Raw genomic sequence first — 115,343 nt, forward strand, 5'->3', positions numbered from 1 at the left:
TTGGGGTTAGGAAGGGGCACACGAAGCAAGGATCTGTTCCTGAGGTTGGCAAAGGGCCTCCTTTCGAAAAACTCGGGGACTGGGCAATACGGTCTCGAGCGCTCAGCCCTACCCCCGCACCTCGCGGCACACGCTCACGTGCGCGACCCCGTCGGGGAACACGAAGTCCTCGGTGAGCAGCAGTGCACCGTCCTCCGCGTGGGACAGCATCGACGTCGCACTCCCCCGCGTGGTCTCGCCGGCCAGGCTGCAGTGCACGAACGACACGTCGATCCGGTTGCCGACGCGCGTCCCGCAGAAGCGCCCGGTGGTGACCGTGTCGCCCGTGTAGTCGCCCCAGATGACGCCGCGTTCTTCGCGGTACAGGAATCGCGTCGGCGCTTCCGGGTTCACGACGCTGGCGGTGGACGACACCATGTCGAACACGCGCTCGTCGAGGTTGAACGCGTCGGTCGCGTCGGTGACGGTCTGGGTGGGCTGCTGCGGGGCGTCGGTCATGACGACATTGTGTTGATCGTCGGGAAAGCGTGTCAATCCGAGCACGATCCGTCCACTTGGGCGGCCAACTTGCGACTTGGATTGAGACGAAATGATTCCATATCGCTGACTTTGCTGGATGAATTGCCGGGTTGGTTTCTGTCGGCTTGACGTCTCTTCGGTCGAGTGGCTAACTGTGTGACTATGCGTCCAGAACCGTTCAGCTTCCGTGATCCCCGTACCCAGCCGATGCCCCAGACGGCTGCGTTCCGCGAGTACATGGGCGCGGGTTGGGGGCCCGTGGATCGCACGCCGGACGTCATCCCCGGAGCCGCGGCTGCTGCCGGTCGGCATCGTGAACTCATCAGCGCGCAGTTCGGCGGGCGCACGCTCGTCGTCACCGCTGGGCGGTCGATGCTGCGCTCCAACGACACGGAGTTCGGCTTCCGTCCGGACAGTGATTTCGTCTGGCTGACCTCCTGCCAGGCCGAGGGTGCGGTGCTCGTGATGCGTCCGTCCGGCGCCGGACACGATGCGACGCTGTTCATCCCTGAGGCTGCCGGCCCCGGGGGAGACGACGACACCTTCTATGCCGATGCGATGCGCGGCGAGCTGTGGATCGGCCCGGCCGCCGGCCTCGCGGAATGGGCTGAGGCTCTGCAGATCGAGGTCCGGTCGCTCGAGGAGCTGGATGCGGTCACCGCGTCACTTCCGTCCGACGCGCTCGGTGCAGGGCATGCGGAGCCGCGCGTCGCCGGTCGCGTCGCCGAATCGGGGGAGTTGCTCGTTGCACTCTCCGCGGCGAAGCTCGTGAAGGACGAGTGGGAGATCGGGCAGCTGCGGTCCGCCGTGGATGCGACGGTCGCGGGCTTCGAATCCGTGATCGGTGAGCTTCCCGCAGCGCTGGCGTTCGGAGGCGAGCGCTGGTTGCAGGCCTCGTTCGATCGTCACGCACGCACCTTCGGGAACGGCGTCGGGTATTCGACGGTGATCGGGAGCGGGCCGCACGCGCCGACCCTCCACTGGACGCGGTGCGACGGCCCCGTGCTGCCGGATCACGTCGTCCTGTTGGACGCGGGCGTGGAGGCACGTTCGCTCTACACGGCGGACGTCACCCGGTCGTTCCCGGCGTCCGGAACGTACAGCGCTGCCCAGCGCGAGGTGCACAATCTCGTGGAGCGCGCCCATCGCGCAGCCCTCGCCGAGGTCGGGCCCTGGCGCTCGTTCGTGAATATGCGCTCAACGGCATATGAGACGATCGCTCGCGGGTTGCACGACTGGGGGATCCTGCAGGTCTCGGTCGACGAGGCGATGTCCGCCGACGGCCAGCAGCATCGGCGGTACCTTCCGAGCGGCACCGGCCACCACCTCGGCCTCGACGTGCACGACTGCGCACGCATCGGCGACGAGCGCTACCTGGACGAGCCGTTGCTGCCCGGCGCGGTCATCACGGTGGAGCCCGGGCTGTACTTCCACGCCAACGACCTGACGGTCCCGACGGAGCTGCGGGGGATCGGCGTGCGGATCGAGGACGACGTGCTCGTCACGCCCACCGGCATCGAGATCCTGTCCTCGGCCCTGCCCATCACGGCAGACGGCATCGAGGCATGGATGCACGGCCTGCGCGCCTGACCCACCTCGTCCGTTCGCAATTCAGGAGCACCCTCGGCGTGTCGTCCGTTTCCGGTGTGAATGCGGGTCGACACGCCGAGACGCTCCTGAATTGCGAACAGACGAGCGATTCGTGCGCGGCTCCATGTGATTGATCCGGGAATCCTCGCGACTCCTTGACCCTCCCGCCGGGGGAGACGCCACACTCGAAGCAACAGAATCAGCGGCGACGCATCGGGCTCGGCGCGGGAGGAGAGGTCATGGTCATGCAGATCGGCGAGTTCGCACAGGTGAGCGGACTGACCGTCAAAGCGCTCAGACACTACGACGAACGTGGGTTACTGCGGCCGGCGCACGTCGATCCGCAGACGCGGTATCGGTCGTACGCTGCGTCACAACTGCGGAACGCCGTGCTCGTGCGGGCCCTGCGTGACGCCGGCGTGCCCATCGATGATCTGACCGATGTGACACTCGACGTCGAGACCGCGACCGCACTCCTCGACACCCGACGGACGCGACGGATTGCCGAGCGGGCCCGGGAGGACGCGGCGGAGACCGAAGCGCACAACGTGCTGGACGCCATCGGCCACCCCGTCCCGATCGAGGTGCAGGAGGCAGCCGAGCAGCACTGGGTCGGGGTGGTGATGACGGCACCGGCCGCCGACGACGATCGGCTGACGGACGATGACGCCAACACGAGTTTCGGCGAACTCTGGACCGCTCTCGATGCGCAGGGCAATCGACCGGACGGGATGTTCTGGACCACGGTCCGAACCGGGGGTGCGGCAGACGTCGTCGAACTCCTGCTGTGCTGGCCGATCCCGGAACGGTTGCCCCATGACTGGACGTTGCCCGGGCATCGCATCGAGGCCGGAACGCATCCAGTACGTCGTGAAATCACCGCATCGTGGTCGTTCGCGGATGGGCCACAGACCGACGACGCGGCCCACCCGGCAGTCGTCGGACTTCTCGAAGCGATCGAGGAGCGTGAACTCGACGTGGACCTATCTCAGCTGAGACAACGCGGCATTGCGGGGCCGGACGGTGTACCGACCGGCGTCGAACTGGTCTACACGTTGCGGGATGAGCGCCGGACCGCATAAGCCGCTCGTGCGCCCACCAGCGCGTACGTCCGTTCGCAATTCAGGAGCGCCCTCGGCGTGTCGGCCGGATTCGCGTGAGCGCGGGGCGACACGCCGAGGCGAACCTGAGTTGTGAACACATGGGCCGGGGCGGGCGAGCCCGCAAACCGGCCGCTACCGCTCAGGCTCCGCGGAAGAAGGCTCGGATCGCCTCGGCGAGCGCAGCCGGATCCGCGATGTGGCACAGCTCACGCGCGGAGTGCATCGAGAGCAGTGCCGGGCCGACGTCGACCGTGCGGATCCCGAGACGCGTCGCCGTGAGCGGGCCGATCGTGGAACCGCAGGGGACCGTGTTGTTGGACACGAACTCCTGGTACTGCACGCCGGCGGCCGCGCAGCATCGCGCCCACAGCGCTGCACCGTGCGCGTCCGTGGCGTACCGCTGGTTCGCGTTGATCTTGAGCAGGGGACCGTGGCCGGCGAGCGGACGGTTTGCGGGATCGTGCCGCTCCGGGTAGTTCGGGTGGATGGCGTGGCCGGCGTCCGATGAGACACACCACGACGCCGCGTAGGCCTGCAGACGGTCGGCGGGAGCTGCTCCCAGGGCGGCTCCGATGCGCGTGAGGACGTCATCGAGGAAGGGGCCGCTCGCGCCCGAGGTCGAGGACGAGCCCAGTTCCTCGTGGTCGAACGCCGCCAGGACGCTGATGTGCGCGGCGGAGGCAAGCGCATCACCCGGCACGTCCTCGGACGCATCGAGCAGCGCGACGAGCCCCGCGTGCACCGAGGTCAGGTTGTCCATCCGGCTGGCCGCGAACAGCTCGCCGCCGAGGCCGAAACGCGCCGGCGCCTGGGTGTCCGCGACGAGGACGTCGTATCCGGCGATGTCAGCAGCATCGATCCCGGCCAGTCCGGCGAGGTGGGCCAACAGGTCCGCTTCGGCCAGCTCACCCGTGCCGAACACGGGCGTGAGGTGCCGCTGACGGTCGAGTTTCAGCCCGTCGTTGACCTCACGGTCGAGGTGCACGGCGAGCTGCGGGATGCGCAGGAACGGCCCTGTGCGCACGAGGTGCTCCGTGCCATCGGTCGTGACCAGGCGGCCGGCGAGCTCGAGTTCACGGTCCAGCCACGAGTTCAGGAGGGGCCCGCCGTAGACCTCGACGCCGGCCTGCAGCCAGCCGGACGCACCGACGGTCGGCTTGGGCTTCAGCTTGAACGAGGGGGAGTCGGTGTGTGCACCGAGGATGCGGAACGGCGTCGTCGGGCCCGCGCCCTCCGGCTGGACCCACGCGATGATCGCGCCATCGCGCACCACGAAGAACCGCCCGGCCTCGCCACTCCACGCCTCCGTCTCGACGCGCTCGGTGAATCCCGCCGCCCTGAGTCGCCGCGCGCTCTCCGCAGCCGCGTGGTACGAGGAGGGGGATGCGCTGATGAAGTCGGCGAAATCGGCGATGTGCGTGGTGACGTCCATCCCTCCATCCAACCACTGCGATCGCCGTTGCGCCGGAACCCGCCAGAAGCACCATCCGTCGCCTACCCTGGTGTCGTGGCACGAATCCGACCGATTCTCCGTGGACCCGCCAGCGGCCTCACGGACGATGAGCGCGGCCGGATCGCCCGGATCGTGGATGCCTCGTTCTTCTGGTTCGGCACGATCGCCGCGATCTTCCTCACCTGGGTCCTCGTCACGGAAGCATTTGCGCGCGGCTGGGCACAGTCCTGGTTCATCCTTGTGATCTACCTCGTCATCGCGTATCTGGTCCTCCCGCGACTGCATACGGTGCTCTCGCGCATCTACCTGCCCGACTACTTCATCGGCCGCACCCGCACGCGCGAGGGGATCCTCGGCGACCCGGTCAACCTCGGTGTGCAGGGCAGTCAGGAGCAGATCCACGCCACGATGCGGGCAGCCGGGTGGACCCTCGCCGACGACCTCGGCCTCCGCGCGAACCTCCGCATCGTCACCTCGACCATCACGCGGCGCAGCTACCCCGAGGCGCCCGTCTCCAACCTCTACCTGTTCGGGCATCCACAGGCGTTCTGCTACCAGCAGGAGGTCGACGGCAGCCCGGGCAAGCGTCACCACGTCCGGTTCTGGCCGACACCCGAGGGATGGCTGCTGCCCGGCGGCTACCAGACCGACTGGCTCGCGGCCGGCACCTTCGACCGCAGCGTCGGGCTGAGCGTCTTCACCCTGCAGATCACCCACCGGATCGCCGACGACATCGACGTGGAACGCGACCACATCGTGGAGACGGTCACTGCGGCCGGCGTCGGCGCGGAGGTCGAGGTCATCGACAACTTCTCCACCGGCTACCACTCGCGCAACGGCGGCGGCGACGCGATCGTGACCGACGGCGATCTGCCGATCCTCGATCTGCGCGCCGTCATCGTTCCGGAGATGCGGCCGGTCGAGCCCTCGCAGACGGCTGCGGATGCGTCTGCGACGCGGGCGGCGTTCAATCGGCTCGTCGCCCTCCAGCCGCACGACGCCGAGACCGAGCTGGTGCCGGGGGCGGCGATCGCGGTCGCGGATCTACCGCAGGAGGAGGGGAGTGGCACCGCCCCGGCGGGTTCGGCTGCCGCCGTGGAGTCGGTCGCCCCGGCTCATCCCGAAGCGCAGACGGATGTCGCTCCCTCGCCCACTGCAGCGCCCGTGGTCCACGGTGAACCCCGCCCCTTCGACACGACCATCGGCGCCCTCCTCATGGTGCTGCGGTCCATCGCCTCGATCGTCAGCATCGTGTCGATGCTCTTCGCCTGGGAAGCTATCAACGTCGAAGCCGGCAACCTCGTCAACACGGCTGCCGAGCTCGCCTTCGTGCCGATCGTGCTCACCTGGGCCGTTGGAGTGCTGGCCGTCGGCACCGTCGTCTACCTGTTGATCGCAACGGCCGTGTACCGTGGCTCGAACTTCGCCCGGCTCGTGACGATGACGCTCAGCTCGATCACCATCATCAGCCTCGCCGTCGCCTACTTCCTCGGAAACGGCGGCATCACGCTCCAAACCAACCTCATCGGCCTCGCGGTCGACATCTCGATCCTCCTCGCGCTGTCCGGGCATGAAGCCCGCGACTGGGCGCGCGGCCACAAACGACGCGGAAGACGCACAACAGCATGACCACACACGGCAGACCGCCGCCCCCGCCGACCGGTTCCATTGGCTTCATCAGTTCCGCCGACCCCATCGGCTCCACCGATTCCACCGGCTCCATCGAGGACGTCGAGCCCCATTCCGGATCCACGATGCGCGCAGGGCGCTCTCGCCGACCCGCGCGCGCCTGCTGCGTCAGCACCAGACAGCGGCGGCTGATCCTCGCCATCGCGGCGGCCTGCACGATCGTCGTCGGACTCGCCGTCCACACCTTCGGGCGGGGACCGCTCGCCGATCCCGCCGGCGACGTCCTCTACGCCGTCATGGCTTCCCTCCTCGTCGCGTTCCTCATGCCGCAGTGGAGCGTGTGGCTCGTCGCATTCGTCGCATTCGTCTTCTGCGCCGGCATCGAGCTGTTCCAGGCGACCGGCGTGCCCAGCTCCCTCGCCGAACAGTGGTCGCCGACGGCGCTCGTCCTCGGCACCACCTTCGTCCCGACCGACCTCCTGGCCTACGCTGCGGGTGCCGGCCTGGTCCTCATCGTGAGTCTGGGGGTGGCCGTCGTCGCCCGGTGGATTCGGGAGGATCGGCGCACGACCCGATCACGCAATCAGCGTGCGGAGCGCATCACGACGATGTATGCCGAGCGGGAGCGTGCCGCGCAACAGGCGCGAGAGCATGCCGCGCACGACGCGCAGGAACGTGCCGCGCACGACGCGCGTGGCCACGCGGATCGCTCGGATCACGAGCGTCCCCTCGGCGACTAGTCGTCCGCTCGCACCGCCCAGCTGCCACCCCTCGCAGAATTCAGGAACGCCGACACAATTCAGGACGATTTCAGCGCACTACGGACGAAATCATCCTGAATCGTGGAAATCTTCCTGAATTGTGGACAACAGCAGCGCGAGAGCTCTAGGCGTATTGGCGCTTCTCGAGGTCGAAGACCGCCTCGGCGAGCGCGGAACGCGCGGCCTCGAACGCGACGTCGTCGGGATGCGCAACCGCATCGGCGTGCTCCAAGAGCCAGGTGGCGCTCCGCAGCAGCTCGACGGTCGACGGCGCAGGTGACGGCGCCCGCGTCGAACCGTTGTCGGGCTGGGGCGATGCTTCGGCGCGGGTGGCGATGATGTCCTCGTTCGGTCGACTGGAGCTGGGTGGAGCGGATGATGCGGACGGTGAGTCCGAGGATGCCGACGTCGCAGATGGCGACCGTCGCAACGCGGATGGCGATGTTGCCGATGATACGAGCACGGCGGCTGAATCGGCCGACGCATCACCGGTGGCCACCGGCACGGAGCCCGACACGGCAGCCTGGACAGCCGCAGGCACGGCGCCGGAAACGCCGCCGGGAACGGCATGCAGCTCGGCATCCCGCAGCGGCCGCCGCTGCTCGGGCCGCGCGATCGCGATGAGGACGGGGACGCGCCCGTCCGCATCCGGGGCGTCCTCCTCGCCGAGGACCTGGCATCGCTCCCGTCCGGAGGTGGCCCACACCGCAGCCGTCCACGCCGACAGGGCGGCATCGATGAGGTCCTCGCGATGCTTGTACGCGCGGTCCGTGAGCGGGGACGGGGTCGTCAGGAGATCGGCCGTCGCCGGATGGGTCGTGAGGTCCAGTGGGGGAGTGGCGGTCGTGAGCGAGGCGATGCGGCGCAGCAGCTCGTCGCAGTGCGCGGCGCGGGCCGCGCGACGTTCCGGCTGGGGGAGCTTGGGATCGAGTCTCTTGTACGGCGGTCGTTCGACGTCGTACCCCAGCTCGACCGCGCCGACGAGTGTCGTGTTTGGGTAGCACTCGAAGAATGTGATCGCCGCGGCATCGTGCACGGCCGTCCCGTCCTCGTAGACGAACCCGTGTGCTTCGAGCCGCGCCCGGAGCGCAGTCCCACCGAGCGCGGGCAGGGCCAGATTCGAGGGGTAGGCGGACACCTTCCAGCGGCTGTAGCGATTCCCGACCTGGCGTTCACAGAGACGCATTCCAGTTTCGTTATATACGACGAGCGGAGCATCCACACCGATCACATCGCCCGGTCGGGCGACACGGACAAGCCAGTCGACGACCTCCTGGATACCGACCGCCCAGCCGGCCTCGAGGACAGTGCCCGCAGCATCGATGCAGACGAGTCCGGTCTCGTTGGCCGGCTTCGTCGGGCTGCCCTCACCCCACGCAAGGTCGACGCCGATGAACCGGCTCACCGCTGCGCACGACCAAGCGCGCGCGAAGCCAGCAGTCCCATGCTCCCAGCGTAGACGCGCGACTCCGACCGCGGCGGCGCGCGCTCCGCGACCTGAGACCCGAGGCCGACCGATCGCCGCCGGATCCTGGACCGACCGCAGCCCCTCGACTAGCCTGGCCGGATGATCCGCAGACCTTTGGTTGTCGCTGCCGTGTCAATGCTCGCTGTGGTCGCCCTGACCGGGTGCACTCCAGGAGCTGAGGTGGCCCCGACGGCTGGGCTGACGTCATCGCCGACCTTCGCCGGAGAAACAGAGGCAGCTGACGAAGGCTCTCACAAGCCGGGACCGATTGAACGCCCCTATGTTGCGCCGGAGTGCAAGACGGTCTCCGCTGCTGCAGTGAAGCTCATCAACGAGAGTCTGGCCACTGATTCGGTCGGAGCGCCGATGGAACTCGAACGCCCTGTTGCATCCTGGTCCGAGTCCGACAACGCCTGGTTGGTGAGCGGCTCGGTCACCATCCACACCGGGCGCGATCAACCGATCGCGTTCTTTGCGACGAGAGCCTATCTGTCGGCCGAGGAGGTACCCGATGTCACCGCTGCCGACTTCAGCGGCGAGCTCTTTGCAGCGAACGGCACGGCGTCGCAATACTCTTCGCTTCCCGCCCGCGTCTACGCCGTGAGCGAGAACGGAGCGCGCGGCGCACTCGGCTGTAGTGACTGACAGCGCCGAATGACACGACGGGACAGGCCGGTCCGCCACACACAACGGAGGTCCGTCTGAGGGGAGGACGCGGGTCTCGATCGCATCCTCCCGTCAGGCGGACCTCCGGTGATCTGACGGCCGACGCGATGCAGCGTGCCGGCCGTCAGAGTCGAGGTCACCCCGAGGGGTGAGGGCTGCCTAGGAGGCGGGCCCTTCGATGAGCGTGATGCTCGCCGTGTGGCTCGTACCGGCGGTGTCGGTCCAGGTGATCGAGACGGTCTGTCCCGGCTCGAGCGACTGCATCGTGGTGGTCAGTGTTGCCGCCGAGTCGATCGCGACCCCGTTGAGCGAGGTGATGACATCGCCGGCGACGAGGCCGAGGCCTGCTGCCGGGGTGTTCGGGATGACGCTGGCGACGCCGGCGCCGACCGTGGTCTGGCCGCCCGTCGAACCGTTCACGCCGCCGCCGACCGCGCCGGACTGGCCATCCGCTGCGAGCCCGATGCCGATGAACGCCGGGTAGCCGATCTTGATGGTGTCCGTCTCGACCCCGGATTCGATCTGCTTGACGATGTCCAGCGCGTGGTCGATCGGGATCGCGAAGCCGTCGATGTCGGTGCTGCCGGACGATGCGGCGGTGTCGATGCCGACGACCTCACCCTGTGCGTCGTACAGCGGGCCGCCGGAGTCGCCTGCCTGGATGTCCGCGTCCGTCTCGATGAGGCCGGAGAGGCTCTTGCCCTGGCCGGTCTGGTCGTCCTGCACGGTGATGTTCTGGTCGAGCGCGGTGATCTTGCCCTCCGCTGCCGTCGGGGTGCCACCCTTGCCGCCGGCATTGCCGACGCCCGTCACCGCGTCACCGACGTTGACGCCGTCCTGGTCGACCGTGATGGGGGTGAGCCCGCTCGCGCCATCCAGCTGGATGACGGCGACATCGTCGGTCGCGTCCGTACCGACGACCTTCGCCGTGTACTGCTTGCCCGTCGAGACGACCGTGACCGTGATGCTGGTCGCTCCGGCGACGACGTGGTTGTTGGTGAGGATACGGCCGTCGGAGGTCAGGATCATGCCCGTGCCGGCCGCGGCGGCGCCCTGGTAGGCGAGGTCCGTGTTGATCTCGACGACGCCGACCGACTCCGCATCGGTCGCCGCACGGGTGTTCGCGGTCCCTGATCCGGACTGGCTCTGTCCCTGACCCTGACCCTGCGAGTTGGGGTCGGTCAGGCTGCCGTTGCCTCCGCCGTTGCCGCGGCCGAAGCTGTTGCCCTGCGACGGGTCGCTCTGCGTCGTCTGCTGCGAGGTGTTGTTCGCGAAGGCGTGGGTCGCGAATGCGGCGACGCCACCGACGCCGGCGATCACCATCAGCGCGGCTGCGGTCGATGCGGCGGCGATGATCCAGCCCGTCCCCTTGTGCTTTGCAGCCGGGGGCGGCGGGAAGCCGTTGTGGTGGAAGTTCGGGTACGCGCCGGGGGTGCCAGGGGTCGGTGGCTGGGTGCCGTAGGCGCCGGGCTGGCCGGGGTACTGGCCGGGGTACTGGCCGGGGTACTGGCCGGGGTACTGGCCGGGGTACTGGCCTGCGGGGTACTGGGCGCCTTGCTGCGCACCGTAGCCCTGCGGGTACTGCGGGCCCTGATACTGGCCGCCCTGGTACTGGCCGTAGGGGTAGTAGGGGTACTGGCCCTGCGCGCCGGGAACCTGCGCGGTTGGGGTCTGCACGGTTGGGGTCTGCGCAGTCGGCGTCTGCGCGGTAGGGGTCTGGTCCTGCGATGCGAGGTAGTGGGACGGCTGCGCACCATACGGGTTCGGCTGCGTGAACTGCTCGGTAGCGGCATCGGAGCCCCGGATCGCACCGTTCGAGGGAGCGGCGTATCCGGCGGACGATGCCGCAGCGCTCGCCTCGGGAGCATCTGCCGCCAGGCTGTCCACCGCGGAGGCGGGGGAGGTGCTCGCGTGCGGCTGAGACGCATCGGCGATCCCGGGCTCGACCGGTGCGGCAGCCGCGGGGGCGGCGGTTGCGGCGACCGGCTGGTCGACTGACGAATCGATGCTCGGCGTCGCGCCATCCGCTGCCTGGGCGGCTGCGGCGTTGTCGACGGGCTCGGTCGGGTCGACGGGCTCGGTGGATTCGGGTGATGCGTTCATTGGTGTGGTCCTCTCTTCGGCGAGTTGCTTCCACCATCAGACCCCCTCCACCCGAGTGCGCGATTCAGTTTCCCCCAGAGGACCCTATGACCTGTCTGGGGATTGTCTGGGTGTGGAATGTGTAAAGATCTCGCGTGAGGGCCTCGGTGGGTTCACGAAAACCCCCAGGTGGCGGGCAACTTTACCTGTGGATAACTGCATCGGCGACGCCTGGTCACGTAGCGTGCTGGACATGCGTGTTCCTCGAATCGCCCTGCTCCCGCTGCTCGCCGTGACACTCTCCGGATGTGACGGCGGGAGTGTGCCGATGCCGCCCAGCCCGAGCGCGACGCCTGCCGTCAGTGCCCCCGCATGGTCGGATGAGGAAGCCCTCGAAGTCGCCACGACTGTTTTCAAGCGATATCTCGAAATCTCAAACCAGATCTACAACGAAGGCGGAGCGAAACCCGAACGCATTGATGTGATTGCGTCCAAGACCGTTGCAGCTCGTGACCACGCTGGATTCGCGGAGGTGAGCGAGTCAACTCGGACTCTCCTTGGAAAGGTTGAACTCGTCAAGACCACGCTCCAGAGCAGACTCCTGGAGCCAGACGAAACGGGGTCTCTCGCAGCCGTGTATGCGTGCGTGGACCTGCGAGGGACGGATGTGCTCGACACCACAGGAGTATCGATCGTCTCACCAGACCGCCCAAACACGCGCACATGGGAGGTTGGTATTGGTCTGGGCGCCGCCGGTCAAGATGAATACATCGTTACCCACAAGGAAGTTTGGAGCGAGTCCGCGGAATGCGAGTAGCCCAAGCCTTGGTAGGAGTCGCAATCGTGCTCATGTTCGTCGGAGCAGCGACGACCGCGCATGCAGTTGGATGCGAAGATTCAGGCTCGTGGGTCGGAGCTTGCATCGGCAACGGCTCCGTCGGACTGAACGCAAGTCGCTCGACATCTGACGGGTCGCGGCCCGCAGCCCCAACCCAGAACAACAGCAGAACGAACGACCCAGGCAGCAGCGGCCGGGGGAGCGACAGCGAAAACCGCCCACGCGACCGCCGCCAGCCATTCCGATACGAGTCGTGTTTCGGCGGCCCCGGCGCATCGTGCAGTCGGTCGCGACCGACCCTATCGACCCCCGCACCCATCGACCCTGACGCGCCCACACCCGAAGCACCCAGCTTGCCGAGTGTCACCATCCATGACGTCGCGACATTCGCGCCGCACGCGCCGACGCTCAGCATGGAGCCCAACGGCTGGGCCGTTGTGAAGCTCCCGGCCAACTTCATCGCCTCGGCAGAGGAGCATGTGATCACCGGCACACTCCTGGGGCTCGAAGCCCGAGTGCGCTTCACCCCCGTCGAGTACGACTTCAGCTACGGAGACGGCGCCGGATTGCTCTCGCCATCAGGAGGTTCCACGTGGAACACTCTGCAACTGGGCGAGTTCTCCGATACGGCGACCAGTCACGTCTACACGACGTCTGGGGTCTACACGGCGTCCGTCGAGGTCGTCTACGAGGCCGAGTATCAATTCGACGATTCGGATTGGTTGCCTGTGTCAGGGTCCCTCTCTGTGGAGACCACCACACCGTTGTCCATCACCGCGAAGACAGCGAAGACCGTCCTCGTCGATCGCAACTGCACCCAACGTACTTCCGGCCCGGGCTGCTGAATCCGCGTCAGGCTCCGTCCACCAACCGGATGAACGCGCTCAGCTCCGCGAGACCGTCCGGGGTCGTCGGCAAGTAGTCGGCAAGTGCCGGCGAGTACACGAGGAACGCGGCCCACTGCGCGCGTGAGATCCCGACGTTGAGCCGGTTCTTCAGCAACAGGAACGACATGCCACGGGGGACGTCCGCCGGTGACGACGCCGAGAGCGAGACGATCGCGATGACCGCCTCCTGCCCCTGGAACTTGTCGACGGTCCCCACCCGAACAGCATCGAGACCGGCGGCATCGAGCGCTTCCCGAACCACCGCGACGTGCGCGTTGTACGGGCACACCACGATGACGTCACCGGCCGTGAGCGGATCGTCGATGCGGGACTCGTCCGGGTTGGTCCAGCGCTTGCCGACCACGGATCGCACGATCCCGACGATGCGTTCTGCTTCCTCGACGGAGCTCGTCGCGTTTCCCGCGTGCGGGACTTCAACGACATGCAGCCCTGGTTCCAGCCCGTCGAGTCGACGGTTGGCGGTCGCAGCGGCCGACCGGAGTTCGCCCGCGTAGGAGAGCTGCGAAACCGGTTCGGCCACCGCGGCATCCATCCGCCAGCTTTCGTGCAGGAAGTAGCCGAGTTCCGGCGGGAGGACGTCGCGGCCGTCTGCCACGAATCCGAGGGCCGAGGTGTCGATCGGTTCCGGGTGGGTTCCCTGGCTGACCTGGGGGAGTTGTTGGGGATCGCCGAGGAGCAGGAGGTTGTCCGCTGCGACACTCGCGGCGATCGTGTACGCGAGGGAGAACTGTCCGGCCTCGTCGACGACGAGGAGATCGAGCTGCCGGCGATCGAACCGGACCGGGTTGCTGAAGTCCCACGCCGTGCCGCCGATGACGTATCCGCCGGGATTCTCCCGGGCGAACGCCGCGTGACCATTCGACGGGAGGATCGTGTACGCGCGCTCGATCGCAACATCGGCCCCGGCCTTTGCCGCCTTCGCGACGAGGGCCGGGGAGAGCCCGGCCTTCACGATGCGTTCGAGCAGGTTCTCGACGACATCGTGCGATTGCGCCACCACCCCGACCGTCCAACCGTGTTCGGCGACGAGGTCGGCGATCACATGCGACGCGACGTAGGTCTTCCCGGTCCCGGGCGGGCCCTGCACCGCGAGGTACGAGTGGTCGAGGTCGAGGAGTCCGGCGGTGACGTCGCGGATGGTGTCCCCGGTGTCGGGAAGTTGCCGACCGGACCGTGTACGCGGCGGCTGGCGCCGGAGGATGTCGACGACCCCGTCGGCCGGCCAATCCGGGTGCGCGTCGACGATCCGTTGTCCCCACTCGGCGATGGCATCCACCTGGGTGCCCGGGCGCGGAGGGGGCGATGGGGTGAGCGCAGTCGGGAGGTCGTCGTAGGGGTCGCGGTCCGCTTTCAGCGTCTCCTGGATGAGGATCGAGCCGTCTTCATCGTCGACGTCGAGGATGGTGATCTGGCCGGCGGGTCGAGAACCTGCCTCTGCGCGGGGGAGCGTGAATGGCCCCGGGTAGTCGTAGACGGCGAAGGGATCGGCGCCGACTTTGACGGAGCTGCCGGGCGCCCACCGGCCGAAGAGCCGCACGTGTCGGCGATCGCTGCGTTGTCTGCCCTCGCGGAACCAGTCCCGCTCGATGTCCCCGCCGGTCACGGTGAACACGTTCCGAACGTCCTCCCATTCGGAAGAATCCGCGACCAGACGCGAGAAATGCTCCTGCCAGAACGTCTTGTGTTCACGACGGTGGTAGTCGATGGCGGCCGCTGCGAGGGCATACGCGATTGCGTCATCGGATCGGTCGGGGTCGAGCGGGTCGCCGGCGAATGCGCTCAGCGCGTTGTGCAGCGCGGTCGGTTCGTCCGGGACCAGCTCCTCCTGGTCGGTGAGGAACGCGCCGGGCGTGATGCCGTGGTCCGCGCCGAGCGAGAGCAGCCAGTTGCGGAGGCGTCGCGTCGATTCGCAGTCGTACTCGTTGTAGTCGGCGATCTCGGCGAGCTTGTGCTCACCGAGAGCTTCCAGGGCGGGATCGCCGCTCCGGACGAGGTCGCGGGCGGTCGCATACTCGGTGATCGATGCCGCGGCGTTCGTGACATCGCCGTCGCGATGATCCTCACCCATATAGAGGGGCTCGAGTTTCTTGATCGAGTAGGAGCGGGAGCCGACGCGGAGCGACTTGCGGACGAGCGGGTAGAGGTCGATGAGAACGCCGTCGCGCAGGAGATCATCGACCACGTGTTCGCCGATGCCGTGCCGGGCGGCGAGGGAGAGCAGGTGCGTCCGCTCATATGCGGCGTAGTGGTAGACGTGCATGCCCGGGTACTGCGCGCGGCGCTCGGTGAGGAACGTGAGGAAGGCGTCGAGTGCGACGCGTTCTTCGTGGAAATCATGCGCCCACCAGGCACGGAATGCACCCTCGGCGTCGACCATGCCGAAGAGGTAGTCGATGCCCCAGCGGGTGGTCTCGCCGACCTTCGGAGTGCCCTCGGTGTAGAGCGGGTCGCCTTCGAAGTCGAAGAAGATGTCGCCGGGGTTCGGCTCAGGAAGGAGGCCGAGGGCTGCGGCGTCGTGCACGATGAACGGGGGAGTGCCGATGGTCGTGGGCGGCTGGATCTGCAGGCGCGCCTGCTCGCGAAGCCCGCGGAGCGTGGCATCCGGGATGCCCGCAACAGTCATCGGCTCTGCATGGTGGTGCCCATGCACGTAGTGCGCCGCCCCCGCCTCCACTCCCGGCCCCGGTCCCTGAGCCCCGTCCGCCGGTCCCTGAGCCTGTCGAAGGGCCCCGCCCTCCCGATCCCCGTCGCCCGGTCCCTGAGCCTGTCGAAGGGCATCCCCCACAACCCGAACCCCAGCAAGCTGATCAATCGTCTCGATTCCCGCTGCGATCAGGCGATCCCGTTGGGTCAATCGAAGCCCGGCGACCAGCAGAACGTCACGGCTGGCGGTGATTTCCGCATCGCAATAGGCGCAGTGTCCGCACACGCTGTAACGGGGATCGCCCCATCGGACGGGTCGATCATCGGTGAGGCGTTCGTCGACGACGCGAAGCAGTCGAGCGCGGCGGCGACGATACACCGGGAGGATGTCGCCGACGGCGTGGGTGCTGACGGTGCCGTCGCCGAGGATGAGGTCGACGTGGTCGTCGACGGGGATGCCGGCGGTGAGGAGCTGGTCGACGTACGCGGCGAGTTGCAGCAGTGCGGTGACGCGTGGCGACCGTGCGAGCTTGGTGTCTTGAACCCGGTATCTGCCGTCGGGGCGGCGGATGATGAAGTCCGCGAACCCGATGAATGACCCGTCGAAGAAGGCACCCTGGAAGACGACGGGTGCGCCGCTGCGGAAGGCGTCGAGCGTCGTGTCGACGGCTGCCGCCAGCGCTTCCGCATCGCGGACGCTCGGTCGTTCGAGTTCGATCACGCCATCGCCAAACTCCTCGCGATACGCCTCAAGCACTCTGAGCTCATGCTGATCGCCGAGTTTGGACGTGCGGACGAGCATCTCGTCTTCAGGCTCATCGAGGCGTTCGATGTGCCCCAGTTTCTCGTCGATGCCCCGCAGGAACGCGAACTCGCAGTACGAGGCGTTGCTGAGGTCGCTGGCCGAGGTGACCGGCTGGCCATCGAGGAGGAACATCGGTGCGGCGGCCTTTCGACGGTGGCGGGCGTGGTGCGGCCAGTCTGGCACGGGCGGGTGACATGGGCGCCACCGCGAACACGGACCTAGGCGACAACGACCCCGCTTGAGCGATACTCCGGCGCATCGGCCTCAGACTTGAACTCAAGGACTTCCACCGGGTCTCGGTACTCTTGGTCACACGCCTGCTCAGACGAACGGACCCAATGTGACACACGCCCTTCGAGTGGTGGCTGCGGTCGTCATCGTGGACGGCACCGTTCTCGCGTGCCGACGGTCGCCGGGGAAGTCTGCCGGTGGACAGTGGGAGTTCCCGGGCGGGAAGGTCGAGAGCGATGAGTCACCCGCTGATGCCCTCGTCCGCGAGATTGAGGAAGAACTCAGCACGACCATCGTGGTCGGGGACCTTTTCGACCGGTCAGTGACGGAGCTCGAACACGTCGTGATCGATCTGAGTTGCTACGCAGCATCGCTGGTCGGCACAGCCCCGACCCACAGCATCGATCACGATGCGCTGCGCTGGGTCTCTCGCGCTGAACTCGACAGCCTTGAATGGGCGAAGCCAGATCTGCCGATGGTTCGACTTCTGCACCGGCTTCTTCCTTGATTTCCCGGCCGCATCCTTCATAGCAACCCCACAGAACCCACCAAGCACCCGGCGAGCGCCGCTTGCTTCACTGCTTCCTACGCAATTCCGCGAAAGGAGCACAACCATGAACGACCGCACGCGCAGCACAGACATCGGCACGACTCCCGGCGCTTCCAACCCGGGCACGGTCCCGGTCGACCCCCGCTGGCTCGACGCCGACGGCAACCTCATCGATGAGGACGACCGCGGCCTCGTCTACGACATCCGCACGCTCGTCAATCGGCGCAGCGTGTTCGGGCTGTTCGGCGGCATCGCTGGTGCGACGCTCCTCGCAGCGTGCTCCAGCCCGGCGACGTCGAGCACCCCGTCCGCCGGCGTCGGCACGGCCGCGGCGACACCAAGCGCCAGTGCAAGCGCCACCGCCGATGCCGCAGGCCCCGTCTCGGAGGTCCCGGACGAGACCGCCGGCCCGTACCCGGCGGACGGATCGAACGGCGTCGACGTCCTGGACGACTCCGGCATCGTCCGCAGTGACATCCGCTCGAGTTTCGGCTCGTCATCGACCACGGCCGCGGGCATCCCGCTCACGATCCAGCTCGCCGTCCGCAACGCTTCCACTGGCAACGCGATGACCGGCGCCGCCGTCTATCTCTGGCACTGCGACCGCGACGGCGAGTACTCCCTCTACGGGCAAGGCGCCGCCAAGAACGAGAACTACCTCCGCGGCGTCCAACAGGTGGATGCGCGCGGTCTCGTCACGTTCACGTCGATCTTCCCGGCGGCGTACTCCGGGCGCTGGCCGCACATCCACTTCGAGGTGTACTCCGATGTCGCAACGGCCGTCGCATCCGGCCCGATCGTGAAGACCTCACAGATCGCCCTCCCGAAGGAAGCCTGCGACGCCGTCTACGCGACCACCGGATATGAACAGAGCGTCCGCAACCTCGCCCAGACGAGCCTCACCCGCGACATGGTCTTCGGCGACGACGGCGGCATCCACCAGATCGCGACGATGTCCGGCGATGTCGTGAGCGGGTACACCTCGGCGCTCACGATCGGGGTGTGACGCGTTTGATCATTACTCGTCCGTTTGACCAACTATTGATGTCGGACGCTGCGAATATGGTCGCAGCATCCGCTCATCCGAAGCGGCGCACCCGATTGGAAGCTACATGCGAGTCAGCCCGTACCACTCCTCAAATCCCTCCGACCCTGACGTTCACCACACCTTCAACAACTGCGTGAGTGGGCAACAGATTCCGGCACGCAATCGACTCCAGGGCACAGGCGGCTATCGCCTGTGCGCGCACTGCCGCGAAATGTAGTACACGGTCTGGCGCAGGACGGAGCAGTCCTGCGCCAGGCCATGGCTAGAGAGCATAGAACTGATCAGTTCACGCTGCGAATGCTTCATTCACCCGAAAGTTCAGCGCTCAAGATCCGAGAAACCGATCCGCCGCCACTCGACATCGTGGAACATCGACCCGACCGAGGGCTCGTATCCACCACGACGCTCATCCGTCATCGCGCACCCCGCCGACCACCGTTGTTCGCCCTCGCGACGTCGTTCCCCCTTTGCCGCCGCCGATCCTGACACGGATAAGGATTCGAACGGTTCGCACTGAAGACAGGATGGAGCCGTGCGCCCGACCACCCGACAACTGGGGGAGATCGCACCCTGGCGGAAATCCGTCGACATTCGCCGCCCACCAGCGCGATACGCTCAGAACATGTACATGGAAGGCCCGCGCGGGCTGCGTAACCCCGAGACTCTGGCCGAACGACAACGGATGCTCGAGGAAACGGCCGCAATCCAGCCGCTCCGTGAGTGGACCGCGAGCATGGTCGCCCGCCGGATCGGCCGCCAAACGGACCTCCTCGTCCCCGAATTCGACCCCGCGGACTCGGCAGCCGACGCGAAGACGCTCATCCTGCTGGACGCCCCTGGCACGATGCTCCCCGACACCGCCGACCGCCCCGGATCCGGCTTCGCCTCCGTCGACAACGACGACCCCACCGCCGAGAACCTCTGGAATCTCCGCAACACCCTCGGACTCGAACACGTCGTCGTGTGGAACATCGTCCCCTGGTACCTGGCCCCCGGCCGCAAGAAGCCCAACGCGGCAGAACTCGCCCAGGGCGCCATGGAACTCCGCGGCCTGCTCCCCATCCTCCGCAAGCTGCGCGTCGTGGTCCTGTGTGGCCCGCACGCACAGGAGGGTTGGTGGAAGCACATCGAACCGTTCCTCGGCAACACCTACAGCGCCTTCAACGCGCCCCACCCGTCGCCGCTCGCGCTCAAGCAGCCCGGTCGCCGCGAGGAGATCGAGCGCACCTTCGCCCGCGCAGCACAGGTCGCCGGCTAACGCACCAGGCATCGCCCACCCTTGACTCGCGGTGCACCCGCGTGATTAGGCTGGGCGCATGGACGAGCCGACGGTGTCCCCGGAAATCATCCTCGACGCGCGCCGCCGCACGAAGCGCGGCGGCGCCCTCACGTTCATCGTCCTCGGCATGATGTGGACATCACTGCTCGTGATCCGACTGGTCGAAGCGAAGACTCCCACAGTCGAATGGCAGTACATCGTGGGGTCTGCCGCAGCCCTCGGCATCCTCGGGTACTACTCGGTCGGCTGGTGGCAGGCGAACCGGGACCTCCGCACCTTCCGCGCCCTGCATGACGCACGCCTGCGAGCGGAGTTCGGCCGATGACACCCCACCGACGCCTCGACGACCTCGACGTCTCACCCATCGCCGCCGGCACCGCCGGACTCATCTTCGACGAGACGATGGACGGCGCCAAGCGCATCGCCGCCCTCACCGCAGCGGTCGAGGGTGGGACGACCGTGTTCGACACCGCCTATGCCTACTCGCCGGCGGGCGGCGGGCACGCCGGGGAACGGATCATCGCGAACGCGCTGCGCGACATCGGCGCCGACGACGTCACCATCGTCACCAAGGGCGGCCATTTCCACGCCGCGGACGGCACCTTCCCGATCGATGGCCGGCCCGCCGCCATCCAGGAGCACTGCCGCGGCAGCCTCGAAGCGCTCCGCGTCGACGCCATCGACCTGTACCTCCTGCACTGGCCGGACCCCAAGCTGCCCTTCGACGACAGCGTGTGGGCCCTGCGGGAACTCGTCGACGACGGCCTGGTGCGGCGCATCGGCCTGTCCAACGTGACGATCGAGCAGCTCGAGACCGCCCGGGAGATCACCCACATCAGCGCCGTGCAGAACCGCTACCTGATCGGCGGGGGAGAGGACGCGATGCTCCGCACCACCGAGGCGCGAGGCATCACCTACCTGGCGTACTCGCCACTCGGACTCGTCGACGACTGGCGAGCGTTCGCCGCGCGTCCCGGCATCGCCACCCTCGCGACGACACACGATGCGACCGCCCAGCAACTCGTCATCGCGTGGCTGCTCGCGCGCAGCCCGTCGATCGTGCCGGTGAGCGGGGCGACCAAGCCGTCGACGGTTCGGTCCACGATCGCGGCGGCTGATCTCCTGCTGTCGCCGGAGGACATCACGGTGCTGTCGGCCGAGCTGGGCGCGGTCACGACGCGGTAGCGAGCCGCCCGGACCCGCGGGGTCTGCGAATCCCGCGGCCCTGCGTGCGGCTCGCGCACCCGGGACTGCGACTCCCGCCGCCGACGGACGCTGCACCGCAGAAGGTGAACCGCACGAGAGAAGGCCTCTGCGCGCGAAAACGTCCTTGCGCGGCGCGGTTCACCTTCTCTCGGGCGGCCGGGCCCGAGCGGTAGCCGCGGCCGAGCGGCGCCTCAGCCGCGCATCGCCGCCAGCAACGCGAGCAGCTCCTGCTCACCGACGATCGGGATGCCGTACTGCCTGGCCTTGCGCGCCTTGCCGGACAGACTGTCGACATCGGCCGCGACGAGCAGTTTGACCTTCTTGGTGATGGCAGCCCACGGGATGACGTCGCGGGCGAGGAGCAGGTCTTCGTAGTGCGACCGCGGCTGCCCCATCTGCCCGGTGAGCACCACGAGGTCACCGCGCGACAGCTCGAACTGTGGCTTCCCCGGACCTGCCGGCACCGTCGCGGGCGAGGCCGTGAGCGGTGCGCTCGGCGGCGAGCTGATCGCGGCGGTGACGCTGGCGTCATCGAGGTCGAGGAGGAGCGCGACCTGGGCGAGGTCGGACAGCTCCGCATCGGTCAGTTCGCCGTCGGCCCACGCGACCGCCGCGAGATCGCCGAAGTACCGCTCGTGCAACCGTCCGAGCACCCGGTCGCCGATGCCCAGCTCCCGCGCGAGCGTGCGCAAGCCGTCCATCTCGTCGACCGTCAGCAGACCGTCGGCGAGCGCGACGTCCAGCTGCGCACGATAGGCGGCGTGCGCACGCGCACGAGGCGAGTCCTCATCGGTCTCCGGGAGGGCGGCGGTCGTGCGCTGGAGGAACGTCGAGGTCGTCGGAACGTCCCGCTCGCGCGTACGCGTCACCCAGTCGACCTGCTGCGGCGACAGCGGGAGGGGCGGCCAGGACTGCTGCTCGGCGATCCGGTCGTACCGGTCCCACGTCTCATGGCCACGGTTGTCGGCCAGGTAGGCGGCAAGCAGTCGGGCGGTGGCCTCGGCATCGACGAGCGCCTCATGCGCGTTCACGAGCTCGATGTCATAGGCGGAACAGCAGTCGGCGAGCGATCGCCCCGCCCCGGGGAGGAACTCGCGCGCGAGCTGCATCGTGCACAGCGCCCCACCCTGCTCGACCGGCGACCCGACGCCCAGGCGGGCGAGCTCTGCCCGCAGGAACCGCTCCTCGAATTGCGCGTTGTGCGCCACCACGATCCGGCCGTCGAGCAACGCACCCAGCTGCGGGGCGATCTGCGAGAAGAGCGGTGCGCGCATCGCGTCCTTGCCCGTGATGCCGTGGATGTGGACGGGTCCGAGATCCCGCTCCGGGTTCACGACCGTCTCCCACCGGTTCTCGATCTCGCCGGTGGGGCCGACGTGCACCACGGCGACTTCGACGACCCTGTGGTGATACTCCGGAGCGAATCCCGTGGTCTCGAAATCGATGACCGCGAACCCGTGATCGGGCATGTCGGCTCCTTCTGTGGGTGGCGCGAGGCACGGCACAAGCCGGCATCGAGCACGATGGGCGCTGGATCGCAGCGCTGGACGGTGCACAGTCGTCACCGCCAAACTACCCGATTCGCATCCCCCGAAGGGGAGGCAGAGCCGCCGGTGACGATGTCCGACAGCTGTCACGAGGCGTGGTCCCACTCACTGGACCGCGCGCACATTGTTCTAGTAGCATTTAGAACATGTTGTTCCGCCTCGATCACGGGTCCGCCGTGTCGCTCGCCACCCAGATCGTTGATCAGGTGCGCACCGCCATCATCGACGGCACGCTGCAACCCGGCGAGCGCCTCCCACCGGCACGGGACCTCGCCACCGCCCTCGACGTCAACATGCACACCGTCCTGCGCGCGTACGGGCTCCTGCGCGACGCGCACCTGATCGACATGCGGCAGGGTCGAGGCGCCTGGGTCCGGCCGGACGTCGATGCCACAGCAGCCAGGCTGCGGGTGGCGGAACTCGCCGAACAATTCCTCGCCGAGGCGAACAAGATCGGACTCTCGAGAGCCGAGATCCTGCACCTGATCGGAGAATCATGAGCACCACGGGCCAGCACGATGACGCGCAACGGCCGACCGGACCCGCGCCAGTGAGCGGGAGCGACGGCCGCGGTTCTGGTGGTCGTGGTCGCGTCGCCCTCGCGGTGGTCGCGCTCTGGCTGCCGGCCATCGCGATCCTCCTCAGCTGGTCCGCGTGGTCGAATCAGCTGCCGAAGACCCTACCCATCCACTGGAGCGGGACGGGGACTCCCGACGGATTCGACGCGACGGACTCCATCTTCATCACCACGCTCTGCTTCGCCGTGGGGGCCGCGCTCTTCGGAACGCTGTGCGCCTACCTGCCGGTGGTCCGCCCGCTGCTTCGACGAGGCATCCTCGGGTTCGCCGGTCTCGTCGGCGGCGTCGCGGCATCGGCCTGGATCCTCTCCGGCTGGCTCACGATCCAGGCCGGAGGGGATCCCGAGCAGGCCGTCCTCGGCGCGTGGGTGATCCTCCCGCTGCTCGGGACGGCGTGGGGCGTTGTGCCCTGGGTGCTGCACCCGAAGACCGCCGTGGCGGCCAGGTCCGGAAACGGCCTGCGTCCGATCCCGCTCGCGTCGACCGAGACCGGGGCCTGGAGCAGAACCTCGACCGGTGTCGCCTTCATCTGGGTGGCGATCGGGTTCGTGGCCCTCACAGGAGGACTCATGATCCCGCTGGTGCTGAACGAAGGGGTCAACGGGATCTTCCCCGGTGCGGTCATGCTGGTCGCGACGCTGCTCATCGTCTCGTTCATCCGCATCCGCGTCACCGTCGACCGCCGTGGGCTCCGCGTCGTCTCGACAACGCTCGGCATCCCCTTCAAGCGGATCCCGTTGCACGAGATCGACGCCGTCCAGACCGAAGAGCTCGTCCCGATGCAGTGGGGCGGCTGGGGCTACCGGGTCATGCCGGGACGCAGCGCGGTCGTCCTGCACGGAGGCGAAGGCATCGTCGTCACCCGGTCGAACGGCACGCTCTTCGCGGTCAGCATCCCCGATGCGGCCACCGGGGCGAGCCTCCTCGAGGCGTTGCGGGAGCGGGAGCGCGCCGAGCGGAACTGACGCCGCTCTCGCGTCGGACACCTCGCTCCTGTTCGCAATTCAGGACGGGTCCGGCGTGTCGCGCCGATCTGCGGCGAGCGCGGGTCGACACACCGGGGCGCTCCTGAATTGCGAACAGGAGCGCCCGGACGATCCCCAGCCAGAACCTCTACTGTTGGGTAATGAAGCGACGTCCCGTTGAACCCATCTACAGCACAGCTGTCGGCGTCGGCCGGTCGCTCTTCGGATTCTGGCGACTCAAACGGCACGTGACGGGCATCGAGCATCTCCCGAACACCGGTGGAGCAGTCATCGCGATGACCCACTTCGGCTACCTGGAATTCGCGCTCGTCGAGTGGGCGACCGTCCTCCACAACAAGCGCCGCATCCGCTTCATGGCCAAGAAGGGCGCATTCGACAAGCCCGTTGTCGGCTGGCTGCTCCGCGGGATGCACCACATCTCGGTCGACATGAAAGCCGGCGCCGCGGCCTACGGCAACGCGGTCAAAGCCCTCCGCAGCGGCGAACTCATCGGCGTCTTCCCCGAGGCAGGCGTGAGCGCATCGTTCACCGTCCGCGACCTCAAATCCGGGGCCGTCCGCCTCGCCTCGGAAGCGAACGTGCCCATCATCCCCGTCGCCGTGTGGGGCGGACATCGACTCCTCACCAAGAACCACAAGGTCCGGTTCCGCGACCGGTTCGGCGTGCCGGTGCACTTCGCATTCGGCGAGCCGATGTCGGTCACCGCGAACGACGACGTCACGGCCAGGACCACGGAGCTGCGCGACCGCCTGCAGCACATGGTCGACGGCCTGCAGGCGGACTACCCCGTCGACGGTACGGGCCAGTGGTGGCAGCCGCGACACCTCGGCGGAACCGCCCCGACCCCCGACGAGGCGGCCGCCGCCGACCTCGAACGCGACCGCCGCCGCGAGGCGAAAACCGTCGCCTGAGCGGGCGAATCCACCGTTTCCGCGACGAACCCCTCCTCGGACGCATATCGCACTCGGCGGCGAGCTTGCCCTGAATACGACAGCTGACTCGTAGTCTGTGTGAGCACATCCGCCCAGCACGAGGAGATCCATGTCAGTCACAAAGCGTCGCTGGTGGCTGCCCGGATGGTTCCGACGCAAGAAACACGCGCCGGAGGCGATCGCTCCGACTGAGATCGATTCCAGTGTCCGCGATGCCGCGGAGACGGTCGTGGCAGAGGTGTATGTCGCAGGGCCGGTCGTTGCAGGGCCGGTCGCTCCCGAAGCCCCCGCTGCCCCCGCCGCCCCCGACGCCGCCGCCGCCGACGCCGCCGCAACCACCGTCACCGACCCGGCTTCCATCCCCGACTTCACCGTCGCCGATGACAGCATCGTCGCCTCCCAAGCGCTGCTCGACGATCTCGACGCCGCAACCCCCGTCATCGAGCGTCTCGCCGCCGACGTGCTCGCGGTCGAGGGTCCCATCCCGACACTGCGCCTCGTCTACACCGTCGCACGCAAGCTGGGATTCGACCAGATCGGCGACACCCGCCGCCAGGACGTCGCCGCGGTGATCACCGCATCGCAGACGGTCGTCGACGGGTTCGTGTGGCCTGCCGGCATCGATCCGACGGTGTGGACGGGCGTGCGCCGCACCCTCAGCCGCGAGGATCGCGCCATCACCGAGATCAGCCCGGTCGAGATCGCCAACGCGATCGTCATCGTCCTCGGCGCTGCGGTGCCGGCGCCGGTGGAACGCGAAACCGCGATCCGCGGAACAGCCGACCTCCTCGGCTACGGACGGCTGGGTGAATCAGCCCGGCGATGGTTCGACCTGGCGATCTCCGCGGCGATCGTGCGCGGCCGATTCATCGAGGACGACGGCGCCCTGCGCCTCCCCTGAGCAGCCTCGCGCTGCAGCCGCGAGCTGCTGAACGCCCGGAGTGCAGCGCCGAACCGTCGGATGCGACCACGTTCGGGAAACCGCCGCCATCCGGATTCTGGCACGACCAGTTCGGTGGTCATGCCGCAGTCCGGCGGGTGATGGGACGGTACGTGATCGCACCCTGGGTTTCGGGTGGGTACCAGGTACAGCTTGGCCTCACCTCGCGCTCCGTGCATCGGGGGAAACCCGCGATCTTGCCCAGTGCGGACCCGATGTCAACCCCCGGAGGCCGATGGGACATCATCCGTGGCGGCGCGTAGGGTCGTCGGCGATGTCCACGGAAATACTTCTGCGGACATCGTGACGAATCGTCCACGAGTTCCGTCTCATCAGTAGACCGGAACAGACCGGACACAAAGGAGGCACACATGAGTGCATCGGACAAGATCAAGAACGCCGCCGAAGATCTGGGCGGCAAGGCCAAGGAAGCCTACGGCAAGGCCACCGGAGACGACAGCAAGGTCGTCGAGGGTAAGGCGGACCAGGCGAAGGCCGGCGCCAAGAAGGCTGTCGAGGACGTCAAGGACTCCCTCAAGTAGCAGCTCGCGTCGTGGATGCCCCGCTGCGAAGCGGGGCATTCCTTCGTCAACCGACACCCATCGGCCATCCCGCATCGGTGATGGCCCGCACCCCACACGGAGTTCATTGTGAGTTTTCTTGGTTTTCTGCTGCTCGGCCTCATCGCCGGCGCCATCGCGAAGGCGATCCTCCCCGGTAAGCAGGGCGGCGGTTGGTTCGTCACGCTGCTGCTCGGCGTCGTCGGCGCGTTGCTCGGTGGATGGATCGGCGGTGCGCTCTTCGGCGTGAACCTGCAGGAGTTCTTCTCCCTCGCCACGTGGGCGCTCGCGATCGGTGGTTCGATCATCGTGCTGCTCATCTACGGCGCGATCGTCGGACGCCGCAAGACCGCCTAGTCCCGCACCGCCAACCGACCGTCCCGCCGCCCCGCCCTCAGCTCGCGAGCTGACACTCGTGGCGGTTCTCGGCACGGCAGAACGGCCACTGCTGACAGCTCGCGAGCTGGCAGCAGTGGCCGTTTTCAGGCCGTCAGAACAGCCACAAGTGACAGTTCGCGGGCTGGGAGCGGGGGACGGCGGCGGGACGGGGACGGTCAGGGGGCGAAGGGGTCCGCGATGCCGACGTAGCGGGTCTCGAGGTACTCCTCGATGCCCTCGAAGCCGCCCTCACGGCCGAGGCCGGACTGCTTGACGCCTCCGAACGGCGCGGCCGGGTTCGAGACGATGCCCGTGTTGACGCCGAACATGCCCACTTCCAGCTCCTCCGAGAGGCGCAGGGCCCGGTTGAGATCACGCGTGAACGCGTACGCGACGAGACCGAACTCGGTGTCGTTCGCCAGCCGGATCGCCTCCTCCTCCGTGTCGAACGCGATGATGGGAGCCACCGGTCCGAAGATCTCCTCGTGCAGGATCCGCGCATCGGCCGGCACGCCGGTGAGCACGGTCGGTTCGTAGAAGTAGCCAGCCCCGGGGACCGCACGTCCGCCGAGGGCGAGCGTGGCGCCCGCGGCGACGGAGGCCTCCACGAGCTCGTGCACCTTCTCACGCGTGCCCTCGTCGACGAGCGGGCCGATCTTCGACGACGGGTCCGTTCCACGTGCAACCGTGTGCTCGCGCATCCGAGCGACGAGCTTCTCGGTAAACTCGTCAAGGACCGATCGGTGGACGATGAGCCGGTTCGCGGCCGTGCACGCCTCACCGCCGTTGCGGAGCTTGGCGAGCATCGCACCGTCCACGGCCTTGTCGACGTCGGCGTCCTCGAACACCAGGAACGGCGCGTTGCCGCCGAGCTCCATCGACACCCGAAGGACCTGCTCCGCGGCATCGGCGATGAGTCGACGACCGACCTCGGTCGACCCCGTGAAGGACAGCTTCCGCAGCCGTGCGTCCTTGATGAGCGGACCCGTGACGGCCCCGGCCTTCGTCGTCTGCACGACGTTGAGCACCCCGGCGGGCAGCCCGGCCTCCTGCAGCACCTGCGCGAAGAGCAGCGAGGTGAGCGGCGTCAGAGCGGCCGGCTTCAACACCATCGTGCAACCGGCGGCGATGGCGGGAGCGATCTTGCGCGTCGCCATCGCCAACGGGAAGTTCCACGGCGTGATGAACAGGCTCGGCCCGACGGGACGCTTCGTCACGAGCAGGCGACTCTTGCCGTCCGGCGCCGTCGCGAACCGCCCGGAGATCCGTGCGGTCTCCTCGGAGAACCAGCGGAGGAACTCCGCGCCGTACGCGACCTCGCCCCGCGACTCGGCGAGCGGCTTGCCCATCTCGAGCGTCATGAGGAGGGCGAAGTCGTCGGCGCGGGCGGTGACTGCATCGAACGCACGACGCAGGATCTCTGCACGGTCGCGAGGCCCCGTGCGAGCCCAGTCGCGCTGCGCGGCATCGGCGGCGGCCAGGGCGGCTTCACCGTCTGCAGGAGACGCATCGGCGATCTCGAGGAGCGTGTCGCCCGTCGACGGATCGGTCACGGCGAAGGTGGCGCCATCGGAAGCCGAGCGCCACTCACCGCCGATCAGCAGACCGGTCGGCAGGGAATCGAGGAGCGCACGCTCATCGGCCGGGGTGATGGAAGTCATGGTCACAGTGCCTTTCGGAGGATGCCGATGACGTCGTCGGCGGTCGGCTGCAGCGGGGTGTTGACGGTGACGGCGTCGGCGAGGGTGTCGGCGGCGAGCGATGCGAGCGCCGCTTCCGTGACACCGAACTGCGACAGCGGAGCGCTCATCCCGACCGCCTCGGCGAGCGACGCGACGGCGACGATCGCGGCCTCGGCGTTCGCCTGGACCGACGCCGCGGTGTCACCGACCCCCAGTGCGAACGCGACGCGTGCCAAGCGCGCCTCACGGACCGGGAGCGAGAAGCGCAGGACGTCCTCGATCACGATGCACAACGCGAGGCCGTGCGGGATGTTGAACTGACCGCCGAGCGGGTGGGCGATGCCGTGCACGAGACCGAGGCCCGTGTGCGAGAACCCGACGCCGGCGACGTGGCTCGCGAGCAGCAGCTCCGAACGCGCCTCGATGTCGGTGCCGTCCGCGACGGCCCGCGGCAGGTACTCGGCCACCGTGGAGATCACTTGGAGCGCGATGCCGTCGGAGTACGGGTTCGCCCGCACGGACAGGTAGGACTCGAGGGCGTGCGTGAGCGCATCCATCCCGGTGGCGGCGGTCGCCGACGGCGGGAGCCCGACGGTCAGGTCCGGGTCGAGGATGGCGGCCCTGGCGAGCGCGCTCGTGTGGCCGACGTAGAACTTCCGGTGCCCGACGACATCGGTGATGACGCCGAACGCGTTGACCTCGGCGCCCGTCCCGGCGGTCGTGGGGATCGCGATGATCGGCAACGCCTCGTTCGCGAAGTCGGAGGTGTAGTCCAGGTCGACGCCGCGCTGCGGGTTGACCGCGCCGAGCGAGATCCCCTTCGCGGCGTCCATCGACGAGCCGCCGCCGACGGCGACGATCGCTCCGGCACCTGCAGCTGCCGCGGCATCGCTGCCCTCGTCGACGCACGTCGTGGTCGGGTTGGGCGTCACGCCGCCGTAGACGGTGACGAGGATGCCGGCCGCTTCGAGCGATTCACGCACACTCGTGACGATGGGCGAGGCCGCGAGGAACGGGTCCGTCACGATGAGCGCCGTCTGCGCGCCGGTCGAGGCGACGAGCGCACCGACCTCGGCGACCCGGCCACGACCGAAGTGCGCGATCGGCTTCGGGTCGAGCGTCAGCTCCGTCTCAGCGAGCGGCTTCGGAAGCGGGGCGAGTGCGGTGCCGGACGTGGCCGATGCGCCGGGCATGCCGGCCGCACGGGATGCGGGGATGGTCATGCTGAGGCTCCTTCGAGTCGCAGTTCGGTGCCGATGAGGTCCTCGTAGAGCTTCACGGGCGTCATCTCGCCCGCCTTGTCGCCGTACTGCGCCTTCGCGCGGCGGTAGATCTGCTCGACCAGGCTGGAGAGCTCCGCCGGAACGCCGACCGACCGGGCGAGGTCGATCGAGAGCCCGAGGTCCTTGCAGGCGAGGGCGATCGCGAAGCCCTCGTCGTAGTCGCCGTGATCGAGGATCGACAGGACGTCGTTCTGGACGAAGTTGCTGTTGGCGGGACTCGCGACGAGCGATGCGCGGAGCACGTCGAGGTCGACACCGGCCTTCACCCCGATGCTGAGCACCTCCGCCGTCGCGACGAGGTGCGAGAACCACAGCTGGTTGATCATGAGCTTGACCGCGTAGCCGGCGCCGTTCGCCCCGACGTGGAGGATGCGCTCGGGGTCGCCCATGGCCTCGAAGACGGGACGGAGGCGGGTGACGTCTGCTGCGTCGCCGCCGACGAAGATCTGCAGCATGCCGTTCGCCGCGCCGACCGACATGCCGCTCACGGGGGCGTCGAGGATGTGCAGCCCGCGGTGGGCGTGATCCGCGCGGACGCGATCCGCGACATCGGGGACGGAGGTCGACATGTCGATCCAGGTGCCGCCATCGGCGATCCCCGCGAGGATGCCGGTCGGCCCGTTGACGACCGCGTCGACGTGGCGTGGGGTCGGGAGCATCGTGATGACGACGTCGCTCGCGGCGGCGACCTCTGCGGCGGTGTCGGCCCAGATCGCACCGCCGGCGATGAGGTCGGCGGCGGATTCATGACGGATGTCGTTGACGACGAGCGGGAACCCGGCCTGCTGCAGGTTGCGCGTCATGCCGGAGCCCATGTTGCCGAGGCCGATGAAGCCGACGGTCACTGGTGGGGCTGCGGCGTCGGAACGGGGTGGGGTGTCGAGGGAAGGGGATGGTGCGTTCATGATGACTCGATTCGGGGAGGCCCTTCGACAAGCTCAGGGACCGGTGGAGACGGAGTGGGCCCTTCGACAAGCTCAGGGACCGGGACCGGACGCTGAGGACCAGGACCGGTCACTGAGCTTGTCGAAGTGGGAGGTGATGAGGGGACTGGGGTGGGCCCTTCGACAAGCCCAGGGACCGGGCGAAAACGTCGCTCGCACGAGGATCAGCCGAGGTCGATCCAGGTGGTCTTGAGGGCGGTGTAGGAGTCGAGGGCGTGCAGTGAACGGTCGCGGCCGGAACCGGACCCCTTGAACCCGCCGAACGGCGTGATGACGTCGGCGACGTCGAAGGTGTTCACCCACACGGTGCCGGCGCGCAAGGAGCGGGCCGCACGATGCGCGGTCGTGAGGTCGGACGTCCACACGCTCGCAGCCAGCCCGTACTCGGACTCGTTCGCGACCCGGATCGCCTCCTCGGCACCCGACACCGTGGTGACGGACAGCGCCGGCCCGAAGATCTCCTCCCGGCCGATGCGTGAGGCGTTGTCCACGCGGTCGAACACGGTCGGTTCGACGTAGTACCCGCCTTCGAGGCCGTCCGGCCGCAGCTGCGAACCGCCGTGGACCACGGCCCCTTCGGACCGTGCGACATCGACGTAGTCCAGCACTCGTGTCAGCTGGCGTTCGCTCGCGATCGTCCCGATCTGGGTCGCCTCGTCGAGCGGATCGCCCTGCACGAGCCCCCGGCCGACGCGCAGTACGGCGTCGACGAGTTCATCGTGCACACGCTCATCGACGATGAGGCGGCTGCCACCGTGGCAGGTCTGGCCGGCGTTGTAGAAGATGCCCCACGCGACAGCCGATGCGCACGCCTCGATGTCCGCGACATCCGCGAGCACCACTTGCGGCGACTTGCCGCCGAGTTCCAGCGACACCTGCTTGCCGTTGGATTCGCCGGCGTAGGTGAGGAATCCGCGGCCGACGGCGGGCGACCCGGTGAAGGTCAGCTTGTCGACGAGGGGATGCCGCCCCAGCGCCTGCCCGGCGACCGGACCCAACCCGGGGACCACGTTGAACACACCGGCGGGAACGCCAGCTTCGACCGCCAACTCCGCCAGCTTCAGCGCGGACAAGCTCGTGAGCTCGGCAGGCTTCAGGACGACCGAGTTGCCCGTCGCAAGCGCCGGCGCCAGCTTCCATGCCGTGATGATGAGCGGATAATTCCACGGCACAACGGCGCCGACAACCCCAAGCGCCTCCCGCGTCACCAACGCAAGCGCGTTCTCCGGCGCCGGTGCGACCTCGTCCGAGACCTTGTCGATCGCCTCCGCGTACCACCGGAACACCCGCGCCGCATTCGGCACGTCGACCCGCAGCGAGTCGCCGATGGGATGCCCGGAGTCGAGCGATTCGAGCAACGCCAGCTCCTCGAGATGCTCGAGCATCAGGTCCGACAGGCGGATGAGCACCCTCTGCCGTTCGCGACGATCGGCACGCGACCAGACGCCGGACTCGAACGCGCGCGCGGCCGCCCGCACCGCTGCGTCGATGTCCGCTTCGCCACCGGCACTCACCGAGGCGATGACCGAGCCGTCGCGGGGCGCGATCGTCTCGAAGGTGGCGCCGTCCGCAGCTGCGCGGAAGTCGCCGTCGATGAACAGGCGCGTCTCCGGCCGGAGTGCCGCAGCCCGTTCGATCCAGTGGTTCATGTGTGGTTGTCCTTCACTCCGTGGGGTGGTGGGGGTTGAGAGGTGTTCGGGCCCTTCGACAAGCTCAGGGACCGGAGGTCGGGCCCTTCGACAAGCTCAGGGACCGGCGCTCAGACCGTGTAGGCCTTCACAGCGTCCCAGTCGATCTGCACACCGAGGCCCGGCGCATCCGGCACGGCGAGCGTCCCGTCCGCATCGATCCGCAACGGCTCCATAAAGAAGTCGCGGCGCTCAGGCGTCCACCCGGGCGGGTCGAACGGGTACTCGAGGTACGGTCCGGCATCGACGCCGGCGGCGACGTGGAGGTTCGCGAGCAGACCGAGCCCGTTGCTCCAGGTGTGCGGCGTGAAGAGACGATGCCGCAGGTTCGCGGACTCGGCGACGAGCCTGGCCCGATACATCCCTACCGCCAACGCGACATCCGGCTGGTACACGTCGAACGCATCGGCCTCGATGAGCGCCATCATCTCGCTGAGACTCCGGACCATCTCACCGCCCGCGATCTGGATGCCCGTCTGCGCTCGGACCCGCTGCGCGCCGGTCACGTCGACCTGCGGCAGCGGCTCCTCGAGCCACAGCACGTCCAGCTCGCGCAGCTGCGCCGCGACCCGCTGGACCTTCGCGAGCGGCAGTGCGGCATCGATGTCTCCCGACATGCGCCACATCTGGTTGAGGTCGACCATCAGATCGAAGTCCGGTCCGACCGCCTCACGAGCGGCCCTGACCGATGCGATGCCCTCGGCCAGCCGATCCCGTGCGATCCGGATCTTCACCGCCTTGAAGCCGAGCTCCTTCGCCGCGAGCACCGACTGCGCCCGCTGCTCCGGCCCCTGCAGCTCACCGCTCGACGCGTACACCGGCAGCCGATCGCGCGCCCCACCGAACAGGACGCTGACCGGGAGGCCGGCGACCTGCCCGATGATGTCCCACAGCGCCGCTTCCAACGGCCAGTAGCGGCCGCCGTGGAAGTTGATCGTCTCGATGCGGCGCACCTGGTTGATGATCTGCATCGGATCCGTGCCGATGAACAGGTGCTCGTACGCCTCGAACCCGTCCATCGTGTCGCCGGAGCCGTAGCCGACGACGCCGGCATCGGTCTCGACGGTCACGAGGGTCGCCGCGAACGAGGTGCGCGGCTCCGGGTCCCAGGACGCGTTGAACGGCGGATCGAGGGGCAGGATCATCCGGGTGAGCCGGATGGCGGTGATCTTCATGGTTCAGGCCTTCGGTGTGTAGAACGGATTCGACGGGGCGTCGCGGGCGGCGATCACGTCGGCGGTCAGCGGCAGCGATGCCGCACCGTTCGCCAACGCGGTCCGCGTGGACGTCCGGTTGTGCTCGTAGACCGCATCGGCGTCATCGGCCCCCGGGTTCACCCAGACGGCGGCGATGATCACGTGCGTGTCCGCCTGCTCCTCGCTGATGATGCCCTCGGCGACGGCGTCGGCGACTCCCGCCGCGACGCCCGCCTGCGCAGGCCCCCAGATGAGGAGCCCGTGCGCATCATCCGCCGGAGCGGCCTTCGTGACGAAGAGCGTGAGCGGCTTCACCGGGAGCGATGGGCGCAGCACGGCCACGAAGGGCACATGCCCCGCGCTCGGGGTGGCGAGCGCGGTCGCCCACGCCACCCCCGCCGGACCGTCCCGATGTCCGAGGACGGTGTTGATGTGTGCGGCGTTCACACCGTCGCCGACGAAGCTCTCGCCGATCTGGGTGAGTTGTGGCATCAGATGAGCCCCTGTTCCTTGAGCCAGTCGGTCGCGATGTCGGCCGGGTCGTCACCGTCGACATCGGCCTGGGCGTTCAGCTTCTGCATCTCCTCGGTGGTGAGGAGCTTGGAGAGCGGTGCGAGGATCTCGGCGATCGCCGGGTACTTGTCGAGCGTCGTCTGCTTGAGCGTGAACGCACCCTGGTAGACGGGGAAGAACTCCTTGTCGTCCTGCATCACGACGAGGTCGAGGGCCGGGATGCGGCCGTCGGTCTGGAAGACCTCGCCGAAGTTGCAGTCCGCGCCCTTCTGGGTCGCCGTGTAGATGACGCCGGTGTCGAGCAGGGCGACGTTCGAGTCCGGGACGTTGATGCCGTACGCCGCCTTGAGTCCCGGCCAGCCGTCATCACGCGTCGAGAACTCGCTCTCGATGCAGAACGTCTGCTCGGAGGCGGGCAGCTTCGCGATGTCGCTGAGTGTCTTCACACCGAGCTCCTTCGCCTTGTCGGCGCGGATCGCGAACGCGTAGGTGTTGTTGAGGGGGGCCGGGTCGAGCCAGGCGATGCCGTTCTTCGCGTCGGCCTCCTTCGTCGCCGTGAACTGGGCTTCCGCGCCCTGGACCGGCGTGGTGTTGCCGTTGTAGGTGATCCAGGACGTGCCGGTGTACTCCCAGTAGCCGAGGAACGCATCGCTCTCGAGGGCCGCGCGGACGTTGGCCGAGCCGACGAGCTTCGTGTTGGCCTTGGTGTCTGCGCCGTGGGCGTTGAGCAGCTGGCTGGTGAGGTGGGCGAGGATGAACTGCTCGGAGAAGTCCTTCGCTCCGATGTCGCCGGACAGGCCGTCGAGGTCGCTGCCCTTGCTGCCGGCATCGGCTGCGCCGCCGCTCGAACAGGCGGACAGGGCGAGGACACCGGCGGCTGCGAGGCCGATGAGGGAGAGGACGGTGCGTTTCTTCATTGAGTGCTCCTTGGTGGATGGGGTGACGGGTGTTCGGGTGAAGCTGTGAGCGTGCGAGTGGCGGGCCGTGCTCGCCGGGCAGGTCCGGAGATCCGCCGCTAGATGCCCTTCGGCTTGAGGAGGTCCTCCGCGATGCCGGCGAGCCAGTCGATCAGGAGGGCGATGCACGCCACGAGGACGGCGCCGACCACAAGAACGGGGAAGCGCTGCAGTTTGAGGCCGTTGACGATCATGTCGCCGAGGCCGCCCGCGTTGATGAAGGTGGCGATCGTCGCGACACCGACACAGAACACGAGCGAGGTCCGCAGCCCGGCCAGGATCACCGGCACGGCGAGCGGGAGTTCGATGCGCAGCAGGACCTGGTTGGGCGTCATCCCCATGCCGCGTGCGGATTCACGGACGTTCGCGTCGACCTGCTGCAGGCCGATCATCGTGTTCCGCAGCACCGGCAGGAAGGCGTAGATGACGAGGGCGACGAGCGCGGTCGTGTATCCCGTCTGCCAGACGATCGCGAGCAGGATGACGACACCGACGGCCGGAGTCGCCTGCCCGACGTTCGCGATGCCGAGGATCGTGCCGCGCAGCGCCCGCGACCGGGTGCGGCTGAGCAGGATGCCCGTGGGGATCGCGAGGACGGCGACGAGCGCGGAGGCGACGACCGTGAGGCTCAGGTGCTCGCCGACGCGGAGGGTGATGTACGTCCAGTTGAGCGTGCGCTGCTCGATCGAGTCGAGGCTGAGCGACGAGACCCACAGGAGCAGGAGCGCGAGGACCACCACGACCACGATCGGCGTCGTGAAGCGCTTGAGGATGCGGAACCGGCCGCGCTCGTCCGGGAGCCGGTTCGCCGTGGCGATCGCCTGGGTTGCGGATTCGACGGTCATGTCAGGCTCCCGTTGCGGCGGTTCCGGCCGCCCCGGCTGCCCCGGCTGCGCTGGCTGATCCGGCCGCCGGCAGTTCCGCTCCGAGGGCTTCGGAGATCCGCTCGATGTCGAGGGAACCGACGATGCGGCCGTTCTCGGCCACGCCGATCGTCGAGCTGCCGATGAGCACGAGTGCGTCGAGCGCATCGCGGAGACTGTCGTCCGGTCCGACCGTGATCGCCGCAGCGGCTCCGGTCGCAGCGGCGGCGGGTCCGAGCCGCGCGGCGCTCACCGGGATGAGGCCAAGACGCTTGAGCGCCGCGCCCTTCCCGATGAAGGAGGACACGTAGTCGTTCGCCGGGTTGGCGAGGATATTCGCCGGCGTGTCGAACTGCTCGATGCTGCTCCGCTCGCTCAGCACCGCGATCCGGTCACCCAGCTTCACGGCCTCGTCGAAGTCGTGCGTGACGAAGATGATCGACTTCCCGATGCTCGCCTGCAACCGCAGGAACTCCGCCTGCAGCTTCTCGCGCGTGATCGGGTCAGTGGCGCCGAACGGCTCGTCCATCAACATAACGGGCGGGTCGGCCGCCAGGGCCCTCGCGACGCCGACGCGCTGCTGCTGGCCACCGGACAACTGCTTCGGGTAACGGCCGGCGAACACGCCGGGGTCGAGCTGCACGGTCTGGAGCAGCTCATCGACCCGGTCGGCCGTCCGCTGCTTCGTCCAGCCGAGGAGCTTCGGGACGACCGAGATGTTCTCTGCGATCGTCATGTGCGGGAACAGGCCGATCTGCTGGATGACGTAGCCGATGTGCCGGCGCAGCTCGTTCGGGTCGAGCGACAGGACGTCGCGACCGTCGATCGAGATCGAACCGGACGTCGGCTCGATGATCCGGTTGACCATCTTCATGGTCGTCGTCTTGCCGCATCCGGACGGGCCGACGAACATCACGAGTTCACCCGGTTCGACCGTCATCGAGAAGTCCTCGACGGCAGGAGCCGCCTGGCCGGGGTACACCTTCGTGACCCGGTCGAGCACGATGCTCGCGCCGCCGGTCTGGCTGGCGATGGCGTTGATGGCGGTGTTCGTTGACTCAGGCACGGAGCCCCCTCGAGGTGGTGTAGCGGGTAATCAGGACGAAGAGCGCGTCGACGATGAGCGCCAGGATGATCACGCCGAGCGTTCCGGTCAGCGCGAAGTTGAGTGCGTTCTTGGAGCCGAGCGACGACAGCCCCTGGAAGATGAACTGTCCGAGCCCCGGCCCAGCGACATATGCGGCGATCGCGGCGATGCCGATCGTCAGCTGCGCTGCGACCCGGACGCCGGTGAGGATGATGGGCCACGCCATCGGGAGTTGGATGCTGAAGAGCACCTTCGCGGGGCTCATCCCCATCCCTCGTGCGGCTTCCATGACCGCCGGCGGCACCTCCCGCAGGCCGACGACCGTGTTCCGGACGATGGGGAGCAGCGAGTAGAAGACGAGGGAGATGACGGTCGGCGTCCAGCCCAGCCCGAAGACGGGGGTGATGAGCGCGAGGAGCGCGAGCGACGGGATGGTCAGCGCGACACCGGCTGCTGCGATCGTGAACGAGCGCGGCACCGGCCGGTTCCAGACGATGAGGCCGATGCCGATGCCGACGACCATGGCGATGGCGAGCGACATCGCGACGACCGCCAGGTGCTGTCCGACGAGCTCCAGGATGTCGTCCCAGCGCCTGCTCCAGAAGCGGAACAGGCCGTCGAGATCGAATGTGGTCACCGATGGGCCTCCGTACTCGTCTTTGAGGGGATCCGCCGCTCGTGCGACGGGAGTGTGACACCGGGAACTCTACGGCGACGGTTATTATTTGCGCAACATGGGTTGTGCATATGGCAACCACGTGTTTAGGATGCTGCCATGTCGAACACAGTCGTCGGCGTCGGCCCCGAGGGACCCAGACGCAATTCAGCGGGACTCAGACGCGACCTCGAGCTGCTCCAGGTGCTCGGATCGCCTGAGGCGGAGCAGCAGGACGGACTTGGTGTCGTCCGGGTCGCCGAGCTCGTCGGGCGGGACAAGGGGATCGTCTCCCGCAGCCTCGCGACGCTCGCGGAGGCCGGGATCGTGGATCGCGACTCCGTGACCCACAACTACCGGCTCGGCTATCAGCTCTACGCCCTCGCGGCACGGACGATGGAGTCCCGCCTCGTCCGTGAAGCGCGCTCCTCACTGCGAAAGGTCGTGACGGCGACCCACGAGACCGCGCACCTGTGCGTGTTGCGCGGCGGCAGCGTGTTGACCCTGGCGAGCGAGATGAGCGATTACGCCTACCGCGGCATCGGCTGGGAGGGTGTCGCGACGGCCGCCTGGCAGACCTCGTCCGGCCGAGCCCTCATCAGCGAGTGGCCTGAGGACGACCTCCGCGAATGGTACGCGGCGCACGGCCACGACAACCCCGTGACGGGTCCGGCGGCCGCCGTTGTGCAGGGCGAGGTGCCCTCGCTCACCCCGACCCCGGCCCGCGACAAGATCCTCGTGACCGACTTCGCATCGCTGCAGGCGGAGCTCGCCAGGGTGCGCGAGCGCGGCTACGCGATGGTGGACGAGGAGTTCGAGTTGGGCGTCGTCGGTGTTTCGGCACCCATCCACGACTTCCGCGGCCGCGTCGTCGGCGCCATCAACGTGAGCGCCCCGAAGGTGCGACTCGGCGGGCAGCTCAACGCGCTCGGCTCGCTCGTCGCGCGGGTCGCAGGCGAGCTGTCGCAGGAGCTCGGCGCCGATCCGCGGTCTCGGGTGGTCGGGTCGTGAGCGGACCTGGTTCTGCGACGCATGAATCGAGCGCCCCGGGGGTGGAGGCGTCGGGGATGGATGCGTCGGCCCTGTTCGACCTCGGCGGTCGACTCGCCGTCGTGACGGGAGCCGACCGGGGGATCGGCGCCGCGATGGCGGTCGCGCTCGCCTCCGCAGGGGCGGATGTCATCGGCGTCTCCCGTTCGATCCCTGATGACGGCGGTGACACGGGTGCCGCCGTGCGCGCGGTCGGTCGGCGGTTCATCGCCGAGCGATGCGATCTGGGTGATCGGGCGGCGGTGGATGCACTCGTCCGCCGCCTGTCCGACGGCCGCCCGGTCGACATCCTGATCAACAACGCTGGCATCGTGCGGCGGTCCGCCGCCCTGGAACATGCCGATGACGACTGGGACGCCGTGCTGGAGATCGACCTGAGTGCCCCGTTCCGCCTGGCTCGTGGGCTGGGGCGAGGGATGGTCGAGCGCGGCTCGGGGCGCATCGTGTTCACCGCATCGCTGATGTCGTTCCTGTCCGGCGCAGGCGCCGTCTCATACGCCGCCGCGAAGTCCGGGATCTCGGGAGTCGTCCGCACGCTCTCCGACGAGTGGGCGCCGCACGGTGTGACCGTCAACGCGATCGCACCCGGCTACATCACCACGGAACTCACCGGGCCGACACACGCCGATCCGGCCTCCCACGAGCTCATCCGTTCCCGCATCCCGATGGCCCGCTGGGGGCGTCCGTCCGACCTCGCCGGCGCCACCGTCTTCCTCGCCTCGGACGCCTCCGCTTACGTCACCGGCATCACCCTCCCGGTCGACGGAGGCTACCTCGCCCACTAGCCACCCGCCTCTGCCCGCGAACTGTCACTCGTGGCTGTTCCCAGCCCCCGAAACCGACCACTGCTGTCAGCTCGCGAGCTGGCAGCAGTGGTCGGTTTCAGCATGTCGGAACCGCCACGAGTGCCAGTTCGCGGGCTGGCAGCAGCTGGTCAGACGAAGCGGATCGTCGACTGCAGCTTGGTGCGGGTGTCGAAGAGCTCGTTGCCGCCCATGCGGTCGATGCCGGGCAGTCCGGAGCGCAGCAGGTCCGCCAGACGGGATCGCGAGACGAGGACGGTGACGGGATGCCGCCGACCGATGATCTCCAACGACTCCTCGAGGGCTTCATCGGGTACCACGATGACGTACGCCGTGAACTTCACCCGCGCGGCCTTGCCGACCGTGCGAGCGCTGCGAACGAGCGACTTCACCGGCTCCTCGCCCGTCGCGAGCGTCTCACCGACGACTTCACCGCGATGCACGCGAACCGTCCCGCCCCAGTCCTCGGACTTGATGGCGAACAAGCCGGTCGGTCCGAGCACGACGTGGTCGACCTTCTGGTGTCCCGGCGCGAGGACGTCGTGCCACACGGTGTAGCCGATGCCGAGGGTCGAGACCGTTCTGGCGGTCGCCTCCTCCGCGAGAGCATTCGCCAGCTCATGGCGGATCTCGCGCGGTGCGGAGCGGACGAGTGCGGGATCGTACGGATCGGCCAGGTCTGTTCCGCGGCCGGCCCACTCTCGGATGAGTCGGAGATAGACCTCGCGGGAGTCTCCGCCCGGGTGCCCGTAGGTGCGGGCCCGCGGTCGTGAATCGGCACGCTGGGTGGACGATCCACCGGCGGAACCGGACGCCGTCCAGGTGCTGGGCTCGTCGGCGGCGGCGCTTGGCACGTTGCGGCCGCGATCGTAGGCAGCGCGATCCTGCTCCGTCCCGACGCGTTCCCAGGCGAGCTGGACCGCGTTGAAAGCTCTGGGATCGCCGCCCAGGTCTGGATGCGTTTCGCGCATCAGGCGCCGGTACGCCCGCCGGAGTTCATCCTGGCTCGCCGTGACACTCACACCCAGCACCTCGTAAGGAGTGGCTGAGAGAGGGCTCTCCGGCATCGTGCAGTTCGCTTCCGTGGGGTGTTTCGGCTGTGGTCCAGCTCATGAGACTACCGTGGCGAGCTGGGCACAGGCGCGGAATCGCAGGCTTTTCAAAGCGGCCGACCACCCCATCGTGAACCGCTCGTCGGCTGCGATCAGCCGGCGAGCTCGTCGAGGGACACCAGCCGAACTCCGTGATCGTGACTGAGCAACACCGCACGGACCTCGGCGCCGTTGGCGAGGCATCCGGCGCGCACCCCGCCGAGCAGCCGCCTGTCCGCGCTGTCGAGCGCCACCGGCCCAGGGCGCTCGGCAACGATCACCACCGTCTCAGCACCACATCCTGCGGCGATGCCGGCCAGCCCTTCTCCGAAGCGGACCATCTCCTCGTCGTCGAAGGATTCCGGGAAGTCGCTGATGGGCAGGAGTACCGGCACCTGGATGCCATCGGGCCCGATCATCCCGAACCAGATGCGGCGGACGATCGCACGACCGACCAGTTCGGCGAATCGTGCTTCCACCTCGTCGTCGGTGCGGATGGGAGCGGCTGCGGCTGTTTCGTCAAGGTTTGTCATACGACCCAGCCTCGGCGTTCGCGCATCGTTGGAACCGGGATCACGATGGCTGTGGACAACTCCCGAGTTCTCCACAGGTGGAGAACAGACCAGCGTCAGCGAACGACGGCAATTCCAGCAGCACCAGAACCGGCAGAACCAGCACCGCCAGCACCCACACCAGCCCCACCACCACCAGCAGCACCGGCCAACACCGCCGCCTCTGTCCGCGTCGACGCACCCAGCTTCCGCAGGATCGCCGAGACGTGCACGCTCGCGGTCTTCGTGCTGATGAACAGCCGCTCACCGATCTGCCGGTTGCTGAGCCCTGCCGCGACCAGTTCGAGCACCTGGCGCTCACGCGTGGTCAGCTCAGCCGCATCGTGGTTCCTCGCGCGGACACGGCCATCCGTCCCCAACCCGCCCCGAGCTGCCACGCCGCGAGCAAGCAGCGCGATGTGGCCCGCCCCGAGCGTCTCCGCCTCACCGATCGCCGCATCGAGCGTCGTCTGCGCGCCCGCGCGGTCTCCGCAAGCGAGCTGAGCCTCGCCGAGACGGAACCGGCTGTACGGCACGAGGAGCGCCGGTGCTTCTGGCAGTCGTGCAGCATCCACGGCCGCCTCCCACAACGCGGGGGAGTCCCCGGTGCGTCGCTCGCCGCCCAGCTCGGCGTTGAACACGGCCGTCCAGACGGGTGCGGACGGCCACGCGGCCTCCGCTTCGAGCAGGGCCCCCCATTGGGCTTCCCGCGCATCGAGCTCGTCCAGGGTGATGTCGGCCAGCGATGGCGGCAGCCCGCCGTCCAACACCCGTCCCCGCACCACGGCAAGCACGTGGGCGGCCGTCCCGAGGAACGTGAGGTCGTATGACGGCATCAACCGGTGATCCGGATCGGTCAGGACGCCGACGTTGGCCCATGCCTCTTCGACGTCGTCGCAGGCCAGCGCGACTTCCGCTGCGGCATGCGCCACCCCGAACCGCGTCTGGACCTCGAAGTGCGTGAGCCGCATCATGGATGGCCGCCAGGCGCGGTACAGCCGTTGCGCCTCCTGAGGATCGCCACGCCACAGCGTCTGGAGGACCTTCGACTTCCGGAGATACACCGAGAAGGCGAGCGGCGGTTCGAGCAGCAGGGTGCGATCGAGCGTCTCATCGGCTTCATCCCACCGCCCGAGGGCGATGAGCGGATCGATCGCGTTGGACGACAGGATGACCCCTGACGTTCGCTCCACCCCGAGGGCCTTCGCGCGGGCGACGCCACCGAGCGCCAGGTCGAGCGCCTCGTCGTAGCTGCCCAGCAGGTTGGCCATGTCAGAGGCGTTGACGCGATAGCGCAGCAGTGCGTTGGCATCGCCTTCCGCGAGGTGCTCCGCCGCCTTGAGCATGGCCCGTCCGAGGTCGACGTCGCCGCGATGGATGCGGCTGATCCCGCCGAGGTTGGCTGCGATCGACGCGTTCCGGGCCGATCCAGAGTTCAACGCCTCCGCAGCGGCCTCGTCGGTGAGCACGATGGCGCGGTCGACGTCGCCCTCGATCATCTCCCGCGCGCCGAGCGCGTTGAGGAGGACCGCTCGGAGGTCGCCGGGGGTCCCGCTCGGCACGAGTTCGAGTGCCTGTTCGAGGAGTCCGCGCCAACCGTCCTTGCCCACGTTGGTGAGGTACGACGCCTTGTCGCGGAGGAGTTTCGCTTGGACGAGGTCTGAGCGGTCGTCGTGTTCGTCGAGCGCGAGGTCGACCATGGCGATGGAACGCTCGCTCTCTCCGGCGTTGCGCAGGGCTGATGCCGTTCGGCGCATATGTTCCGATTTGGGTGCGCCGACCTGCTCCCGCGCATCGGGGATCTGGTCCCACAGCGAGAGCAGACGCTCGCCCAGCTGCGCCTCCGTGCTGTAGGCGAACGCGCAGTGCGCTTCGTCCATCGCGGTGAGCGTGACCGGGAAGGCTCGCGCCGGATTGCCCGCTGCGAGCCAGTGGTGCGAGATCTCAGCGGCCACGGGCGTATCGGATGGCAGCTTTTCCAGCGCCTCGGCGAACGCCGCATGGAATCGGGCTCGCTCTCCCGGAAGCAGATCGGCGTGGATCGCCTCCCTGACGAGTGCATGCCGGAAGCAGTATGCATTGTCGTCGACGATGAGCACGCCGGCCGATACGGCCTCTCGGACTGCCTGTTCCAGCTCGTCGGCGCTCCCGGGGAACACCGCTTCGATGAGCTGGTGTTCGACGCTGACTCCGCCGGCCGAGAAGAGCCGGAGAACCTGTTGGGAGTGCTGTTCGAGGCGTTCGTAGCGGGCGAGCAACAGTTCGCGGAGGGTGTCGGGCAGCTCGGCGCCGCTGCACGTCTCATCGATCCCGAGCAGTTCCTCAACGAAGAACGGCACACCCTCACTGCGTGTGTACACGCTCTCGATGGAGGACTCCGCCGGTGTGGTCCCGAGAATCAGTTCGGCCTGCCGCTTGACCTGTGCGCGTGTGAGTCGACCGACCTCGTGCCTGGCCACGCGTCGCGTGCGGTCGAGTTCCGTCAGGAATGCGCGCAGCGGATGACCGCGCGGGACGTCGTCGCTGCGGTAGGTCAGGAGGATCATGACCCGATCGCACTGCAGGACGCGGACGAGGAAGGACAGGAGACGGAGCGTGGCGCCATCGGCCCAGTGCAGGTCCTCGATGACCATCACGACCGGACGATCCTTCGCGAACGTCTCCAGCAGCACGGCGATGGTCTCGTGCAGGCGCGCGACGCCGCCGTCGCGGATCTCGCCCGCATGCTCGCCGAGCGATGGGAGGAGCGCGGCGAGCGACTCCCGCCCGGGCCCGGCCGCCTCCAGGACCGCGTCGGCGCCGACACGCGCCACCAGGTCGCGGAGGACGTTGGTGATGGGCGCGTACGGCGCCGCGACCTGACCGAGGTCGACGCACTGCCCGGCGATGACGAGCGCGGAGCCACGCACGGAACGGATGAACTCGTCGACCAGACGCGTCTTGCCGATCCCGGCCTCTCCGCTCACGACGACCCCACGAGGTTCGCCGCCGTCCACGATCGCGAAGACTTCGCGCAGGACCACGAGGTCGGCCTCTCGGCCGATCATCGTGGGGCTCGTTGCGGGGAACTGCATGCCGATATGGTCCCACGGACCTCCGGCACTGACGACCACTGTATCCGCGTTCCAGTCGCGTTCGAGGCGAGCGATCCGCTCGTCGATCGACCTCACCGGTGTGCGACGGCGCCGACGGACGCGTGCGCGGCTCGCGATGCGCCAGCTGCCCTGGCACGCTCGTCGCGCTGTCCGACCCGACCGCCGACGATGCCACGGACGGTGTTGCCGATGCCGCGCAGCACACGGGCGAACGGGCTCGGGTGCCAGACGATCTGCGACCGCACCTCTGCCGCTCCGACGCCGGCCGTCTCGACCGCCAGACGCTCCTCTTCGATGAGCTCGCCGATCATGCGGCGGCGTTCGAGCGTGCGCATCAGGTCGTGCTCGCGGAACCTGATCGCTGCCGTCGACACCAGTTCAGACGAGATGTACATGGTCTTCCTCCTCAGCGGGAGCCGAACCGGCCCCTCGATGTCATCCATCGTTCTCGCTGAGGTAGCACCCCTACGTCGGGCAACTGCCCTATATCTGGGTCGGTCCCGCGTCCCCCCTCACGTCTTGTCTGAGGTGGTGCGAAGCGCTCATGTCGGCATGTGTACTCAGAACACGCGGATACGGAATCTATCTGCGGCGAGTGCCAGTCGTTCATCGGTGACGAAAATGGCCTCGGGACTGAGGCCGATCAGTTCCGTTTCTGGAAGCCAGATGGCGCGGCAGGTACCACCGCCGAATTTGCGGCCGAAGTGGATTCCTCGCGCCGAAGTGCCGTCATCGAATGTCCACCCTCGCACAAGAGCTGCAACAGCGCCCGTGATGATGCGGTTCTCACCCCTGAGTACGGCGGTCGTCAGCGTCGTCACGCGCTGCTCGGCGAGGACACTCGTCAACTCCGCCTCAAGGACAGAGAGAGTGTCGGGGTGTTCGACATCCACCCACCACCCGGTGCCCGCCGCTGCGATCTCGAAGACAGCCCGATCGTGACGCCACATCGCCGGGATCGCACCAACACCCATAAAGCCGTGCTCTGCCCACTCCGTAGCGATGATCTCGAGGAACTCATCGCGCTTCAGACCCAATGCGGCCGCGTCCGCCTCCAACGGGTCGATCATGCCGACCTGTCTCTTGAATGGCGAGAGCACCTCTGCGAACGCGGACGTCGCCTCACTCGCAACGTACAGAGTGGAGCCGGCAGTGTCATACCTTCCCCACTGACGAGGGTCGGAACCAGAGACCCGGATCGGGGCCGAAAGAGGCCCGTACTTCGGCTTCGCGATGCGGAAGAAGCGATCGGTGGGGTCGTTGGCGAGGAGCCGAATGCCGGTCATGGCGCACGTGCGTGTGACCGCAGCGATGCTCATGCGTCAGGCAGTCCGCCGAGGAAGCCTTCCATCGCCTGGACCACATCGTGGAGTCGATCCTCACGGATCGCGGTCAATGGCGTGACCTCATCCAACAGCGGATTCCCGCCGATGAACCATTGACGCGCGACATGGCTCCCCTCGGCGTCCTCGAGCTGACGCCAGATCCGATGCGCGAACTGCAGGCGCCGTGAGAAATCCGTGGACGGCTCGGGGCCGTCCGGCTTCGCCCACTTGCTCGGGAGCTTCCGATCACGTGATCCTGTCAGCGCTGCAACGAGCGTCGGACCCAATGCCCGATTCAGCTCCGCCGCGATCTGATGGCTGTCCATACGCGCAGTTCGCCCATGCTGCGCTGTTGTCGTGAGTTCGGCCATACACTCGACCATACCCTCAAAAACCCCAAACTTTACCCCGAACTTCCCCATGCGAGCGACAAACGCGTCTCATGGATGCCACAACGGCATGACCGACGTCGCGCTAGAACCGGACTCAGGGCGCCGGCAGCAGGATCGCGTCGTCGATGAGACGACGGATCTGGGGGAGGAGTTCGCCGAGCAGCGCCGCCTCATCCACCTCGGTGAGCTGCGCGATGGCGCCGACGATCGCGGCGGTGGACAGGTCGCCGTCGCAGGCGCCCACGAATCCGGCCAGCGCGGTGCCGAGCTGCACGGTCCGCCCGAATCCGCCACCCTGCCGGAGCAGCATCGCGGTCGGGTGTTCGTCGCCCGGCCAGTAGTGGCGTTCCTCGGTGATGTCACCGGCGAGGGTCAGCCGTTCCGCGACGAGCGCCGCGTCGTCGAGCGCAGCCTCCCAATCGCGCGCCGTCACACACGCGGCGAGGTGGGCGCCGAGCCCTGAGGCGTTGGAGCCTGCCTGGCTGTGCTGGCGTTCGAAGCGCAGCATGGGTTCGATCGAGACGGATCCGCTGGACCCCTCGACGGTGTTCACGGCGGGCGTCCCGAGCGCTTCGTCGCGGCTCACCGAGCCCCGGCGCAGCAGCACATAGCCGAAGCCGACACCCGTCACGTCCCGCGCTGCGAAGTCGTCGAGCCACGCTGCGCACAGTCGTTCGAACGCCGGCGTGCCCTGGCGGGTGCCGCCATCCCGGATCCAGGTCTCGGCGTATTCCGCCGGGTCCTGGAAGTCGCGTTCGACGACCCAGGCCTCGACCTCGTCGGTCTGCCTCGCGGCGTCGACCCAGCCGGCGACCCGTTCGAGTCCGTCGGCCTCGTCGCGGTACTCCCAGTTGCCGAGGAACTGCGCGATGCCGCCCTCTGTGAGGTGGTCCGCAGCACCCAGGACGACGGATTCGACGAGTGCGTCACCGACGAGTCCGCCGTCTCGGTACTCGTAGTTCGGCACGCCCTCGATGCGCGGCGTGATGACGAACGGCGGGTTCGACACGATGCGGTCGAACCGCTCTCCTGCGAGCGGTTCGAACATGCTCCCCAGCCGGAACTCGATCGAGTCGACGCCGTTGAGCGCAGCGTTCATGGCGGCGAGTTCGAGGGCGCGCGTCGAGATGTCGGTGGCGACGACGCGGTCGGCGATGCGAGCGAGGTGCAGCGCCTGGATGCCACATCCGGTGCCGAGGTCGAGGGCGGTGCCGATCGACTCGGGCAGGATGATGCCGCTCAGCGTCATCGATGCGCCGCCGACGCCGAGCACGTGCTGCTCGCCGAGTTCGTGACCGAGCGCGAGTTCGCCGAGATCGGAGGCGATCCACCACGCACCGCTGCCGAACGCGTCGACCCACGCGTACGGGCGGAGGTCGAGCAGCGGCAGGACAGGAGCGTCGTCCGGCGCCGTGATCAGTCCGAGCGCCACGGCGCCGTCGAGGCCGAGCGTCGGCAGGGCCGTCGCGAGGTCGTCCGCCGGGACCGGGAGTCCGAGGATGAAGAGTGTGGCGATGGTCGCGATGGGCTCGGCGCCGAGCACACCGCGTCGTGCGTCCAGCTCTCGGACGGCGACGACCCGGTTGCCGCGGTGCAGCGCGGCGTCTGCGGTTTCGCCCCACAGTCCACGCACCCGCTCCACCGTGTAGCCGGCGTTCGAGAGGTCGGTCCGGAGTCGTTCGATCTGCTGCGCGTCCACGTTCCAAGTGTCCCATCCGCTCGGGTCGCCAGGTGCCGATGCCGCTCACACCGCACGAAGCGTTCGGCCTCCTCCTGGGCTGACGCGAGCCCGCACGCAGAGAAAACGCTGGCCGTTGATCCCGTCGGTCGCCTCCACTTCCGACGGTCCCAACGGCCAGCGCGCTTGGGGCCGGTATTCCCGGCTGGTCTAGGTCACTCCTTCGCGACCACCGCGTCCAGTGACTCGGTCTCGACCTCGTCGGCGTATCCGCCGTCGCGATCAGCCTTGGCCTGCGCCTTCGCGGCGCGCTTGGCGGCGCGACGCTCACGGCTGCGCTCGAACAGCGTGTAGAGGACTGGCACGAGGATGAGGGTGAGGAGGGTGGACGACACGAGTCCGCCGATGACCACGATCGCGAGCGACTGCGAGATGAACAGGCCTCCACCTGTGAGGCCGAGTGACATCGGCACGAGGGCGAAGATCGTCGCGCACGCCGTCATGATGATCGGGCGCAGTCGCAGCCGGGACCCGTGCACCACCGCGTCGTGGAGGCTGTCGCCTCTGGCGCGGTAGGAGTTGACGAGGTCGATGAGCACGATCGCGTTGGTCACCACGATGCCGATGAGCATCAGCAGGCCGATCATCGCGGGGATGCCGAGCGGCGTGCCCGTGATGAGGAGCGCTGCGATGGCGCCGGTCGCCGCGAACGGCACCGAGACGAGCAGGATGAGCGGCTGCAGCAGGCTGCGGAACGTCGCGACCATCACGATGTACACCAGGGCGATCGCGATGAGCATGGCGAGGCCGAGCTGCGCGAACGACTCCTCCTGATCCTGCGAGACGCCACCGATCTGTGCGCTCACGCCGGTCGGGAGGTCGACCTTGTCGAGGCCGTTGCGGACCGCGAGGGTCACGGCGCTGAGGTCGTCGCCCTGCGGTGTGCCAGAGACGGTGACCGTGCGGACGCCGTCGACGCGGGTGATGGCTGCCGGCGCCTGCACTTCGGCGACCTTCGCGACGTCCTGCACGCGGATGGGCGCTGCAGTCACGTTGGCGAGGTTCTTCTGCGCCTCGGTGAACTTATCGGCCTCGGTCTGCTGTGCGGCCGCATCGGCCTTCGCCTGGTCCATGGCCTTGAGCTGCTCGTCGGCGCCGGTGACGGAACCCTTGAGCTGACCGATCGCATCGGTCAGGCCTGCGATCTGGGCTGCGCGCTCTTCATAGGCGCGCTGCAGCGCCAGCTCTTCCGGCGTGGTCGGCACGACCGGCGGGATCTGGATGGGCGCGTTGGTGAGGGCGTCGAGCGATGCCTGCAACTGCACGAGCTGATCGCGGGCGGTGGCACGCGCATCGCGGATCTGCCCCTCCTGCTTGCGGGCGTCGGCGTTCGCCTTGTCCTTGGCGCGGTCGGTCGCCGCCTCCTGGTCGGCGGTCAGCTGGTCTGCGGCCGCCTTCTGGGCTGCTGCCTGCTGGAGCGGGCTCACCGGGAGCGGCAGGCCGGCGAGGTCGGCCGGCTTCGTGCCGGCCCGCTGCGATCGGACGATGATGTCCCGCGTCGATCCTTCGAGCACGATGGATCCGACCTGGGTGCCGCGGAGCGCGTCCGAGATGGCCGAGCCGATCTGCGCCTGCGTGAAGCCGTACCTGGCCGCTGCGCCGCGGTCGACGTCCACCTTGAGGACGGCCTGTTCTTCTCCGAGGTCGCTCGTGACGTCGGTGACGCCATCGACGCCCTGCAGCATCTTCTGGATGTCTGCTGCACCGGCGGCGATCGCCTTGTCGTCTTCGCCCTGCACTTCGATGGCCACGCCACCGCCGCCGACGCCGCCTGCGTCGACGCTGCCGACGGTCACGGTGCCGACGTCCTTGCGCGGCTTGAGCGCTTTCTTGATCGACGTCGTGACGCCGGCCTTCGAGCTGTCGGCGCCGACGGTGACGGTGATCGATGCGGTGTTGCTCTTGTCGCCGCCGACGGTGGTCAGGTAGTTGCTGACGCCGGCGGTCTTCGCGAGGACGGTTTCGATCTCCGCTGCTGCTGCGCTCGTGACGTCGAGGCTCGTGCCGACGGGCAGCTCCTGCGAGATCTGGATGCTCTTGTCGCCGCCGACGTCACCGAGGTAGTCCATCTTGAGGAACCCGGTGGACACGATCGTGCCGACGAAGATGAGGCCCGCGACGAGGAGCGTCACGACGGGTCGCTTGAGCGAGGCGAGCAGGACCGGCAGGTAGCCGCGCTGCAGCTTGGAGTAGGCCTCCGAGCGGTCGGGGTCCTCCTCGGAGACGGCTGCACGGGTGGGCTCGGCGGGCACAGTCGACTCGGTCGCCTCGTCGAGCGCGAGCTCGGGTGCAGCGGCGGGTGCGGCGACCGGCTGCTTCCCGCGGAACCAGTATGCGAGCACGGGGACGATGGTGAGCGAGACGACGAGCGATGCGAGGAGCGCGATCGAGACCGTCACCGCGAACGGGCGGAACAGTTCCCCGACGGTGCCGCCGACGAACGCGACGGGCAGGAACACGGCGACCGTGGTGATGGTCGACGCGGTGACGGCGCCGGCCACCTCCTTGACCGCGTCAACGATCGACGCGGGGGTCATCGCGACGCCCGTATGCCGTCGTTTGATGTTCTCGATGACGACGATCGAGTCGTCGACGACGCGACCGACGGCGACGGTGAGTGCCGCGAGCGTGAAGATGTTGAGCGAGTAGTCGCCGATCCACAGCCCGATGAGCGCGATGAGCAGCGACAGCGGGATGGACACGGCCGTGATGATCGTGGCCCGCAGCGACAGCAGGAACACGAGGATCACGATGATCGCGAAGAGGAGGCCGAGGCCGCCCTCGACGGAGAGGTCGTGGATGGACTGCTCAACCATGGGGGACTGGTCGAACACGGTCGTGAACGTCGCGCCTGAGCCGAGTTCCTTCTCGAGGCCCGGGATGGCGTCATGCACGGCGTGGGCGACGCGGACCGCGTTGGCGTCCGGGTTCTTGAGGATGGAGATGCTGAGCGACGGCAGGCCGCCTGCACGCGCGATCGACGTCTGCGCGGCCGGAACCACCTCGACGTCCGCGACGTCGGACAGGAGGAACGGGCCGTCCTGGTTCTGGATGGGCAGCGACTTGATGCTGTCGATCGTGTCGAGCGGGTTGCCGACCTCGATCGCCAGGGACTTGCCGCCGTCGACGCTCGTACCGGCAGCCATCACAACGCCGCTGGCCTTGAGGGATCCGCTGACCTCCTCAGCCGTGGTCTTCTTCGCGGTGAGGTCGGCCGGGCGCATCGTGATGACGAGCTGGGATTCGTTCTGCCCGCTGAGCGTCACCTGGCGCACACCATCGATGCCGCGGAGGGCGGGGAGCACGGTGGTCTCGACCCGCTTGGCGAACTCCGAAGCGTCACCCTTCGCGGCGATCGCGAGCAGAAGCACGGGGAAGTCGTCCGTGTTGCCGGCGTAGACGTCGCTCGACGACTCGGCCGGCAGGGCGCCCTTGAGTCCGGCGACCGCGCCGCGCAGGTCGGAGACGATCTTCTCGGAGTCTTGACCGAAGTCCCAGCTGACCTGGAGGTTCGCAGCGCCGTTGACCGAGGTCGACGTCACCTTGGTAACGCCCTTGACGCTCTTGACGGCCTGCTCGATGGGCTTCGTCAACTCACGTTCGACCGATGCGGGCGATGCGCCGGGATAGACGGCCGCGACGACCGCGCCCGGCTGCTGCACCGACGGCAGGAGCTCCTGCTTGAGGGAGCCGACGGCGAAGAGGCCGAAGATCAGGATGGCCACTGTGACCAGCCCAACGATCATCCGATTGGCAAGGCTCAGCCTGGTGAGGAATGACATACGGGTTGCGCGCCTCTCGTGGTGCGAAGTATTGGGGACGAGCGGCGTCCCGAATTCAACGCTAGGCACCCGTTCCGGCGCGCACATCAGCAGGGCTGCTGATCCTCGATCGAATCGTCATCCTCATATTGGACGAGACGGTGTAGCACCCTGGTACTACATGGCCGGCGACGGGCTCAGTGGCGCGTCTCCGCCGACCGAGCGCATTCGATGCACAGTTCCGCGTCAGGACGGGCCTGCAGGCGTGCCGACGCGATGCGGCCGCCGCATCGTGCGCAGACGCCGTAGACGCCGGCGTCGACACGCTTCAAGGCACGGTCGATGGCGGTGATCCGGTCGGCGGCTTCGCGTTCGAGTCCGGACAGCCGCGACCATTCGGTCGACATCGTCGGGCCTTCTGGATCGTGTTCGTCGTCGGAGACGCCGTCGCCCCGACTGGCGCGCACCTCGGTGAGGGAGAGCTCGAACTGGCCGATCTGCGCCGTGAGCTGCTCGCGTTCGTTTCGCAACTGCGTCTGGAATCGCGCGAGTGCGGCATCCGTCATCATCGAACCGGCCATGCCCCATCGTACGACCAGGTTCGGCAGGCGTACCCTTGATGTCGGATCCGGCGCGCAGCGTGTCGTCGGATGTTCGCGAAGCACGGCGGAGAGGAATGGCGCACGACATGGACATCACCTCGATCGACCTGCCCGGTCTCCGACGCGAAGCCAGACTCGAACTCGACACCGTCATCGAGCATCGTGCGCGCGACGGCGAAGACCCGTGGGACTTCCTGCCTGACCTGCCCTCCGTGGATGAAATCGTTGTCGCCACGCTGCGCGACGATGCCCTGCACGGCCGTGGTCTCGCGGCGCAGCACGCCCTGGCGAGGCTCGCAGGCCGTTCCTCCCTCGACGATGCCGCCGAGCACCGCCAGAACGCGGATGCGCTCGAGTACGAGGTGCTGCGGGAGATCGCACTGCACCACCCGCAGCTGACGAGGGCCGTGTGGTCGATGTCCGGTGTGGTCGCCCCGGCGGAGGAGCAGCCGGAGTCGTAACCGGAACGGGACCGTCTGGTCGGCGAGATCCCAGGCTCCGAGCGGGCAGCGCCGTAGAATCGTCTTCCATACGGGCGCGCCTCCGACGGCGCTCACTCGTCCTTTTTCTTATGACACGACGACGCGCAGCGATCCTGAGCGCCCTCCTTGCGACGGCGCTCGGTTTCGCGTCCCCCGCAGCGGCGTTCGCGTCCACGCCCATCGTGCCGCTCACGGCCGCCGGCGGCGCACGTCCGGCGGCGCTCACGGCCGCGGATCCGACACCTGCGGCCGACGGCACCGTGTCCATCACGCTCTCCCCGTCGAATGGCGGATTCGTCGACCCGGCGGTTCCGACCGCCATCGACCTGACGATCGTGAACGGGACCGACGACGATGTCGCCGGCGGCGTCGTCACACTCGCCGTGTCCGGTGGGGTGCTGCCCTCGGCCAAGGCGCTCACCGACTGGTTGCATCCGGATGCCGCGTCGCTCGCGCAGATCCCGGTGGGCGCCGCCGCCGTCCGCAACGTCGACATCCCTCCGCTCGTCGCCGGCCAGCGCTACATCGCGAGCGGCATCGACCTCTCGACCGTCGATCTCGGCCTCGATGCGGCGGATCCGGCGGGCGCGTACGGACTCGCCGCAACATTCATCGCCGCAGGAGTGACCTCCGGGGGCCGCAGCGCGGTGACGTGGGGGACACAGGGGCAACCGGCCACCACGAACCTCGCCGTCGTCGCTCCGCTCACGGTTCCCCTGAGCTACGGCGGACTCCTCGATGAGAAAGAGCTCACGGATCTCACCGCCGAGAACGGTGCGCTGACCACCCAGCTGAACGCCCTCGTCGGCGAACCGATCGCCATCGGCGTCGATCCGCGCATCATCGCGTCGATCAAGGCGCTCGGCACGCGCGCCCCGGAGAGCGCCGTCACCTGGCTGCAGCGCCTGTCGACGGTCTCGAACGAGACGTTCGCCCTCCAGTACGGCGATGCGCAGCCCTCCGTGCAGTCGCAGGCCGGCCTCGCGACGCTCCTGAAGCCGACGTCGTTCGCGTTCGCGTTGAACCCGGCCGACTTCCCCGAGAAGCCGACCACCCCGACGGAGACCCCGACGCCGAGCGAGTCGCCGACCACACCGCCGGGGGAGCCGTCGTCGCAATCGCTGCCGTCGACGTCCGCCGCCCAGAACACGTTGCCGACGAGCACGGCGCCTGCGACGGGAACCGCGTCGGAGGATGAAGCAGCATCCACGACCGAGCCGACGCCAACGCCGACTCCGACCCCGACCGGACCACCCGGGCCGGCTGTTCCGACGCTCGACGAGCTCCTCTCCTGGGCGTACACGATCCCCGGCATCGTCTGGTCGGGAGGCGTGACGACGCAATCGGACCTCGCTGTGTATGCGGCGTCGGGCGGCTCAGAGACGATCATTGATTCCTCGAACGTCCAGGACACCGGGTCGACGCCATCGGCATCCGCGACCGTCGGATCCTCGAAGGTCCTGCTCGCAGACAGCGGACTCGCGGGCGACCTGGCGGCCGCAGCAGGCGCAGCCACGACCGCGGACCTCAACGGAGCCCTCGCCGAGCTGAACGCCCGCGTCGCATCGATCGGTACGGAGGGCATCACAGGTCGCACCGTGCTCGCCGTCCTGCCGCGCGGTGTCGATGGTCCACTGCCGCACCTGGCGGACACCGTCAACGCACTGCGGACGCTTCCCGCGGTGATCCCGGAGCGGTTGTCCTCCGTCATCGCCGAACCGGCAGCGGCGGTCGCGCTCACGGGGCAGACGGGTTCTGCGGATCGTGCGCGGGACACCGAGAACCTCCTCGACGACGAGGCCCGCATCGGCACGTTCTCGACGGTGCTCGAACAGCCGGAGCTCCTCACGGGGGAGGAGCGCACCACCCTGCTCTCCACCCTGGCGGCCGGCTGGCTGACCGATGAGGCCGGCTGGTCGCAGGCGGTCTTCGACCAGCGCAAGCGCACCGTGGCCACGTTGAATGCCGTCCACGTCGCCGACAGCAGTCGCATCAACATGGTCGGCGGTGAGGTGTCGTTGCCGTTCGCGGTGAAGAACGATCTCGCGTATCCGGTCACCGTGGTGATGGAGGCGTCCCCCAGCAACGGACGATTGAGCGTCGCCGGCTCGGTCAAGCAGAACATCGCGGCCAACTCCCGCGCGACCGTCCTGCTCCCCGTCCAGGCGCAGATCGGCAACGGCGATGTCACGCTGCGGCTGCAGCTCTTCAGCCCGACCGGGCAGTCCATCGGCGCGCAGGCGTTCGTTGGTGTGAACGTGCGCGCCGACTGGGAGGGCATCGGAGCCGTGGTCCTCGCGTCGTTCGTCGGGCTGCTCTTCATCGGCGGCATCGTCCGCATGGTCCTCACCCGCCGCGCCCGAGCCCGCCAGCCCGCCCCCGCGCCGGTCCCTGAGCCTGTCGAAGGGCCCGCAGCCCCAGAACCAACCCCCGCGGTCCCTGAGCCTGTCGAAGGGCCCGCAGCCCCCACGGAGTCCAGCCAGGTAGAGTCATCCACCGAACCGAAGGAGACGGATGGCTGACGGCATCGGCAGGGCGAGCGCACTCTTGGCATCGGGGACCCTGGTCTCCAGGATCCTCGGATTCGTCAAGGCGTTCCTCCTCGCCCAGACGATCGGCGTGCTCGTCGTCGGCAACACGTTCTCGATCGCGAATCAGCTTCCGAACAACATCTACGTCATCATCGGCGGTGGTGTCCTGACTGCCGTGCTCGTGCCTCAGATCGTGCGAGCGGGTCTGCATGCCGATGGCGGGAATGCCTACGTCAACAAGCTGTTGACGATCACCATCGTCTTCATCGGCGGATTGACCATCATCGCGACGGCGATCGCGCCGGTGTTCGTGTGGATTTACGCGGCGACGTTGCCGGACGACCAGTTCGCCTTGGCGACCGCGTTCGCGTATTGGTGTCTGCCGCAGATCCTCTTCTATGCGCTGTACACCGTGCTCGGCGAGGTGCTCAACGCACGGAAGATGTTCGGTCCGTTCACCTGGGCGCCTGTCATCAACAACGTCGTATCGATCGCAGGTCTCGCCGCATTCGTGCTGTTGTACGGCTCGGATGCGTCGGGCCACCGCGCGCTGTCCGAGTGGACGCCGGACATGATCGCACTCATCGCCGGTAGTGCAACGCTCGGTGTGGTTCTGCAAGCGGCGGTGCTGTTCCTCTTCTGGCGGCGTGCCGGTCTCAAGTTCCGGTTCGATTTCCAGTGGCGCGGCGTTGGCCTGCGAGCCACCGGCAAGGTCGCGAGCTGGACGTTCGGCATGCTCTTGCTGACGACGTTGGCGGGCATCGTCGAGACGCAGGTCGCAGCTGTCGCGTCCGGTGGTGGAGCTTCGACGGCGATCCTGCAGAACGCATGGCTCATCTTCATGCTGCCGCACTCGATCATCACGGTCTCGATCGCGACCGCCTACTTCACCCGCATGAGCGAGCACGGCCGGGGGCATGACGGGTCTGGGCCGGACGTCACGAGTCTCCGCTCGGACGTCTCCGCCGCAATTCGCACCGTGAGCGTGTTCATCGTCCTCGCGACGGCCGTGTTGATCGTCGTCGCTCAGCCGTTCGCGAGCTTCTTCACGCAGAGCTACAGCACGACGGTCGCGATGGGATGGATCATCGTCGCGTTCGTCGTCGGTTTGGTGCCGTTCTGCATCCTCTTCATCGTGCAGCGCGCCTTCTACGCGCTCAGCGACACCAAGACTCCCTTCTTCTTCACCCTGTTCCAGACGGTGCTGTTCACGGCCATGGCGCTTGTGATCGGATTCACGTTCCCGAAGCCGGTCATCGGTGTGGGAGTCGCGGGAGCCATCTCGATCGCCTGCATCGCCCAGCTTGCTCTCGCTGCTTGGCTGCTGCGTCGTCGGCTCGGCGGCCTGGACCTGCGTCGAATCGTGCCGAGCCTCATCCGTTTCGCGATCGCCGCCGTCCCCGCCGTCCTCGTCGGCTGGTTCGTGCTGGGCTTGCTCGGCGGCACCGAGCAGGGTGGGTTCGGGCTCAGTTCACTCGTCGGCGCCGCCGTCACCATGCTCGTCGTCGGCGCGGTGATGGCCGCCGTGTACATCGCCCTGCTCGCCGCTTTCCGCGCCCCTGAACTGAAGGCGGCGATCGAGCCGATCCGGGCGCGTCTCGGACGCTGACCAACCCACATTCCGGCTCGCTCCGAACACTCTGTACGGCCAGCTGGGAAGCCGCCTGGGTAGCCGCCGTGAGGGCGGAATAGCCTGCAGTTAGGATGTGTTACACCGTCCGAAAGCTTCAGTCGCACAGCCGTGCGGCCGCCGCGCACGAGCCAGTTCAGGCTCGGATGCGGGCTCGGGCTTCACCGAATACCAAGGAGCAGCAGCGTGCGTCAGGTCATCATCATCGGATCAGGACCAGCCGGATACACCGCGGCCATCTACGCGGCACGCGCCGACCTCAAGCCGTTGGTCATCGCATCGTCCGTCGAGGCCGGCGGCGAGCTCATGAACACGACCGAGGTCGAGAACTTCCCGGGCTTCCCCGAGGGCATCCAGGGTCCTGAGCTCATGATGAAGTTCCAGGAGCAGGCGGAGCGGTTCGGCACGGAGGTCGTCTACGACGACGTCACGTCGCTCGAGCTCGGCGGCGACGTCAAGAAGGTCACCCTCGGCAACGGCGACGTCCACGAGGCCCACGCGGTCATCTTCGCGACGGGTTCCGCGTACCGCAAGCTCGGCATCCATGACGAAGAGCGTCTCTCCGGCCACGGCGTCTCCTGGTGCGCGACGTGCGACGGCTTCTTCTTCAAGGACAAGACCATCGCCGTCGTCGGCGGCGGCGACAGCGCCATGGAGGAGGCCACCTTCCTCACGCGTTTCGCGTCGAAGGTGTACGTCATCCACCGCAAGGACACGCTGCGCGCGTCGAAGATCATGCAGGAGCGCGCCTTCTCCAACGAGAAGATCGAGTTCATCTGGAACAGCGAAGTCACGGGCATCACCGGTGACGACGCGGTCGATGGCGTGCAGCTGCGGAACACGGTCGACGGCACGGAATCGCACCTCCCGCTCGGCGGCCTCTTCATCGCGATCGGCAACGACCCCCGCACGCACCTCGTGCACGGTCAGCTGGACCTCGCGCCTGAGGGGACCATCGCGGTCAAGGGCCGCTCGTCCAAGACCAACCTCCCGGGTGTCTTCGCCGCCGGCGATGTCATCGACCCCACCTACCGTCAGGCCATCACGGCTGCCGGCAGCGGGACCGTCGCGGCGCTCGACGCCGAACACTTCCTCGCAGACCTGGAGCAGGCCGCGGGGGAAGCCGGGGCGGCTGACGCCGCCCTCGCCACCACCACCGCTTGACCGACCGCCCTGGCGCATCGACCAGGGCACCACGAAGGAGAAACCCAATGTCAGCAGCTGTCACCGAGGCCACGTTCGACGAACTGGTCCTCAAGAGCGACAAGCCCGTCCTCGTCGACTTCTGGGCTGAATGGTGCGGCCCGTGTCGCGCCGTCGGACCCATCCTCGACAAGATCGGTGAGGAGAACAGCGACAAGATCACCGTTCTCAAGCTGAACGTCGACGAGAACCCGAACCTCGCGATGAAGTACCAGATCACCTCCATCCCCGCGATGAAGGTCTTCCAGGGCGGCGACGTCGTCAAGACCGTCATCGGCGCGAAGCCGAAGCCTGCCCTCGAGGCCGACCTGGCCGCCTACCTGGCGTAGCCGACCTCGAGCGTTTTCGAACCCGTCCGGCTCCTGGAGCCGGGCGGGTTCTCTCGTACCCGCCTCGCCCGCGTCGGTCCCTGAGCTTGTCGAACGGCGTCGGTCCCTGAGCTTGTCGAACGGCGTCGGTCCCTGAGCCTGTCGAAGGGTCCGTCCCCCACGCACCCCAGGTCCAATCCCCCTCTCCTGGACCACCATCACCCGCCTCGCACCAGAACACCCCAGCTTTCGCATTACCATTGAGCAGTCACACAGATCGGATGGAACGTGTCACACCAGGGCATCCCCACGACCAGCGGTAACAGTCTCGACCCGTGGTACGGCCACTATGCCGCCCGCACGGCCGGCCTCGCGGCCAGTGAGGTCCGAGCCCTGTTCGCCGTGGCCAGCCGTCCTGAGGTCGTTTCACTCGCCGGCGGGATGCCGTACGTGTCCGCGCTCCCGCGTGAGCTGGTTCTCGATGCCGCCGATCGTGTCATCCGCGAGCAGGGCCCGACGGCGCTGCAGTACGGCTCCGGTCAGGGCGTTCCCAAACTCCGCGAGCAGATCCTCGACGTCATGGCGCTCGAGGGCATCAAGGGGAGCGCCGGCGATGTCGTGGTCACGACGGGCAGCCAGCATGCGTTGGAGCTCTTCAGCAAACTCTTCCTGGACCCGGGTGACGTCGTCATCTCGGAGGGCCCCAGCTATGTGACTGCCATGGTCATCTTCAACAGCTATCAGGCCGAGGTCGACCACGTCCCCATGGATGAGCACGGTCTCATCCCGGAAGCGCTCCGTGAGCACATCGCGAGCCTCCGCGCTGCGGGCAAGTCGATCAAGTTCCTGTACACGATCCCGTCCTTCCACAACCCGGCCGGTGTCACGCTCAGCTGGGAGCGGCGCCTGGAGATCATCGAGATCTGCCAGCAGAACAACATCCTCGTCCTTGAGGACAACCCGTACGGGTTGCTCTACTTCGACGGCCCGCCGCCTCAGGCCATGCGCTCGGTCGATCAGGACGGTGTTGTGTACCTCGGCACCTTCTCCAAGACGCTCGCCCCTGGTTTCCGGGTTGGGTGGGCACTCGCTCCGCACGCGATCCGTGAGAAGCTCATCCTCGCGAACGAGGCGGCTGTGCTCAGTCCGTCCTCGTTCAGTCAGATGGTGGTCTCGCAGTATCTGGAGCAGGCCGACTGGAAGCAGCAGATCGACACCTTCCGCGGTGTGTACCGCGAACGCAAGGTCGCGATGCTCGAAGCACTGGAGGAGTACCTGCCCTCGTGCTCGTGGACGAACCCCAACGGCGGGTTCTACGTCTGGCTCACCCTGCCGGAGCAGCTCGATTCGAAGGCGATGCTGCCGCGGGCAGTGAAGGAACTCGTCGCCTACACGCCGGGCACGGCGTTCTTCGCCAATGGCGACGGTCGTCGGAACATCCGTCTGTCGTTCTGTTATCCGACCCCTGAGGCGATCAAGCTCGGAATCCGCCGACTCGCGACGGTCGTGAACGGGGAGCTCGATCTCCTCAACACCTTCGCCGGCACGGGCAGCCTCGACATCGTCACGGGCCCAACCAAGTTCAACGCACCGCCACCCAACCTGTCCTGACGAAATTTCGGCAGAGAGAAAAGGCCTGATCATGACCAAGAAGATTCAGCGCAACGTCCTCGTGTTGGCTGGTGGCATCTCACACGAACGTGATGTCTCGCTGCGGTCGGGACGTCGCGTCGCGGAGGAGCTCCAGGCGGCCGGACACCGGATCACCGAACGCGACCCCGACGCGAATCTGCTCGCATCGCTGTCTGAGGGCACCGTCGATGTCGTCTGGCCTGCACTGCACGGCGCCAGCGGGGAAGACGGCGCCCTGCAGGCGCTGCTGCGCACGAAGGGCGTCCGCTACGTCGGGTCCCACTCTGAAGGCGCGAGCCTCGCGTGGACGAAGCCAACGGCCAAGGTGCTCGCCTCTCGTGCCGGCATCGACACACCCGAGTGGATCACGCTGCCGACAGAGACCTTCCGTGAGCTGGGTGCGTCGAGCGTGTTGACGGAGGTGCTGCAGACCATCGGCACGCCCGCGGTCGTCAAGCCGGCTCGTGGGGGATCGGCTCAGGGCGTGACGATCATCTCCGACGCGGCCGAGCTCCCGCGCGCGATGGTCCAGGCGTACACGTACAGCGATGTCGCCTTCATCGAGCGCAAGATCACCGGCACGGAGCTGGCGATCTCGATCATCGACACCGGCGACGGTCCGCGCGCCCTGCCGGCCGTGGAGATCGTTCCGCGTTCAGGTGTGTACAGCTTCGAGGCCCGGTACAACGCGGGGGAGACCACGTTCTACGCTCCGGCCCGGATCAGCACGGAAATCGCGGAGCGCGCGGCTGAGATCGCCATTGAGGTGCACACACTGTTGGGGCTTCGGCACCTGTCGCGCATCGACCTCATCGTCGACGAGGCCGGCAAGCCGTGGTTCCTGGAGGCGAACGTGCTGCCTGGTCTCACGGAGACCTCGCTTGTTCCCCTCGCGATCACGGCCGCAGGCCTGAAGCTGTCCGAGGTGTACAGCGACCTCGTCGAAGCAGCGATAGCCGACGAGTCCTGACGCCGCGCAAGGATGCCCGGTCACTTCGACAAGCTCAGTGACCGGGCATCCTTGCGCCCTTCACCTGAGCCACCCGCGGTCCCTGAGCCCGTCGAAGGGCCCGCATCTCCGCGTCGTGCGCCGCACCGGTCCCTGAGCCCGTCGAAGGGTCCTGACTTCCACGCTGTGAGTCGCGCGGTCCCTGAGCTTGTCGAAGGGCGATGTTTCACGTGAAACACGCCGCCGCGATGCATGTCTCGCTACGACTGACCGAACCCAGGCTCGCCGATCTCAGCCAGAATGCGATTCAAGTCGGCGATGGTCGCGAACTCGACCACGACCTGGCCTTTCGTTGCACCCAACGTGACCTTCACGCGCGTGTTGAGACGATCACCCAGGCGTTCGGCGATCTCATCGAGTGCACCACGACGAGCACCGGCTGAGGGCTTCGCCTTCTTCGGCGGATTGATCTTGCCGGCCGCAGCTTCGGCCGAGCGCACGGAGAGATCCTCGTTGACGATCTTGTCCGCCAGGCGCTGCTGCGACTCGGCGTCGGTGAGGGACAGGATGGCCCGCGCGTGACCTGCACTCAGCACACCGGCGGCCACGCGCTTCTGCACGGGCGCCGGGAGCTTGAGCAGACGGATCGTGTTGCTGATCTGCGGGCGGGACCGTCCGATGCGCGTCGCGAGTTCGTCTTGCGTGATCCCGAAGTCGGCGAGCAACTGCTGGTAGGCGGACGCCTCTTCGAGCGGGTTGAGCTGAGAGCGGTGAAGGTTCTCCAGGAGGGCGTCACGGAGCATCGCTTCGTCAGCGGTGTCCTTGATGATCGCCGGAATGGTTTCGAGACCGACTTCCTTCGATGCACGCAGCCGGCGCTCACCCATGATGAGTTCGTACCGGCCGGGTTCACCAGCGAGGGGACGCACCACGATCGGCTGCAGCACACCCACTTCGCGGATGCTGACGACGAGCTCCGCGAGGTGCTCCTCCACGAAGACAGTTCGCGGCTGGTTGGCGTTCGGAACGATCGAAGCAGGGTCGAGGTGCGCGAGGCGTGCCCCTGGGACGTCGATGAGGTCGGGAGTCGGTTCGGCTTCGACGGTCTTGGTCGCAGCTTCTGCGTCCTTGCGTGCACTCGCCTGGTTGTCCGGGAAGAACACGTCGACGGGGCGGGAGGCCTGGCTGTCCTGGTTGGGGATGAGCGCCCCGATGCCGCGGCCGAGTCCAGTTCGCTTCGTTGCCATCAGTGAGTTGCTCCCTGGTTGTTCGTGTCCGACGAGTCGGACGATGCTGCAGGCTGCCATCGCTTGGCGATTTCAGCGGCCGCTTCGAGATACGAGACGGCACCCAATGAGGTCGGGTCGTAGGTGATGACGCTCTGACCGAAACTCGGCGCTTCGGAGATGCGGACGGCGCGGGGGATGATCGAGTCGAGGACCTGCCCGGTGAAGTGATCGCGGACGTCCTGGGCGACCTGCTGCGCCAGGTTTGTGCGCCCGTCGTACATCGTCAGCAGAATAGTGCTCACGTTGAGGCCCGGGTTGAGGTGGCGCTGGATGAGCTGAATGCTGCTCAGGAGCTGGCTGAGGCCCTCCAGGGCGTAGTATTCGCACTGGATGGGGATCATGACCTCTTTGGCCGCCACGAAGGCGTTGATGGTCAGGAGGCCCAGCGACGGCGGGCAGTCGATGAGGACGTAGTGGAACATCTCGTCCGCGTCGGAGAGGAACTGTTCCAGGGCTGTCCGCAGACGGTGCTCACGGGCGACCTGCGACACCAGCTCGATCTCGGCACCGGCGAGGTGGATGGTCGAAGGCGCGCAGAACAGGGTCGGGAACTCCGGGCTCTGCTGGACGACGTCCGCGAGCGGGAAGTCGTCGATCAGCACGTCGTAGACGCTCGGCACCTCTGCGTGATGCGCGACCCCGAGTGCCGTCGAAGCGTTTCCCTGTGGGTCGAGGTCGATCACCAGGACGCGCGCACCGGACTGCGCCAGTGCGGCACCGATGTTGACGGTCGTCGTCGTCTTTCCGACGCCGCCCTTCTGGTTCGAGACCGTGAAGACACGGGTGCGCTCGGGGAGGGGAAGGGATGTGTGCGCCAGAACCTTTCGCCTCTCAGTCAGATCATGAAGCTCTCGCGCCAGCGGCGTGGACGAGTCGAATCCGCCACCAACTGAATCGCGCGTCAGAGCAGCGGAGTGCGTTGGTTCAGGTTGTTTCACGTGAAACCTTCTCGATCGAAACGTATCCTTCAACCGTACCAGCGGACCCCCTCTCTGCGATGCGGGAGATCCCTCGGGTATGCGGCAATTCGGGCGCCCGTTCATCTGCGGGACAGGAGCCGATTGGCGGACTGTCAGCCGTGACCAGTGGCCTACCGACGCCCTTCTGCAGGACGCAGCGCCATGTCGTCGCGCGCCCGTCAGTCACGACACCGGGAGGGCGCTGAGCGGGCACTGGGTGGCCGTTCGATAGCCCGCCGATACGCGACTGAGCGGAGCCTCTCCACGCCTCACCCGCGCGCGACGAGAGTCCGCGTGGGTGTGGCATCCTCGCCGGCCACCGGTGGCTGACATCGTCGTCGGTTGGACGCGCCAGGTGTGCGTAGGCGGTCGGAGCTCGACAACATGTCGCGTCATCCATCCCGTGAGGCGTCGCCAGAAGCAGCCCGGCACCCAGCTGGATTGCCGGGTTCTGCACATGGTTATCCACAAGCTATCCCCATGTGGATGTAGCTGTGGATAACTGCCGTGGAAACTGGAATGCGTCAACACGCCCGGGATGCAGTGCTGCACCACCGGAACGAAATTCGGTTCGCTCGCTCACGCAGACTCACGAGCCGTAACGAAATTCGATCCTCGAGAACCCCGGAAACACGGGAAAAGTGGGGGTCAAATCGGCAGGGGCATCAGTAGCCGCATCATGTGGCGGGAACTCGCGACGCTGAGGATATGCACATATCTCGCGGATGTACAGCTCGCATAACCGTTCCGTTGCGCCACACGAGCCTGTGGATGAGGGTGTGGATTGATTCTCGATTCCACAGAGTTATCCACAAGTCGACGAGCCCGCTGTGGACACTGTGGATAGCTCTGTGAGCATCCACCGCCATGTGCGTCGGACGGCGCCGTGTCCGGACGTGACACATGCCTTCACACCACGGGGGAGTGTGTGGCACGGTGCTCGAACCCACCCTCCAGTCCAGAAACCGCATGAGTTGCCCACGGTGCCACCCGGCACCAGGTGAGCTACCGCCCCAGATTCCGAGGTCCGCCTCTCCATCACGAACCCATCGATGCTCGCAGACTGGGAGCCGGGAAGAGATATGTCCGCCCTTGTTTGACTCAGTGTCGCTAATGCCGGACCGACCCCACTCTCCGCCAGCGTTGCCCACCACATGAGGGGGTGCAGCCCCTTGCTACTCGCGCTTCACCTCAAGCAGCCCCACACCCACGCATATCCAGAACAGCCAATGTGCCGACCACTGTTGCGTCTCGTATCCCCGTACGGCGTCACGCCGACAGCACGGGGCGGAGTCGACTACTCAAGCGTGCGATGCCGCAGTCACGGTGGCTCTGACAGCACCATTCTGAAAGCACGAACGCCACCACGGACTCTCGCGATCACCGCAGGCTATCGGCAAGAGACATGAGGTCGGATATGGCGCGGAGCGCACGGGTCCAACGCGTGCGGCTGTATCTCTGACGCGCAACGGGATTGGTCGTCGAGGCGCCGAGCCGCTGCGAACTATGTACGAGTGTGAGCAGCAGGCGCACTCTGTGCGCCCATCTAGGTCGTCCCGCTGGTACCGCGCCACGCACCAGCGTGCTACAGAAACGCGCGACGCGCGCGAACGGCCTGGCGACACGTTTCACGTGAAACGCTCGGACCGAGTGGTTGAAGAGGAAGAGGAATGGCGGGGGAGGAGGGGTGGAGAAATGGAAGAGGGAAAGAGAGATGTGGCGCGGAGGTGAGGGGATATCCACAAGTCCAACGGTTGCCGGACGAGCGTCAGGCCCGACGTGCCCCATGAGTTCACGCCACACGCCGCCAGGTCACCGCGCGGGCCGAATTGACCCGTGGTGGCGCGTGGCGCCGAGGGCCCCAGGGGCGGGCTTCCCTCCAATGAACACCGGATAGGTCTCCAGCTCCTCAGCGCGCCGGGTGACACCGAGTGCATGTTTCACGTGAAACATGAAGAGGCTTGTCTCCGCTCACGACGGGTCACGGCGGCGGCGCGGCGACCCGGCGCCTGGTCACCGGTTCATGCTCAGAGTGGCTCATGGTTCAGGAGGGTTGGATCCTCACGCAAGAAGCCGCAGATGCCTAGCCGATCGGAACTGAGGAGATATGGCAATAGGTGGGGGAGGGGAGGCTGTGACAGCGCAGCGGCAGCGGCAGCGGCAGCGGCAGCGGCAGCGGCAGCGGCAGCGGCATGTTTCACGTGAAACGGTCGCTCGAGCGACCACTCATTGAGGCCACGGTCGCGACTTCGCCGCGATACTGATCTTGACGTCAGGGAGCCGCCCATGCGGCTTCGTTTGGACCGTTCTGCGCATCCCGTCGACTTGAATGCTTACGTCGTGCGACTGAAGTCGGTCATGTCCGCGCGACACCCACAGGAGCGTTGCCGCTGTATTGGGACATCCGGGCATCGCGCCGCATGTGAATGAATCGGTGCCTGGCCCACCGACATCCGCCGCGGGAACACTGCGGTTCTGTCCCGTGCTCCAGCCCGGGACGGCACCCGCACAACCAAGAGACAGTCCAGCACAAGGCTGGGCCTGGATAGTTTCACGTGAAACGCTGCATGAGATCAAGGTCTCGGGGAGTGTATCCGGCAGCGCGGCCGATGTGTGACGGAATCGACGCAATAGAGAGCCCGGGAGCCCGGCAACCACCTCGCCGAACTCACTGAATCAACCGCGTGGGACAACGCGTAGCCCCGCAATCAACGCATGGTGCATCTGCACCACACGCAGAACTGTGTCGAACGGGCCCTCGTCCCAAGGCTCGGTAACGCGGCTCCCCGAACCTTCTGTGTCACTCGAACAGCCCGAACCACACGCGTGTGCGGGTGCGCATCTGGCTCATTCAACACTCCAGCACCATGCGCATCACACTCACCACCTCACACCGATCGGCGTGCCACACCGATCAACACACCACCGCGTCCGCAGCGGGCGCAGTACCAGGAACACCCCAGCAGAAACCGAGAGAAGCGGCAACAGCAATACCGACACCGGTAATCACCGTCAGCACCACCAATAGGGCGGGCAGCACACCAGCCACGCCGGCGGTCTCGCCCGGTCCATAGGCCCCTCGCCCACCGCTCAGTCGTGGACCACCCGCCCTCAGCGCACGCCGAACACTGGCTGCCCCTCGACTCCACCGCAACATGCCGACCCCATGGCAACTCACGCCCAGCCTGTCTGAATCGTCTTCGATAAACAGTGGACCACATCCACTCCGCCCAGAAGCTGTGGTGCTCAACGAGTCGAACTTCGTTCGAATGGGACACGCGTTATCTCTCTGACAGCGACCTTGCATCAGGAGGAGTTCACTGCCCAATCTGTCAGAGACCGACATACGCGCCGAATGAATGCCGAGTCCCCGAAGTGCGCCACCAACGACAAGCGCACGTCCACACGACGAAACAGTCTTCCTCCCGGCTTCCAACTGCGTCACCCGGGGCGCCCGAGCTCACGCGAGTCGACACCCGCCCTACCTACGGAATCTCACACCACACATCGTCCAAGCGCGCCACAACACATGGTGCGGATCCCTGGAATCGAGGTGCCCGACCACCAGCATCGGGCGGAATCCGTTCAACCGGACCAAAAATCGCCCAAAACCGGTCCGAAAATCCGGCGGAAACCTGACATCGGGGAGCAGAGAATGGCTCCTGACGAACCAAATCACCCAAAAACAGCCGATGTTCGAACGCCGATTCGTCAGGAGCCAACGTGTCAGACGTCCAGAATCGACGAGTTTGACCCTCCAACACCGATGGCTAGCTCGAATGGTCGGCGCCCTCGGACGCAACAGCACTGCAACCTGAACAAGAAGCCGGTGAAAATATGCAAACGTTACGTATATCAGGCGCGTAGAAGCGGTCCAATGAGCACACCGCTGACCAGGAGGCTACGCAGCCAACTCAACACCAACCACGTAACCACATCCTCGATTGAGGGCAGCCGCCGACCGATTGAAATGCGCGTCGTCAGCTCGACGGCGTCGTTTCTCGCGGAGCACGTACAGTACCCAGGATCACGCGCGTTGGTTCAGACAAGACGCCTTCACCGAGGGTCTCGACCGAGACATCGCTGACCTTGTACTTGCGGAGCTCCTTCGTCGACGCATCGACCTCGGCTTGAGCGCCAGCGCCCTTCATCAGAACGAGCTGTCCACCATCACGCAACAGGGGAGCGGTGAGGGGGAGGAGCTTGCGAAGCGCGCTGACCGCACGCGCGGTGACCTGATCGAGCGGATCGCTCAACCGCGCCTCTTCTGCGCGAGCGCGTGTCACCGTCACGTTCTGTAGACCAAGCTCAGCCACCTGATCATTCAGCCAAGCAATGCGCCGCTCCATCGGCTCGATGAGCACGAAGTCGACGTCAGGACGGGCGATCGCCAACACCAGGCCCGGGAGCCCGGCGCCGGAACCGACGTCACCCACGCGACCCGGCCGCAGCAACGGGGCGACGATGGCGCAGTTCAGGATGTGGCGCGTCCACAGGCGGGGGAGTTCGAGTGGACCGATCAGGCCCAACGTCTCGCCGTGGGTGGCAAGGTTCATCGCAAAAGCGCGACCCCGTTCGATCTCCGACCCGAACAACAGCGCCGCTTCAGCGGGCTCGACTTCGAGGGAATCCAACGGGGTCCCGGTTTCACGTGGAACGTCGCTCAAGAGCGGGTGATCACGGTGTGGCGATCGCGGCCCTCACCGTGCGACTCGGAAACGAAGCCGCGGCCGGACACGACATCGTGGACCAGCTTGCGCTCGTAGCTCGACATCGGGGGGAGTGCGGCTTCGGTCGACCCGGCTTCGAGACGCTCGATGGCCCGGTCGACGAGTGCGCCGAGCTCCTGCTGGCGAGCCTCACGGGACCCGCCGATGTCGAGGATCAACCGCGAAAATCCGCCAGTGCGGTTCTGAACTGCGAGACGAGCAAGCTCCTGCAACGCGTTCACCGTCTCGGGACGGGACAGCAGACGGAGGTTGCTGTCGGTGGGGGAGTCCACCGACACATAGGCGCGACCGTTGCGGGCATCGATGTCGATGTCGCCGTCGATGTCGCAGATGTCGAGGAATTCCTCGATGTAGTCAGCGGCGACGTCGCCTTCTTCTTCGAGCTGCGTGATCGTGGGTACGTCGACCTGCACGTCGGCCAGTTCCTGGTCAGTCACAACTACTCCTACTTGTCTCGTCCGTCGGTCTGCTGCTTCTTCGCACGGGCCTTGCCCATGGGCTGCTGACGCTGGGTGGTCTTCTTCTGGTTCTCGGTCGTCTCGTTGACAACGATGATCTCACCGTTGGGGTTCACCAGCTTGCCCTTGCGAGCAAGGCGTTCTTCACGAGCCTTCGCGGCCTCTGAGCCGGGCGTCGGCATGTTCCGGATGACGAGGAACTGCTGGATCATCGTCCAGATGTTGGAGGTCAGCCAGTAGAACATGACACCCAGCGGGAACGCGAAACCGGAGAAGAGGAAGACGAACGGGAGGATGTAGAGGAGGATCCGCTGCTGCTTGAACTGCGGGCTCGCCTTGGTCTCGGCGGACATGTTCTTCGAGACGATCTGCAGCTGGGTGATGAACTGCGACGACGTCATGAGGATGACCATGATGCCGGCGATCACAACAACGGCCCAGTTGACCGGAGTCATGGCGAACGCGGCCTGCATGCTGGTGTGCAGCGGCGCGATGCCGAAGAGGTTCGCGTCACCGAACTGGACGGCGAGCGTCGCATTCAGTGGACCGACGCCGGCCTTGCTCTTCTGTGCGTCGTTGAGCACGGAGAACAGGGCGAAGAAGATCGGCATCTGCACGAGCAGCGGCAAACAGCCGCTGACCGGGCTTGTTCCATGCTTCTTGTAGAGCTCCATGGTCTCGCGAGACATCGCCTCACGGCTGGCCTGGTCCCGCTTGCCCTTGTACTTCTCCTGCACCTTCTTCATCTGAGGTGCGATCTCGAGCATCTTGCGCTGGCTCTTGATCTGCTTGATGAACAGCGGGATGAGCGCGGCGCGAACGACGAGCACAAGACCGACGATCGACAGCACCCAGGTGAGGCCGGCCGCGGGGTCGAGGCCGATTGCCGTCCACAGGAGGTGCCAGCCCACCAGGAGCAATTCGACCGCCCACTTGAGCGGCCAGAGAAGTGTGCCGATAATGTCCATCGTGCGGGTCAGCCCTTTCCGTGGCTCGGGTTCACAACAAATCCGTGTGGCGTCACGCTGTAACGGAAATTCTTCTTGGGCGGCACTTCATCGAAGCGTGGGGCGGCCCAGGGGTGGCAGCGCGCGATGCGCGCAGCTGCAAGTGCTGATCCGATGACGACGCCGTGCTGCTGAACAGCACCCAAAGCGTACGCGGAACAGCTGGGATAGTACCGGCAGACATCGCCGTACAACGGGGAGATCGCAGCACGATACCCGCGAAGGGCCAGAACGGCCGCATTTCGCGGAGTCAGAACAACGGCTGAGACCAGGGTGTTCATAGTGTCGATCCACTCACTCGGATCGCTCCGCTCTTCAGCAGAGAACGGTGGACCTCTGCATCGAGATCCGCCCACGGTGCGGTCGCCGAAGGCGGCAACGCGCGGATGACAACATCGACGCCAGGGGACGCCGAAGCCAGCCTGCTGTGACAGATCGCCTTCAAGCGGCGTCTGACCAGGTTGCGTGTCACGGCGTTCCCTACGGTTTTCGCGACAATGAACCCGAAGCGCGGCGTACCGCCCTCCGGGTTCTTGCGTACGTACAGCACGGTGTTCGCCCCGACGAACCGGGCCCCGCGACGAACTACCCCTCGGTAGTCGTCAGCGGCGGTGATCCGGTTCGCCTTGGTGAGCACCGGGTTCTACGCGGAGAGTTCCGTGCGACCCTTGGCCCGGCGGGCCGACAGGATGGAGCGGCCGGCACGCGTACGCATGCGCAGACGGAAGCCGTGCTTCTTGGCGCGACGGCGGTTGTTCGGCTGGAACGTTCTCTTGCTCATAATTTGATCTCCGGATCATGACTCACCACTGCACAGGTGGCAGCAGGGTACGGAAGGGTGCCCGCAGGCAGAAGTCAACTGATTAAAGCTACGGCCTACGTCCTGATAGGTCAAACCGGCCACACGCAAAAGATCGATTATCCACAGGATTCTCACAATCGCTAGCAGTGACACGCGGCCCGGTCGTACAGTGATTTGGGACTCGGGCTTCCTGTTGTTACCGTGAGTGCTCGGGTTATGCACAGAGAGCGGTCCAAACCGCCAAAAGCCCCGGAATCTCAGGGGACTCCCTGTGGATGAACCTGTGAGTAAACGTGGGGAGAACATGTCGGACGCCGATGATGCGATCGCTGGGACCTGGCAATCGGTGCTCGAGATCCTGGCGGTCGACGACCGCGTCACACCGCCGCTTCGAGGTTTTTTGAATCTTGTCGTCCCCAAGGGGATTATGGGCGGCACGTTCTATCTGGAAGTGCCGAACGACTTCACGATGGGCATGCTGAATCAGCGCATGCGTGCACCGATCGTCGCAGCGCTGTCGACCATCACACCCGAAAACGGCGGCCCGGTCGGCAACTACGCGATCGTGGTCAACCCGGAGATCGTGGAAGAGCAGTACGACCAGAGCTATCAGCCGCAGGATCCTGCGCCGCTCGAGTACGCGCCGCAGCCTGAGCTCACGCCGACCCCCACACTCCCCGCAAGGGAGAACGACACGAGGTTGAACCCGAAGTACAGCTTCGACAACTTCGTCATCGGGCAGTCGAACCGGTTCGCCCACGCTGCAGCGGTCGCCGTGGCCGAAGCACCGGCGAAGGCGTACAACCCGCTCTTCATCTACGGCGACTCCGGACTGGGCAAGACCCACCTGTTGCACGCCATCGGCCACTACGCCATGAACCTGTACGCCGGCATCCGCGTCCGGTACGTCTCGAGCGAAGAGTTCACGAACGACTTCATCAACTCGATCGCCAACAACCGCGGCTCGTTCTTCCAGTCCCGGTATCGCGACATCGACATCCTGCTGATCGACGACATCCAGTTCCTGCAGGGCAAGGCGGAGACGCAGGAAGCGTTCTTCCACACCTTCAACACGCTGCACGACCACAACAAGCAGGTGGTCATCACGAGCGACCTGCCGCCGAAGGCGCTCACGGGCTTCGAAGAGCGCATGCGTTCGCGCTTCGAGTGGGGTCTCATCACGGACGTGCAGGCGCCCGACCTCGAAACCCGTATCGCGATCCTCCGCAAGAAGGCGCAGAACGAGAAGCTGCACATCCCGGACGAGGTGCTCGAGTTCATCGCCACGAAGGTGTCGAGCAACATCCGTGAGCTCGAGGGAACGCTCATCCGCGTCGTCGCGTTCGCAAGTCTGAACCGCACGGCCGTGGACATGAATCTGGCGCAGACGGTGCTGAAGGACGTCATCAGCCTCGACGACGACAACGTCATCTCGCCGATCGACATCATCAACACGACTGCCGACTACTTCAAGCTGACGGTCGACGACCTCTACGGGTCGAGTCGCTCGCAAGCAGTGGCGACCGCCCGACAGATCGCCATGTACCTGTGCCGTGAGTTGACGAACCTGTCACTGCCGAAGATCGGCCAGCTGTTCGGGAACCGCGACCACACGACGGTGATGTACGCGAATCGCAAGATCACGGACCTCATGCAGGAGAAGCGATCCATCTACAACCAGGTCACCGAGCTGACCAGTCGCATCAAACAGAAACTCAGATACGGCTCCTGAGCGCACAAACGCTCCTGACGAACGTTTTCGGGCCTTCGCGCGACCATCGGTCGCCGAAGGCCCGATTTCGTGTTCTGAGAGGCGCTGAGCCGTTTTGGAGCTTTTTCTGCGCCTGAACGAGTTTCCACACGTCGGTGTTCACACACTGTGGATAACTTGTGGATAGATGTGGATGAATCACGACCGCTTGTGAGTGAATCCTCGGGTCGGGGCCTCCGGGACCACATGCCGACTCCCCAGTTCCCACATGGGTTCTACAAGTACCATGCCTGTAGTTCCCAATGATTCAGCGGGTTCGACAGAGTTATCCACAGTTTCCACACCGGTTAAGACTGTTAACCGTTAATTAATCGATCTCACCGTCAAGCAACCTTTCCCCAGTCGGGGTCCTCCACAGGTGTGGAGGCGTTCTGGGAGGGGACTCCCTGACCGCACTCCTATCTGCACCCACTAGCATTGGTGACGTCATCGTGTACCTGAGGACAGGGGTCTTGTCGTGCGATTCAGCGTCAACCGGGATGTATTCAGCGAGGCGGTCTCGTTTGCGGTGAAACTTCTCCCGCAGCGTCCGACCCTGCCCATTCTGAACGGCATCCTCATCGAGGCGACCGCAGAAGGTCTTGTGCTCTCCTCCTTCGACTACGAGGTCTCCAGCCAGACCGAGATCATCGCCGAGGTCGAGGAAGCCGGTACAGCACTCGTCAACGGACGACTCCTGTCCGACATCGCAAGCCGCCTGCCGAACGCGCCAGTGCGGTTCAGCAAGGAGGACAACCGCATCCAGGTGTCCTGCGGCTCCGCCAACTTCACGCTCGGTTCCATGCCGGTCGAGGAATATCCGACGATCCCGCAGGTCGACGCGGACTTCGGTCTCGTTCCGGCGGAGGAATTCGCAACGGCTGTGAGCCAGGTCGCGGTCGCCGCGAGCCGTGACGACGTCACCCCCGTCATCACCGGTGTGCAGCTCGAAGTCTCCGACACCAGCCTCAGCCTCGTCGCAACCGACCGCTACCGTGTCGCCGTCCGCGAGATCGACTGGGACGCCGGTACCGGGACGGGCTCCAGCGAGACCGTCACCGCGCTCGTCCCGGCGCGGACGCTGCAGGAGGTCGGAAAGACCTTCGGCCACAGCGGCAACATCAACGTGGCCATCACCAACCGCGACGACCGCGAGCTCATCGCGTTCCGCGCCGACCGCAAGACGGTCACATCGCTGCTGATCAAGGGCAACTTCCCTCCCGTCAAGCGGCTCTTCCCCGAGGTCGTGGACAACTACGCGATCATCAACACCGCGGAACTCATCGAGGCGACCAGGCGTGTGTCGCTCGTCCTCGAACGAGAAGCCGCCCTCCGATTCACCTTCACCATCGACGGCCTCACACTCGAGGCCATCGGATCCGAGCAGGCGCAGGCCTCGGAGAGCATTGACGCACTCCTCACCGGCGACGACATCGTGCTCTCACTGAAGCCGCAATTCCTGATCGACGGCCTCACGGCCGTCAGAAGCGAATTCGTGCGGTTCTCGTTCACCAAGACGGAGAACACGAACAAGCCCGGTCCGATGCTCATCACGAGTCAATCGTCAAAGGATCAGCCGGGCGCAGACAGCTACAAATACCTGCTGCAGCCCAACCTGCTGCTGCGCTGACATACGAAGGATCATCATGCACATCGGACTCATCGGTCTCGGCAAGATGGGCAACAACATGCGTGCCCGCTTGCGTGAAAAGGGCATCGAAGTCACCGGCTTCGACCGCAACCCCGAGGTGACCGATGTGGCCACCGTCGCGGACCTCGTCGCAGCACTGCCCTCGCCCCGCACCGTCTGGGTCATGGTGCCGGCCGGCGCCATCACCGACTCCGTCGTCGAAGAGCTCAATGAGCTGCTCGACGAGGGCGACCTCGTCATCGACGGCGGCAACAGCCGCTTCACCGAAGACTTCAAGCACGCGGCACTGCTCTCGAAGAAGGGCATCGACTACATCGACGCCGGCGTCTCCGGTGGTGTGTGGGGCCTCGAGAACGGCTACGGTCTGATGGTCGGCGGATCGGCCGCCCAGGTCGAGCGCGTGATGCCCGTCTTCGACGCCCTGCGCCCGGAAGGCCCCCGCGAGGAAGGCTTCGTCCACGTCGGCGAGGTCGGCGCAGGCCACTACGCCAAGATGGTGCACAACGGCATCGAGTACGCCCTCATGCAGGCGTACGCCGAGGGCTACGAGCTCCTCGACGCACGTTCGGACATTATCAAGGACGTCCCAGGGACGTTCAAGGCATGGCAGCGTGGAACGGTCGTCCGCTCCTGGCTGCTGGAGCTCCTCGTCCGCGCCCTCGAGGAGGACCCGGAGTTCGAGGACATCGAGGGCTACGTCGAGGACTCCGGCGAAGGCCGTTGGACCATCGAGGAAGCCATCGACAACGCGGTTCCGGTCCCCACGATCTCCGCGTCGATCTTCGCCCGCTTCGTCTCCCGTCAGGAAGACTCGCCCGCCATGAAGGCTGTTGCAGCACTGCGCAACCAGTTCGGCGGTCACGCGGTCAAGAAGGCCGAAGACTAAGCCCAAGCGCACTACCGGGATCCCGGTTCCTGAGCTGTTCGACCCTTCGACAAGCTCAGGGACCGGGATTCTTCGTTTTGCCATTGGCCACAGCGGTCCCTGAGCTTGTCGAAGGGTGAAGGGCGAAGGCCGTCGGCGGCTCACGGTAGGGTGACGTGGTGATCGTGCGGCATGTGAATCTCACCGACTACCGCAACTATGCGGCGGTCGACGTGGCTCTCGAACCCGGTCCCAACCTGTTCGTCGGCCGCAACGGCCAGGGCAAGACGAACCTGGTTGAGGCCATCGGCTACCTGAGCACCCTCGGTTCGCACCGCGTCTCCTCGGATCAGGCGCTCATCAAGCACGGGGCCGATGCCGCCATCATCCGCATCAGGATCGCGCACGATGAGCGAGAACTCCTCGCAGAGGTGCAGCTCAATCGAGGCGCAGCCAACCGGGCACAGGTCAACCGCTCCCAGATCAAGCCGCGTGAACTCCCGCGGTATGTGTCGACCGTCCTGTTCGCGCCGGAGGACCTCCTGATCGTCCGTGGGGATCCGTCCGCCAGGCGTCGATTCATCGATCAACTGCTCGTGCAGCGTGCTCCGCGGCTCTCCGGGGTCATCGCGGACTATGAGCGGTCGCTCAAACAGCGCAATTCGCTGCTCAAGTCGGCCAGAGCCCGTGGGCTCAAGCAGGGGCCGCTCGCCACGCTCGATCTGTGGGACGAACGGCTCGTCCAGTACGGTTCCGAGATCATCGCCGAGCGGGTGAGGCTCGTGCGCAAACTCGCTGAGCCGCTGCGCTCGGCGTACACCGCCGTCGCCGGCGACGATCACGGTCCGATCCTGCAGCCCGTGCTGAGCATCGCGGGATCAGACGCGGAGGACGATGCAGCGCCCGCTGATTCCAGGCAGGGCGCCGGTGACGGGCCCGCATCGACAGCCGACTTCGGTGATGTCTCCGTCGTCGCCGAGCGGTTCCGCGGCGCACTCCTGGAGAAGCGGGCCGCGGAACTCGATCGTGGTCTGACGCTCGTCGGACCGCATCGCGACGACGTGTTCTTCGGTCTCAACGGTCTTCCGGTGAAGGGGTATGCGAGCCACGGCGAGTCCTGGTCGTTCGCCCTCGCCGCGAAACTGGCCTCTGCAGAACTCCTCCGGGCGGACTCCTCGCTCGGTGACCCCGTGCTCATCCTCGACGACGTGTTCGCCGAGCTCGACAGCCGTCGCCGCACGCGACTCGCGGCCGCCGTGTCCGACTACGACCAGGTCATCATCACCGCGGCGGTCTTCGAGGACGTCCCCGTCGAGTTCCGCGCGCATGTCGTGCGGATCGAAGCCGGACGTATCATCGAAGCAGGCGCAGCGGCGGATCCTCAGGTCGCCGAGCAGTCGACGGAACGCGAGGAGTCGAGCGATGAGTGACCTCGGACGCCCCGCACGCGCGGACGACGGTTCAGCGGAGCTCGCCGTCTCCGTCTACGGGCGCTTCAAGGACCTCTTCGGCGGTGAACGCGTCGGTCGCGACCGTGCCCGCCGAGAGAAGGCGGCCGCGCGCACGGTGGATTCGGTCCCGTACGGTCCGGGTCGCGACCCGAAGGGCCTCGGCGACGTCTTCGAGAACCTGACCACCCGGCTCGGATGGGACTCGCCGCTGGCGCAACACGATCTCCTCGCCAACTGGGCCGTGGTCTCGGGCGATGAGAACGCTCAGCATTCCGAACCGCTGTCGATCGCTGACGGCGTGCTCGTCGTGCAGTGCGATTCGACGGCGTGGGCAACGCAGTTGCGCCACATGCGTCACGACATCCTCGTCCAGATCAGTGAGCGGTACCCCCAGGCAGGCGTCGAGTCGATTCGATTCCAGGGCCCCGGTGCACCGTCCTGGAAAAAGGGCCCCAGGTCGATTCCAGGGCGCGGTCCACGCGATACTTACGGCTAGGAAGGCAAATTCGGTCCCGGGTGCTGAAAAAGTGTCTCAAACGGGCGTTTTCCGGCCAGTTGACCACCCATTTTTGGTAGGATGGGGAGGTCGAATATCGACGGTTTGGAGCACTCTTCCCTATGACATCAGAACCGAACACGCACGCCCAGGACAACGACTACGGCGCAAGTGCCATCCAGGTTCTCGAAGGTCTCGAAGCCGTCCGGAAGCGGCCCGGCATGTACATCGGGTCCACCGGCCCTCGTGGTTTGCACCACTTGGTCTACGAGATCGTCGACAACTCGGTCGATGAAGCCCTTGCCGGCTACTGCGACAAGATCCTCGTGACGATCCTCGAGGACGGCGGCGTCCGCGTCATCGACAACGGTCGTGGCATCCCGGTCGACATCCACCCCACCGAGGGCATCTCCACCGTGCAGCTTGTGCTGACGGTCCTCCACGCCGGCGGCAAGTTCGGCGGCGGCGGATACGCGGTCTCCGGTGGTCTGCACGGCGTCGGCTCCTCGGTGGTGAACGCGCTCTCGACCAAGCTCGAGGTCGCAGTGCGTCGTCAGGGATCCGTGTGGCGTCAGAGCTACCAGCACGGTGTGCCAGACGCTCCCCTCGTACAGGGTGAGGAGTCTGAGGAGACCGGCACCACGATCACGTTCTGGCCGAGCGCCGAGACGTTCGAGACCACCGACTTCGACTACGAGACGCTGCGCACGCGCTTCCAGCAGATGGCGTTCCTCAACAAGGGCCTCCGCATCGAGCTCTCCGACGAGCGTCCCCTGCGCGACGCCATCGAGATGGAGGACGAGGACGACAACTCGGCCGCCCATAGCCAGCGGAAGGACGTGTTCTTCTACGAGCGCGGCCTCACCGACTACGTCGAGTACCTCAACAAAGCGAAGCGCGCAGAGCTCGTCAACGACGAGATCATCTCCTTCGAGTCGGAGAACTCCGAGCGCAAGATGGCGCTCGAGGTCGCGATGCAGTGGACCACGGCGTACAACGAGAGCGTCCACACCTACGCGAACACGATCAACACCCACGAGGGCGGCACGCACGAGGAAGGCTTCCGTGCAGCGTTGACGGGTCTCGTCAACCGCTACGCGCGTGACAAGGGCATCCTCAAGGAGAAGGACGACAACCTCTCGGGCGACGACGTCCGCGAGGGCCTCACCGCCGTCATCTCGATCAAGCTCTCCGAACCGCAGTTCGAGGGCCAGACGAAGACCAAGCTCGGCAACACCGAAGCGAAGGCGTTCGTCCAGAAGGTCGTGAGCGAGCAGCTCACCGACTGGTTCGACCGCAACCCGAACCAGGCCAAGGAGATCATCCGCAAGGCGCTCCAGGCCGCCACGGCACGACTCGCGGCCCGCAAGGCGCGCGAGACCGCTCGTCGCAAGGGCCTCCTCGAGGGCGGCGGCATGCCTGGCAAGCTCAAGGACTGCCAGTCGAAGGACCCGTCGATCTCCGAGATCTTCATCGTCGAGGGCGACTCCGCAGGTGGTTCGGCCGTCCAGGGGCGCAACCCGGAGACGCAGGCGATCCTCCCGCTGCGCGGCAAGATCCTCAACGTCGAGAAGGCGCGTCTCGACCGCGCCCTCGCCAACAACGAGGTCCAGGCCATGATCACGGCCTTCGGCGCCGGCATCGGTGAGGACTTCAACCCGGACAAGGTGCGGTACCACAAGATCGTCCTCATGGCCGATGCCGACGTCGACGGCCAGCACATCACCACGCTGCTGCTGACGCTCCTCTTCCGCTACATGCGTCCGTTGGTCGACCTCGGCTACGTGTACCTGGCCCAGCCGCCGCTGTACCGCCTCAAGTGGTCCAACGCCGAGCACCAGTACGTGTACAGCGACCGCGAACGCGACGCCATGCTCACCGACGGCATCGCCGCAGGCAAGCGCATCCCCAAGGAGAACGGCATCCAGCGGTACAAGGGTCTCGGCGAGATGAACTACAAGGAGCTGTGGGAGACCACGATGGACCCGCAGACGCGGACGCTCCTGCAGGTCACGCTCGACGACGCGGCCGCCGCGGACGAGATCTTCTCGACGCTGATGGGCGAGGACGTCGAATCCCGACGCACGTTCATCCAGAAGAACGCGAAAGACGTGCGCTTCCTCGACATCTAGGGCGATCTCGCCCATCCACCGGTCACTGAGCTTGTCGAAGTGATCTAGACGAACACGACACAGCCCTTCGACAAGCTCAGGGAACGATAGCGAGAAGACATGGCAGACGAAACGAACGACGAGACCACCGAAGCAGAGGGGCACGGCATCCACGGGCGCATCGACCAGGTCGATCTCCAGCTCGAGATGCAGCGCAGCTACCTCGACTACGCGATGAGCGTCATCGTCGGGCGTGCACTGCCCGATGTCCGCGACGGCCTGAAGCCAGTCCACCGTCGTGTGATCTACGCGATGTTCGACGGCGGCTACCGCCCCGACCGCTCGTTTTCCAAGTGCGCCCGCGTCGTCGGCGACGTCATGGGACAGTTCCACCCGCACGGTGACACGGCCATCTACGACGCCCTCGTCCGCCTCGTGCAGCCGTGGAGCCTCCGTTACCCGCTCGCGCTCGGCCAGGGCAACTTCGGCTCGCCGGGCAACGACGGCGCAGCAGCCCCTCGGTACACCGAGACCAAGATGGCTCCGCTCGCCATGGAGATGGTGCGCGACATCGACGAGGAGACCGTCGACTTCCAGCCCAACTACGACGGCGAATCGGAAGAACCCGTTGTGCTGCCGGCCCGCTTCCCGAACCTGCTCGTCAACGGTTCCGTCGGCATCGCGGTCGGCATGGCCACCAACATCCCGCCGCACAACCTGCGCGAGGTCGCCGCCGGCGCCCTGTGGCACCTCGCCAACCCTGAGGCGAGCCGAGAAGACCTCCTCGAAGCACTCATCCAGCGTGTGAAGGGACCCGACTTCCCCACGGGGGCTCAGATCCTCGGCGTCAAGGGCATCCAGGACGCGTACCGCACCGGTCGCGGCTCCATCACGATGCGCGCCGTCGTCAGCGTCGAAGAGATCCAGGGCCGCACCTGCCTCGTCGTCACAGAGCTGCCGTACCAGGTCAACCCGGACAACCTCGCGCTCAAGATCGCCGATCTCGTCAAAGAGGGCAAGATCTCGGGCATCGCGGACATCCGCGACGAGACGTCCGGCCGTACCGGTCAGCGCCTCGTCATCGTGCTCAAGCGCGACGCCGTCGCCAAGGTCGTCCTCAACAACCTGTACAAGCACACGCAGTTGCAGGACAACTTCGGCGCCAACATGCTGGCGATCGTGGACGGCATCCCGCGTACGCTCCCGCTCGACGGCTTCATCACGAACTGGGTCACCCACCAGATCGAGGTCATCGTCCGCCGCACGGTCTACCGCCTGAAGAAGGCCGAAGCCCGCGCGCACATCCTCCGCGGCTACCTCAAGGCGCTCGACGCGCTCGACGAGGTCATCGCGCTCATCCGTCGCTCGCCCTCCGCAGAGGAGGCGCGCGCCGGCCTGATGGACCTGCTCGAGGTCGACGAGCTGCAGGCCAACGCCATCCTCGAACTCCAGTTGCGCCGCCTCGCGGCGATGGAACGTCAGAAGATCATCGACGAGGCCGCCGAGATCGAGAGCCAGATCGCGGAGTTCAAGGACATCATCGCGAAGCCCGAGCGCCAGCGGACGATCGTGTCCGAGGAGCTCACCGCCATCACCGACAAGTTCGGCGACGACCGTCGCACGGAGATCATGTTCGGTTTCGACGGTGACATGAACGTCGAAGACCTCATCCCCGAGGAAGAGATGGTCATCACCGTCACGCGCGGCGGCTACATCAAGCGCACACGCAGCGACAACTACCGTCAGCAGCACCGCGGCGGCAAGGGCGTCAAGGGCGCCCAGTTGCGTGCCGACGACGTCGTCGACCACTTCTTCGTCACAACGACGCACCACTGGCTGCTCTTCTTCACCACGAAGGGCCGTGTCTACCGCGCCAAGGCGTACGAGCTGCAGGAAGCAGGACGGGACGCGAAGGGGCAGCACGTCGCCAACCTGCTCGCCATGCAGCCGGATGAGGAGATCGCCGAGATCCTCGACATCCGCGACTACGAAGCGGCAACGTACCTCGTCCTCGCGACGCGCGACGGCCTCGTCAAGAAGACCGCGCTGTCGGAGTACGACACCAACCGTTCCGGCGGAATCATCGCCATCAACCTGAGAGAAGGCGACGAATTGACGTCGGCTCTCCTGGTCGAGGACGACAGCGATGTGCTCCTCGTCTCCCGCAAGGGCATGTCCATCCGCTTCACTGCGACCGACGATGCGCTGCGCCCCATGGGACGTGCCACGAGCGGTGTCATCGGCATGCACTTCCGTGACGAGGACAAGCTCCTCTCCGCCTCCGTTGTGCCGTCGAGTGAAGAGGAAGACCACGAATCCTTCGTGTTCGTCGTCACAGAGGGCGGGTACGCGAAGCGCACGAATGTGGACCAGTACCGCGGGCAGAACCGTGGTGGTCTCGGCATCAAGGTGGCCAAGCTGAGCGACGATCGGGGCGACCTCGCGGGTGCGCTCATCGTCGAAGAGGCCGATGAGGTCCTTGTGGTTCTTGCCAGCGGCAAGGTGGTAAGGTCTGCCGTGGCCGAAGTCCCGGCGAAGGGGCGAGACACCATGGGAGTCGTGTTCGCACGATTCGCAGAGGATGATCGCATCATCGCCTTGGCCAAGAACAGTGACAGGAACCTTGACACCCAAGACACTCCGGACGCTGAAGCGGAAGCTCCAGCACCGGAAGGGGCGGCCTCGGAGAACACCGATGCACCAGCATCGGTCGGATCGGACGCCTCTGGACCGGAGCACACTCCGGTGGAGAAGGAAGAAGTAGATGAGCAGTAGCGTCGCCGAGAAGCTGGCCAAGAAGTCGACCAAACGCACCAGCAGCAAGCAGGTGCGCCTGAAGTTGGTCTACATCGACTTCTGGTCTGCGGTGAAACTGTCGTTCCTCGCGGCCATCGCGGTCGCCGTGGTCATCGTGGTCTTCTTCTTCCTCGTGTACACGGTGCTGAACAGCACCGGGGTCTTCACGAAGGTCGGCAGCCTGTTCACCGACATCGCAGGCCCGGGCAACAACCTGCTGCAGTACATCAACCTGACCCAGGTGATGGCCTTCGCAGGCATCGTGGCTCTCCTCAACCTCATTGTCATCACGCTGATGGGGGCCCTCATCGCGGGGCTCTACAACCTCAGCGTGAAGGTGACCGGCGGCCTCCTCGTCGGTTTCACCAACAACTAGAACCTCGCTGAGACGCTCGATTGGGACTTTCGTCACAAATCCGGTAGTCTCTACAAGGTTCAAACGGGGCTATAGCTCAGGCGGTTAGAGCGCTTCGCTGATAACGAAGAGGTCCCAGGTTCAAGTCCTGGTAGCCCCACGCAACACAAATTGAATACAGTGAAAACGGTTGAGATCTCGCAAGAGATGTCGATCCACCGGATTCATCCGGGGCCTTAGCTCAGTTGGTAGAGCGCCTGCTTTGCAAGCAGGATGTCGGGAGTTCGATTCTCCCAGGCTCCACAGTCGGGCCGCTTCCTTCGGGAAGCGGCCCTTTTGCATTCCCGCGGGCAGCTGCTCTGCCGTTCACGTCCCGCGGGCAGCCCGCGAGTGGGCAGTTGTGGCTGGTCTGCCGGGCTGAGAACCGCCACGAGTGACAGTTCGCGGGAAGAAGATTGGTCGGTGGCGTCATAGATGGGCGATTGCGACGTCTCTTGGGTAGGCCGATGACGGCCAACCCGAATTCTTGCCGCAGAGGAGCGACAGAATGCCCAACGTCACCACCCGAATGTCAGAACGACGCGGCGCCCGAATCGCCGCTTCGAACCCGTCTCGACTGCGAGGTGCGCTGCGCGTCGCCCTCGGTGCCGCTGCCGCTGTGGCGCTCGTCGCCGGCGCGCAGCTCGCGACGGCCGTTCCCGCCTCCGCTGCGACCCGAATCGCCGCCGACGCACCCGCGCAGGTCCTGCCGGTCGCCGATCCGTTCACGGCGCCGAGCTGCGCCGGTACGACCGCAGACGACCCGACTGCCGCTCCCACCCCCGTCACCGACCTGACACAGGTCTTCGGCGCCCGTCTGGCCGCGTACAACGCCGGCTCCGTGGTCCCGCTCTATGACGCGTTCGGCGGAGCGACGGCAACCTATCCGCCGCTCTGTGGCGTCCGCTTCGACGCTGAGACCGGCGGTCCGGTCTCCGAGTGGATGTTCTGTACCGACATCACGAGCAAGGTGTGCGGCGACGTCGACATCGACGGCAACCTCCTCGAGCAGCACGGCGGGACGACGACCATCGTCAACCCGCTTGACACGCTTCCGGTGAACCCGCGTCTGAACGCGGACCAGGAGAAGCTCGTCGCCTACCTCGTGCACGAGGGGCACTCGTACGCCGGCATCGGCGACCAGAGCTGGGGCGGTGTCACCACGGCAGCGTCCGGGGTCGACTCCGACCAGCGTGCGGCACTGCAGACGCTGATCTGGTGTGTGAGCGACCCGGTGTCCGATACGTCCGTGTCCGACTTCGCGCAGACCTGCCGTTCCAACATGGACGCGGCCGAGCAGGCTCGTCTGCTCGCGTTGATCCCCGACGACCCCACCATCACCCTGAGCTTCGATGACAGCGGCGAGGTCCTGAAGGCAGGCGACACCGCTCGCTTCTCACTCGCCACCAACCTGTACAACCAGCCCATCAGCATCGTGGCGAACGTCACCGACGGTGTGACCGTCGACGTCTGCTCGGACAATGCGACGTACGCCGACGGCGTACTGACGGTTCCGGGAACCGACCCGACCGTGCAGACGACGGTCGAGCTGTGCGCGACGGCCGAGGCCGAGGGCACGGTGTCACTCACGGCTTCCGCGCTCCCTGCCTCCACGACCCACATCGGCTGGAACCAGAGCCGTGACAACGCGGACGGCGTCGTGTGCCAGGTGTTCGCGACGTTCCAGGAGCGCGATCAGCTGCGACTGACGAGCGAGGCTTCCGCCGAGTTCGTGGTCAAGCCGACGACGCCCACGACCCCGACCACGCCCACCACTCCGACGACCCCGACGACGCCCGTTCAGCCGCAGACGCCCGACCAGCCGACGCAGCCGAACACCGCAGTCGCCGCGAGCGGCAAGCTGCCCTCGCTCGGGGCGGACGTCTCCCCGTTCGTCATCGGCGGAGCCATCCTGTTCATCATCGCCGGCGGCATCGTCCTGACGGTTCGCAGGGGCCGCGTCGGGACGACCGACTGAGACGCCTGGTGTTGCACTGGGAGGAGCCGACCACTCATGGGTGGTCGGCTCCTCCCGGGTTAGGCTGACGCCATGGATATTCGCGTGGCTGCCTATGCGGTGATCATCGACGAGCGCGGCATGCTCCTGTCGCACTGGAACGAGGGCGGCTACAGCGGCTGGACGCTCCCGGGCGGCGGCATCGACCCCGGCGAGGACCCGGCGGATGCAGCGGTCCGTGAGGTCTTCGAGGAGACCGGCTTCCGCGCGGAGCTCGGTGAGTTGCTCGGTGTGGACTCGCACGTCGTGCCGACGGAGCGACGCATCGGCAAGCAGGAGCACCCATTGCACGCCCTGCGCATCGTCTACCGGGCCAGAGTGACCGGCGGTGCGCTCACCTATGAGCTCGACGGCAGCACCGACTACGCGGCGTGGTTCCCGCTCGAGGAGATCGACGCACTCGAACGTGTGAGCCTCGTGGATGTCGGACGCCGGTTCGCCGGTCTCATCTGACGGCTGCGCGCACCACAACAGCGGCGCGCTCGACTCCGAGCTGCACCGGGCAAAAAATCAGGCGCCTCTGCGATGCAGGGCGCCTGACGTCTCAGTTGGTGGACGGCTCGTCGTCCGCGACCCAGAGCTCGTCGTCCGCACGGAACGTCTGCCAGACCGCATAGGCGACACCGGCTGCCGCGAGGACACCGAGGCCGATGGCGATGACGGCGCCCGCGCCGGGACCGGACTTCTTCTGGGGCACGATCGCCTCGGGGCCGTGCAGTCGACGCAGCGCAGCCTGCACGCGCGTGTCCTTGGCGATGTCGCCGATGCTGAGGACCGTGCCGACGACGCCGCCGACTGCCGGGACCACACCATCGGTGATGCCGCGCTTCACACCGTCAACGGCGCCACGCGTGTAGTGGATGCCGCGGTCGACCGTGGGGACGACGCGGTGCTCGTACGTGTCGCGCACGGCGGGAGCGACCTGCTCCCTCGAGAAGTTGCCCAACTGGCGGCTGGCCTCACGCGCCACGAAGTTGGCGTGATTGAGGACATCCTGCTGTGCTTCCCAGAGGTCGGCGGCCGAACCCTTGAGCTGCTTGAGTTCCTTCGTGCGCTTGCGTGACAGGCTCATGTGGTCATCTCCAATGATCGCGGCAACAACGTAGCCTCCATCTTGCCACTTGAAGCGCTGGATACCACCCGAGAGCGCCCAACCCGTACATATGTCTTGAGGACCCTCGGACCACCCGCGAGTGTCCGACCCGTATGTAAGAATTGTCGGTATGTCTCAGCACACCGCAGTAGCCACGTTGCACACCAACCACGGTGACGTCGTCATCAACCTCTTCGGAGACCACGCACCCAAGACGGTCGCGAACTTCATCGGCCTCGCTACGGGCACCACTGAGTGGGTCGACCCGAAGACCGGCCAGCCCGGCGCAGGCAACCTCTACGACGGTGTGACCTTCCACCGCATCATCCCCGGCTTTATGATCCAGGGCGGCGACCCGCTCGGCACCGGCACCGGTGGACCCGGCTACACGTTCAACGACGAGATCCACCCGGAGCTCAACTTCAACGCGCCGTACATCCTCGCCATGGCGAACGCCGGCCAGCGTCGCAACGCGCTCACGGGCGCTGTCGAGGGCACCAACGGCTCGCAGTTCTTCATCACCACGGACCCGACCCCGTGGCTGCAGGGCAAGCACACCATCTTCGGCGAGGTCGCAGACGACGCTTCGCGCGAGGTCGTCGCCAAGATCGCCGCTGTCCCCACCGGCTCTGGCGACAAGCCGATCGACGCCGTTGTCGTGGAGAGCATCACCGTCACCGAGGCGTAAGCATGTCGGTTCCCCGGGAGACGTCGGCGAACGGCGTCTGCTATCGGCACCCCGACCGTCAGAGCTTCGTGCTCTGTCAGCGGTGTGGGCGCACGATCTGCGGCGAGTGCCAAACTCCCGGGGCCGTCGGCTTCATCTGCCCGGAATGCATGAAGGAGCAGCGTCAGTCCGCTCCCCGCAACCGGGTCGGTGCTCGGATCTCCTCCGAATCACCGTTCATCACCTACGGGATCATCGCCGTCACGGTGTTCGTGTTCCTGCTGCAGCTGATTCCGGGCCTCGGCGTCACGAATGCGCTGCTCTACGCCGGCGTGTACTCTGACCCCGCGTTCGGCCCCATCGAGCCGTGGCGCATGATCACTGCAGTGTTCGTGCACTCGCAGTCGTTCTTCTTCCACATCCTGCTGAACATGTACACGCTGTGGATCTTCGGCCGGATGCTCGAATCCATGCTCGGACACTGGCGATTCCTCGCGCTGTATCTCATCAGCGGCTTCGCCGGTTCACTCGCGGTGCAGTTCCTCGCCGACCCGCGCATGGCCGTCGTCGGCGCATCCGGTGCCATCTTCGGTCTGCTCGGCGCTTTCCTCGTGATCCAGCGTCGCCTGGGCGGGAACACGACCGGACTGCTGGTGCTCCTCGGCATCAACCTCGTCATCGGGTTCATCCCCAGCATCAACATCGCATGGCAGGCGCACGTCGTCGGACTCGTCGCCGGCGCCATCATCGGGCTCATCCTCGTGAACACCCGCAAGGTGTCCCAGAAGAGCGCGCAGGTCGGCGGGCTCGTCGGCTTGAGCGTCCTGCTCGTGGCCGCGAGCATCGTTCCGGCTCTGGTCTAGCCGCGAGTCCCCCTCCCCCGTCTCAGCGGCGTACGTGGACGCTGAGCGCGATCTGTCGTCCCGTCCGGCGATTCCAGAGTTATCCACAGGGTTGTGCACACTGGGGATAATTACACGCCTGTCATTCAGGGAGATCCGCGTCATTCCGCGCCAGAGGCCCGGATACAGAAAACAGCGGGCCGCCCGAAGGCGACCCGCTGTGGAGAACGTGGGAAGTGGTCAGCGCCACCGCGTGGTCATGAGGAATCCGATGAAGGCGATGCCGAACCCGACGAGGATGTTCCAGGGGCCGAGGGCCGCAACGGGAAGCACAGTGCCGCTCAGGTAGTAGACGATGATCCAGGCGAGGCCGAGGAGCATAAACCCGAACATAACGGGCTTGAACCACACCGCGTTGGGTGCCGGCTCTCCGCTACCCTGCTCGGGTTCGCGGCTGGACGTATTCTTCGTGCGTGCCATGGCGAACATTCTAGCGGTTCAGCTGTGGAGACGCCCAAGAGATCGGGTCCAGGCGGTCATTCTCGGTAGAATTTGGACGTGACCGACGATTTCCCGACGCGGAGCGCCTCCCGCGCTGCTGATCGTCGCGCCCAGAAGACGCGCCGACGCGGCAGAGTGACCGTATTCGGTGTGGCAGGCGAGCTCCTCATCACCGCGGGTCTGGCGGTGCTCCTCTTCCTCGCCTGGCAGCTCTGGTGGAACGACATGGTGATGGCGGGCAGTCAGGCCAACGCCGCCAACCAGCAGGCGCAGGACTGGATCGCGAAGGCGTCGCAGGAACCGGTCCCGACACCGACCACCAATCCGGACGGCACCGAGAACTACGGCCCGCCGCCCGTCACGGCCCGCCCAGCCGCAGGGCAGGCGTTCGCGGTCCTCTACATCCCCCGATACGGCGCCGACTACCGTCGTGTGGTCGCTGAAGGCGTCGACACCCAGACCGTGCTCAACAGCTTCCAGCTGGGCGTCGGCCACTACTCCAGCACGCAGATGCCAGGAGAACTCGGCAACTTCGTCGTCGCCGGTCACCGCAGCGCCTACGGCGGCGCCATGCACCTCATCGGCGACTTCCAGCTCGGCGACAAGATCTACGTGCAGACGGCGGACGGCTGGTACACCTACTCGTACCGGAACATCGTCTATGTGCAGCCCACCGGGGTCGATGTCCTCAACCCTGTGCCGCAGACCGATGCGACGCCGCCGACGCAGAGCATCCTCACTTTGACCACCTGCAACCCGCTGCTGTCCACGGCGGAACGCAGCATCGCATACGCGGTCTTCGACTCGTGGCGGCCCACCGCCGCGGGTCCGCCCGCCGAGATCGCCGCGTCCGTCGCGGCAGCTGGAGGCTGAGCGTGTACGGCGCACTGTGGCGGATTCTTCCCGGCCCCGTCTGGCTGCGGATCATCCTGGTCCTGATCCTGTTGTTCGCGGTCATCGCCGCGCTCTTCACTTGGGTGTTCCCTTGGATCGACGGCTTCATCGTGGATCAGAACGTGACGGTCCAGGAATGACCAGGATCCTGGTCATCGACAACTACGACAGCTTCGTCTACACGCTGAACGGCTACCTGCTGCAGCTCGGCGCCCGGACGACGGTGTTGCGCAACGACGCCTTCGCGCCCGAGGAGCTGACAGAACGCCTCGCCGACTACGACGGTGTGCTGCTCTCTCCCGGCCCTGGGAGGCCCTCGGACGCCGGAGTGTCCATCGCGGCCGTCCACGCCGCCCACGCGGCGGGTGTGCCCCTCTTCGGTGTGTGCCTCGGGCACCAGGCCATCGCGGAGGCGTTCGGCGCGACGGTCACCAACGCCGAAGAGCTCATGCACGGCAAGACCTCGCTCATCGAGCACGACGGCAGCAACTTCTACGACGGCGTCCCACAACCGTTCACGGCCACGCGGTACCACTCGCTCGCCGTGGTCGACGACACGGTGCCGGCGGACCTCGTCGTCACGAGCCGCACACAGGGCGGCGTCATCATGGGGCTCCGGCATCGCGAAGCTCCCATCTACGGGGTGCAGTTCCACCCGGAGTCAGTGCTCACCGAGGGTGGGTACCGGATGCTGGGGAACTGGCTCGCCGTCGCAGGGCTCCCCGAGGCGCGGGAGACTGCTGTCGGGCTGAGTCCGCTTGTGAGCTTGTAGGGAGCTGGTTGTCGGGCCCTTCGACAAGCTCAGGGACCGGCGCGGGTGGGCCCTTCGACAAGCTCAGGGACCGGCGCGGGTGGGCCCTTCGACAGGCTCAGGGACCGGGGTACAGGGTCGGGGACCGGCGTGGGTGGGCCCTTCGACAAGCTCAGGGACCGGGGCGGACCGGCGGGGGCTACTGGCCCGTGCAGTAGGTCAGCGTGATCGTCGACTTCTGCGGGATGTCACCGGGAAGCGGTGACTGCTTCGTGACAGGATCGCCCGGCTGACTCTTGCAGGTCGAATCCGCGTCCGGTTGCACCACGAACTGCCGTGTGGAGTCCTGCAGGAAGTTCGTCGCATCGACGAGCGGCTGACCCGTGACATCGGTCAATGTGACGTTGCCGCTCGACACCACGATGTTCACCGTCGTTCCGAGCGCCACATTCGTTCCGGCGACGGGATCCATCCGCATCACCACACCGGCCGCCACCGTCGGAGAGTTCTCCTTCGTGACGGAGCCCTGCGCCAAACCAGCGGCCTCGACAGCCGCCCAGGCGGCCTCGGCCGTCTGGTTGACGAGGTCGGGGACAGCGACCTGTTCCTTACCGCTGGAGACGTAGACCTTGATCTGCGTCTTCTGCGACACGGTCGTGCCTCCCGGCGGAACCGTGCGGATGACGCGACCGGCCTCGTAGTCGGCGCTCGCCTCATCGAAGCGGGTCGGAACGAGCTTGAGCTTGTCGAGCGTGCTGTTGGCGCTGTCCCACGTGGTGTCGACGAGGTCTGGGACCTCAGCCGTGTCCGTCTGCACGTTGGTGGCGGGCGGAAGCTGGATGACCCAGAAGACGAGCGAGAAGAGGATGACGGCGACGCCGGCGATCGCGGCCCAGATCCAGACGACCGGTGGGCGGCGCTGCGTGCGCGTGACCGTGTCATCCGAGGTGAGCTGACGGATGGCCTGCTCGGTGCTGGACGACGCGCTCGGCGACGGTCCGAAGAGCGAGTCGTGGTCGTCGCGACGGATGGGCACGTGGCCCGCGCCGGCCTCCTGGAGGTCTTCACGGAACTCGACGGCGCTCTGGTACCGCTCGAAACGGTCCTTTGCGAGCGCACGCATCACGACCTGGTCGAGGGCCGGCGAGACCTTGGGGTTCACCGTGCTCGGCTTGACCGGGCGTTCGCTCACGTGCTGGTAGGCGACGGCGACGGCGGTGTCCCCGCGGAACGGCGCCTTGCCCGTGAGCATCTCGAAGAGGACAACGCCCGTGGAGTACAGGTCGGTGCGGGCATCGACCGTCTCACCCTTCGCCTGCTCAGGCGAGAAGTACGCGGCCGTGCCGAGGATGGCAGTGGTCTGTGCGACCGTCGTGGACGAATCCGAGACGGCTCGGGCGATGCCGAAGTCCGTCACCTTCACGTCGCCGGCCGAGGTGATCATGATGTTGCCCGGCTTGATGTCGCGGTGGACGACACCAGCACGGTGCGAGTATTCGAGAGCAGTGAGCACGCTGCTCGCGATGCGGACGGCTTCCTTGGACTCGATCGGACCCTCGGCGATGAGGTCCTTGAGCATCCGTCCTTCGACGTACTCCATGATGATGAACGGCTCGATGACCTCGTGGCCGGAGTCGTCCTTCACCCGCTCCTCGCCGGCGTCGTAGACGCGGACGATCGTGGTGTGCGCCATGCGGGAAGCCGCCTGGGCCTCCTGACGGAAACGCGAACGGAACGCGGGATCCGTGGCAAGCGTGGACTTCAGGATCTTGACGGCAACGGTGCGGCCGAGCTTCGTGTCGATGCCCCGGAACACGTTGGACATGCCACCGCGCCCGATGAGGTCGCCGACGACGTATCGCCCTGCGAGCAGGCGTTGTTCGTCAGCCACGTACCACCCCTGATTCCCCTCGGAGCACAAACACTAACACTTTACTCGGATCTGCTTGGTCCCACCTGTCAGGGATTCGCGGCCACGATCTGCCACGAACCGACCGGCGACGCCTCGGACGTGCCGGTGGTGCACTGGACCGAGTAGTAGACGTTGAGCGTGCCGACCGCGGTGACCGTGATCGTTCCGCTCGACGCGTTGGGGCCGAAGTTGCCGGAGTCGTTGTTGATGAACTTGCCGCCCTGGACGCTGACCGTGTAGCCCTGGACGTCACCCGTGGGGCAAGCGTTCGGCGTCGGCATCCAGTTGACGATGACGTCCTTCGTGTTGGACGCGGGGAGCTCGATGTTCCCGCCGTCGTTCAGCTGATCCTTGCTGATCTTCGGCGCCTCGGTCGGTGCCGTCGGCGGTGCGACCTGCGCGACCGGGCCGTAGACGGTCAGCGTGATCTGTGAGCCGGCCTTGACGTTGCCCGTCGGGTTGACGTCATAGACGAGATCGACCTCGGCCTCGGTGGCAGCAGCCTTGCCGACGGCCTTGGTCACAGCGAAGTTGTACGGTGCCGCACCGAACATCGCTGCGACCTGATCGAACGGCTTGCCCTGGACGTCGGTGAGGTTCACCGGCGGGACGGCCGGGGTCGTCGGGGTTTGCGACGGCTTCGAAGTCTGCTTCAGCGTCGACGTGGTCGCAGGAGGCGTGTTGACGGCATCGCCGCCGTCCTTGTTGGCGAACACGGCCGCGAGCGAACCGATGAGCACGACCAACAGGATCACCACAAGAGCGATGAGCGGCCACGTCCACTTGCTGCGCTTCTTCTTCTCGACGGGCACCTCGGCGGTGTCCGTCGGAGGCTCCTCGATGCCGGAGGCCGAGAGCAGCTGCGTGGTCGCGTCATCGCCGGGGGCCGGCATACGACGCGTCTGGTCGAGGAGTGTCGTGGCTGCGGCTGCGCCGCCGAGGATGGCGGGAACCGCGGCCGTTGCGGCCTGCAGGTCGTTGCGGCGAAGCGCCTGCGCCGCACGTGCGACATGGGCGGAGGACGCCGGACGGTCCGAGGGGTTCTTCGCGATCATCGACATCACGAACCGGCGGACCGGCTCGGCGATCGTGACGGGGAGCTCGGGCGGAGCCTCGTTGATCTGCGCCATCGCGATGGCCACCTGCGACTCGCCCGTGAACGGACGACGGCCGGCGAGGCACTCGTACGCGACGATGCCGAGCGAGTAGATGTCGGTGGACGGCGACGCGGGGTGACCGCTCGCCTGCTCCGGCGACAGGTACTGGACCGTTCCCATGACCTGACCGGTCGCGGTCAGCGGAACCTGGTCGGCGATGCGGGCGATGCCGAAGTCGGTGATCTTCACGCGGCCGTCCGGCGTGATCAGCAGGTTGCCCGGCTTGATGTCACGGTGCACGAGGCCGGCCGCGTGGGCTGCCTGCAGTGCGGATGCCGTCTGCGCGACGATGTCGAGGACCTTGTCGGTGGGGAGCACGCGCTCGCGCTCGAGCACCGTGGACAGGGCTTCACCCGGGACGAGCTCCATCACGAGGAAGGCGCTGCCCTGCTCCTCGCCGTAGTCGAAGACGTTGGCGATGCCCTCGTGGTTGACGAGGGCTGCGTGACGGGCCTCGGCGCGGAAGCGCTCAAGGAACCCGGGGTCGCCCATGTACTCGTCCTTGAGGATCTTGATGGCGATGGTTCGGCCGATGACGAGGTCAGTGGCCTGCCACACCTCGCCCATTCCACCGATCGCAATACGAGATTGCAGTTCGTAGCGACCCCCGAAGGTCAGCCCGGCTGTCGGTCTCATTTGTTCAGCACCGCCTCTAGTACTTTCTTCGCGATCGGAGCTGCCACCAGGTTGCCGTAGCCTTCCTGGCCGAGCCCGCCACCATTCTCAACAACAACAGTCACGGCTACCTTCGGGTCGTTCGCCGGAGCGAACCCGGTGAACCAGAGCGTGTACGGGTCGTTGACGCCGTTCTGCGCCGTACCCGTCTTCCCGGCCACATCGACCCCGTCTATTCTTGCATTACTGGCCGCGCCGTTCTGGACGTTCTGGATCATCATGTCGGTCATCGTCTTGGCCACCTCCGGGGTGATCGCCTGCTTGAATTCGGCCGGTTCGAACTGCTTGAGGACACTCAGGTCGGGGTTCACGATCCGCTCCACCATCTGCGGGTTCATGACCTTGCCGCCGTTCGCGATGCCGGCTGACACCATCGCCATCTGCAGTGCGGACGCGCGGTCCGTGTACTGGCCGAAGGCGCTCATCGCGGTCTGGGATTCGTCGAGTTCGCCCTCGTAGCGGCTCTGCGTCATCTGGAGCGGGTTGAGGCCCGTTCCGGTGAAGTTGATGTCGGTGTTGAAGCCGAACTGCTCGGCGGTCTGCTTGATGAGCTTGTTGCCGAGTTCCAGCCCGAGCTCCGCGAACGGGATGTTGCAGCTCAGGGCGAGGGCCGTCGCGATGCTGACGGTCGCGCCGCCGCCGCAGGAGCCGCCCTCGGTGTTGTAGATGACCTCGCTCGTGCCGGGGAGCGTGAACGACGACGGGTTCGGGAGCTGGCTGTCCGGCGTGTACTTGCCGGTGCCGAGCGCCGCGGACGCGGTGATGAGCTTGAAGGTCGATGCCGGCGGGTTGAGGTTGCCGTCGATCGTCTTGTTGAGCAGCGGCTCGCCGTCGTCGGCATCGAGCGCCTTGTAGGCCTCCTTGACGGCATCGCTGTCGTGGCTCGCGAGCGTGTTCGGGTCGTAGCCAGGCGTGGAGTACGCGGCGAGGATCTTGCCGGTCTTCGGGTCCATGGCGACGACGGAACCCTGCTCGCTGCCGAGCGCGTCCGCCGCAGCCTGCTGGATGACCGGGTCGATCGTCACCTCGACCGCTGCGCCCTTCGGCGGCTGACCGGAGATGAGCCGGTTGATGGAGTCGAGGAACTGCGAGTTCGAGGTGCCGCTCAGGTAGTCGTTGGTGGCCTGTTCGATGCCGGAGGACCCCTGCGTGGGATTGAAGAAGCCCGTGACATCGGCGTACAACGGCCCGTTGGAGTAGACCCGCTGGAAGTTGAACTGGTCGTTGCTCGGCACGGAAGAAGCGATCGTCGAACCGTCGGACAGCAGGATGGGACCGCGTTCCGTCTGGTAGCTCTCATACAGGCTGCGGGTGTTGCGGCCGTCTGCGCGCAGCGAATCCGCCTGGAACATCTGGATGACCGTGGTCGATCCGAAGAGGGCGAGGAACATCGCGAGCACAACGAGGCTCACACGGCTGACCTGACGGTTCACGGGGCCACCACCTTCGGTTGGTTCCTGACCGTGTCGGAGACGCGGAGCAGGATGGCGACGATGATCCAGTTGGCGACGAGCGACGAACCGCCGGCCGCGAGGAACGGCGTCGTCAGACCCGTCAGCGGGATGACCCGGGTGACGCCGCCGACGACCACGAACACCTGGAGGGCGACGAGGAACGACAGTCCGACCGAGAGCAGCTTGCCGAAGTCGTCCTGCCCGGCGAAACCGATGCGGAAACCGCGCGAGACGAACAGGAGGTAGAGCCCGAAGATCGCGAACAGGCCCGCGAGGCCGAGCTCTTCACCGAGGCTCGCGATGATGTAGTCGGACTGCGAGACGGGCGTCACGTACGGCATGCCCTGACCGAGACCCGTGCCGATGAGACCGCCGTGCGCGAGCCCGAAGATGCCCTGCACGAGCTGGTAACTGCCGCCGGAACGGTCGAAGATCTCCGGGTTGAAGGCATCCCACCAGTTGTGGAACCGGCCGTTGACGTATTCGAGGGTCTGGCTCGCGACATACGCGCCGGCGAGGAACAGGGTGACCCCGAGGATGACCCAGCTGGCGCGCCCCGTCGCGACGTACAGCATCGCGAGGAACATGCCGAAGTAGAGGAGCCCGGTGCCGAGGTCGCGCTGGAAGACGATGACCGCCATCGAGAGCGCCCACACCACGAGGATCGGGCCGAGGTCGCGCAGGCGGGGGAACTGCATCCACAGGAACTTGCGGCCGACCATCGACAGGCTGTCCCTCGTACGGACGAGATAACCGGCGAAGAAGACGGCGAGGGCGATCTTCGCGAGCTCGCCGGGCTGGAACGACAGGAAGTCGCCGATCCCGATCCACACGCGTGCACCGCTGATCTCCTTGCCGATGCCAGGAATGAGCGGCAGGAGCAGGAGGACGAAGGCCAACAGGCCCGCAAGATACGTGTACTTGAACAGCACACGGTGGTTGCGGATGACGAGCACGACCACGATGGCGCAGATGATCGCGATGGCGCTCCACACGATCTGGCGCACCGAGGCGCTCGACCAGCCCGACTCGTTCATCGCGATGTCGATCCGGTAGATCTCCGCGATGCCGAGGCCGCCGAGCACGGTCGAGATCGGCAGGAGGAACGGGTCGGCATCCGCAGCGGTGAATCGCAGGCAGATGTGGAGGCCGAGGACGAGTGCCGAGAGCCCTGCGCCGAACGTCAACAGCTGGAAGTCGAGGTGGCCGAGCGCGCCGAGTTGCACGAGCACAACGGCCGAGGTGTTGATGACGAGGGCGAACACAAGCAGCGCGAGCTCGATGTTGCGCATCTTCTTGGGCATGCGGAGACGACGCATCGTCTTGATGACCCCGGTGTCCGCCTGGATCGTGTCCGGCGACTGCACGTTACTTGTCACCGGTCACCCGCAATCGTTTGACGATGTCTTGGGCTTCGGCGAACGAAGAGGCGCTGATCGTCTGGTCGACGGCCTGCCGGTCGAAGTCGGAGAGCGACTTCAACGGGATCCCCGTGTCCTGACGGACGCTGCTCATCTTGATGGGCCCGATGTCCTGTTGGATGCCCTGGTAGATGACCACCGTGTCGATGTCGCTGCCGACGAAGTAGCGGGTCTGCGTCCACGCGTATCCGCCGATGACGGCGCCGACGATGAGGACGATGACGGTGATGAGGCCGACGAGCCACGTGATCCTTCGTCGGCGTGCGCGGCGCTCGTCCTCCTCGATCAGTTCATCGAGGTAGTCGTCCGAGGCCGACTCGAAGTGCGTCGGGCCGCTCGGGGTGGACCGGCCGCTGTGCAACCAGAGATTGGGGAGGATGGACGACTTGCGCGGCTGCGGCGACAGGCCGAACGCGACTGGGCGGGACGCGGAACCGACGATCGTGGGGATGACGCCACGGACCTCGTGATCCACGATGTCGACGACGACGACCGTGACGTTGTCCGGCGCGCCGCGGTCGAGGCTCTGACGGACGAGCTTCTCAGCGGTCCGTTGGCCGGACAGGCCCTCGCCGAGCGTCGCAGCGATGTGCTCCTCGTCGACGACGCCGCTGAGACCGTCGGAGCACAGCATCCAGCGGTCACCTGGGACGGTTCCGAGCGTCATCGTGTCGACCTCTGGCGAGGCGTCGACATCGCCCAGCACCCGCATGAGCACCGAACGGCGCGGGTGCACCATCGCCTCCTCGTGCGTGATGCGGCCCGAGTCGACGAGCCGCTGCACGAAGGTGTGGTCGACCGTGATCTGGCTGATCTCGCCCTCGCGGTACAGATAGATGCGGGAGTCGCCGATGTGCGCGATCGCCACCTCGTCGCCGATGATCGCCAGCGCGGACACGGTCGTGCCCATACCCGTCAGCTCACGATGCTCGAAGACCGTGTCCGCGAGGATCGAGTTGGCCGCGAGGATGGCCGACTGCAGCGTGACCTCCGCAGCCTCGGAGGTGGGATACGGCTCGTCCGCTTCGATGATGCGGTTGAGCGCCATCGCGGACGCGACATCGCCGCCCGCATGCCCGCCCATGCCATCGGCAACGACGAACAACTGGGTACCGGAATACCCGGAATCCTGGTTGTTTGAGCGCACTTTACCCACATGGGAGAGCGCAGCGCCGGCGCCGGATGTCGTCACCCGGGTTACCGCCGCAGCTCGAAACTGGTCTGGCCGACCTTGACGGGAGTGTTCAGAGGGATCTGGGTCGGAACGCTCACGCGCTTGCCGTCGAGGAAGGTACCGTTGGTGGAGTCGAGGTCCTGGACCATCCACTCGTCGTTCCACAGCATCAGACGGGCGTGGTGGGTGGAGGTGTAGTCGTCGCGGATGATGAGGCCGGAATCCGCGGAGCGGCCGATCGTGATGGGATCACGGCCGAGAGTGAGCTCCGTGCCGTTCTTCGGGCCGGAGGTGATCACGAGACGGCTCGCGTTGTGGATGCTCGCCGGGTCATTGGAGGAGCCGGAGTGACCGCTGCTGCGTCCGGCAGACGGCATCGTGGAGATGGGAGCGGCCTGCATGTGCGGGGCCGGTGCGGTCTGCACGGGGGCGCCCGACGGCGGCGTCTGCGCGGATGCGCCGGCCGGAGCGACCTGCGGCTTGCGGTTGCGCGGGCCGAAGAGATCCGTGCGGAGGGCGTACACGATGCTGAAGACGAAGATCCAGAGCAACAGCAGGAAGCCGATGCGGAGGACCAGCAAGGTCAGTTCGCTCACACGTCCCCCCAGCTGTTCGCGTTATGGCGCATGGTGCGGTCGTCGACGCGGGTGCCGGAGCGGGCCTCTGCGCCGGCCGCCGTCGGCAGGACGCGGAAGATGATCTTGGTGCGGCCGATCTCGACGACCGAATCCGGTGCGAGCGCCGCCTGACGGAACGGCTGACCGTTGAGTTTGGAACCGTTCGTGGAACCCAGATCGCGGGCCTGACCGTTGCGGCCGTCCCACAGGATCTCGACGTGCTTGCGCGAGGTTCCGGTGTCGTCGACCGTCACGTCAGCCTCGGAACCCCGCCCGATGACCGTCCTGGCCTGGGTGATGGGGTACCGCTTCCCTCCGATGTCGAGCACGGGCGACCACGATACCGTGCCCTTCGCGTTCACGCTGTCGATCTGGATGAGACCATCAGGAAGCGAACGGTCGGATCTCAGGGAGATGGAAAGCGGGCCGGGGAACGAATAGCCCTGACTGGCCGCGTATTTCTGCACGAGCGATGTCAGTTCATCGATGAGTGCCGGGCCGATGTTCGACATGCGGTCGTGATCGTTGGGCGACATGCGCACGGTGAACGTGTTGGGCACGAGAATGCGGTCGCGAGACACCACTGCGGCCTTCGTGTCGAGCTCGCGGCGCAGTGCGCTCGTGATCTCGACCGGCTGCAGCCCAGACTTGAAGGTCTTCGCGAAAGCGCCGTTGACGGCGCGCTCGAGGCCCTTCTCGAAGTTGTCCAGTATGCCCACGGTCTCTCGATTCGTGTCGGTGTGTGAGTAATGTTAGCTGGCTTGTCTGAGCAACAGACGCACCGATTGTGGCTGGTTTCACGTGGATGCTTGATGGGAAAAGGCCGAACGCGCGGGGATTCGTCGCTCCTGGCGGGCATCGCGACCGGTTCCGTTGCGACATCGGATGGGGACGGCGGTGCTCGTGCGAGTGTTCTGGGGCGGCCTCTGGTCATGGTATCCTCGATAGGTTGCCGCGTAAGCGGTGGCCGGTGTTCGCGCGAGTGGCGGAATTGGCAGACGCGCTGGCTTCAGGTGCCAGTGCTCGAAAGGGCGTGGGGGTTCAAGTCCCCCCTCGCGCACCGGATACATGTGAAAGGCCCCGAGAGATCGGGGCCTTTTGCGTTGGTGGGTGCGCTGCGCGCGGGTCGCGCTGTCGCTCCCTGCGTGGGAGAAGGAGAACCGCGCCGCAGAAGGACGCTTTTGCGAGACGCGTCCTTCTCCGGCGCGGTGTTCCTTCTGTGGGGCGGGGCTGGGGCGCGTCCGGAGCGCTGGGCAGTATCGAGCGAGTGGCCGTCGACGCTATTCCGCGGTTGCGGGGTTCCCGGTGAGCGAGTCACGTGCTGCGGCGTCTCCAGCGAGCGTCGACAGCAGGTGCAGAGCTTGCGCAGTGCTGCTGCCCGCGTCCGCGTGATAGATCACGAGCGTCTGCGCCTGGGCGCCGGCAACCTGGAACTTGTCATAGGTGAGCTGCAGCTCTCCGACGCTCTGATGCTGCATGACGTGCGTGCCACTGCCGGATTGGGGCCGCGCGTCATGTTGCGACCACAGCCGAGCGAACACCGGGCTCTTGACGGAGAGCTCTCCGACCAGTTCAGTCAGCCGCGGATCTTCGACATCGGGACCGACCATCGCCCGAAGCGCGGAGACGAGGGTCACCACCTTCGTCTCCCAATCAGGCAAGAGCTCGTGCACGTCAGGCTCGAGGAATGTCTCGCGCAGCACGTTCCTGCCAGGCGTGAACATCGGCGAGAGGGCGCGCGCGAGTGGGTTGGAGGCGAGGACATCGAGGTGGGGCCCGTGCACGTATGCAGGAGTGTCCGTCCAGGAATCGAGGAGCTGTTGCACACTGGGTCGCACCCGCTCCGTGCGCTTCGCAGCGTTTCTGCGTGCCGGCTTCGGAGTCGCCAGGTGATACAGGTGAGTGCGCCCGTCGTCGTCGAGATTCAGCGCGCGGGCCACCGATTCGAGCACCTGCAGGGACGGATGCTTGTCTCGGCCCTGTTCCAACCGGGTGTAGTACTCGGTGCTGATTCCGGCGAGCATCGCGAGTTCGTCCCGGCGCAGACCCGCCACGCGGCGGCGGCCGCTGTCCACCAAGCCGACCGCTTCGGGGCGCACCTGCTCGCGTCTGGCGCGCAGATACTCGCCGATCAAGTTCGTGCTCATCCTTCAACAGTAGGCACCCCGTCGCCGTCCTGGGTATCCCTGCGGGGGCTGGTCTCACCAGGGCAATTGTTCACTCGTCGACGTGGATGAACACTATGAGTCACCGGGCGGAGCGACCGCCCACATCCAGACAAGGGACCATCATCATGACTCAGCACACCTGGTTCATCACCGGCGTGAACAGCGGCTTCGGCCGGGCACTGACCGAGCAGCTTCTGACGCGCGGTGACCGCGTCGCCGGCACCGTCCGCAACCTCGACACGGTGAAAGATCTCGGCAACAAGTACGGCGACAGATTCTGGGTCGAGACGCTCGATCTCACCCACACTGCCGACATCCGCCCGGTCGTCGACAAGGCATTCGCGGACCTCGGCACCGTCGATGTTGTGGTCAACAACGCCGGATACGGCTTGTTCGGAGCAGCCGAAGAGCTCACCGACGAGCAGGTCGAGCACGCCATCGACACCAACCTCCTCGGCTCCATCCAAGTGATCCGCGCCGCCTTGCCGCACTTGCGTGCGCAGAACGGCGGCCGCATCATCCAGATATCGACGTTCGGCGGTCAGGCCGCCCTGCCCGGCGGGTCCATGTACCACGCGACCAAATGGGGCGTCGAAGGCTTCGCGGACGCTGTCGGTCTCGAGGTCGCACCCTTCGGGATCGGCGTCACCATCGTCGAGCCCGGTGGGGCTCGCACCGAGTTCCGAAGCGGCAGCGCACAGCTCGGTCCCGCGATCGAGGCGTACGCCGCATCCCCAGCCTTCCATGCTCGCACGATGATCGAAACTGGCGGAACACCGGCGATCGGTGACCCGGTCAAGATTGCCGCGGCCATCATCGCCAGTGCCGATCAGCGCCCGGCACCCAAGCGGATCGTGCTCGGTTCTGACTCGTTCACCATGATCTCTTCTGCGCTCACAGCACGCCTCGCGGATGTGCAGGCGCAGAAGGACTCCGCGTCGGCCACCGACTACCCGGTCGGCGAATGACACTCGCCCTCAGCACGTCCCGGCACTGACCGGCAGGTGCCGGTGAGGTGCCGTTCAGGAGAAACGAGTACGGACCCGGCACTCCGTGCGGCGACGGGATCAGCCGAGCAGCAGGTCGACGTGCACGAGGGCGCAGTAGGAGTCCAACCAGTCGAATCCGCTCGAGCCGGGTGCGAATGAGTCGAAACCGTCGGCGGTGACGCGAAGGTCCTCTTCGGCGACGCGGTCGCCGAAGAGGACGTATGCCTCTGACGTGTTGTCCCGTGCGCTCATCCAGGCCAAACCTTCGAAACCGGCAGTGTGTGCAGCCTGGGCCCACAGCACCGTCCGGTCGTAGACGTCGCCGTTCGTCGCGACGACGTCCTGCGGAGCGACGCCGAGACGGCGGAGTCCTGGACCCATCATCATGGCCAAGTGCACATCGCGGTGCAGTTCGAGGGTCGTCATGACCCGGGTGGCGTAGCTTGCCAATGGGAGAATCCCGCCAGCGAGCGGCACGTCGTGCAGCAGTGATTCACACACGGCAGCTTCCGGTGTCGCCGCGGCGTAGAGCGACGGCACGATCCCCGCTCCACCATCGAAGTGGGCAAATCTCGTCGGCGCGCCCAGGCCTGGGTTGAAGTGGTTGCCCACGCGGTGAGGACTGTGCACCCGCCGCAGCAACGCCCCTTCGGGCAGCACGTGCTCGAGTGCGTCGAAGGGGAACGGTGGTGCTGGCACGTCGGTCGCTGCGAGATGCGCGCGCCGACTCACCACTCGACGTCCCAGGTCCGCGAGGCCACCGAGATGATGCGCTCGGTGTCGTCGCGGTGATCGACCGGACGGTCGCCGTCGAAGAGCGTTGAGGGCGCGACCATCCACAGGGTCGCATCGCCAGCTGAGCGGCCGTGCCGAGCTGTGAGTGCCAGCAACTGCGCCACCCAGGTGTGCGGTCTTGCGGCGTCGCCGTCGAATTGGAAACCGGGGTAGACGAACGCGTTCTTGCGCTCCACACCGAGCAATTGACCCCGCTTGCGCAGCGTCGCAGCGTAGGTGCGGTTCGAATTCGAGGCCCCGAGGAGCAATGCGACCTCGGTCGAGGACAGAAGGCCGAACTCATCGGCGATGCCTCGCCAGACGTTCTCCGTCGCCTGCGCAGCACGCGCGACGGTCGGCGGCACCACGGTGTTCAGGGATGCCAGCGCGTCCCCGAGCGAATCGACGGCGTGGCGGAAGCTCAGCGTGCTGCGCAGTCCGGTGATGATGCCGCTCGCGGAAGCCGATGTCGATTGGAGTGCGCGCTCGATGGCGGTGTCGTCGGACGCCTCCAGGATCTCCAAGGCCCGACGGACTTCCTCGTCGGGGTGAGGTGCGAGGGACATGCGGTCCTCATTTCGAATCTGACGCAACTGATCTTCGTAAGTAACGTTAGCACTCTGCAGGTAGTCGTGACAGGCCGGGATCGGTCAGTGCATCTATCCTTTCCGAAACACTTCTTCCGTCCGATCAAGTCGTAGGAGCGAAACGTGACCATCAACACCAGCAAGGCTCGGCAGTCGAACAACCTCGACTCGACGCTCAGCATCAATCCCGTCTTCGTCCGACCGGGTGAGGCGACGGAGTTCGACAAGTTCACCCTCCCGCCCGGACCGTGCCTGCCGGAGACGGCGTACCAGATCGTTCACGACGAATCGATCCTCGACGGCAACTCACGCCTCAACCTCGCGACCTTCGTCGGCACCTGGATGGACGACGAGGCGAAGAAGCTGTACCTCGAAGCCGCGGACAAGAACATGATCGACAAGGACGAGTACCCGGCGACCGCGGCGATCGAAGACCGCTGCTGGCGGATCCTCGCGGACCTGTGGAACATCCCGGACAAGACCGACACCATCGGCACCTCCACGATCGGCTCCTCAGAAGCGTGCATGCTCGGCGGACTCGCCCTCAAGCGCCTCTGGCAGGAGAAGCGCCGGGCGGAGGGCAAGTCCACCGAGAAGCCGAACCTCATCATGTCGGCGGCAGTGCAGGTCGTGTGGGAGAAATTCTGCAACTACTGGGACGTCGAGCCGCGGTACGTGCCCGTCTCACCGGACCACATCATCCTGGACGGGTACAAGCTCGAGGACTACGTCGACGAGAACACGATCGGCGTCGTCGCGATCCTCGGTCAGACGTTCACCGGACTGTACGACGACGCTGTCGCGATCTCGGCCAAACTCGACGAGATCCAGGAGAAGACCGGCCTCGACGTCAAGATCCACATCGACGGCGCCTCCGGTGCAATGGTCGCGCCGTTCTGCCAGCCGGAACTGGTGTGGGACTTCAAGCTGGACCGCGTCAACTCGATCTCGACCTCCGGACACAAGTACGGTCTCGTCTACCCCGGCGTGGGCTGGGTCGTGTGGCGCAACACCGCCGTGCTCCCCGAGAGCATGGTCTTCCACGTCAGCTACCTCGGCGGGGACATGCCGACCCTCGCACTGAACTTCTCCCGCCCCGGCGCCCAGGTGCTGCTGCAGTACTACCAGTTCCTCCGCCTCGGCTTCGAGGGGTACCGCGAGGTCCAGCAGAACTCGATCGACGTCGCCACGTACCTGTCCAGCAGCATCGCGGCGATGGGGCCGTTCGACCTCGTGAGCAAGGGCGACACGATTCCCGTGTTCGCCTGGGTGCTCAAGGACGGGTACAGCCAGACTTGGACGCTCTACGACCTCGCCGATCGTCTGCGGATGAAGGGTTGGCTCGTGCCGGCGTACCCGATGGCCGATGACATGGCCGACGTCGTCCTGCAGCGGATCGTCGTCAAGGTCGGGCTCAGTCGGGACCTCGCATCGGCGCTGTTGGCGGACATCCAGGGCGAGGTCGCCTACCTCGATGCGCTGACCTCGCCGCTCCCCGACACCGGGGGAAGCCACTTCCACCACTGAGGTGGCCACGGGGGCGGATGCTGACGCACGCGTATCCCTGCGCGGCTGCCTCGATTGGTCCGCTTGCGTCGCGCTGGCGGCGTCGGGTGCTGCACGAGAGAAGGGGAACCGCGCGAGGGAAGGACGCATCTTGCGAATGCGGCCTTCCCTCGCGCGGTTCCCCTTCTGTGGAGTGGGCGCGGGCGCGACTAGCTGGCGCGGTGCGCGCGGTGGGTGCGGTGCGCGCGGCGGCGGCGCGCGACGAATGCGGCCGCGACGCCGAGGGCGACGGCCAGGAGGCCGCCTGTCACCGCTGCGGAGAGCATCGGCTCGTTCACGCCGGTGCTTGACAGGCCGCCAGGGCCCGACGAACCGGACGAGCCCGGTGCGCCGGCGGACGGATCGGACGGCCCGGTCGGGCCGGTGGGGGCCGTCGGTGCGTCGGTCGACGGCGGCGTGGTCGCCGGGATGGTCGGGGGAGTGGTCGGTGGCACCGTGGTGGGCGGCGTCGTCGTCGGCGGGATATTCGGCTCCGCCTGGAGGGAGACGAGGCGCACGGACGGCAGCTCATCGCTGAAGATCGCCGGAGCACCGGCTGCGAATCGCACCGTGGTGCCCTTCGGGTCGACCGTGAGGTCCGCGAACGCGCGGCCGAGGTGCTGCTCGGCGGCCGTACCGGCGATGAGGTTGGCGCCCGCGACCGGCTGTGCCAGGAGGTCGGCGGTGTTCAGCACGCCGGAGGGCGACGTGGGCAGTTCGCCCGCGACGAGCGCGCGCGAGTCGAGCGCGACGACATAGCCGGAACCCGGGTTCTCAGGGTTCGGGGACCCGTCCATCGCGCCGATCAGCGGCATCGACCAACCGTCCATCCGCACGGCGCCGACCGCGTGGCCGAAGTGGTCGTCCGAGGCGACGCCGTTGATCCACCAGCCGCGCGGCACCGCGGCGCCATCGGTTCCGGTGGACCTCACGGCCAGGTCGTCCGTCGCGGCCGGGTCGGTCGTCACCGTGGCGCGCGAGGCGGAGCCGAGGATGATCGCAGCGCTGCCGCTCTTCGGGGCGTCCGAATCGCCGCCCATCATGATGTCGTCGAAGCCGTCGCCGTTGATGTCGCCGATGCCGACCGCCGAGCCGCCGAGGAGGTCGTAGCCGCGCTTCGGGCCCTCGATCCGGAACCCTGGGACATCGACCGCGCCGACCGTGACATCGCCCGTCACCTCGGTGAGGACCCAGCCTGCGCCGGTCGCGAAACCCTTCGAGCCGGGCACCGTCCAGGACGCGGCACCGACGTACAGGTCGTCGCGGCCATCGCCGTTCACGTCTCCGGCCGCCACGACCGACACGAGGTCGATGCCCGCGCCGGAGATGCGCGGACCGGGAGCGGCTGCGAGGGTGCCGCGCTCAGGGAGTTCGTCGGCGCTCAGGATCGTGACCTTGCCGTTGGTGTCGGTGACGCCGACCTCGTCGCGGCCGTCGCCGTCGATGTCGCCGACACCCATCGCGCGGGTGACGGAACCGGTGAGTGCGCGCCCACGCGAGCCGAGGCCGTCGAGGACGACGGTGCTGAAATCGGCTGAACCGAAGACGATGAACACACCGGTGTTCTGGGACACGATGACGAGGTCGTCGAAGCCGTCGTTGTTGGTGTCGCCGGCGCATCGGACATCGACACCGCCCATCTTCGTGCCGGCGGTGTCGATGATGCGCACGGAATCGAGCGACTCGATGTCGCCGGACGCCACGGTGTCGCCGGCATCCAGGAGCACGTACCCGGCGGTCGCGCCGGGGGTGAAGTCGAAGGTGGCGTAGGTACCGATGCCGACGTCGGGGATGCCGTTGCCGTTCACATCGCATCGCATCTGGGAGACGGAGCTCCCGAACGCGGACCATTCTGGTCCGGTGACGGTCGCGTCGTGCGAGACAGGTGCGGCCGAAGCTGCCAGGGAGGATCCGGCGAGGCCGGTGAACCCGACGACCACGGCCCCCAGGACGGCGGCGGCGAGTATCGGGCGGGAGAACTTCGACACGGGTGGAGCTTCCATTCACTTCGGGGCTTGTGCGGGAACCAGACCGGCGCCGAGAAGTAAGGGTAGCGTAACCTAACTACTTCCTGTGAATCGTCTATGCGATCGTCCGCGGGGGAGAAGGAGAACCGCGCGAGAGAAGGACGTTTTGGCGCGCAGAGGCCTTCTCTGGCGCGGAATGCCTTCTGCGGGGCGGGCGGAGGCGGGCCGGGCGGAGGTGCGAGCGGCGCGAGGCAGGCAGGGCGGCGGGAGGCGGGCCGGGCGGCGGCGCGGCCGGAACATGACGCCACACAAGGCGACGTTCCGAGCGAAGGCTGGTACATCTGGTCTGTACCGAACAAAGGACGGACCCGTGCCAGACGCAACCTCTCCGCTGCAGCACCTCGGCGTGCTCACTCTCGGGCGCTTCGACCCCGCTGATCCCGTGCGCGGCCACGAGTCGGCGATCTGGCTGTTCGAGCAGGCGGAGGAGCTCGGCTTCGACAGCGCCTGGCTCCGCCAGCGTCACCTCGAAACGGCGATCTCGTCTCCGCTGTCCGTCATCGCCGCCGCGAGTCGCAGCACGAAGCGCATCGCGCTCGGGACGGCGGTCATCCCGCTCGGCGGCGAGAACCCGTTCCGGCTGGCCGAGGACTTCCACACCGTCGACCTGCTGACGCACGGCCGCCTCAATCCGGGCTTCAGCGTCGGCACCCCGATGAACTGGGAGTACTACAAGGAAGCGATGTACCCGGCGTCCTGGGAGTCGGAGGACCTCACGCACGCACGTGCGGAGCGGTTGCTGCAACTGTTGCGAGACCCGCTCGTCTATCAGGACGAGATCGGCGGAGAGCTGTCGACGAGGACGATCCAACCGCACTCGGCCGGCCTCGTCGACCGGGTCTGGTACGGCGCCGGCAGCACCCGATCCGCAACGTGGGGCGCACGTCAGGGCCTCAACCTGCTCACGAGCAACGTCGTGCGCAGCCATGACGGAGACCTCGACTTCGCCCGCAACATGGCCGCCGTCATCCGCGCCTACCTCGACGCCCATCCGGATCCGGCGTCCGCCAGGATCTCCGGCGGCCTCGTGATCATCCCGACGGACGGCGCCACACCATCGCAGTTGGCCAAGTACCGCGCCTATGTCGAGGAGCGCGATGCCCGCGCCGCGAAGGCGTGGGGCCCCGGTCAGAACCTGTTCCAGCGGGACTTCATCGGGACGTCGGCGGAGATCGTCGAGCGCCTGCAGAACGACCCTGGTTTCGCGCTCGTGACCGATACGGCGTTCGCGCTGCCGTTCCCCTTCGACGACGAGGACTACGCGCAGATCCTCGGCGACATCCGGCACCATGTCGGCCCGGCGCTCGGCTGGACGCCCGCGGAGTAGGCGGGACGAGTCAGCGTCCGCGTCGCTGCGCCTGGAGCGAGAACAACGACGGCGCCGGCGTGCCCTCGGTGAGGTCGGCGAGATAGCGGCCGACGACGGGCGTGAACTTGAAGCCGTGTCCGGAGAACCCCGCGCCGACCGCGACGGGACCGATGCGATCGATCACGAAATTCGAGTCCTCGGTGGTCGTGTACGTGCAGCTGATCTCGGTGAAGGCATCGGCATCGACCCCGGGCAACCAGTCGCGCGCATACCGTTGGAGCGCCGTGAGCTGGTGCGGTTCGCTCCGGAAGCTGCGCGCATCGGGATCGGTCACCGGGCCGACACCGTGCCATCCGGCCTTGATGCCCTCCCCGGGCGTCTGCATGCCGTAGACGGGCGACGGCCAAGAGCCGTAGCGCGGATCGCCGGCGGTCGGCAGATGGTTGAACCCCGGCCAGACGAGGCTGTCGTCACGCTCCGCGAAGTGCGCCGGCTGCTCCTGCGTCACCGTGAAGCGTGGCAGCGCGAGCGCACCGCCGAGCAGCTTCGCCGTCCACGCGCCGAGGGTCACCACGAGCCGGCGCGACTCGAACACCTCCGTGTCGCCCAGCGGGTTCCCGTCCGGATCCGTGCGGACCACCTCGACCCGCGTCCGATCATCGCCGAGCACCTCGATGCGCGTCACCCGCGCGTGGTGACTCACCCGGGCGCCGTGCGCCGTCGCCGCGCGCTGCAACGCCTCGACCGCGCCATCGGCGTTGAGTCGCCCGGCCTGCGGCGTGTGCAACACCCGGTCGTCGAACCGGATGCCGGGCCAACGCCGGCCGGCCTCCTCCGTGCTCAGCAGCTCCGCGTCGAAACCGAAACCGGGCAGCAGGGCTGCGATGTCGTCGAAGGACGGATTCCGGCCGTGGTTGACGACGCCCACCTGATCGAGCAGGCGCGTACCCGTCTCCACCTCCAGATCCCGCCACGCCGGCAGCGCCTCCGCGAGCATCCGGAGGTAGGTCGGATCGCCGTACGACAGGTTGAAGTTGCGCGATGCCCCGTGCGAGGCGCCCTGGTGGTGCCCGGGGGCGAACCGTTCGAAGAGCGCGACGTCGACGCCCCGACGCGCGAGTTCGAGCGTCGCGGCCGAACCCATCGCCCCACCGCCCACCACGATGGTGTCGATGAACTCGCTCACCGGGACTGCGTCGCGAACTCGGCCGGCCGCGGCAGGGCGGATGATGCCGGCGGGTGCTCTGCGTCCAACGCCGCGTGCCGCTCGGCGTCCAGCGCCGCGAGGTGTGTGAGCAGCGCACGGGCGACCCGGTCGTTCTCTCGGAACGAGACCGCGTTGGTGCGCGGCCGGGAGAACGCGCCGACGAAGGGCGAGTTCGTGTACGGCCCGATCGCGTAGCTGCGATCGGACGGCGTCCCGGCACCGCGCACGACCCGACGGTCATCGGGCCGTACCGAGAGCCGGCCGGTGGATGCGGCGTACGCCTCCCGCCCCGCCACCTCCGGATCCCGCGCGATCTCCTCCAACGCGTCGCCCGACGCGAGCAGCACCCGCAAGAGCTCGTTGTCGCTCCGCGCGATGCTGGTGTCCGGCAGCCGCGCGTCGACGAGGGCCGATGCCGTCACCACCCGGTCGTGATTCGCACTGCCGGCGCGGAACGAGCCGCCGTCCTCATCGGTCTCGACCCACATCTCGCCGCCGATGAACTCCACGATCCCCGCCTCCGAGAGGGCGAGCAGTTCATCGAGCCGATGCGCCGGCGGGCCGCTCGCGATGAAGCTGAAGTACCCGAGCCACCACCCGTTGAGGTCGGCGACCCTGGACCTGGCCGACCACTTGGGCGAAGCCAGGAGGTCGGCGAACACGAACATCGCGGTCAGGATCGACAGGAACAGCCCGAGCGTCGCACTGTGCTCCTGGAGGGTGCGCAGCGTCAGATCGCGTTCGATGTAGGCGCGCGTCGCAGCTTGCAGCTCCTCGACGGTGTCGAAGTGCGCGCCGGCGAGCGGTCGATCCAGCTCCGGGAGGAACAATCGATCGATCTCCTCCGGCACCGACGACTCGATCAACGCGGTCAGTGCTGCGGCGTCCGCGCGCACCAGGGCCTGCTCCGCGGCGGTGCCACCGCCAAGCAACGGGTGGCCGCTCGTGCGGGTGGCCGAGCGCTCGGACCCGCCGCCGTCCTCTGCGCGAGCCGGCGTCGGAGCCGATGCCGATGCCGTCGCCACGATCGCGGCGCGCGCATCGATCGCCGCGAAGCGCTCCGCGAACTCGGCCCACGGCAGGCTCACCCGCTCCGGATGCCCCGTGAAGAGCTCACGGTAGTAGCCCCACAGCATCTCCTTGGCGATGAGCGGCCAGACGTCCGTGGCGAAGTCGAGCGAGTCGCGCTCCGCTTCGAGCCGGGCCGCCGTCTCCGCGGTGAAGAACCGCGGAACCGGCGCATCGCCGACGAGGGTCGAGCCGATCTTGGAGTGGTACGGGACGCCGCGCCTGGAGCCGATCACGATGCGCGGCTCGCGCCCGGACGGCACGTACCGCAGGCGCGTGCCAGGGGCATCGCCTTCCGCTGGCTCGAATCGGCCACCCCGCCCCTCGGTGAGCAGCACGGTCAGGTCGACCGCCGCCAGCCCGAACCCGCGCACGATGACGCGCTGGCCGGGAGCGATCGGTCGGGTGTCGGCATCCGCGGTGAACGCCGGCGGCAGGTAGTAGAGGTCGTGCCGCGCCGCGAAGTCGATCAACCCGGCGTGCTCCGGCTCGGGATCGGCCCCCGTGTGCCCGAGCGAGTACAGCACGAGGTCGACCGTGATCGTCTCGCCGTTGTCGAGCTCGACCACCTGGCGGCCGTCGGGGGCATCGGCGACCCGGCGTGCCGAGGCGCGGTGCTCATGCACCCGGACGTCGCCGCCGAGGAGCGCGACGGCCTCGTCGAAGAACCAGCGCAGGTACAGGCTCTGCAACCGCCTGGTCGGGAAACTGGCCGGGCCGAGGTGTTGCAGCTCCGCCCGGAGCACCTCGTCGAGTCCGCCCCGGCCGTCCGCCCAGGGGAGCACGATGTCGCCCTGCCGCACCTGCTCGGCCCATTCCACGAGGGACGGCCCTGGCCGCACCGGGCCATCGATGGTCGAGCGCTCGTCGGTGAACATCGTGACATCGGCGGCCATCGAGTTCAGTTTCAACAGGGGCGACTGGTCGTGCCGCCAGATGCGGCCAGGGCCCGCCGGATGCGGGTCGACGAGGTGCACGGCGAGCGGCGTCCCCTCGCTCCACAGCTCCCCGAGGTTCGCGGCGAGCCGCTCGATCACACCGACGCCGCGGGGTCCTGCACCGATGACGGCGACGGAGGCCACGGCGGGCGATGACGGCTGGATGGACTCAGGCATCCCACAAGACTCCCCACCCGGAGGGCGTTTCGGACGGTTGTGACCGCACATGACACGGATGACGATTTGTGAAAGCCGATCATTGCCGCCCGCCGAGTCGTGAACCTAGTGTCGGGCAACCGGCTTGAGCCAACCTGGCCGTCCGGTCCCACAGAATCGGAACGGAGCAATCGTGCCCATCGAGTTCCTCGGCATTGCAGCACTCAACGACGGCAGCGAGACTCGCGCACGCAGCGGCCCGAGCTTCGACAAGGACTACACGCTGCGACTGGCGCGTGCCCACGAGGACAACGGCTGGGACCGCATCCTCTTCGCCTACCACTCCGGAGCCCCCGACCCGGCGACGGTCGCGGCCTTCGTCGCCTCGAAGCTCGATCACCTGAAGCTGCTCCTGGCCCACCGGCCGAACGTCTCCGTGCCGACGTATGCGGCGAAGGTCGTCGCGACGCTCGATCAGATCAGCGACGGCCGGGTGAACGTCCACATCATCACGGGCGGCTCATCGGCGGATCAAGCAGCCGAGGGCGACTTCCTCACGAAGGACGAACGCTATGCGAGGACCGGCGAGTACATCCGCATCCTCAAGCAGGCGTGGACGAACAGGGAGCCGTTCAGTTTCGACGGCGAGCACTACCGATTCGAGCACTTCGTGAGCGACATCTGGCCGGCCCAGCCCTCCCGACCGCAGGTGTCGTTCGGTGGTTCCTCCGCCGCGGCCTACGCCATCGGCGCCGCCGAGAGCGACATCTACGCGCTCTGGGGCGAACCGCTGGCCAACACGGCGGAGCAGATCCAGACGGTGACCGATGCGGCGCTCGCCGCAGGACGCACCTCACGACCGCGCATCCAGGTGGCGTTCCGGCCGATCCTCGGCGCCACGGAGGCGCTCGCCTGGGAGAAGGCGGAACGCATCCTCGGATCGATCGAACAGCGGACGGCCACCCTGCCGGCCGCGGTCGCGAGCGATCTGCGCAATCCGGAGAACGCGGGGTCCCAGCGGCTGCTGTCGATCGCCGAGCAGGGCGACCGCTTCGACCGGGCGCTGTGGACGAAGGTCTCGGCTGCGACCGGCGGACGCGGCAACTCCAACGCCCTCGTCGGCACCCCGGAGACGGTCGCTGCTGCCCTGCTCGACTACATCGATCTGGGCGTCGACATCATCTCGGCCCGCGGCTACGACTACGTCGACGACACGATCGACTTCGGACGCTACGTCATCCCGCTCGTGCGCGAGGAGGTCGCCAGGCGCGATGCGGCGGCACGCGATGGCGAGACCGGCGACGCGGACGGCGCAGCCGGCGAGAAGGAGCAGTCCCGTGACGCTGCTTGAGGGCCGTCGCCCGACGGACGAGGGTCCGGAACAGGATCATGCACCAGGTGAAGGAGCCGAGGACGTGCCGTTCGAGGAGTTCGTCTACGTCGCCCCGAGCGACCCCAGGGCGCTGCCGCTCCTGACCGAACTGGAGCGCGAGTACAACGACCGCTACGGCGACATCTTCGGCGAGCCGGCTTCCGAGGAGCTCAACCGCTACCCGGAGGAGGAGTTCCTCGAACCGAAGGGCGCCTTCCTGCTGCTCCTGCGCGACGGGGTCGCCATCGCGGGCGGAGCGTTCAAGACCTACGACGAGCGGACCACGGAGCTCAAGCGCATCTGGGCGTCGTCGGAGCATCGGCGGCAGGGCCTTGCGAAACGTGTTGTGATCGAACTGGAGGACGAGTCCCGTCGGCGCGGATTCACCCGCTCCTACCTGACCACGGGGCCACGCCAGCCGGAAGCAGTCCGGCTGTACCTCGCCACCGGATGGACGCCGCTGTTCGACGTGACCCGGCCGCCGGAGCAGGTCGGCATCCACGGGTTCGCGAAGTCGCTGACCACCGAGGCGCTCGATCTGCCCGACATCCAAAGCCGTCACGATGCGGACCAGGCGGAGTTCCTCGCCGAGAACCCGTCGTTCGGGGCGGCTCTGGAGGCAGGGCTGGAAGCCGGGCCGGGAGCTGCTCTGGAAGCCCGGCCGGCCGTCGATCCTGAGCCGGTCATTGAAGCCGTCCGGACCACCGACGGGAGCACCTCATGACCGAGCTGCGGCAACGACCCACGGAGCTGGCGCCGGCCATCGCATCCCTGCCGAAGGACATCGACCTGCACCGCCTGGCCGAACGCAAGGTCGTCCCCCTGCGCCACCCGGTGCGCTGGGTCATCACGGCACTCGTGCTCGTCGTGCTGCTCAACTTCATCCAGACGCTGTTCACCAACCCGTCGTGGGAGTGGGCGAAGGTCGGCCACTGGTTCTTCAGCCCGCCCATCCTCAAGGGCCTCCAGCTGACGCTGCTCGCCACGGCCATCAGCGCCGTCATCAGCTTCTTCGGCGGGATCATCGTTGCCCTCGGACGGCTCTCCGGCAACCCGGTGCTCAGCGGGGTCAGCTGGCTCTACATCTGGCTGTTCCGCTCGGTGCCGCTCATCCTCGTGCTCATCTTCCTGTTCAACCTGGGCAACCTGTATCCGGCGATCGGCGTCGGCATCCCGTTCGGACCGCAGCTCACCGTGCCGACGTTCACGCTCCTGTCGCCGCTCCTGCTCGGCGTCATCGGCCTGAGCCTGTCCGAGATCGCCTACAGCGCCGAAGTCGTGCGATCGGGGCTACTCGCCGTCGACCAGGGACAGCACGAAGCCGCGAACGCCCTCGGCATCCCCAAGCGGCGCCAGTTCCTGAGGATCGTGCTGCCGCAGGCGCTCCGCTCGATCGTCCCCGCCTACGTCAACCAGATCATCGGCTTGCTGAAGGCGAGTTCACTCCTCTATTACGTCTCACTCCTCGACCTGTTCGGTGTGGTGCTCAACCTCGGGAGCACGTACCCGACCGACATCATCCCGCTCCTCGTCGTCGCCACGATCTGGTACCTCATCCTCACGAGCTCCATCTCGATCGTCCAGTACTACATCGAACGGTTCTACGCCCGCGGGTCCGTGCGGGTCCTCCCGCCGACACCGCTGCAGCGGGTGCGGCAGGCCATCGGCGGCCTCCGAGTGAAGGCGAGCTCATGACCATCGCGATCGACGTCCACAACGCCACGAAGTCCTACGGCGACAAACGTGTGCTCCGCGGCATCGACTTCAGCGTCGAGGCCGGAACCGTCACCGTGATCCTCGGCCCCTCCGGGTCCGGGAAGTCGACACTGCTGCGAGCGATCAACCACCTCGAGAAGCTCGACGAGGGGTATGTCTCGCTGAACGGCGAACTCATCGGCGTGCGGGTGAAGGGCAACCGGCTGAAGGAGCTGCGCGAGAAGGAGATCCTCCGCCAGCGGGCCAAGATCGGCTTCGTCTTCCAGAACTTCAACCTCTTCCCGCACCTCACGATCCTGGAGAACGTGAGCGAGGCGCCCATCTCCCAGGGGGTCAGACCCAAGGAGGCCCGCGACCACGCCAGCAGCCTGCTCGCCAGAGTCGGCCTCTCCGACAAGGAGGACGCCTACCCCCGCCAGCTCTCCGGCGGACAGCAGCAGCGGGTCGCGATCGCGCGAGCCCTCGCGCTGGAACCGGAGGTCATCCTGTTCGACGAGCCGACATCGGCGCTCGACCCCGAACTCGTCGGGGAAGTGCTCACGGTCATCCGGACGCTCGCCGGCAGCGGCAAGACCCTCATCGTCGTGACCCACGAGATCGGGTTCGCCCGTGAGGTCGCCGACCGCGTCGTGTTCATGGACGACGGCGTGATCGTCGAGGAGGGTCCGCCGGCCGAGGTGCTGTCCAATCCCCGACACACGAGGACCCAAGACTTCCTGAGCAAAGTGCTCGCCTGAGCGCCCGATCAGGTTGCCTGCGAGACGTCGCAAGCGGCCGCATCCAGCGGCACCCACCATCCATCCGCACTCCACAGACGCAACACAGCGAGGAACCATCATGACCACCGTCACCACAACCAGGCTCCGAACCATCGGAGCGCTCGCCACGGCAGCGCTCCTCGTGGCAGGACTCGCCGCCTGCTCCGGCAGCGCCACCGCAGCCGACGCAACGGCGGCCCCCACCGGGACCGTCACCGTGGGCGCCTTCTCCAATGGCGCCGGCACCGAGACCAAACTGAAGGTCGACACCGTCGAGGAGATCCGCAAGACCCTCCCGAAGTCGGTCCTCGACAGCGGCACCCTCACCATCGGCATCGGAGCACTGCCCTCCGGCTTCCCGCCGCTCGCCTTCACGGGTGACGACAACGAGACCCTCACCGGTGCCGAGCCCGACCTCGGACGCCTCGTCGCCGCGGTGCTCGGACTCAAGCCCGACGTGAAGAACTCCACCTGGGACAACCTGTTCGTCGGGATCGACACGGGCGCCACCGACGTCGGATTCTCCAACATCACCGACACCGAGAAGCGCAAGGAGAAGTACGACTTCGCCTCCTACCGCGGCGACAACCTCGCCTTCCAGGTGAAAGCATCGAACACGTGGGAGTTCGACGACAACTACGAGAACCTCAACGGGCTGACCGTCGCCACGAGCTCCGGCACCAACCAGGAGAAGATCCTCCTGGCGTGGAAGGACAAGCTCGAAGCGGAGGGCAAGACCCTCAACGTCGTCTACTTCCCCGACTCCAACTCGATCACCCTCGCACTCAACTCTGGCAAGATCGACGCCCAGTTCAACCCGAACCCGGGCATCGCGTACCAGAACAAGCAGTCGAAGGACGGCGCGAACCCCACCAGGACGGCCGGTGTCTTCTCCGGTGCAGGCGAGACGCTCAAGGGACTCATCGCCGCGACGGTGAAGAAGGACTCCGGGCTGGCGCAGCCCATCGCCGATGCCATCAACTACCTCATCGAGAACGGCCAGTACAAGGAGTGGCTCGACGCGTGGGGTCTGCAGGACGAGGCCGTCGAGAAGTCGCTCGTGAACCCGCCCGGACTGCCGCTCGACAACAGCTGACGCTCGGTCGGACCCCGGGCGGACCTGGGTCGGACCTGAGTCGGACGCTGAGTCCGACCCGCGATCGGACACGCTGTCCGACCCGCCGCGCCGTGACTTCGGCGCCCATCGACGAACCCGTCGGAGGCAACAGCCTCCGGCGGGTTCGTCACATTCCGAATTCTTACCCGCCGCGCTTTCCTCAGGCGCGCGAGTGTGGTCGGCTCGGTGCATGACACGGACACTGCACCTCGCGGTCGCGCTCGATGGAGCCGGCTGGCACCCGGCGGCCTGGCGGCACCCGGCCGCACGACCCGCCGACGTCTTCACCCCGGGGTACTGGGTCGATCTCGTCGCAACCGCCGAACGGGCGGGCATCGACTTCGTGACGATCGAGGACTCGTTCTCGCCGCATCCGCGGTTCGGGGGTGCTGGTGCCGGTGCTGGTGCGGGCGACGGCGGCGACCGGGTGACCGGCCGGCTCGACGCCCTGCTCGTCGCGTCGTACCTCGCGCCGTTGACCACACGCATCGGACTCGTGCCGGCGGTGTCGGTGACGCACACCGAACCGTTCCACGTGGCCACGGCCCTGCAGACGCTCGACTTCGCGAGCGAGGGCCGCGCCGGCTGGCGGGTGCAGGTGTCGGCGACGCCGGCCGATGCCGCGCTGTTCGGCCGCCGGGTCATCGAGCCGATCGACCTCGACGCCTACCGTCGCGGCGAGGTGCAGACGGTCATCCGTGACCTGTTCGATGAGGCCGGCGACGTGATCGAGGTCGTGCGGCGCATCTGGGACAGCTGGGAGGACGACGCGATCATCCGCGATGTCGGGAGCGGCCGGTTCCTGGACGGATCGAAGGTGCACTACCCGGATTTCGAGGGGCGCTTCTTCAGCGTGAAGGGCGCGTCCATCACCCCGCGCTCGCCGCAGGGGCAACCCCCGGTCACGGCCCTCGCGCACGCCACGATCCCGTATGAGCTCGCAGCTGAGCACGCCGACATCGTCTACA

Annotated in this window: 99 protein-coding genes and 3 tRNA genes (1 of these 102 running past the window's edge); 54 read left to right on the forward strand and 48 right to left on the reverse strand. The window is 66.9% G+C overall.

Annotated elements, in window-relative coordinates:
- Positions 1 to 108 precede the first annotated feature (108 nt).
- Positions 109 to 498, reverse strand: a complete 390-nt coding sequence (locus ACL9RL_RS07370; protein WP_422779584.1) for a hypothetical protein — start codon at positions 496 to 498, stop codon at positions 109 to 111.
- Positions 499 to 681: 183 nt separating this feature from the next.
- Between ACL9RL_RS07370 and ACL9RL_RS07375 the strand changes: the two genes are divergently transcribed.
- Positions 682 to 2,109: an aminopeptidase P family protein gene (locus ACL9RL_RS07375; RefSeq protein ID WP_422779844.1), complete on the forward strand. Its 1,428-nt coding sequence runs from the start codon at positions 682 to 684 to the stop codon at positions 2,107 to 2,109.
- 239 nt (positions 2,110 to 2,348) lie between these two features.
- The gene (locus ACL9RL_RS07380; RefSeq protein WP_422779585.1) at positions 2,349 to 3,191 is read left to right on the forward strand and encodes a MerR family transcriptional regulator; all 843 of its coding nucleotides are present in this window, start codon (positions 2,349 to 2,351) and stop codon (positions 3,189 to 3,191) included.
- 160 nt (positions 3,192 to 3,351) lie between these two features.
- On the opposite strand, the gene ACL9RL_RS07385 is transcribed toward ACL9RL_RS07380, so the two are convergent.
- Complete coding sequence (locus tag ACL9RL_RS07385; protein WP_422779586.1) at positions 3,352 to 4,644, reverse strand: M18 family aminopeptidase; 1,293 nt, start codon at positions 4,642 to 4,644, stop codon at positions 3,352 to 3,354.
- Between the two features lie 75 nt (positions 4,645 to 4,719).
- On the opposite strand from ACL9RL_RS07385, the gene ACL9RL_RS07390 reads away from it, so the two are divergent.
- Entirely contained in the window at positions 4,720 to 6,294 is a 1,575-nt protein-coding gene (locus tag ACL9RL_RS07390) for an LssY C-terminal domain-containing protein (RefSeq protein WP_422779587.1), read from the forward strand.
- A complete protein-coding gene (locus tag ACL9RL_RS07395; protein WP_422779588.1) occupies positions 6,291 to 7,034 on the forward strand; it encodes a DUF2809 domain-containing protein in 744 nt (247 codons plus the stop codon). The genes ACL9RL_RS07390 and ACL9RL_RS07395 overlap by 4 nt, the downstream gene beginning before the upstream one ends.
- A 145-nt stretch (positions 7,035 to 7,179) precedes the next feature.
- On the opposite strand, the gene ACL9RL_RS07400 is transcribed toward ACL9RL_RS07395, so the two are convergent.
- Positions 7,180 to 8,460: a DUF429 domain-containing protein gene (locus ACL9RL_RS07400; protein WP_422779589.1), complete on the reverse strand. Its 1,281-nt coding sequence runs from the start codon at positions 8,458 to 8,460 to the stop codon at positions 7,180 to 7,182.
- Positions 8,461 to 8,841: 381 nt separating this feature from the next.
- Here ACL9RL_RS07400 and ACL9RL_RS07405 point away from each other — a divergent pair, with 381 nt between their 5' ends.
- Entirely contained in the window at positions 8,842 to 9,168 is a 327-nt protein-coding gene (locus ACL9RL_RS07405; protein ID WP_422779590.1) for a hypothetical protein, read from the forward strand.
- A 180-nt stretch (positions 9,169 to 9,348) separates the two neighbouring features.
- Here the strand turns inward: ACL9RL_RS07405 and ACL9RL_RS07410 are convergent, their stop codons facing one another.
- Positions 9,349 to 11,292: a S1C family serine protease gene (locus ACL9RL_RS07410; RefSeq protein WP_422779591.1), complete on the reverse strand. Its 1,944-nt coding sequence runs from the start codon at positions 11,290 to 11,292 to the stop codon at positions 9,349 to 9,351.
- Positions 11,293 to 11,479: 187 nt separating this feature from the next.
- On the opposite strand from ACL9RL_RS07410, the gene ACL9RL_RS07415 reads away from it, so the two are divergent.
- Positions 11,480 to 12,088 (forward strand): hypothetical protein, encoded by a 609-nt coding sequence (locus ACL9RL_RS07415; RefSeq protein WP_422779592.1) that lies wholly within the window; start codon positions 11,480 to 11,482, stop codon positions 12,086 to 12,088.
- Positions 12,089 to 12,462: 374 nt separating this feature from the next.
- The gene (locus ACL9RL_RS07420; RefSeq protein WP_422779593.1) at positions 12,463 to 12,954 is read left to right on the forward strand and encodes a hypothetical protein; all 492 of its coding nucleotides are present in this window, start codon (positions 12,463 to 12,465) and stop codon (positions 12,952 to 12,954) included.
- Between the two features lie 7 nt (positions 12,955 to 12,961).
- On the opposite strand, the gene ACL9RL_RS07425 is transcribed toward ACL9RL_RS07420, so the two are convergent.
- A complete protein-coding gene (locus ACL9RL_RS07425; protein ID WP_422779594.1) occupies positions 12,962 to 16,597 on the reverse strand; it encodes an AAA domain-containing protein in 3,636 nt (1,211 codons plus the stop codon).
- A gap of 229 nt (positions 16,598 to 16,826) precedes the next feature.
- On the opposite strand from ACL9RL_RS07425, the gene ACL9RL_RS07430 reads away from it, so the two are divergent.
- The 5 genes from ACL9RL_RS07430 to ACL9RL_RS07450 all read left to right on the forward strand — a co-directional run bounded on the left by ACL9RL_RS07430 (position 16,827) and on the right by ACL9RL_RS07450 (position 20,758).
- On the forward strand, positions 16,827 to 17,204 hold the full coding sequence (locus ACL9RL_RS07430; RefSeq protein ID WP_422779845.1) for a (deoxy)nucleoside triphosphate pyrophosphohydrolase: 378 nt from the start codon (positions 16,827 to 16,829) through the stop codon (positions 17,202 to 17,204).
- Positions 17,205 to 17,310: 106 nt separating this feature from the next.
- Positions 17,311 to 18,252: a 3,4-dioxygenase subunit beta gene (locus ACL9RL_RS07435; protein WP_422779595.1), complete on the forward strand. Its 942-nt coding sequence runs from the start codon at positions 17,311 to 17,313 to the stop codon at positions 18,250 to 18,252.
- Between the two features lie 724 nt (positions 18,253 to 18,976).
- The gene (locus ACL9RL_RS07440) at positions 18,977 to 19,552 is read left to right on the forward strand and encodes a uracil-DNA glycosylase (RefSeq protein ID WP_422779596.1); all 576 of its coding nucleotides are present in this window, start codon (positions 18,977 to 18,979) and stop codon (positions 19,550 to 19,552) included.
- A gap of 58 nt (positions 19,553 to 19,610) precedes the next feature.
- Positions 19,611 to 19,898, forward strand: coding sequence for a hypothetical protein (locus ACL9RL_RS07445; protein ID WP_422779597.1), 288 nt, complete (start codon positions 19,611 to 19,613; stop codon positions 19,896 to 19,898).
- Positions 19,895 to 20,758: an aldo/keto reductase gene (locus ACL9RL_RS07450; protein WP_422779598.1), complete on the forward strand. Its 864-nt coding sequence runs from the start codon at positions 19,895 to 19,897 to the stop codon at positions 20,756 to 20,758. Before ACL9RL_RS07445 ends, ACL9RL_RS07450 begins: the two co-directional genes overlap by 4 nt.
- A 212-nt stretch (positions 20,759 to 20,970) precedes the next feature.
- On the opposite strand, the gene ACL9RL_RS07455 is transcribed toward ACL9RL_RS07450, so the two are convergent.
- Entirely contained in the window at positions 20,971 to 22,248 is a 1,278-nt protein-coding gene (locus tag ACL9RL_RS07455) for an exonuclease domain-containing protein (protein WP_422779599.1), read from the reverse strand.
- Between the two features lie 224 nt (positions 22,249 to 22,472).
- Between ACL9RL_RS07455 and ACL9RL_RS07460 the strand changes: the two genes are divergently transcribed.
- The 6 genes from ACL9RL_RS07460 (at position 22,473) to ACL9RL_RS07485 (ending at position 26,679) form a co-directional block, all read left to right on the forward strand.
- The gene (locus ACL9RL_RS07460) at positions 22,473 to 22,826 is read left to right on the forward strand and encodes a GntR family transcriptional regulator (RefSeq protein WP_422779600.1); all 354 of its coding nucleotides are present in this window, start codon (positions 22,473 to 22,475) and stop codon (positions 22,824 to 22,826) included.
- Complete coding sequence (locus tag ACL9RL_RS07465; RefSeq protein ID WP_422779601.1) at positions 22,823 to 23,869, forward strand: hypothetical protein; 1,047 nt, start codon at positions 22,823 to 22,825, stop codon at positions 23,867 to 23,869. The genes ACL9RL_RS07460 and ACL9RL_RS07465 overlap by 4 nt, the downstream gene beginning before the upstream one ends.
- A gap of 161 nt (positions 23,870 to 24,030) precedes the next feature.
- A complete protein-coding gene (locus tag ACL9RL_RS07470; RefSeq protein WP_422779602.1) occupies positions 24,031 to 24,801 on the forward strand; it encodes a lysophospholipid acyltransferase family protein in 771 nt (256 codons plus the stop codon).
- Between the two features lie 130 nt (positions 24,802 to 24,931).
- Positions 24,932 to 25,723 carry a DUF3320 domain-containing protein gene (locus ACL9RL_RS07475; RefSeq protein WP_422779603.1) on the forward strand — a complete coding sequence of 264 codons (792 nt, stop codon included), beginning with the start codon at positions 24,932 to 24,934 and terminating at the stop codon, positions 25,721 to 25,723.
- Between the two features lie 410 nt (positions 25,724 to 26,133).
- On the forward strand, positions 26,134 to 26,304 hold the full coding sequence (locus tag ACL9RL_RS07480; RefSeq protein WP_422779604.1) for a CsbD family protein: 171 nt from the start codon (positions 26,134 to 26,136) through the stop codon (positions 26,302 to 26,304).
- A 108-nt stretch (positions 26,305 to 26,412) separates the two neighbouring features.
- Positions 26,413 to 26,679 (forward strand): GlsB/YeaQ/YmgE family stress response membrane protein, encoded by a 267-nt coding sequence (locus tag ACL9RL_RS07485; RefSeq protein WP_422779605.1) that lies wholly within the window; start codon positions 26,413 to 26,415, stop codon positions 26,677 to 26,679.
- A gap of 197 nt (positions 26,680 to 26,876) precedes the next feature.
- Here the strand turns inward: ACL9RL_RS07485 and ACL9RL_RS07490 are convergent, their stop codons facing one another.
- The 10 genes from ACL9RL_RS07490 to ACL9RL_RS07535 all read right to left on the reverse strand — a co-directional run bounded on the left by ACL9RL_RS07490 (position 26,877) and on the right by ACL9RL_RS07535 (position 37,525).
- Entirely contained in the window at positions 26,877 to 28,361 is a 1,485-nt protein-coding gene (locus ACL9RL_RS07490) for an NAD-dependent succinate-semialdehyde dehydrogenase (protein ID WP_422779606.1), read from the reverse strand.
- A gap of 2 nt (positions 28,362 to 28,363) precedes the next feature.
- A complete protein-coding gene (locus ACL9RL_RS07495) occupies positions 28,364 to 29,605 on the reverse strand; it encodes an iron-containing alcohol dehydrogenase family protein (protein ID WP_422779607.1) in 1,242 nt (413 codons plus the stop codon).
- Positions 29,602 to 30,570 (reverse strand): NAD(P)-dependent oxidoreductase, encoded by a 969-nt coding sequence (locus tag ACL9RL_RS07500; protein WP_422779608.1) that lies wholly within the window; start codon positions 30,568 to 30,570, stop codon positions 29,602 to 29,604. The genes ACL9RL_RS07495 and ACL9RL_RS07500 overlap by 4 nt, the downstream gene beginning before the upstream one ends.
- A gap of 203 nt (positions 30,571 to 30,773) precedes the next feature.
- Positions 30,774 to 32,258, reverse strand: coding sequence for an aldehyde dehydrogenase family protein (locus ACL9RL_RS07505; RefSeq protein ID WP_422779609.1), 1,485 nt, complete (start codon positions 32,256 to 32,258; stop codon positions 30,774 to 30,776).
- Positions 32,259 to 32,368: 110 nt separating this feature from the next.
- On the reverse strand, positions 32,369 to 33,472 hold the full coding sequence (locus ACL9RL_RS07510; RefSeq protein WP_422779610.1) for a mandelate racemase/muconate lactonizing enzyme family protein: 1,104 nt from the start codon (positions 33,470 to 33,472) through the stop codon (positions 32,369 to 32,371).
- A 3-nt stretch (positions 33,473 to 33,475) separates the two neighbouring features.
- Positions 33,476 to 33,985: a formaldehyde-activating enzyme gene (fae, locus tag ACL9RL_RS07515; protein ID WP_422779611.1), complete on the reverse strand. Its 510-nt coding sequence runs from the start codon at positions 33,983 to 33,985 to the stop codon at positions 33,476 to 33,478.
- Complete coding sequence (locus ACL9RL_RS07520) at positions 33,985 to 34,923, reverse strand: glycine betaine ABC transporter substrate-binding protein (protein ID WP_422779612.1); 939 nt, start codon at positions 34,921 to 34,923, stop codon at positions 33,985 to 33,987. Before ACL9RL_RS07520 ends, fae begins: the two co-directional genes overlap by 1 nt.
- Positions 34,924 to 35,021: 98 nt before the next feature.
- Complete coding sequence (locus ACL9RL_RS07525) at positions 35,022 to 35,807, reverse strand: ABC transporter permease (protein ID WP_422779613.1); 786 nt, start codon at positions 35,805 to 35,807, stop codon at positions 35,022 to 35,024.
- A gap of 1 nt (position 35,808) precedes the next feature.
- Positions 35,809 to 36,891 (reverse strand): ABC transporter ATP-binding protein, encoded by a 1,083-nt coding sequence (locus ACL9RL_RS07530; RefSeq protein ID WP_422779614.1) that lies wholly within the window; start codon positions 36,889 to 36,891, stop codon positions 35,809 to 35,811.
- On the reverse strand, positions 36,884 to 37,525 hold the full coding sequence (locus ACL9RL_RS07535; protein ID WP_422779846.1) for an ABC transporter permease: 642 nt from the start codon (positions 37,523 to 37,525) through the stop codon (positions 36,884 to 36,886). Before ACL9RL_RS07535 ends, ACL9RL_RS07530 begins: the two co-directional genes overlap by 8 nt.
- 162 nt (positions 37,526 to 37,687) lie before the next feature.
- Here ACL9RL_RS07535 and ACL9RL_RS07540 point away from each other — a divergent pair, with 162 nt between their 5' ends.
- A complete protein-coding gene (locus ACL9RL_RS07540; protein WP_422779615.1) occupies positions 37,688 to 38,578 on the forward strand; it encodes an IclR family transcriptional regulator in 891 nt (296 codons plus the stop codon).
- 56 nt (positions 38,579 to 38,634) lie between these two features.
- On the forward strand, positions 38,635 to 39,402 hold the full coding sequence (locus tag ACL9RL_RS07545) for an SDR family oxidoreductase (RefSeq protein WP_422779616.1): 768 nt from the start codon (positions 38,635 to 38,637) through the stop codon (positions 39,400 to 39,402).
- A 149-nt stretch (positions 39,403 to 39,551) separates the two neighbouring features.
- Here the strand turns inward: ACL9RL_RS07545 and ACL9RL_RS07550 are convergent, their stop codons facing one another.
- The 9 genes from ACL9RL_RS07550 to ACL9RL_RS07590 all read right to left on the reverse strand — a co-directional run bounded on the left by ACL9RL_RS07550 (position 39,552) and on the right by ACL9RL_RS07590 (position 51,954).
- Positions 39,552 to 40,487, reverse strand: a complete 936-nt coding sequence (locus ACL9RL_RS07550) for a J domain-containing protein (RefSeq protein ID WP_422779617.1) — start codon at positions 40,485 to 40,487, stop codon at positions 39,552 to 39,554.
- A gap of 137 nt (positions 40,488 to 40,624) precedes the next feature.
- Entirely contained in the window at positions 40,625 to 41,044 is a 420-nt protein-coding gene (locus ACL9RL_RS07555; RefSeq protein ID WP_422779618.1) for a hypothetical protein, read from the reverse strand.
- A 95-nt stretch (positions 41,045 to 41,139) separates the two neighbouring features.
- Complete coding sequence (locus ACL9RL_RS07560; protein ID WP_422779619.1) at positions 41,140 to 44,136, reverse strand: helix-turn-helix transcriptional regulator; 2,997 nt, start codon at positions 44,134 to 44,136, stop codon at positions 41,140 to 41,142.
- Between the two features lie 92 nt (positions 44,137 to 44,228).
- Positions 44,229 to 44,552 carry a hypothetical protein gene (locus tag ACL9RL_RS07565; RefSeq protein WP_422779620.1) on the reverse strand — a complete coding sequence of 108 codons (324 nt, stop codon included), beginning with the start codon at positions 44,550 to 44,552 and terminating at the stop codon, positions 44,229 to 44,231.
- Positions 44,553 to 44,717: 165 nt separating this feature from the next.
- Positions 44,718 to 45,215 (reverse strand): hypothetical protein, encoded by a 498-nt coding sequence (locus ACL9RL_RS07570; RefSeq protein WP_422779621.1) that lies wholly within the window; start codon positions 45,213 to 45,215, stop codon positions 44,718 to 44,720.
- Positions 45,216 to 45,472: 257 nt separating this feature from the next.
- The gene (locus tag ACL9RL_RS07575) at positions 45,473 to 45,853 is read right to left on the reverse strand and encodes a hypothetical protein (protein WP_422779622.1); all 381 of its coding nucleotides are present in this window, start codon (positions 45,851 to 45,853) and stop codon (positions 45,473 to 45,475) included.
- A 115-nt stretch (positions 45,854 to 45,968) separates the two neighbouring features.
- Entirely contained in the window at positions 45,969 to 47,573 is a 1,605-nt protein-coding gene (locus tag ACL9RL_RS07580) for a DUF7059 domain-containing protein (RefSeq protein WP_422779623.1), read from the reverse strand.
- Positions 47,574 to 47,767: 194 nt separating this feature from the next.
- Entirely contained in the window at positions 47,768 to 51,394 is a 3,627-nt protein-coding gene (locus tag ACL9RL_RS07585) for an efflux RND transporter permease subunit (protein WP_422779624.1), read from the reverse strand.
- Between the two features lie 176 nt (positions 51,395 to 51,570).
- Positions 51,571 to 51,954, reverse strand: coding sequence for a TraR/DksA family transcriptional regulator (locus ACL9RL_RS07590; protein WP_422779625.1), 384 nt, complete (start codon positions 51,952 to 51,954; stop codon positions 51,571 to 51,573).
- A gap of 107 nt (positions 51,955 to 52,061) precedes the next feature.
- Between ACL9RL_RS07590 and ACL9RL_RS07595 the strand changes: the two genes are divergently transcribed.
- From ACL9RL_RS07595 to ACL9RL_RS07625, 7 genes are all read left to right on the forward strand, one after another.
- Positions 52,062 to 52,436 carry a hypothetical protein gene (locus ACL9RL_RS07595; protein ID WP_422779626.1) on the forward strand — a complete coding sequence of 125 codons (375 nt, stop codon included), beginning with the start codon at positions 52,062 to 52,064 and terminating at the stop codon, positions 52,434 to 52,436.
- A 110-nt stretch (positions 52,437 to 52,546) separates the two neighbouring features.
- A complete protein-coding gene (locus tag ACL9RL_RS07600) occupies positions 52,547 to 54,979 on the forward strand; it encodes a DUF6049 family protein (RefSeq protein WP_422779627.1) in 2,433 nt (810 codons plus the stop codon).
- Positions 54,972 to 56,597: a murein biosynthesis integral membrane protein MurJ gene (gene murJ / locus ACL9RL_RS07605; protein WP_422779628.1), complete on the forward strand. Its 1,626-nt coding sequence runs from the start codon at positions 54,972 to 54,974 to the stop codon at positions 56,595 to 56,597. The genes ACL9RL_RS07600 and murJ overlap by 8 nt, the downstream gene beginning before the upstream one ends.
- A gap of 207 nt (positions 56,598 to 56,804) precedes the next feature.
- On the forward strand, positions 56,805 to 57,782 hold the full coding sequence (gene trxB / locus ACL9RL_RS07610) for a thioredoxin-disulfide reductase (protein ID WP_422779629.1): 978 nt from the start codon (positions 56,805 to 56,807) through the stop codon (positions 57,780 to 57,782).
- Positions 57,783 to 57,829: 47 nt separating this feature from the next.
- Positions 57,830 to 58,150 carry a thioredoxin gene (gene trxA / locus ACL9RL_RS07615; RefSeq protein ID WP_422779630.1) on the forward strand — a complete coding sequence of 107 codons (321 nt, stop codon included), beginning with the start codon at positions 57,830 to 57,832 and terminating at the stop codon, positions 58,148 to 58,150.
- Between the two features lie 267 nt (positions 58,151 to 58,417).
- Entirely contained in the window at positions 58,418 to 59,740 is a 1,323-nt protein-coding gene (locus ACL9RL_RS07620) for a PLP-dependent aminotransferase family protein (protein WP_422779631.1), read from the forward strand.
- Positions 59,741 to 59,771: 31 nt separating this feature from the next.
- Positions 59,772 to 60,731: a D-alanine--D-alanine ligase family protein gene (locus ACL9RL_RS07625; RefSeq protein ID WP_422779632.1), complete on the forward strand. Its 960-nt coding sequence runs from the start codon at positions 59,772 to 59,774 to the stop codon at positions 60,729 to 60,731.
- Between the two features lie 239 nt (positions 60,732 to 60,970).
- Here ACL9RL_RS07625 and ACL9RL_RS07630 read toward each other — a convergent pair whose 3' ends face one another.
- The 8 genes from ACL9RL_RS07630 to rpmH all read right to left on the reverse strand — a co-directional run bounded on the left by ACL9RL_RS07630 (position 60,971) and on the right by rpmH (position 69,934).
- Positions 60,971 to 61,957 (reverse strand): ParB/RepB/Spo0J family partition protein, encoded by a 987-nt coding sequence (locus ACL9RL_RS07630; RefSeq protein WP_422779633.1) that lies wholly within the window; start codon positions 61,955 to 61,957, stop codon positions 60,971 to 60,973.
- On the reverse strand, positions 61,957 to 62,904 hold the full coding sequence (locus tag ACL9RL_RS07635) for a ParA family protein (protein WP_422779847.1): 948 nt from the start codon (positions 62,902 to 62,904) through the stop codon (positions 61,957 to 61,959). Before ACL9RL_RS07635 ends, ACL9RL_RS07630 begins: the two co-directional genes overlap by 1 nt.
- 4,034 nt (positions 62,905 to 66,938) lie before the next feature.
- A complete protein-coding gene (rsmG, locus tag ACL9RL_RS07640) occupies positions 66,939 to 67,592 on the reverse strand; it encodes a 16S rRNA (guanine(527)-N(7))-methyltransferase RsmG (protein WP_422779848.1) in 654 nt (217 codons plus the stop codon).
- A 29-nt stretch (positions 67,593 to 67,621) separates the two neighbouring features.
- The gene (locus tag ACL9RL_RS07645; protein ID WP_422779634.1) at positions 67,622 to 68,125 is read right to left on the reverse strand and encodes a protein jag; all 504 of its coding nucleotides are present in this window, start codon (positions 68,123 to 68,125) and stop codon (positions 67,622 to 67,624) included.
- A gap of 8 nt (positions 68,126 to 68,133) precedes the next feature.
- The gene (gene yidC / locus ACL9RL_RS07650; protein ID WP_422779635.1) at positions 68,134 to 69,114 is read right to left on the reverse strand and encodes a membrane protein insertase YidC; all 981 of its coding nucleotides are present in this window, start codon (positions 69,112 to 69,114) and stop codon (positions 68,134 to 68,136) included.
- An 8-nt stretch (positions 69,115 to 69,122) separates the two neighbouring features.
- The gene (yidD, locus tag ACL9RL_RS07655; RefSeq protein ID WP_422779636.1) at positions 69,123 to 69,434 is read right to left on the reverse strand and encodes a membrane protein insertion efficiency factor YidD; all 312 of its coding nucleotides are present in this window, start codon (positions 69,432 to 69,434) and stop codon (positions 69,123 to 69,125) included.
- Positions 69,431 to 69,790, reverse strand: coding sequence for a ribonuclease P protein component (gene rnpA, locus ACL9RL_RS07660; protein WP_422779637.1), 360 nt, complete (start codon positions 69,788 to 69,790; stop codon positions 69,431 to 69,433). The genes yidD and rnpA overlap by 4 nt, the downstream gene beginning before the upstream one ends.
- A gap of 6 nt (positions 69,791 to 69,796) precedes the next feature.
- Positions 69,797 to 69,934, reverse strand: coding sequence for a 50S ribosomal protein L34 (rpmH, locus tag ACL9RL_RS07665; RefSeq protein ID WP_042541555.1), 138 nt, complete (start codon positions 69,932 to 69,934; stop codon positions 69,797 to 69,799).
- Between the two features lie 448 nt (positions 69,935 to 70,382).
- Here rpmH and dnaA point away from each other — a divergent pair, with 448 nt between their 5' ends.
- From dnaA to ACL9RL_RS07725, 12 genes are all read left to right on the forward strand, one after another.
- Entirely contained in the window at positions 70,383 to 71,687 is a 1,305-nt protein-coding gene (gene dnaA / locus ACL9RL_RS07670) for a chromosomal replication initiator protein DnaA (RefSeq protein WP_422779849.1), read from the forward strand.
- Positions 71,688 to 72,183: 496 nt separating this feature from the next.
- A complete protein-coding gene (gene dnaN / locus ACL9RL_RS07675; protein WP_422779638.1) occupies positions 72,184 to 73,335 on the forward strand; it encodes a DNA polymerase III subunit beta in 1,152 nt (383 codons plus the stop codon).
- A 16-nt stretch (positions 73,336 to 73,351) separates the two neighbouring features.
- Entirely contained in the window at positions 73,352 to 74,242 is an 891-nt protein-coding gene (gene gnd / locus ACL9RL_RS07680; RefSeq protein ID WP_422779639.1) for a phosphogluconate dehydrogenase (NAD(+)-dependent, decarboxylating), read from the forward strand.
- 158 nt (positions 74,243 to 74,400) lie between these two features.
- On the forward strand, positions 74,401 to 75,651 hold the full coding sequence (gene recF / locus ACL9RL_RS07685) for a DNA replication/repair protein RecF (protein WP_422779640.1): 1,251 nt from the start codon (positions 74,401 to 74,403) through the stop codon (positions 75,649 to 75,651).
- Positions 75,644 to 76,168, forward strand: coding sequence for a DUF721 domain-containing protein (locus ACL9RL_RS07690; protein ID WP_422779641.1), 525 nt, complete (start codon positions 75,644 to 75,646; stop codon positions 76,166 to 76,168). Before recF ends, ACL9RL_RS07690 begins: the two co-directional genes overlap by 8 nt.
- 122 nt (positions 76,169 to 76,290) lie before the next feature.
- Complete coding sequence (gene gyrB / locus ACL9RL_RS07695; RefSeq protein ID WP_422779642.1) at positions 76,291 to 78,300, forward strand: DNA topoisomerase (ATP-hydrolyzing) subunit B; 2,010 nt, start codon at positions 76,291 to 76,293, stop codon at positions 78,298 to 78,300.
- A 99-nt stretch (positions 78,301 to 78,399) separates the two neighbouring features.
- A complete protein-coding gene (gene gyrA, locus ACL9RL_RS07700) occupies positions 78,400 to 81,054 on the forward strand; it encodes a DNA gyrase subunit A (RefSeq protein ID WP_422779643.1) in 2,655 nt (884 codons plus the stop codon).
- Entirely contained in the window at positions 81,044 to 81,451 is a 408-nt protein-coding gene (locus ACL9RL_RS07705) for a DUF3566 domain-containing protein (protein WP_422779644.1), read from the forward strand. The genes gyrA and ACL9RL_RS07705 overlap by 11 nt, the downstream gene beginning before the upstream one ends.
- Before the next feature lie 65 nt (positions 81,452 to 81,516).
- Positions 81,517 to 81,590, forward strand: a tRNA-Ile gene (locus ACL9RL_RS07710).
- A gap of 70 nt (positions 81,591 to 81,660) precedes the next feature.
- Positions 81,661 to 81,733, forward strand: a tRNA-Ala gene (locus ACL9RL_RS07715).
- A gap of 244 nt (positions 81,734 to 81,977) precedes the next feature.
- The gene (locus ACL9RL_RS07720; RefSeq protein WP_422779645.1) at positions 81,978 to 83,447 is read left to right on the forward strand and encodes a hypothetical protein; all 1,470 of its coding nucleotides are present in this window, start codon (positions 81,978 to 81,980) and stop codon (positions 83,445 to 83,447) included.
- A 72-nt stretch (positions 83,448 to 83,519) separates the two neighbouring features.
- Complete coding sequence (locus ACL9RL_RS07725; RefSeq protein WP_422779646.1) at positions 83,520 to 83,939, forward strand: NUDIX hydrolase; 420 nt, start codon at positions 83,520 to 83,522, stop codon at positions 83,937 to 83,939.
- Positions 83,940 to 84,030: 91 nt separating this feature from the next.
- On the opposite strand, the gene ACL9RL_RS07730 is transcribed toward ACL9RL_RS07725, so the two are convergent.
- Entirely contained in the window at positions 84,031 to 84,558 is a 528-nt protein-coding gene (locus tag ACL9RL_RS07730; protein WP_422779647.1) for a DNA helicase, read from the reverse strand.
- A gap of 151 nt (positions 84,559 to 84,709) precedes the next feature.
- Here ACL9RL_RS07730 and ACL9RL_RS07735 point away from each other — a divergent pair, with 151 nt between their 5' ends.
- Positions 84,710 to 85,267: a peptidylprolyl isomerase gene (locus ACL9RL_RS07735; protein WP_422779648.1), complete on the forward strand. Its 558-nt coding sequence runs from the start codon at positions 84,710 to 84,712 to the stop codon at positions 85,265 to 85,267.
- Between the two features lie 149 nt (positions 85,268 to 85,416).
- Positions 85,417 to 86,109 (forward strand): rhomboid family intramembrane serine protease, encoded by a 693-nt coding sequence (locus ACL9RL_RS07740; RefSeq protein ID WP_422779649.1) that lies wholly within the window; start codon positions 85,417 to 85,419, stop codon positions 86,107 to 86,109.
- Between the two features lie 219 nt (positions 86,110 to 86,328).
- On the opposite strand, the gene ACL9RL_RS07745 is transcribed toward ACL9RL_RS07740, so the two are convergent.
- Positions 86,329 to 86,568, reverse strand: a complete 240-nt coding sequence (locus ACL9RL_RS07745; RefSeq protein ID WP_422779650.1) for a cell division protein CrgA — start codon at positions 86,566 to 86,568, stop codon at positions 86,329 to 86,331.
- 78 nt (positions 86,569 to 86,646) lie between these two features.
- On the opposite strand from ACL9RL_RS07745, the gene ACL9RL_RS07750 reads away from it, so the two are divergent.
- Genes ACL9RL_RS07750 through ACL9RL_RS07760 form a run of 3 tightly spaced genes read left to right on the forward strand, consistent with a single transcriptional unit; the run spans position 86,647 to position 88,255 of the window.
- A complete protein-coding gene (locus ACL9RL_RS07750) occupies positions 86,647 to 87,462 on the forward strand; it encodes a class E sortase (RefSeq protein ID WP_422779651.1) in 816 nt (271 codons plus the stop codon).
- 2 nt (positions 87,463 to 87,464) lie between these two features.
- Positions 87,465 to 87,623: a hypothetical protein gene (locus ACL9RL_RS07755; RefSeq protein ID WP_422779652.1), complete on the forward strand. Its 159-nt coding sequence runs from the start codon at positions 87,465 to 87,467 to the stop codon at positions 87,621 to 87,623.
- A complete protein-coding gene (locus tag ACL9RL_RS07760) occupies positions 87,620 to 88,255 on the forward strand; it encodes an anthranilate synthase component II (protein WP_422779653.1) in 636 nt (211 codons plus the stop codon). The genes ACL9RL_RS07755 and ACL9RL_RS07760 overlap by 4 nt, the downstream gene beginning before the upstream one ends.
- A 178-nt stretch (positions 88,256 to 88,433) precedes the next feature.
- On the opposite strand, the gene pknB is transcribed toward ACL9RL_RS07760, so the two are convergent.
- The 7 genes from pknB to ACL9RL_RS07795 all read right to left on the reverse strand — a co-directional run bounded on the left by pknB (position 88,434) and on the right by ACL9RL_RS07795 (position 97,363).
- On the reverse strand, positions 88,434 to 90,125 hold the full coding sequence (gene pknB, locus ACL9RL_RS07765; protein WP_422779654.1) for a Stk1 family PASTA domain-containing Ser/Thr kinase: 1,692 nt from the start codon (positions 90,123 to 90,125) through the stop codon (positions 88,434 to 88,436).
- A 68-nt stretch (positions 90,126 to 90,193) separates the two neighbouring features.
- A complete protein-coding gene (locus ACL9RL_RS07770) occupies positions 90,194 to 91,939 on the reverse strand; it encodes a serine/threonine-protein kinase (RefSeq protein ID WP_422779655.1) in 1,746 nt (581 codons plus the stop codon).
- Entirely contained in the window at positions 91,936 to 93,411 is a 1,476-nt protein-coding gene (locus ACL9RL_RS07775) for a peptidoglycan D,D-transpeptidase FtsI family protein (protein ID WP_422779656.1), read from the reverse strand. Before ACL9RL_RS07775 ends, ACL9RL_RS07770 begins: the two co-directional genes overlap by 4 nt.
- The gene (locus tag ACL9RL_RS07780) at positions 93,408 to 94,751 is read right to left on the reverse strand and encodes an FtsW/RodA/SpoVE family cell cycle protein (RefSeq protein ID WP_422779850.1); all 1,344 of its coding nucleotides are present in this window, start codon (positions 94,749 to 94,751) and stop codon (positions 93,408 to 93,410) included. Before ACL9RL_RS07780 ends, ACL9RL_RS07775 begins: the two co-directional genes overlap by 4 nt.
- Before the next feature lie 49 nt (positions 94,752 to 94,800).
- Positions 94,801 to 96,045 carry a Stp1/IreP family PP2C-type Ser/Thr phosphatase gene (locus ACL9RL_RS07785; protein WP_422779657.1) on the reverse strand — a complete coding sequence of 415 codons (1,245 nt, stop codon included), beginning with the start codon at positions 96,043 to 96,045 and terminating at the stop codon, positions 94,801 to 94,803.
- Between the two features lie 5 nt (positions 96,046 to 96,050).
- Positions 96,051 to 96,623, reverse strand: a complete 573-nt coding sequence (locus ACL9RL_RS07790; RefSeq protein ID WP_422779658.1) for an FHA domain-containing protein FhaB/FipA — start codon at positions 96,621 to 96,623, stop codon at positions 96,051 to 96,053.
- Positions 96,620 to 97,363, reverse strand: coding sequence for an FhaA domain-containing protein (locus tag ACL9RL_RS07795; protein ID WP_422779659.1), 744 nt, complete (start codon positions 97,361 to 97,363; stop codon positions 96,620 to 96,622). The genes ACL9RL_RS07790 and ACL9RL_RS07795 overlap by 4 nt, the downstream gene beginning before the upstream one ends.
- Before the next feature lie 257 nt (positions 97,364 to 97,620).
- On the opposite strand from ACL9RL_RS07795, the gene ACL9RL_RS07800 reads away from it, so the two are divergent.
- Positions 97,621 to 97,704 (forward strand) — tRNA-Leu (locus ACL9RL_RS07800).
- Positions 97,705 to 97,924: 220 nt separating this feature from the next.
- Here the strand turns inward: ACL9RL_RS07800 and ACL9RL_RS07805 are convergent.
- Positions 97,925 to 98,791, reverse strand: coding sequence for a helix-turn-helix domain-containing protein (locus ACL9RL_RS07805; RefSeq protein WP_422779660.1), 867 nt, complete (start codon positions 98,789 to 98,791; stop codon positions 97,925 to 97,927).
- 146 nt (positions 98,792 to 98,937) lie between these two features.
- Between ACL9RL_RS07805 and ACL9RL_RS07810 the strand changes: the two genes are divergently transcribed.
- Positions 98,938 to 99,780, forward strand: a complete 843-nt coding sequence (locus ACL9RL_RS07810; protein ID WP_422779661.1) for an SDR family oxidoreductase — start codon at positions 98,938 to 98,940, stop codon at positions 99,778 to 99,780.
- 99 nt (positions 99,781 to 99,879) lie between these two features.
- Here ACL9RL_RS07810 and ACL9RL_RS07815 read toward each other — a convergent pair whose 3' ends face one another.
- A complete protein-coding gene (locus ACL9RL_RS07815) occupies positions 99,880 to 100,500 on the reverse strand; it encodes an RES family NAD+ phosphorylase (protein ID WP_422779662.1) in 621 nt (206 codons plus the stop codon).
- Positions 100,501 to 100,529: 29 nt separating this feature from the next.
- The gene (locus ACL9RL_RS07820) at positions 100,530 to 101,141 is read right to left on the reverse strand and encodes a hypothetical protein (RefSeq protein WP_422779663.1); all 612 of its coding nucleotides are present in this window, start codon (positions 101,139 to 101,141) and stop codon (positions 100,530 to 100,532) included.
- A gap of 150 nt (positions 101,142 to 101,291) precedes the next feature.
- Here ACL9RL_RS07820 and ACL9RL_RS07825 point away from each other — a divergent pair, with 150 nt between their 5' ends.
- Positions 101,292 to 102,689 (forward strand): glutamate decarboxylase, encoded by a 1,398-nt coding sequence (locus tag ACL9RL_RS07825; protein ID WP_422779851.1) that lies wholly within the window; start codon positions 101,292 to 101,294, stop codon positions 102,687 to 102,689.
- 188 nt (positions 102,690 to 102,877) lie between these two features.
- Here ACL9RL_RS07825 and ACL9RL_RS07830 read toward each other — a convergent pair whose 3' ends face one another.
- The gene (locus tag ACL9RL_RS07830) at positions 102,878 to 104,695 is read right to left on the reverse strand and encodes an FG-GAP and VCBS repeat-containing protein (protein ID WP_422779664.1); all 1,818 of its coding nucleotides are present in this window, start codon (positions 104,693 to 104,695) and stop codon (positions 102,878 to 102,880) included.
- A 349-nt stretch (positions 104,696 to 105,044) separates the two neighbouring features.
- Between ACL9RL_RS07830 and ACL9RL_RS07835 the strand changes: the two genes are divergently transcribed.
- A complete protein-coding gene (locus tag ACL9RL_RS07835; RefSeq protein ID WP_422779665.1) occupies positions 105,045 to 106,061 on the forward strand; it encodes an LLM class flavin-dependent oxidoreductase in 1,017 nt (338 codons plus the stop codon).
- Positions 106,062 to 106,071: 10 nt separating this feature from the next.
- On the opposite strand, the gene ACL9RL_RS07840 is transcribed toward ACL9RL_RS07835, so the two are convergent.
- Entirely contained in the window at positions 106,072 to 107,229 is a 1,158-nt protein-coding gene (locus ACL9RL_RS07840) for an FAD-dependent oxidoreductase (protein ID WP_422779666.1), read from the reverse strand.
- Positions 107,226 to 109,433 (reverse strand): FAD/NAD(P)-binding protein, encoded by a 2,208-nt coding sequence (locus tag ACL9RL_RS07845; RefSeq protein ID WP_422779667.1) that lies wholly within the window; start codon positions 109,431 to 109,433, stop codon positions 107,226 to 107,228. The genes ACL9RL_RS07840 and ACL9RL_RS07845 overlap by 4 nt, the downstream gene beginning before the upstream one ends.
- A 172-nt stretch (positions 109,434 to 109,605) precedes the next feature.
- Here ACL9RL_RS07845 and ACL9RL_RS07850 point away from each other — a divergent pair, with 172 nt between their 5' ends.
- The 6 genes from ACL9RL_RS07850 to ACL9RL_RS07875 form a co-directional block, all read left to right on the forward strand.
- The gene (locus tag ACL9RL_RS07850; protein ID WP_422779668.1) at positions 109,606 to 110,763 is read left to right on the forward strand and encodes an LLM class flavin-dependent oxidoreductase; all 1,158 of its coding nucleotides are present in this window, start codon (positions 109,606 to 109,608) and stop codon (positions 110,761 to 110,763) included.
- Positions 110,750 to 111,508 carry a GNAT family N-acetyltransferase gene (locus ACL9RL_RS07855; protein WP_422779669.1) on the forward strand — a complete coding sequence of 253 codons (759 nt, stop codon included), beginning with the start codon at positions 110,750 to 110,752 and terminating at the stop codon, positions 111,506 to 111,508. Before ACL9RL_RS07850 ends, ACL9RL_RS07855 begins: the two co-directional genes overlap by 14 nt.
- Positions 111,505 to 112,479, forward strand: coding sequence for an amino acid ABC transporter permease (locus ACL9RL_RS07860; RefSeq protein WP_422779670.1), 975 nt, complete (start codon positions 111,505 to 111,507; stop codon positions 112,477 to 112,479). The genes ACL9RL_RS07855 and ACL9RL_RS07860 overlap by 4 nt, the downstream gene beginning before the upstream one ends.
- Positions 112,476 to 113,237 (forward strand): amino acid ABC transporter ATP-binding protein, encoded by a 762-nt coding sequence (locus ACL9RL_RS07865; protein ID WP_422779671.1) that lies wholly within the window; start codon positions 112,476 to 112,478, stop codon positions 113,235 to 113,237. Before ACL9RL_RS07860 ends, ACL9RL_RS07865 begins: the two co-directional genes overlap by 4 nt.
- 100 nt (positions 113,238 to 113,337) lie before the next feature.
- A complete protein-coding gene (locus tag ACL9RL_RS07870) occupies positions 113,338 to 114,354 on the forward strand; it encodes an ABC transporter substrate-binding protein (protein WP_422779672.1) in 1,017 nt (338 codons plus the stop codon).
- 211 nt (positions 114,355 to 114,565) lie between these two features.
- A protein-coding gene (locus ACL9RL_RS07875; RefSeq protein WP_422779673.1) for an LLM class flavin-dependent oxidoreductase crosses the window boundary here: on the forward strand, positions 114,566 to 115,343 show its 5' portion. 533 nt of this gene lie beyond the right edge of the window; the window shows 778 of its 1,311 coding nt (coding positions 1–778); it begins with the start codon at positions 114,566 to 114,568; its stop codon lies beyond the right edge, outside the window.

This window comes from Plantibacter sp. Mn2098 (assembly GCF_049319745.1).
In the GTDB taxonomy this organism is placed as follows: Bacteria; Actinomycetota; Actinomycetes; order Actinomycetales; family Microbacteriaceae; genus Plantibacter.

Excerpts from the sequence above, each read along its gene's own strand:
- ACL9RL_RS07370 (WP_422779584.1), bottom strand. The coding sequence starts at position 498 with ATGACCGACGCCCCGCAGCAGCCCACCCAGACCGTCACCGACGCGACC.
- ACL9RL_RS07375 (WP_422779844.1), top strand. The coding sequence starts at position 682 with ATGCGTCCAGAACCGTTCAGCTTCCGTGATCCCCGTACCCAGCCGATG.
- ACL9RL_RS07380 (WP_422779585.1), top strand. The coding sequence starts at position 2,349 with ATGGTCATGCAGATCGGCGAGTTCGCACAGGTGAGCGGACTGACCGTC.
- ACL9RL_RS07385 (WP_422779586.1), bottom strand. The coding sequence starts at position 4,644 with ATGGACGTCACCACGCACATCGCCGATTTCGCCGACTTCATCAGCGCA.
- ACL9RL_RS07395 (WP_422779588.1), top strand. The coding sequence starts at position 6,291 with ATGACCACACACGGCAGACCGCCGCCCCCGCCGACCGGTTCCATTGGC.
- ACL9RL_RS07410 (WP_422779591.1), bottom strand. The coding sequence starts at position 11,292 with ATGAACGCATCACCCGAATCCACCGAGCCCGTCGACCCGACCGAGCCC.
- ACL9RL_RS07425 (WP_422779594.1), bottom strand. The coding sequence starts at position 16,597 with ATGTTCCTCCTCGATGGCCAGCCGGTCACCTCGGCCAGCGACCTCAGC.
- ACL9RL_RS07435 (WP_422779595.1), top strand. The coding sequence starts at position 17,311 with ATGAACGACCGCACGCGCAGCACAGACATCGGCACGACTCCCGGCGCT.
- ACL9RL_RS07440 (WP_422779596.1), top strand. The coding sequence starts at position 18,977 with ATGCTCGAGGAAACGGCCGCAATCCAGCCGCTCCGTGAGTGGACCGCG.
- ACL9RL_RS07445 (WP_422779597.1), top strand. The coding sequence starts at position 19,611 with ATGGACGAGCCGACGGTGTCCCCGGAAATCATCCTCGACGCGCGCCGC.
- ACL9RL_RS07450 (WP_422779598.1), top strand. The coding sequence starts at position 19,895 with ATGACACCCCACCGACGCCTCGACGACCTCGACGTCTCACCCATCGCC.
- ACL9RL_RS07455 (WP_422779599.1), bottom strand. The coding sequence starts at position 22,248 with ATGCCCGATCACGGGTTCGCGGTCATCGATTTCGAGACCACGGGATTC.
- ACL9RL_RS07460 (WP_422779600.1), top strand. The coding sequence starts at position 22,473 with ATGTTGTTCCGCCTCGATCACGGGTCCGCCGTGTCGCTCGCCACCCAG.
- ACL9RL_RS07465 (WP_422779601.1), top strand. The coding sequence starts at position 22,823 with ATGAGCACCACGGGCCAGCACGATGACGCGCAACGGCCGACCGGACCC.
- ACL9RL_RS07470 (WP_422779602.1), top strand. The coding sequence starts at position 24,031 with ATGAAGCGACGTCCCGTTGAACCCATCTACAGCACAGCTGTCGGCGTC.
- ACL9RL_RS07475 (WP_422779603.1), top strand. The coding sequence starts at position 24,932 with ATGTCAGTCACAAAGCGTCGCTGGTGGCTGCCCGGATGGTTCCGACGC.
- ACL9RL_RS07480 (WP_422779604.1), top strand. The coding sequence starts at position 26,134 with ATGAGTGCATCGGACAAGATCAAGAACGCCGCCGAAGATCTGGGCGGC.
- ACL9RL_RS07490 (WP_422779606.1), bottom strand. The coding sequence starts at position 28,361 with ATGACTTCCATCACCCCGGCCGATGAGCGTGCGCTCCTCGATTCCCTG.
- ACL9RL_RS07495 (WP_422779607.1), bottom strand. The coding sequence starts at position 29,605 with ATGACCATCCCCGCATCCCGTGCGGCCGGCATGCCCGGCGCATCGGCC.
- ACL9RL_RS07500 (WP_422779608.1), bottom strand. The coding sequence starts at position 30,570 with ATGAACGCACCATCCCCTTCCCTCGACACCCCACCCCGTTCCGACGCC.
- ACL9RL_RS07505 (WP_422779609.1), bottom strand. The coding sequence starts at position 32,258 with ATGAACCACTGGATCGAACGGGCTGCGGCACTCCGGCCGGAGACGCGC.
- ACL9RL_RS07510 (WP_422779610.1), bottom strand. The coding sequence starts at position 33,472 with ATGAAGATCACCGCCATCCGGCTCACCCGGATGATCCTGCCCCTCGAT.
- fae (WP_422779611.1), bottom strand. The coding sequence starts at position 33,985 with ATGCCACAACTCACCCAGATCGGCGAGAGCTTCGTCGGCGACGGTGTG.
- ACL9RL_RS07520 (WP_422779612.1), bottom strand. The coding sequence starts at position 34,923 with ATGAAGAAACGCACCGTCCTCTCCCTCATCGGCCTCGCAGCCGCCGGT.
- ACL9RL_RS07525 (WP_422779613.1), bottom strand. The coding sequence starts at position 35,807 with ATGACCGTCGAATCCGCAACCCAGGCGATCGCCACGGCGAACCGGCTC.
- ACL9RL_RS07540 (WP_422779615.1), top strand. The coding sequence starts at position 37,688 with ATGTCGAACACAGTCGTCGGCGTCGGCCCCGAGGGACCCAGACGCAAT.
- ACL9RL_RS07545 (WP_422779616.1), top strand. The coding sequence starts at position 38,635 with ATGGATGCGTCGGCCCTGTTCGACCTCGGCGGTCGACTCGCCGTCGTG.
- ACL9RL_RS07550 (WP_422779617.1), bottom strand. The coding sequence starts at position 40,487 with ATGCCGGAGAGCCCTCTCTCAGCCACTCCTTACGAGGTGCTGGGTGTG.
- ACL9RL_RS07555 (WP_422779618.1), bottom strand. The coding sequence starts at position 41,044 with ATGACAAACCTTGACGAAACAGCCGCAGCCGCTCCCATCCGCACCGAC.
- ACL9RL_RS07560 (WP_422779619.1), bottom strand. The coding sequence starts at position 44,136 with ATGCAGTTCCCCGCAACGAGCCCCACGATGATCGGCCGAGAGGCCGAC.
- ACL9RL_RS07565 (WP_422779620.1), bottom strand. The coding sequence starts at position 44,552 with ATGTACATCTCGTCTGAACTGGTGTCGACGGCAGCGATCAGGTTCCGC.
- ACL9RL_RS07575 (WP_422779622.1), bottom strand. The coding sequence starts at position 45,853 with ATGGCCGAACTCACGACAACAGCGCAGCATGGGCGAACTGCGCGTATG.
- ACL9RL_RS07585 (WP_422779624.1), bottom strand. The coding sequence starts at position 51,394 with ATGTCATTCCTCACCAGGCTGAGCCTTGCCAATCGGATGATCGTTGGG.
- ACL9RL_RS07590 (WP_422779625.1), bottom strand. The coding sequence starts at position 51,954 with ATGGCCGGTTCGATGATGACGGATGCCGCACTCGCGCGATTCCAGACG.
- ACL9RL_RS07595 (WP_422779626.1), top strand. The coding sequence starts at position 52,062 with ATGGACATCACCTCGATCGACCTGCCCGGTCTCCGACGCGAAGCCAGA.
- ACL9RL_RS07600 (WP_422779627.1), top strand. The coding sequence starts at position 52,547 with ATGACACGACGACGCGCAGCGATCCTGAGCGCCCTCCTTGCGACGGCG.
- murJ (WP_422779628.1), top strand. The coding sequence starts at position 54,972 with ATGGCTGACGGCATCGGCAGGGCGAGCGCACTCTTGGCATCGGGGACC.
- trxA (WP_422779630.1), top strand. The coding sequence starts at position 57,830 with ATGTCAGCAGCTGTCACCGAGGCCACGTTCGACGAACTGGTCCTCAAG.
- ACL9RL_RS07625 (WP_422779632.1), top strand. The coding sequence starts at position 59,772 with ATGACCAAGAAGATTCAGCGCAACGTCCTCGTGTTGGCTGGTGGCATC.
- ACL9RL_RS07630 (WP_422779633.1), bottom strand. The coding sequence starts at position 61,957 with ATGGCAACGAAGCGAACTGGACTCGGCCGCGGCATCGGGGCGCTCATC.
- yidC (WP_422779635.1), bottom strand. The coding sequence starts at position 69,114 with ATGGACATTATCGGCACACTTCTCTGGCCGCTCAAGTGGGCGGTCGAA.
- yidD (WP_422779636.1), bottom strand. The coding sequence starts at position 69,434 with ATGAACACCCTGGTCTCAGCCGTTGTTCTGACTCCGCGAAATGCGGCC.
- rpmH (WP_042541555.1), bottom strand. The coding sequence starts at position 69,934 with ATGAGCAAGAGAACGTTCCAGCCGAACAACCGCCGTCGCGCCAAGAAG.
- dnaA (WP_422779849.1), top strand. The coding sequence starts at position 70,383 with ATGGGCGGCACGTTCTATCTGGAAGTGCCGAACGACTTCACGATGGGC.
- gnd (WP_422779639.1), top strand. The coding sequence starts at position 73,352 with ATGCACATCGGACTCATCGGTCTCGGCAAGATGGGCAACAACATGCGT.
- ACL9RL_RS07690 (WP_422779641.1), top strand. The coding sequence starts at position 75,644 with ATGAGTGACCTCGGACGCCCCGCACGCGCGGACGACGGTTCAGCGGAG.
- gyrB (WP_422779642.1), top strand. The coding sequence starts at position 76,291 with ATGACATCAGAACCGAACACGCACGCCCAGGACAACGACTACGGCGCA.
- gyrA (WP_422779643.1), top strand. The coding sequence starts at position 78,400 with ATGGCAGACGAAACGAACGACGAGACCACCGAAGCAGAGGGGCACGGC.
- ACL9RL_RS07705 (WP_422779644.1), top strand. The coding sequence starts at position 81,044 with ATGAGCAGTAGCGTCGCCGAGAAGCTGGCCAAGAAGTCGACCAAACGC.
- ACL9RL_RS07720 (WP_422779645.1), top strand. The coding sequence starts at position 81,978 with ATGCCCAACGTCACCACCCGAATGTCAGAACGACGCGGCGCCCGAATC.
- ACL9RL_RS07725 (WP_422779646.1), top strand. The coding sequence starts at position 83,520 with ATGGATATTCGCGTGGCTGCCTATGCGGTGATCATCGACGAGCGCGGC.
- ACL9RL_RS07730 (WP_422779647.1), bottom strand. The coding sequence starts at position 84,558 with ATGAGCCTGTCACGCAAGCGCACGAAGGAACTCAAGCAGCTCAAGGGT.
- ACL9RL_RS07735 (WP_422779648.1), top strand. The coding sequence starts at position 84,710 with ATGTCTCAGCACACCGCAGTAGCCACGTTGCACACCAACCACGGTGAC.
- ACL9RL_RS07740 (WP_422779649.1), top strand. The coding sequence starts at position 85,417 with ATGAAGGAGCAGCGTCAGTCCGCTCCCCGCAACCGGGTCGGTGCTCGG.
- ACL9RL_RS07745 (WP_422779650.1), bottom strand. The coding sequence starts at position 86,568 with ATGGCACGCACGAAGAATACGTCCAGCCGCGAACCCGAGCAGGGTAGC.
- ACL9RL_RS07760 (WP_422779653.1), top strand. The coding sequence starts at position 87,620 with ATGACCAGGATCCTGGTCATCGACAACTACGACAGCTTCGTCTACACG.
- ACL9RL_RS07770 (WP_422779655.1), bottom strand. The coding sequence starts at position 91,939 with ATGAGACCGACAGCCGGGCTGACCTTCGGGGGTCGCTACGAACTGCAA.
- ACL9RL_RS07780 (WP_422779850.1), bottom strand. The coding sequence starts at position 94,751 with ATGCGTCGTCTCCGCATGCCCAAGAAGATGCGCAACATCGAGCTCGCG.
- ACL9RL_RS07805 (WP_422779660.1), bottom strand. The coding sequence starts at position 98,791 with ATGAGCACGAACTTGATCGGCGAGTATCTGCGCGCCAGACGCGAGCAG.
- ACL9RL_RS07810 (WP_422779661.1), top strand. The coding sequence starts at position 98,938 with ATGACTCAGCACACCTGGTTCATCACCGGCGTGAACAGCGGCTTCGGC.
- ACL9RL_RS07820 (WP_422779663.1), bottom strand. The coding sequence starts at position 101,141 with ATGTCCCTCGCACCTCACCCCGACGAGGAAGTCCGTCGGGCCTTGGAG.
- ACL9RL_RS07845 (WP_422779667.1), bottom strand. The coding sequence starts at position 109,433 with ATGCCTGAGTCCATCCAGCCGTCATCGCCCGCCGTGGCCTCCGTCGCC.
- ACL9RL_RS07860 (WP_422779670.1), top strand. The coding sequence starts at position 111,505 with ATGACCGAGCTGCGGCAACGACCCACGGAGCTGGCGCCGGCCATCGCA.
- ACL9RL_RS07865 (WP_422779671.1), top strand. The coding sequence starts at position 112,476 with ATGACCATCGCGATCGACGTCCACAACGCCACGAAGTCCTACGGCGAC.
- ACL9RL_RS07870 (WP_422779672.1), top strand. The coding sequence starts at position 113,338 with ATGACCACCGTCACCACAACCAGGCTCCGAACCATCGGAGCGCTCGCC.